Source organism: Variovorax sp. efr-133-TYG-130, from assembly GCF_030208835.1.
Taxonomy (GTDB): Bacteria; Pseudomonadota; Gammaproteobacteria; order Burkholderiales; family Burkholderiaceae_C; genus Variovorax.
Genome location: NZ_JARVTD010000011.1, coordinates 56,492 through 168,898, shown reverse-complemented (window position 1 = coordinate 168,898; position 112,407 = coordinate 56,492). Strand labels below are relative to the sequence as shown.

General features: G+C 67.5%; 105 protein-coding genes, 1 tRNA gene and 1 riboswitch (2 of these 107 only partly in view). Of the genes, 55 read left to right on the top strand and 51 right to left on the bottom strand.

Annotation, left to right across the window (positions count from 1 at the left end; all coding sequences use genetic code 11):
- Both QRN67_RS15260 and QRN67_RS15255 read left to right on the top strand, forming a co-directional pair.
- Nucleotides 1–483, top strand: partial view of a heavy metal translocating P-type ATPase gene (locus tag QRN67_RS15260; protein WP_285412438.1) — the 3' portion only. 1,845 nt of this gene lie to the left of the window's left edge; 483 of the gene's 2,328 nt are visible here — the last part of the coding sequence; the start codon falls outside the window, past its left edge; its stop codon occupies nt 481–483.
- A gap of 87 nt (nt 484–570) precedes the next feature.
- On the top strand, nt 571–1,824 hold the full coding sequence (locus QRN67_RS15255; protein WP_285412437.1) for a cation:proton antiporter: 1,254 nt from the start codon (nt 571–573) through the stop codon (nt 1,822–1,824).
- Nucleotides 1,825–1,827: 3 nt separating this feature from the next.
- Here the strand turns inward: QRN67_RS15255 and QRN67_RS15250 are convergent, their stop codons facing one another.
- Entirely contained in the window at nt 1,828–3,153 is a 1,326-nt protein-coding gene (locus tag QRN67_RS15250) for a heavy metal sensor histidine kinase (RefSeq protein ID WP_285412436.1), read from the bottom strand.
- Nucleotides 3,150–3,827 (bottom strand): heavy metal response regulator transcription factor, encoded by a 678-nt coding sequence (locus QRN67_RS15245; RefSeq protein WP_081266536.1) that lies wholly within the window; start codon nt 3,825–3,827, stop codon nt 3,150–3,152. The genes QRN67_RS15250 and QRN67_RS15245 overlap by 4 nt, the downstream gene beginning before the upstream one ends.
- A 159-nt stretch (nt 3,828–3,986) precedes the next feature.
- Here QRN67_RS15245 and czcI point away from each other — a divergent pair, with 159 nt between their 5' ends.
- The 6 genes from czcI (at nt 3,987) to QRN67_RS15215 (ending at nt 13,354) form a co-directional block, all read left to right on the top strand.
- Complete coding sequence (gene czcI, locus QRN67_RS15240; RefSeq protein WP_285412435.1) at nt 3,987–4,361, top strand: cation efflux protein, CzcI family; 375 nt, start codon at nt 3,987–3,989, stop codon at nt 4,359–4,361.
- A gap of 95 nt (nt 4,362–4,456) precedes the next feature.
- Nucleotides 4,457–5,821 carry a TolC family protein gene (locus tag QRN67_RS15235; protein ID WP_285412434.1) on the top strand — a complete coding sequence of 455 codons (1,365 nt, stop codon included), beginning with the start codon at nt 4,457–4,459 and terminating at the stop codon, nt 5,819–5,821.
- A gap of 18 nt (nt 5,822–5,839) precedes the next feature.
- Nucleotides 5,840–7,201: an efflux RND transporter periplasmic adaptor subunit gene (locus QRN67_RS15230; RefSeq protein ID WP_285412433.1), complete on the top strand. Its 1,362-nt coding sequence runs from the start codon at nt 5,840–5,842 to the stop codon at nt 7,199–7,201.
- A gap of 10 nt (nt 7,202–7,211) precedes the next feature.
- Entirely contained in the window at nt 7,212–10,427 is a 3,216-nt protein-coding gene (locus tag QRN67_RS15225) for a CusA/CzcA family heavy metal efflux RND transporter (RefSeq protein WP_285412432.1), read from the top strand.
- 234 nt (nt 10,428–10,661) lie between these two features.
- The gene (katG, locus tag QRN67_RS15220; protein ID WP_285412431.1) at nt 10,662–12,920 is read left to right on the top strand and encodes a catalase/peroxidase HPI; all 2,259 of its coding nucleotides are present in this window, start codon (nt 10,662–10,664) and stop codon (nt 12,918–12,920) included.
- 59 nt (nt 12,921–12,979) lie between these two features.
- Nucleotides 12,980–13,354, top strand: coding sequence for a hypothetical protein (locus QRN67_RS15215; protein ID WP_234382685.1), 375 nt, complete (start codon nt 12,980–12,982; stop codon nt 13,352–13,354).
- A gap of 29 nt (nt 13,355–13,383) precedes the next feature.
- Here the strand turns inward: QRN67_RS15215 and mog are convergent, their stop codons facing one another.
- Both mog and yjgA read right to left on the bottom strand, forming a co-directional pair.
- Complete coding sequence (mog, locus tag QRN67_RS15210) at nt 13,384–13,983, bottom strand: molybdopterin adenylyltransferase (RefSeq protein WP_285412430.1); 600 nt, start codon at nt 13,981–13,983, stop codon at nt 13,384–13,386.
- Nucleotides 13,980–14,636, bottom strand: coding sequence for a ribosome biogenesis factor YjgA (gene yjgA, locus QRN67_RS15205; protein ID WP_081266544.1), 657 nt, complete (start codon nt 14,634–14,636; stop codon nt 13,980–13,982). Before yjgA ends, mog begins: the two co-directional genes overlap by 4 nt.
- 105 nt (nt 14,637–14,741) lie before the next feature.
- Here yjgA and pmbA point away from each other — a divergent pair, with 105 nt between their 5' ends.
- Nucleotides 14,742–16,112 carry a metalloprotease PmbA gene (gene pmbA / locus QRN67_RS15200; RefSeq protein ID WP_285412429.1) on the top strand — a complete coding sequence of 457 codons (1,371 nt, stop codon included), beginning with the start codon at nt 14,742–14,744 and terminating at the stop codon, nt 16,110–16,112.
- A 9-nt stretch (nt 16,113–16,121) separates the two neighbouring features.
- Here pmbA and QRN67_RS15195 read toward each other — a convergent pair whose 3' ends face one another.
- The gene (locus QRN67_RS15195; RefSeq protein WP_285412428.1) at nt 16,122–17,057 is read right to left on the bottom strand and encodes a LysR family transcriptional regulator; all 936 of its coding nucleotides are present in this window, start codon (nt 17,055–17,057) and stop codon (nt 16,122–16,124) included.
- Nucleotides 17,058–17,158: 101 nt separating this feature from the next.
- Between QRN67_RS15195 and QRN67_RS15190 the strand changes: the two genes are divergently transcribed.
- The gene (locus tag QRN67_RS15190) at nt 17,159–17,917 is read left to right on the top strand and encodes a sulfite exporter TauE/SafE family protein (RefSeq protein ID WP_285412427.1); all 759 of its coding nucleotides are present in this window, start codon (nt 17,159–17,161) and stop codon (nt 17,915–17,917) included.
- 7 nt (nt 17,918–17,924) lie between these two features.
- On the opposite strand, the gene QRN67_RS15185 is transcribed toward QRN67_RS15190, so the two are convergent.
- From QRN67_RS15185 to QRN67_RS15160, 6 genes are all read right to left on the bottom strand, one after another.
- Nucleotides 17,925–18,401 carry an NUDIX domain-containing protein gene (locus QRN67_RS15185; protein ID WP_285412426.1) on the bottom strand — a complete coding sequence of 159 codons (477 nt, stop codon included), beginning with the start codon at nt 18,399–18,401 and terminating at the stop codon, nt 17,925–17,927.
- Complete coding sequence (locus QRN67_RS15180; protein ID WP_285412425.1) at nt 18,401–18,850, bottom strand: GatB/YqeY domain-containing protein; 450 nt, start codon at nt 18,848–18,850, stop codon at nt 18,401–18,403. Before QRN67_RS15180 ends, QRN67_RS15185 begins: the two co-directional genes overlap by 1 nt.
- A 109-nt stretch (nt 18,851–18,959) precedes the next feature.
- On the bottom strand, nt 18,960–19,172 hold the full coding sequence (gene rpsU, locus QRN67_RS15175) for a 30S ribosomal protein S21 (RefSeq protein ID WP_007833691.1): 213 nt from the start codon (nt 19,170–19,172) through the stop codon (nt 18,960–18,962).
- A gap of 222 nt (nt 19,173–19,394) precedes the next feature.
- On the bottom strand, nt 19,395–20,600 hold the full coding sequence (locus tag QRN67_RS15170; RefSeq protein WP_285412417.1) for a BaiN/RdsA family NAD(P)/FAD-dependent oxidoreductase: 1,206 nt from the start codon (nt 20,598–20,600) through the stop codon (nt 19,395–19,397).
- Between the two features lie 11 nt (nt 20,601–20,611).
- Complete coding sequence (locus QRN67_RS15165; RefSeq protein ID WP_285412416.1) at nt 20,612–21,403, bottom strand: YaeF family permuted papain-like enzyme; 792 nt, start codon at nt 21,401–21,403, stop codon at nt 20,612–20,614.
- A complete protein-coding gene (locus tag QRN67_RS15160; RefSeq protein ID WP_081266551.1) occupies nt 21,403–22,533 on the bottom strand; it encodes a sterol desaturase family protein in 1,131 nt (376 codons plus the stop codon). Before QRN67_RS15160 ends, QRN67_RS15165 begins: the two co-directional genes overlap by 1 nt.
- 146 nt (nt 22,534–22,679) lie before the next feature.
- Between QRN67_RS15160 and QRN67_RS15155 the strand changes: the two genes are divergently transcribed.
- Genes QRN67_RS15155 through QRN67_RS15140 form a run of 4 tightly spaced genes read left to right on the top strand, consistent with a single transcriptional unit; the run spans nt 22,680 to nt 25,780 of the window.
- Complete coding sequence (locus QRN67_RS15155) at nt 22,680–23,513, top strand: transporter substrate-binding domain-containing protein (RefSeq protein ID WP_285412415.1); 834 nt, start codon at nt 22,680–22,682, stop codon at nt 23,511–23,513.
- A gap of 10 nt (nt 23,514–23,523) precedes the next feature.
- Nucleotides 23,524–24,321, top strand: a complete 798-nt coding sequence (locus QRN67_RS15150) for an amino acid ABC transporter permease (protein ID WP_081266552.1) — start codon at nt 23,524–23,526, stop codon at nt 24,319–24,321.
- A 1-nt stretch (nt 24,322) separates the two neighbouring features.
- A complete protein-coding gene (locus QRN67_RS15145) occupies nt 24,323–25,093 on the top strand; it encodes an amino acid ABC transporter ATP-binding protein (RefSeq protein ID WP_081266553.1) in 771 nt (256 codons plus the stop codon).
- A 15-nt stretch (nt 25,094–25,108) separates the two neighbouring features.
- Entirely contained in the window at nt 25,109–25,780 is a 672-nt protein-coding gene (locus tag QRN67_RS15140; RefSeq protein WP_285412414.1) for an aspartate/glutamate racemase family protein, read from the top strand.
- On the opposite strand, the gene QRN67_RS15135 is transcribed toward QRN67_RS15140, so the two are convergent.
- The 13 genes from QRN67_RS15135 to QRN67_RS15075 form a co-directional block, all read right to left on the bottom strand.
- Nucleotides 25,777–26,667, bottom strand: a complete 891-nt coding sequence (locus QRN67_RS15135; RefSeq protein WP_081266554.1) for an ABC transporter permease — start codon at nt 26,665–26,667, stop codon at nt 25,777–25,779. The genes QRN67_RS15140 and QRN67_RS15135 overlap by 4 nt on opposite strands.
- Before the next feature lie 280 nt (nt 26,668–26,947).
- Nucleotides 26,948–27,865 carry an ABC transporter permease gene (locus QRN67_RS15130; protein WP_285412412.1) on the bottom strand — a complete coding sequence of 306 codons (918 nt, stop codon included), beginning with the start codon at nt 27,863–27,865 and terminating at the stop codon, nt 26,948–26,950.
- A 16-nt stretch (nt 27,866–27,881) separates the two neighbouring features.
- The gene (locus QRN67_RS15125; RefSeq protein WP_106935001.1) at nt 27,882–29,150 is read right to left on the bottom strand and encodes an ABC transporter substrate-binding protein; all 1,269 of its coding nucleotides are present in this window, start codon (nt 29,148–29,150) and stop codon (nt 27,882–27,884) included.
- 56 nt (nt 29,151–29,206) lie between these two features.
- Nucleotides 29,207–30,325, bottom strand: coding sequence for an ABC transporter ATP-binding protein (locus QRN67_RS15120; protein ID WP_285412410.1), 1,119 nt, complete (start codon nt 30,323–30,325; stop codon nt 29,207–29,209).
- Between the two features lie 97 nt (nt 30,326–30,422).
- Nucleotides 30,423–31,232 carry a uroporphyrinogen-III C-methyltransferase gene (gene cobA / locus QRN67_RS15115; RefSeq protein WP_285412409.1) on the bottom strand — a complete coding sequence of 270 codons (810 nt, stop codon included), beginning with the start codon at nt 31,230–31,232 and terminating at the stop codon, nt 30,423–30,425.
- Complete coding sequence (ybiB, locus tag QRN67_RS15110) at nt 31,229–32,134, bottom strand: DNA-binding protein YbiB (RefSeq protein WP_285412408.1); 906 nt, start codon at nt 32,132–32,134, stop codon at nt 31,229–31,231. The genes cobA and ybiB overlap by 4 nt, the downstream gene beginning before the upstream one ends.
- Nucleotides 32,135–32,202: 68 nt before the next feature.
- Nucleotides 32,203–35,001, bottom strand: coding sequence for a nitrate reductase (locus QRN67_RS15105; protein WP_285412407.1), 2,799 nt, complete (start codon nt 34,999–35,001; stop codon nt 32,203–32,205).
- Nucleotides 35,002–35,003: 2 nt separating this feature from the next.
- A complete protein-coding gene (gene nirD, locus QRN67_RS15100; RefSeq protein WP_285412406.1) occupies nt 35,004–35,402 on the bottom strand; it encodes a nitrite reductase small subunit NirD in 399 nt (132 codons plus the stop codon).
- Nucleotides 35,403–35,414: 12 nt separating this feature from the next.
- Complete coding sequence (gene nirB / locus QRN67_RS15095; protein WP_285412405.1) at nt 35,415–37,886, bottom strand: nitrite reductase large subunit NirB; 2,472 nt, start codon at nt 37,884–37,886, stop codon at nt 35,415–35,417.
- A 124-nt stretch (nt 37,887–38,010) separates the two neighbouring features.
- Complete coding sequence (locus QRN67_RS15090) at nt 38,011–38,820, bottom strand: ABC transporter ATP-binding protein (RefSeq protein WP_285412404.1); 810 nt, start codon at nt 38,818–38,820, stop codon at nt 38,011–38,013.
- A 55-nt stretch (nt 38,821–38,875) separates the two neighbouring features.
- A complete protein-coding gene (ntrB, locus tag QRN67_RS15085; protein ID WP_285412402.1) occupies nt 38,876–39,799 on the bottom strand; it encodes a nitrate ABC transporter permease in 924 nt (307 codons plus the stop codon).
- Between the two features lie 10 nt (nt 39,800–39,809).
- Nucleotides 39,810–41,054, bottom strand: a complete 1,245-nt coding sequence (locus QRN67_RS15080; protein WP_285412401.1) for a CmpA/NrtA family ABC transporter substrate-binding protein — start codon at nt 41,052–41,054, stop codon at nt 39,810–39,812.
- A 333-nt stretch (nt 41,055–41,387) separates the two neighbouring features.
- On the bottom strand, nt 41,388–42,641 hold the full coding sequence (locus QRN67_RS15075) for a nitrate regulatory protein (protein ID WP_285412400.1): 1,254 nt from the start codon (nt 42,639–42,641) through the stop codon (nt 41,388–41,390).
- Between the two features lie 127 nt (nt 42,642–42,768).
- Between QRN67_RS15075 and tsaD the strand changes: the two genes are divergently transcribed.
- A complete protein-coding gene (gene tsaD, locus QRN67_RS15070) occupies nt 42,769–43,830 on the top strand; it encodes a tRNA (adenosine(37)-N6)-threonylcarbamoyltransferase complex transferase subunit TsaD (RefSeq protein ID WP_285412399.1) in 1,062 nt (353 codons plus the stop codon).
- Here tsaD and QRN67_RS15065 read toward each other — a convergent pair.
- Nucleotides 43,766–44,527 carry an alpha/beta hydrolase-fold protein gene (locus tag QRN67_RS15065; RefSeq protein ID WP_081266569.1) on the bottom strand — a complete coding sequence of 254 codons (762 nt, stop codon included), beginning with the start codon at nt 44,525–44,527 and terminating at the stop codon, nt 43,766–43,768. The genes tsaD and QRN67_RS15065 overlap by 65 nt on opposite strands.
- Nucleotides 44,528–44,716: 189 nt before the next feature.
- Entirely contained in the window at nt 44,717–45,088 is a 372-nt protein-coding gene (locus QRN67_RS15060) for an Hsp20/alpha crystallin family protein (RefSeq protein ID WP_285412398.1), read from the bottom strand.
- A 125-nt stretch (nt 45,089–45,213) separates the two neighbouring features.
- Here QRN67_RS15060 and QRN67_RS15055 point away from each other — a divergent pair, with 125 nt between their 5' ends.
- From QRN67_RS15055 to QRN67_RS14935, 25 genes are all read left to right on the top strand, one after another.
- Entirely contained in the window at nt 45,214–46,494 is a 1,281-nt protein-coding gene (locus tag QRN67_RS15055) for a branched-chain amino acid ABC transporter substrate-binding protein (RefSeq protein WP_285412397.1), read from the top strand.
- A gap of 32 nt (nt 46,495–46,526) precedes the next feature.
- A complete protein-coding gene (locus QRN67_RS15050; protein ID WP_106934988.1) occupies nt 46,527–47,699 on the top strand; it encodes a pyridoxal phosphate-dependent aminotransferase in 1,173 nt (390 codons plus the stop codon).
- Nucleotides 47,700–47,859: 160 nt separating this feature from the next.
- A complete protein-coding gene (gene rpsO / locus QRN67_RS15045) occupies nt 47,860–48,126 on the top strand; it encodes a 30S ribosomal protein S15 (RefSeq protein WP_007837783.1) in 267 nt (88 codons plus the stop codon).
- A 205-nt stretch (nt 48,127–48,331) separates the two neighbouring features.
- Nucleotides 48,332–50,674, top strand: a complete 2,343-nt coding sequence (gene pnp / locus QRN67_RS15040; RefSeq protein WP_285412395.1) for a polyribonucleotide nucleotidyltransferase — start codon at nt 48,332–48,334, stop codon at nt 50,672–50,674.
- 89 nt (nt 50,675–50,763) lie between these two features.
- Entirely contained in the window at nt 50,764–51,762 is a 999-nt protein-coding gene (locus QRN67_RS15035; RefSeq protein WP_285412394.1) for an NAD(P)H-quinone oxidoreductase, read from the top strand.
- 13 nt (nt 51,763–51,775) lie between these two features.
- Nucleotides 51,776–52,540, top strand: coding sequence for a triose-phosphate isomerase (tpiA, locus tag QRN67_RS15030; protein ID WP_285412393.1), 765 nt, complete (start codon nt 51,776–51,778; stop codon nt 52,538–52,540).
- A 39-nt stretch (nt 52,541–52,579) separates the two neighbouring features.
- Nucleotides 52,580–52,990, top strand: coding sequence for a preprotein translocase subunit SecG (gene secG / locus QRN67_RS15025; protein ID WP_081266576.1), 411 nt, complete (start codon nt 52,580–52,582; stop codon nt 52,988–52,990).
- 119 nt (nt 52,991–53,109) lie between these two features.
- A tRNA-Leu gene (locus tag QRN67_RS15020) sits at nt 53,110–53,194 on the top strand.
- A gap of 67 nt (nt 53,195–53,261) precedes the next feature.
- The gene (locus tag QRN67_RS15015; RefSeq protein ID WP_012748607.1) at nt 53,262–53,621 is read left to right on the top strand and encodes an NADH-quinone oxidoreductase subunit A; all 360 of its coding nucleotides are present in this window, start codon (nt 53,262–53,264) and stop codon (nt 53,619–53,621) included.
- Between the two features lie 15 nt (nt 53,622–53,636).
- A complete protein-coding gene (locus QRN67_RS15010; RefSeq protein ID WP_007837763.1) occupies nt 53,637–54,116 on the top strand; it encodes a NuoB/complex I 20 kDa subunit family protein in 480 nt (159 codons plus the stop codon).
- Between the two features lie 13 nt (nt 54,117–54,129).
- Nucleotides 54,130–54,741 carry an NADH-quinone oxidoreductase subunit C gene (locus QRN67_RS15005; RefSeq protein WP_081266577.1) on the top strand — a complete coding sequence of 204 codons (612 nt, stop codon included), beginning with the start codon at nt 54,130–54,132 and terminating at the stop codon, nt 54,739–54,741.
- Nucleotides 54,742–54,746: 5 nt separating this feature from the next.
- Nucleotides 54,747–56,000, top strand: a complete 1,254-nt coding sequence (locus QRN67_RS15000; protein ID WP_106934984.1) for an NADH-quinone oxidoreductase subunit D — start codon at nt 54,747–54,749, stop codon at nt 55,998–56,000.
- A 10-nt stretch (nt 56,001–56,010) separates the two neighbouring features.
- The gene (locus tag QRN67_RS14995) at nt 56,011–56,565 is read left to right on the top strand and encodes an NADH-quinone oxidoreductase subunit NuoE family protein (protein ID WP_253819772.1); all 555 of its coding nucleotides are present in this window, start codon (nt 56,011–56,013) and stop codon (nt 56,563–56,565) included.
- Nucleotides 56,565–57,905 (top strand): NADH-quinone oxidoreductase subunit NuoF, encoded by a 1,341-nt coding sequence (gene nuoF / locus QRN67_RS14990; RefSeq protein ID WP_106934983.1) that lies wholly within the window; start codon nt 56,565–56,567, stop codon nt 57,903–57,905. The genes QRN67_RS14995 and nuoF overlap by 1 nt, the downstream gene beginning before the upstream one ends.
- Nucleotides 57,906–57,925: 20 nt before the next feature.
- On the top strand, nt 57,926–60,097 hold the full coding sequence (gene nuoG, locus QRN67_RS14985) for an NADH-quinone oxidoreductase subunit NuoG (RefSeq protein WP_106934982.1): 2,172 nt from the start codon (nt 57,926–57,928) through the stop codon (nt 60,095–60,097).
- The gene (gene nuoH, locus QRN67_RS14980) at nt 60,094–61,173 is read left to right on the top strand and encodes an NADH-quinone oxidoreductase subunit NuoH (protein ID WP_409195238.1); all 1,080 of its coding nucleotides are present in this window, start codon (nt 60,094–60,096) and stop codon (nt 61,171–61,173) included. Before nuoG ends, nuoH begins: the two co-directional genes overlap by 4 nt.
- Nucleotides 61,174–61,191: 18 nt before the next feature.
- Nucleotides 61,192–61,713 (top strand): NADH-quinone oxidoreductase subunit NuoI, encoded by a 522-nt coding sequence (gene nuoI / locus QRN67_RS14975; protein WP_042579825.1) that lies wholly within the window; start codon nt 61,192–61,194, stop codon nt 61,711–61,713.
- Between the two features lie 37 nt (nt 61,714–61,750).
- Nucleotides 61,751–62,407, top strand: a complete 657-nt coding sequence (locus QRN67_RS14970; protein WP_081266581.1) for an NADH-quinone oxidoreductase subunit J — start codon at nt 61,751–61,753, stop codon at nt 62,405–62,407.
- Nucleotides 62,404–62,712, top strand: a complete 309-nt coding sequence (gene nuoK / locus QRN67_RS14965) for an NADH-quinone oxidoreductase subunit NuoK (RefSeq protein ID WP_019653383.1) — start codon at nt 62,404–62,406, stop codon at nt 62,710–62,712. The genes QRN67_RS14970 and nuoK overlap by 4 nt, the downstream gene beginning before the upstream one ends.
- Before the next feature lie 7 nt (nt 62,713–62,719).
- Nucleotides 62,720–64,750: an NADH-quinone oxidoreductase subunit L gene (gene nuoL / locus QRN67_RS14960; RefSeq protein WP_106934981.1), complete on the top strand. Its 2,031-nt coding sequence runs from the start codon at nt 62,720–62,722 to the stop codon at nt 64,748–64,750.
- A gap of 25 nt (nt 64,751–64,775) precedes the next feature.
- Entirely contained in the window at nt 64,776–66,254 is a 1,479-nt protein-coding gene (locus tag QRN67_RS14955) for an NADH-quinone oxidoreductase subunit M (protein WP_081266583.1), read from the top strand.
- 24 nt (nt 66,255–66,278) lie between these two features.
- On the top strand, nt 66,279–67,766 hold the full coding sequence (nuoN, locus tag QRN67_RS14950) for an NADH-quinone oxidoreductase subunit NuoN (RefSeq protein WP_106934980.1): 1,488 nt from the start codon (nt 66,279–66,281) through the stop codon (nt 67,764–67,766).
- 15 nt (nt 67,767–67,781) lie between these two features.
- Nucleotides 67,782–68,087 carry a DUF2818 family protein gene (locus tag QRN67_RS14945; RefSeq protein ID WP_285412388.1) on the top strand — a complete coding sequence of 102 codons (306 nt, stop codon included), beginning with the start codon at nt 67,782–67,784 and terminating at the stop codon, nt 68,085–68,087.
- A gap of 7 nt (nt 68,088–68,094) precedes the next feature.
- On the top strand, nt 68,095–68,706 hold the full coding sequence (locus QRN67_RS14940) for an NUDIX domain-containing protein (protein ID WP_285412387.1): 612 nt from the start codon (nt 68,095–68,097) through the stop codon (nt 68,704–68,706).
- A 7-nt stretch (nt 68,707–68,713) separates the two neighbouring features.
- Nucleotides 68,714–69,166 carry a DUF1178 family protein gene (locus QRN67_RS14935; RefSeq protein WP_285412386.1) on the top strand — a complete coding sequence of 151 codons (453 nt, stop codon included), beginning with the start codon at nt 68,714–68,716 and terminating at the stop codon, nt 69,164–69,166.
- A 16-nt stretch (nt 69,167–69,182) separates the two neighbouring features.
- Here QRN67_RS14935 and QRN67_RS14930 read toward each other — a convergent pair whose 3' ends face one another.
- Nucleotides 69,183–70,967: an ABC transporter transmembrane domain-containing protein gene (locus tag QRN67_RS14930; RefSeq protein WP_285412385.1), complete on the bottom strand. Its 1,785-nt coding sequence runs from the start codon at nt 70,965–70,967 to the stop codon at nt 69,183–69,185.
- Nucleotides 70,968–71,043: 76 nt separating this feature from the next.
- Here QRN67_RS14930 and QRN67_RS14925 point away from each other — a divergent pair, with 76 nt between their 5' ends.
- From QRN67_RS14925 to QRN67_RS14910, 4 genes are read left to right on the top strand one after another with little or no spacing between them, the layout of a single operon-like run.
- A complete protein-coding gene (locus QRN67_RS14925) occupies nt 71,044–71,580 on the top strand; it encodes a MarR family winged helix-turn-helix transcriptional regulator (RefSeq protein WP_285412467.1) in 537 nt (178 codons plus the stop codon).
- Complete coding sequence (locus tag QRN67_RS14920; protein WP_081266590.1) at nt 71,573–73,045, top strand: efflux transporter outer membrane subunit; 1,473 nt, start codon at nt 71,573–71,575, stop codon at nt 73,043–73,045. Before QRN67_RS14925 ends, QRN67_RS14920 begins: the two co-directional genes overlap by 8 nt.
- A 38-nt stretch (nt 73,046–73,083) precedes the next feature.
- A complete protein-coding gene (locus QRN67_RS14915) occupies nt 73,084–74,400 on the top strand; it encodes an HlyD family secretion protein (RefSeq protein WP_285412384.1) in 1,317 nt (438 codons plus the stop codon).
- Nucleotides 74,401–74,450: 50 nt separating this feature from the next.
- The gene (locus QRN67_RS14910) at nt 74,451–76,013 is read left to right on the top strand and encodes a DHA2 family efflux MFS transporter permease subunit (RefSeq protein WP_081266592.1); all 1,563 of its coding nucleotides are present in this window, start codon (nt 74,451–74,453) and stop codon (nt 76,011–76,013) included.
- A gap of 52 nt (nt 76,014–76,065) precedes the next feature.
- Here QRN67_RS14910 and QRN67_RS14905 read toward each other — a convergent pair whose 3' ends face one another.
- Nucleotides 76,066–77,274, bottom strand: a complete 1,209-nt coding sequence (locus QRN67_RS14905; RefSeq protein ID WP_285412383.1) for an AGE family epimerase/isomerase — start codon at nt 77,272–77,274, stop codon at nt 76,066–76,068.
- 268 nt (nt 77,275–77,542) lie between these two features.
- On the opposite strand from QRN67_RS14905, the gene QRN67_RS14900 reads away from it, so the two are divergent.
- The 6 genes from QRN67_RS14900 to QRN67_RS14875 all read left to right on the top strand — a co-directional run bounded on the left by QRN67_RS14900 (nt 77,543) and on the right by QRN67_RS14875 (nt 83,708).
- Complete coding sequence (locus QRN67_RS14900; RefSeq protein WP_285412382.1) at nt 77,543–78,313, top strand: ABC transporter ATP-binding protein; 771 nt, start codon at nt 77,543–77,545, stop codon at nt 78,311–78,313.
- 1 nt (nt 78,314) lies between these two features.
- Nucleotides 78,315–79,022, top strand: a complete 708-nt coding sequence (locus QRN67_RS14895) for an ABC transporter ATP-binding protein (protein WP_285412381.1) — start codon at nt 78,315–78,317, stop codon at nt 79,020–79,022.
- A gap of 147 nt (nt 79,023–79,169) precedes the next feature.
- Nucleotides 79,170–80,369 carry an ABC transporter substrate-binding protein gene (locus QRN67_RS14890; RefSeq protein WP_285412380.1) on the top strand — a complete coding sequence of 400 codons (1,200 nt, stop codon included), beginning with the start codon at nt 79,170–79,172 and terminating at the stop codon, nt 80,367–80,369.
- Nucleotides 80,370–80,499: 130 nt separating this feature from the next.
- Entirely contained in the window at nt 80,500–81,693 is a 1,194-nt protein-coding gene (locus QRN67_RS14885) for an ABC transporter substrate-binding protein (protein WP_285412379.1), read from the top strand.
- A 136-nt stretch (nt 81,694–81,829) separates the two neighbouring features.
- Nucleotides 81,830–82,705, top strand: coding sequence for a branched-chain amino acid ABC transporter permease (locus tag QRN67_RS14880; protein WP_081266598.1), 876 nt, complete (start codon nt 81,830–81,832; stop codon nt 82,703–82,705).
- Nucleotides 82,706–82,715: 10 nt separating this feature from the next.
- Entirely contained in the window at nt 82,716–83,708 is a 993-nt protein-coding gene (locus tag QRN67_RS14875) for a branched-chain amino acid ABC transporter permease (RefSeq protein WP_172839792.1), read from the top strand.
- Nucleotides 83,709–83,777: 69 nt separating this feature from the next.
- Here QRN67_RS14875 and QRN67_RS14870 read toward each other — a convergent pair whose 3' ends face one another.
- From QRN67_RS14870 to QRN67_RS14855, 4 genes are all read right to left on the bottom strand, one after another.
- Complete coding sequence (locus tag QRN67_RS14870; RefSeq protein WP_285412378.1) at nt 83,778–84,233, bottom strand: YXWGXW repeat-containing protein; 456 nt, start codon at nt 84,231–84,233, stop codon at nt 83,778–83,780.
- Between the two features lie 91 nt (nt 84,234–84,324).
- Nucleotides 84,325–85,398: a lipocalin-like domain-containing protein gene (locus tag QRN67_RS14865; protein ID WP_285412377.1), complete on the bottom strand. Its 1,074-nt coding sequence runs from the start codon at nt 85,396–85,398 to the stop codon at nt 84,325–84,327.
- Entirely contained in the window at nt 85,398–85,619 is a 222-nt protein-coding gene (locus QRN67_RS14860) for a hypothetical protein (protein WP_285412376.1), read from the bottom strand. Before QRN67_RS14860 ends, QRN67_RS14865 begins: the two co-directional genes overlap by 1 nt.
- 68 nt (nt 85,620–85,687) lie before the next feature.
- Nucleotides 85,688–88,297 carry an FtsX-like permease family protein gene (locus tag QRN67_RS14855; RefSeq protein WP_285412375.1) on the bottom strand — a complete coding sequence of 870 codons (2,610 nt, stop codon included), beginning with the start codon at nt 88,295–88,297 and terminating at the stop codon, nt 85,688–85,690.
- Nucleotides 88,298–88,377: 80 nt separating this feature from the next.
- Between QRN67_RS14855 and QRN67_RS14850 the strand changes: the two genes are divergently transcribed.
- The gene (locus tag QRN67_RS14850; RefSeq protein WP_285412374.1) at nt 88,378–89,709 is read left to right on the top strand and encodes a serine hydrolase domain-containing protein; all 1,332 of its coding nucleotides are present in this window, start codon (nt 88,378–88,380) and stop codon (nt 89,707–89,709) included.
- Between the two features lie 130 nt (nt 89,710–89,839).
- Here the strand turns inward: QRN67_RS14850 and QRN67_RS14845 are convergent, their stop codons facing one another.
- Entirely contained in the window at nt 89,840–90,742 is a 903-nt protein-coding gene (locus QRN67_RS14845) for an ADP-ribosylglycohydrolase family protein (RefSeq protein WP_285412373.1), read from the bottom strand.
- Nucleotides 90,739–91,299 (bottom strand): riboflavin biosynthesis intermediates N-glycosidase, encoded by a 561-nt coding sequence (gene ybiA, locus QRN67_RS14840; RefSeq protein ID WP_285412372.1) that lies wholly within the window; start codon nt 91,297–91,299, stop codon nt 90,739–90,741. Before ybiA ends, QRN67_RS14845 begins: the two co-directional genes overlap by 4 nt.
- A 156-nt stretch (nt 91,300–91,455) precedes the next feature.
- On the opposite strand from ybiA, the gene QRN67_RS14835 reads away from it, so the two are divergent.
- Complete coding sequence (locus QRN67_RS14835) at nt 91,456–92,112, top strand: NUDIX hydrolase (protein ID WP_285412466.1); 657 nt, start codon at nt 91,456–91,458, stop codon at nt 92,110–92,112.
- Nucleotides 92,113–92,118: 6 nt separating this feature from the next.
- Here the strand turns inward: QRN67_RS14835 and QRN67_RS14830 are convergent, their stop codons facing one another.
- The 5 genes from QRN67_RS14830 to QRN67_RS14810 all read right to left on the bottom strand — a co-directional run bounded on the left by QRN67_RS14830 (nt 92,119) and on the right by QRN67_RS14810 (nt 96,828).
- Nucleotides 92,119–93,357 (bottom strand): RNA polymerase sigma factor, encoded by a 1,239-nt coding sequence (locus QRN67_RS14830; RefSeq protein WP_503010900.1) that lies wholly within the window; start codon nt 93,355–93,357, stop codon nt 92,119–92,121.
- Complete coding sequence (locus tag QRN67_RS14825) at nt 93,357–93,719, bottom strand: YciI family protein (RefSeq protein WP_285412370.1); 363 nt, start codon at nt 93,717–93,719, stop codon at nt 93,357–93,359. The genes QRN67_RS14830 and QRN67_RS14825 overlap by 1 nt, the downstream gene beginning before the upstream one ends.
- A 163-nt stretch (nt 93,720–93,882) precedes the next feature.
- A complete protein-coding gene (locus QRN67_RS14820) occupies nt 93,883–95,244 on the bottom strand; it encodes an NAD(P)H-dependent oxidoreductase (protein WP_285412369.1) in 1,362 nt (453 codons plus the stop codon).
- 4 nt (nt 95,245–95,248) lie between these two features.
- Complete coding sequence (locus QRN67_RS14815; RefSeq protein WP_081266610.1) at nt 95,249–96,124, bottom strand: phytanoyl-CoA dioxygenase family protein; 876 nt, start codon at nt 96,122–96,124, stop codon at nt 95,249–95,251.
- Nucleotides 96,121–96,828 carry a GntR family transcriptional regulator gene (locus tag QRN67_RS14810; RefSeq protein WP_285412368.1) on the bottom strand — a complete coding sequence of 236 codons (708 nt, stop codon included), beginning with the start codon at nt 96,826–96,828 and terminating at the stop codon, nt 96,121–96,123. Before QRN67_RS14810 ends, QRN67_RS14815 begins: the two co-directional genes overlap by 4 nt.
- A gap of 117 nt (nt 96,829–96,945) precedes the next feature.
- Between QRN67_RS14810 and QRN67_RS14805 the strand changes: the two genes are divergently transcribed.
- Nucleotides 96,946–97,911: a threo-3-hydroxy-L-aspartate ammonia-lyase gene (locus QRN67_RS14805; protein ID WP_285412366.1), complete on the top strand. Its 966-nt coding sequence runs from the start codon at nt 96,946–96,948 to the stop codon at nt 97,909–97,911.
- 3 nt (nt 97,912–97,914) lie between these two features.
- On the opposite strand, the gene QRN67_RS14800 is transcribed toward QRN67_RS14805, so the two are convergent.
- The 5 genes from QRN67_RS14800 to mutL form a co-directional block, all read right to left on the bottom strand.
- On the bottom strand, nt 97,915–99,216 hold the full coding sequence (locus tag QRN67_RS14800; protein ID WP_285412364.1) for a TIGR03118 family protein: 1,302 nt from the start codon (nt 99,214–99,216) through the stop codon (nt 97,915–97,917).
- A gap of 225 nt (nt 99,217–99,441) precedes the next feature.
- Entirely contained in the window at nt 99,442–100,092 is a 651-nt protein-coding gene (locus QRN67_RS14795) for an ABC transporter ATP-binding protein (protein WP_285412363.1), read from the bottom strand.
- Nucleotides 100,089–101,144: a tRNA (adenosine(37)-N6)-dimethylallyltransferase MiaA gene (miaA, locus tag QRN67_RS14790; RefSeq protein ID WP_285412361.1), complete on the bottom strand. Its 1,056-nt coding sequence runs from the start codon at nt 101,142–101,144 to the stop codon at nt 100,089–100,091. Before miaA ends, QRN67_RS14795 begins: the two co-directional genes overlap by 4 nt.
- Nucleotides 101,145–101,225: 81 nt before the next feature.
- On the bottom strand, nt 101,226–102,197 hold the full coding sequence (locus tag QRN67_RS14785) for an alpha/beta hydrolase (RefSeq protein WP_285412360.1): 972 nt from the start codon (nt 102,195–102,197) through the stop codon (nt 101,226–101,228).
- A gap of 192 nt (nt 102,198–102,389) precedes the next feature.
- Entirely contained in the window at nt 102,390–104,261 is a 1,872-nt protein-coding gene (gene mutL / locus QRN67_RS14780) for a DNA mismatch repair endonuclease MutL (protein WP_285412359.1), read from the bottom strand.
- A gap of 85 nt (nt 104,262–104,346) precedes the next feature.
- Here mutL and QRN67_RS14775 point away from each other — a divergent pair, with 85 nt between their 5' ends.
- Nucleotides 104,347–105,015 (top strand): DedA family protein, encoded by a 669-nt coding sequence (locus QRN67_RS14775; RefSeq protein WP_081266616.1) that lies wholly within the window; start codon nt 104,347–104,349, stop codon nt 105,013–105,015.
- An 81-nt stretch (nt 105,016–105,096) separates the two neighbouring features.
- On the opposite strand, the gene QRN67_RS14770 is transcribed toward QRN67_RS14775, so the two are convergent.
- The 3 genes from QRN67_RS14770 to tsaE all read right to left on the bottom strand — a co-directional run bounded on the left by QRN67_RS14770 (nt 105,097) and on the right by tsaE (nt 107,532).
- Nucleotides 105,097–105,384 (bottom strand): YMGG-like glycine zipper-containing protein, encoded by a 288-nt coding sequence (locus tag QRN67_RS14770; RefSeq protein WP_081266617.1) that lies wholly within the window; start codon nt 105,382–105,384, stop codon nt 105,097–105,099.
- A gap of 154 nt (nt 105,385–105,538) precedes the next feature.
- Nucleotides 105,539–107,029, bottom strand: a complete 1,491-nt coding sequence (locus QRN67_RS14765; protein WP_285412357.1) for an N-acetylmuramoyl-L-alanine amidase — start codon at nt 107,027–107,029, stop codon at nt 105,539–105,541.
- Complete coding sequence (gene tsaE / locus QRN67_RS14760) at nt 107,026–107,532, bottom strand: tRNA (adenosine(37)-N6)-threonylcarbamoyltransferase complex ATPase subunit type 1 TsaE (RefSeq protein WP_081266619.1); 507 nt, start codon at nt 107,530–107,532, stop codon at nt 107,026–107,028. Before tsaE ends, QRN67_RS14765 begins: the two co-directional genes overlap by 4 nt.
- Here tsaE and queG point away from each other — a divergent pair.
- Nucleotides 107,518–108,591, top strand: coding sequence for a tRNA epoxyqueuosine(34) reductase QueG (gene queG, locus QRN67_RS14755; RefSeq protein WP_285412356.1), 1,074 nt, complete (start codon nt 107,518–107,520; stop codon nt 108,589–108,591). The genes tsaE and queG overlap by 15 nt on opposite strands.
- Here queG and arsC read toward each other — a convergent pair.
- The 4 genes from arsC to QRN67_RS14735 all read right to left on the bottom strand — a co-directional run.
- The gene (gene arsC / locus QRN67_RS14750) at nt 108,588–108,977 is read right to left on the bottom strand and encodes an arsenate reductase (glutaredoxin) (RefSeq protein WP_285412355.1); all 390 of its coding nucleotides are present in this window, start codon (nt 108,975–108,977) and stop codon (nt 108,588–108,590) included. The two genes, queG and arsC, sit on opposite strands and share 4 nt — an antisense overlap.
- A gap of 27 nt (nt 108,978–109,004) precedes the next feature.
- A complete protein-coding gene (locus QRN67_RS14745; protein ID WP_285412352.1) occupies nt 109,005–109,691 on the bottom strand; it encodes a glutathione S-transferase family protein in 687 nt (228 codons plus the stop codon).
- Nucleotides 109,692–109,723: 32 nt separating this feature from the next.
- Nucleotides 109,724–110,236: a 6,7-dimethyl-8-ribityllumazine synthase gene (locus QRN67_RS14740; protein ID WP_081266623.1), complete on the bottom strand. Its 513-nt coding sequence runs from the start codon at nt 110,234–110,236 to the stop codon at nt 109,724–109,726.
- Between the two features lie 98 nt (nt 110,237–110,334).
- Nucleotides 110,335–110,506, bottom strand: a riboswitch (FMN riboswitch).
- 97 nt (nt 110,507–110,603) lie between these two features.
- Nucleotides 110,604–112,407 carry the 3' portion of a TonB-dependent siderophore receptor gene (locus tag QRN67_RS14735; protein WP_285412350.1) on the bottom strand. Its footprint extends 383 nt past the window's final position, so only the last 1,804 of its 2,187 coding nucleotides appear in the window; its start codon lies off the right edge, out of view; the stop codon is at nt 110,604–110,606.

Genomic DNA, 112,407 nt, shown 5'->3' with positions numbered 1-112,407 from the left:
GTGACGCCCGTGATGCTCACCGGCGACAACACCGCCACGGCAAAGACCATCGGCGCCCACGCCGGCATCGACGACGTGCGCGGCAACCTGCTGCCCGAGGAAAAGCTCGACGCCATCAAGGCCATGCAGCAGCGCTACGGCGCGGCCGCCATGACCGGCGACGGCATCAACGACGCACCCGCGCTGGCACAGGCCGACATCGGCTTCGCCATGGGCGGCGCGGGCACCGACACCGCCATGGAAGCGGCCGACGTGGTCATCATGAACGACGACCTGCGCCGCATTCCCGAGACCATCCGCCTGTCGCGCCGCGCGCATTCGGTGCTTTGGCAGAACATCACGTTGGCCCTGGGCATCAAAGCGGTGTTCTTCGTGCTCGCGGTGTTCGGCAGCGCAACGATGTGGATGGCGGTGTTCGCGGACATGGGGGCGAGCCTGCTGGTGGTGGCGAACGGGCTGCGCCTGATGCGCGTAGCCAAGTAAGGGCAGGGCGGAGGCCGGGTTGAGCCGGTCATCGGGGGGCACTAACATGGGCCGCAATTCCGTCGGCTTCCAAGTTATCGCTACGCCATGTCCGCAACTTCCCTGCTGCTGCAACTCATCGTCATCCTGACCACCGCGCGCGTCTGCGGCTGGGTTCTCCGGCACGTCGGGCAGCCCGGCGTGGTGGGCGAGATGGCCGCCGGCCTGATGCTGGGGCCGATCGTCTTCGGGGCGCTGTTTCCGTCGCTGCATGCGCAGCTGTTCTCCAGGGAGTCGCTGCAGGGACTGTCGTCGCTGTCGACCCTCGGGCTGGTGCTTTTCATGTTCGTGGTGGGGCTGGAGTTGCGGGCTTCCAAAAGCGTGCGCGAGCAGTTGCGTTCGGCGGGCTACGTGGGCGTGCTGAGCGTGGTCGTGCCGCTGGCGCTGGGCATCGCGATTTCGCCGGCCCTCTATCCCACGCTGGCGCCGGCGGGTGTCGGCTTCTGGCCGTTCGCGCTGTTCATGGCGGCGGCGCTGTCGATCACCGCATTCCCGGTGATGGCGCGCATCCTCAAGGACCGCGGCATGACGCGCACGCCCTTCGGCCAGCTGTCGCTCGGCGCCGCCGCCGTGGTCGACGTGTTCGCGTGGATCCTGCTGGCTTTCGTGGTGGCGATGGTGGGGGCGGGCGAGGGCTACCAGGGGCTGCTCAAGACCACGCTGGGCATGGCCGTGGTGCTGTGCGTGCTGTTCTTCGGACTCAAGCCGGCCTTCGCGTGGCTGCTGCGCACCAAGGCGCCCGAGGGCGAGCCCTCGACCACCGTGATGGCCTCGCTGATGCTCGGCCTGCTGGCCACGGCCCTAGCCACCGAGTGGCTGCACCTGCACGCGGTGTTCGGTGCTTTCCTCTTCGGCGACTGCCTGCCGCGCGACGACCGGCTGCTGAAGTCGCTGAGCGAGCGCATCGAGCCGATCTCCATCGTCGTGCTGATGCCGCTGTTCTTTGCGCTGGCCGGGCTCGGCACCACGTCCAACGCGTTCTCGGGTGCGGGCTTCGGCGCCATGATGCTGATCCTGGCCACGGCCGCCTTCGGCAAGATCGCCGGCGGCGCGGTCGGCGCCCGCATGGCGGGCTACGGCTGGCGTGAAAGCCTGGCCACCGGCTCGCTGATGAACGCGCGCGGGCTGATGGAACTCATCGTCATGAAGATCGGCCTGGACGCCGGCCTCATCGGCCCCGAGCTGTTCACCATGCTGCTGGTGATGGCGCTCGCGACCACCGCCATGACCGGGCCGCTGATCAACCTGTTCATCGGCCGCCGGGCGCCTGCCGTGGCCGATGCGGCGCACGCCAAGCCTTGAGGCTCATCGCTGCAGCGTGAACCCGATGCGCGTCTCGCCGCCCTGGCTGGCCGCGAACACCCGCCCGCCGTGCATGCGCGCGATGGCCTCGACGATCGACAGCCCCAGGCCGTGGTGCCGGGTCGAGCCGTCGCGCGCCTGGGCTGCGCGGTAGAAGCGCTCGAACAGGCGCGGCAGCGCGGCAGGGTCGATGGGCTCGCCGCGGTTGACCACCGCGATGGTGAATTCCTCGCTGTCCTGGGCTATCTCGATGCGGATGACCGAAGCCGGCGTGGCGAAGCGGATGGCGTTGCCCAGCAGGTTGAACAGCGCGCGCCGTATCAGCGCGGCATCCACGTCGGCCATGGCGTCGCCGGCCACCTCGGCGCGCAGGCCGGCTTCTTCCAGCATGGCGTCGTAGAAGTCGATCACGTCGGCTGCCTGCACGGCCAGGCTGGTCGACGCGCGCGTGCGCATCGGCGTGCCGCGCTCGGCCTGCGACAGGAACAGCATGTCGGTGACGATGCCCGAGAGCCTGCCGACCTCTTCGAGATTGGACGCGAGTACGGCCTGCAGCTCTTCGTTGCTGCGCTGGCGGGTCAGCGCGAGTTCGGTGGAGCCGATCAGGTTGGCCAGGGGCGTGCGCAGCTCGTGCGCCACGTCGGCGTTGAACGACTCCAGCTGCACGTAGGCGCGCTGCACACGCAGCAGCAGGGCGTTGAACTGGGTGATCCAGGGGCGCAGCTCCTCCGCGAAGTCCATGGCGTCGATCGGCCGGTTGGCCTTGTCCGGCGCCATCGCCGCGGTGCTCTCGGCCAGCCGCTTGAGCGGACGCAGCCCGCGCCGCACCAGCCACATGCCGGTGAACGAGACCAGCGCCGTGCCCAGCACCACCGCGCCCAGCAGCGTCCAGGCGAGGCGCCGCAGCAGCCGCGCTTCCTGCGCGGTGTTCACGCCGATCTGCACCGACAGCTGCGTGCTGGTGGCGCCCTGCGTCCATGGCACCTCGATGTCGCGCAGCATCCAGCGGCCTCCGACGGCGGGCGTCGACTGGAACAGCGTCTGGCCCGCGTGCGAGATCGACAGCGTCACGTCGTCCTGCATCGAGAAGAAGTCGTCGAGCTTGTGCCGCAGGAAGGGCAGGTCGCCGCCTTTCTCGGCCTCTTTGAGCAGGTGCTGCACCAGCACGGCCTTGTGGTCGAGTTCCTCTTCCTGCTTCTGCCCGAAGTTCCAGGCGGTGACGAGGTAGATGGCGAGGCAGATCACGCTGAGCCCGAACAGGGTCTGCGCGGCGATCCAGAGCGACAGCCGGCTCTGGATGGAGTGCGGCCGGCCTGGGGGCTGGCTCATGCCCAGGAGCGGTCTTCCAGCACGTAGCCCATGCCGCGCACCGTATGCAGCAGCTTCACGTCGAACGGGTCGTCGAGCTTGCTGCGCAGGCGGCGGATGGCCACTTCCACCACGTTGGTGTCGCTGTCGAAGTTCATGTCCCACACCTGCTCGGCGAGCGTGGTGCGCGACAGGATCTGGCCGCGCCGGCGCAGCAGCACCACCAGCAGCGTGAATTCCTTAGCCGTGAGGTCGAGCCGCGCGCGGTTGCGAAAGCACTTGCGGCTGACGAGGTCGAGCTCCAGGTCGGCCAGCCGCAGCGTTGTCGATTCCTGCGGCTTGCCCCGGCGCAGCAGTGCCTGAACCCGCGCCAGCAGCTCCGAAAACGAGAACGGCTTGACGAGATAGTCGTCCGCACCCTGCTGCAGGCCCTGCACGCGGTCTTCGACCTTGTCGCGCGCGGTGAGCACCAGCACGGGCACGTTGCGCGTGCGCCGTATGGCCTGCAGGACGGCGAAGCCGTCGATGCCGGGCAGCATCACATCGAGCAGAACCAGTGCGTAGTCACCCTCGGTGGCGAGGTATTTCCCCTCGATGCCGTCGCGGGCTATGTCGACCACGTATCCGTTCTCTTCGAGCCCCTTTTTCAGGTAATCGCCCAGTTTGGGCTCGTCTTCGATGACAAGAATGCGCATTTCCGAATGGTAACGAAGCACTTTCGCCGCCATGGTTACGTTTTGGTAATCCTATTGACGGACAAGCGCTCGACCTTGTGTCATACATTCCGCGGCGCCTGCAAGCCGCAAGGGCATTGCTGAAGCACTGCCACAGGCCCCCGATATACTTTTTGCTCCATGCGCCGCTGGTTCCTGATCCTCATGCTGTTCCTGCTTCCGTTCCAGCTCAGCTGGGCGGCGGCGTCAGCCTATTGCCAGCACGAGCGCGACATGCAGCCCCAGCACTGGGGCCACCACGAGCACGAAAGCCGCGGCACCGACCGCAGCCACAGCGGCGAGGGCGCGCAGAAGAATTCCAGCACCCAGCCCAATGCCGTCATCGGCGACTGCGCGGTCTGCCATTCGGGCTACGCGCAGCACGTCGAAGGCACGCCGGAGCCCGTGCCGTCCGCGCGGCGCATTGCACAGCCGCTGCGCGTCATGGCCGCCGAGCGCTTCGACTCGCACATCTCCGACGTTCCGGTCCGTCCCGACTGGTCTCTCGCCCTCTGATTCGGCGAGAGAACACACCCGACTTCTGATCCACACCATCAGCTGAGCTCTCGCCGAATTCGTCCGTCCGTTGTTTCGCAACCCAGGAGAATTCGATGCGCACGCTCTTCGTGCCGCTGGCCGCATTGGCCATGGCGGCGCCCCCGGCATATTCACAACAAGTCACGCCGTCCGTTCCGGCCTCGGCCGGTTCCTCTTCGGCTTCGCCGCAGGCGTCTTCGCGCGCGGCCACCAGGACACTGGAGCCCGCGGGCCCGCTGACCCTGCGCAGCGCGGTTGCCATGGCACTGCGCGCCAACCCCGGCCTTGCCGCCGCGTCGCGCGAGCAGGACGCCACCGAGGCCGCCATCGTGCAGGCCGGCGCCTGGCCCAACCCCACGCTGGACGCACAGCTGGAAGACCTGCGCCGCGACAACCGCACCACTACCTTGCAGCTGAGCCAGCCGATCGAGCTCGGCGGCAAGCGCTCTGCCCGCGTGACGGCCGCCGAGCGCGCGCGCGACCAGGCCGCGTCGGCACTGGCGGGGCGCCGCGCCGAGATCCGCGCCGCTACCGTCACCGCCTTCTTCGATGTGCTGACCGCGCAGGAGCGCCTGCGGCTCGCGCAGGATTCGGTGGGCCTCGCGCAGACCGCGACCCGCGCGACCACCAATCGCGTGGCCGCCGGCAAGGTGTCGCCGCTGGAAGAAACCCGGGCGCGCGTGGCCGAGGCCGGTATGCGCGTGGAGCTGCTGCAGGCCGAAGGCACGCTGCGCTCGGCCCGCCAGCAACTGGCCGCGCTGTGGGGCAACTCCGATCCGCGCTTCACGCAGGTGGAGGGCGCGGTCGACCAATTGCCCGCGATGGCGGCGTCGCAAGACATGGGCGTGCGCATTGCCGCGGCGCCCGTGGTGGTGCAGGCGCGGCTCGAGGTCGAGCGGCGCAAGGCACTGTCCGACCTGGAGCAGGCCAAGCGCATTCCCGACGTGACCGTGTCGCTCGGTGCCAAGCGCGTGCCGGCTTCCGACGGCGAGGCCGGCGGCAGCCGGCGCAACCAGGTGGTGGTGGGCCTGTCGGTGCCGCTGCCCATCTTCGACACCAACCGCGGCAACGTGGCTGAGGCCCTGAGCCGCGAGGAAAAGGCGCGCGACGACCTCGCTGCCGCCGAGCTGCAACTGGGCACCGAGGTGGCGCAAGCCACCGAACGGTTGCGCTCCGCGCGCGCCACCGCGCAGACGCTGCAGCACGACGCGCTGCCCGGTGCCGAGACGGCCTACAAGGCCGCGACCAAGGGCTTCGAGCTGGGCAAGTTCAGCTTCCTGGAGGCGCTGGATGCCCAACGCACGCTGTTCCAAGTGCGCGCGCAGTACCTGCTCGCGCTGGCCGATGCGCACCGTGCGGCCGGCGAACTCGACCGGCTGCTCGGCAACGAAGGCGACGACATCTCCCCCATGACACCCGCGGCGCCCGTGGCGCGCTGACAAGCAAGGCAACAGATCATGAACACAGAAAACCGCGGCTCGTTCAAAGAACGCGTCGGCAAGAAGCAGTGGATGGCCATCGTCGTCGTCCTCGCCGTGGGGCTCGGCGCCGGCGCGCTGATCCTTCGCTCCGCGCCCGCCAAGCCGGAGGCCGCAGGCCACTCGGAAGAGGCCGGCCACGGCGACGGCGAGCACCACGAAGAAGGCAAGGCTCACGGCAAGCAGGAAGCCAAGGAAGAGGGCAAAGACCACGACCACAGCCACGGTGAAGCCAAGGGCCACGCCGACACCGAGCACCACGAGGAAGGCAAGCAGGAGGCGAAAAAGGAGCCCGCCGGCCACGAGGAAGAGGAAGAAAAGATCGCCTTCACCGACGCGCAGATCAAGGCCGCCGACATGACCATCGAAAGCGCGGGCCCCGCGCGCATCAAGTCGTCGCTGCAACTGCCCGGCGAGATCAAGTTCAACGAAGACCGCACGGCCCACGTGGTGCCGCGCGTGGCGGGCGTGGTCGACAGCGTGTCGGCCAACCTGGGCCAGGAGGTCAAGCGCGGACAAGTGCTGGCCGTGATTTCGAGCCCGGCGCTGTCGGAGCAGCGCAGCGAGCTGCAGTCGGCGCAGCGCCGGCTCGCGCTGGCGCGCACCACCTACGAGCGCGAGAAGAAGCTCTGGGAGGAAAAGATCTCGCCCGAGCAGGACTACCTGCAGGCGCAGCAGCTGATGCAGGAGGCGCAGATCGCCGTGGCCAACGCCAACCAGAAGCTGCTGGCGCTGGGCGCCACGCCATCTTCGTCGGCGCTGGGCCGCTACGAGCTGCGCGCGCCCTTCGACGGCATGGTGGTCGAGAAGCACATCTCGCTCGGCGAATCGGTGGGGGAAGCGGTGAATGTGTTCACCATCTCCGACCTGTCGACGGTGTGGGCCGAGATCAGCGTAGCGGCCAACAACCTGAACCTGGTACGCATCGGCGAGCCGGTGAGCATCCGCTCCAGCGCCCTGGGCCAGACGGCCACGGGCAAGGTGTCTTACGTGGGTTCGCTCATCGGCGCGCAGACGCGCACCGCCACCGCGCGCGTCACGCTGACCAACCCGCAGCGCGTGTGGCGCCCGGGGCTGTTCGTGAATGTGGAGCTCGTGGCCTCCGAAGTGGATGCGCCCGTGACGGTTTCGGCCGAGGCGGTGCAGACCGTGGAAGACAAACCCACCGTGTTCCTGCGCGTGCTCGGCGGCTTCGTGCCGCAGCATGTGCAGACCGGGCGCAGCGACGGCCAGCGCATCGAGGTCACCAGCGGCCTCAAGCCCGGCGCGGCCTATGCCGCGAGCGGCAGCTTCGTCGTGAAGTCGCAGCAGGGCAAGAGCTCCGCCACGCACACCCACTGAGGAAGCCCGCATGTTCGAACGCATCATCCGCTTCTCCATCGAGCAGCGCTGGCTGATCCTGCTTGCCGTGCTGGGCATGGCGGCGCTGGGCATCTTCAGCTACCAGAAGCTGCCCATCGACGCGGTGCCAGACATCACCAACGTGCAGGTGCAGATCAACACCGCCGCGCCCGGCTACTCCCCGCTGGAGACCGAGCAGCGCGTGACCTACCCGATCGAGACCGTCATGGCCGGCCTGCCGGGGCTGCAGCAGACGCGCTCGCTGTCGCGCTACGGCCTTTCGCAGGTCACTGTGATCTTCAAGGACGGCACCGACATCTACTTCGCGCGGCAGCTCGTCAACGAGCGCATACAGTCGGCGCGCGAAAGCATGCCCAGCGGCATATCGCCGGTGATCGGGCCCATCTCGACCGGCCTGGGCGAAATCTATCTGTGGACCGTGGAAGCGGAAGAGGGCGCGAAAAAGGCAGACGGCAAGCCCTATTCGCCCACCGACCTGCGCGAGATACAGGACTGGATCATCAAGCCGCAGCTGCGCAACGTGGCGGGCGTGACCGAGATCAACTCCATCGGCGGCTATGCGAAGGAGTTCCAGATCTCGCCCGACCCGGCCAAGCTGCTGGCCCACGGCCTCACCATGACCGACATGGTCACCGCGCTGGAGCGCAACAACGCCAACGTGGGCGCGGGCTACATCGAGAAGCGCGGCGAGCAATACCTCATCCGCGCGCCGGGGCAGGTGAAGTCGGTGGAGGACATCGGCAACGTCATCCTGGGCAACGCCGGCGGCATTCCGCTGCGCGTGCAGGACGTGGCCGAGGTCGGCATCGGCAAGGAACTGCGCACCGGTGCCGCCACCGACAACGGCCGCGAAGTGGTGCTGGGCACGGTGTTCATGCTGATCGGCGAGAACAGCCGCACCGTGTCGCAGGCCGTCGACAGGAAGATGCAGGAGATCAACCGCACGCTGCCCGCCGGCGTGAAGGCGGTGACGGTGTACGACCGCACGGTGCTGGTCGACAAGGCCATCGCCACGGTGAAGAAGAACCTGTTCGAGGGCGCGGTGCTGGTCATCGCGATCCTGTTCCTGTTCCTGGGCAACATCCGCGCGGCGATCATCACCGCGCTGGTGATTCCGCTGTCGATGCTCTTCACCTTCACCGGCATGGTGAACCAGAAGGTCAGCGCCAACCTGATGAGCCTGGGCGCGCTGGACTTCGGCATCATCATCGACGGCGCGGTGGTGATCGTGGAGAACTGCGTGCGAAGGCTGGCCCATGCGCAGGCCCACAAGGGCCGGCCGCTGACGCGCGCCGAGCGCTTCCATGAAGTGTTCGCCGCCTCGCAGGAGGCGCGCAGGCCGCTGCTGTTCGGCCAGCTCATCATCATGATCGTGTACCTGCCGATCTTTGCGCTCACGGGCGTGGAGGGCAAGCTGTTCCACCCGATGGCCTTCACCGTGGTGATCGCGCTGCTGGGCGCGATGATCCTGTCGATCACCTTCATCCCCGCGGCCGTGGCGCTGTTCATCGGCAACAAGGTGAGCGAGAAGGAAAACCGCCTGATGGTGTGGGCCAAGCGCGGCTACGAGCCGCTGCTGGCGCGCGTCATGGCCGCCAAGCCGCTGGTGATTACCACCGCGGTGGTGGCGGTGGTGCTGTCGGGCCTGCTGGCCACGCGCCTGGGCACCGAGTTCGTGCCCAGCCTGAGCGAGGGCGACTTCGCCATCCAGGCGCTGCGTATTCCGGGCACCAGCCTCACGCAGTCGGTCGAGATGCAGAAGCAGCTCGAACGCACGCTGAAGGAGAAGTTTCCCGAGATCGAGCGCATCTTCGCGCGCACCGGCACGGCCGAGATTGCTTCGGATCCGATGCCGCCGAACATTTCCGACGGCTACATCATGCTCAAGCCCGAGAGCGAGTGGCCCACGCCACGCCGCTCGCGCGCCGAGCTGCTGGCGGCGGTGCAGGAAGAAGTCGAGAAGCTGCCGGGCAACAACTACGAGTTCTCGCAGCCGATCCAGCTGCGCTTCAACGAGTTGATCTCCGGCGTGCGCAGCGACGTGGCGGTGAAGATCTTCGGCGACGACATGGACGTGCTCGACAAGACCGCGGCCGAGGTGTCGCAGGCGCTGGGCAGGATCCCCGGCGCGGCCGAGGTGAAGGTCGAGCAGACCACCGGCCTGCCGATGCTTACGGTGAACATCGACCGCAACAAGACCGCGCGCTACGGCCTGAACGTGGGCGACGTGCAGGACGCGATCTCGGTCGCGGTGGGCGGGCGCGAGGCGGGCACGCTGTTCGACGGCGACCGCCGCTTCGACATCATCGTGCGCCTGCCCGAGAACCTGCGCACCGACCTCGAGGCCATCAAGCGCCTGCCCGTGGCGCTGCCCAAGGGGGCGGGCGCCGAGGGCGCGCGCACCAGCTTCATCCCGCTGGGCGAAGTGGCCACGCTCGACATTGCGCCGGGCCCCAACCAGGTGAGCCGCGAAGACGGCAAGCGCCGCATCGTGGTGAGCGCCAACGTGCGCGGCCGCGACCTGGGCTCCTTCGTGGCCGAGGCCGAAGAGGCCATGCGCAAGGTGAGCATTCCCTCCGGCTACTGGACCGTGTGGGGCGGCCAGTACGAGAACCTCGCGTCCGCCACGCAGCGGCTGCAGATCGTGGTGCCGGTGTCGCTGCTGCTGGTGTTCACGCTGCTGTTCGCGATGTTCGGCAACCTCAAGGACGGGCTGCTGGTGTTCACCGGCATTCCGTTCGCTCTCACGGGCGGCATCGTCGCGCTGTGGATGCGCGGCATACCGCTGTCGATCTCTGCGGCGGTGGGCTTCATTGCGCTGTCGGGCGTGGCGGTGCTCAACGGGCTGGTGATGATCTCCTTCATCCGCAACCTGCGCGAGGGTGGGCTGCCGCTGGACGCGGCCATTCGCGAAGGCGCGCTCACGCGGCTGCGGCCGGTGCTGATGACCGCGCTGGTCGCGTCGCTGGGCTTCGTGCCCATGGCCATCGCCACCGGCACGGGCGCCGAGGTGCAGCGGCCGCTGGCCACCGTGGTGATCGGCGGTATCCTTTCGTCGACCGCGCTGACGCTGCTGGTGCTTCCGCTGCTCTACCGCATCGCGCACAGGCGCGACGAAGACGAGGTGCGGCAGGAAGAAGACGCACGCGAGCAGAACCACGGCGCGCCGCTCGACCCTGTACCGGAAGGACCCCATGACACATGAGCATTCGCACGCCGCAGCGCCCTGCGTGATGCCACTCGGCTGCGGGGGCCGATCGATTGCGGCGGGACGGGCGATGGGGCTATAAAGCTCGCGTCCGAGCGCCGGAGACCCGCGGCGAATGACAAACACGGCCAGCTCGCGCTATCGCTGGAATTGAGTGCTTCTATTCGCCCCACGGCTGCTTCTGTCAGAGAATTTGCCCCATCCCCTCGCAGCAAAAAACCAGGAGTTCTCATGAGCAGTGACAAGACCGAAGCCAAGTGTCCCTTCAGCCAGGCAGCAGGTGCCGGCACCACCAACCGAGACTGGTGGCCCAGGCAGCTGCGTATCGATCTGCTTCACCAGCACTCGTCGAAATCCGATCCGATGGACAAGGACTTCGACTACGCCGCGGCGTTCAAGAGCCTCGATCTTGCAGCGGTGAAGAAAGACCTCGCCGCGCTGATGACCGACTCGCAGGACTGGTGGCCGGCGGACTTCGGCCACTACGGCCCGCTGTTCATTCGCATGGCATGGCACAGCGCGGGCACCTACCGCATCGGTGACGGACGCGGCGGCGCCGGTCGCGGCCAGCAGCGCTTCGCGCCGCTGAACAGCTGGCCCGACAACGTGAGCCTCGACAAGGCACGGCGCCTGCTCTGGCCGATCAAGCAGAAGTACGGCAACAAGATTTCATGGGCCGACCTGTTGATCCTCACGGGCAACGTCGCGCTGGAAACGATGGGCTTCAAGACCTTCGGCTTCGCGGGCGGCCGCGCCGATGTGTGGGAACCCGACCAGGACGTGTACTGGGGCCGCGAGACCACCTGGCTCGGCGGCGACATCCGCTATTCGCAAGGTTCGCCGGGCGTCGAGAAACCCGGCGCGGTGCTCGTGAAGGACGACGACAGCAAGGTGCCGCACACACGCGACCTCGAGAACCCGCTGGCCGCCGTGCAGATGGGCCTGATCTACGTGAACCCGGAAGGTCCGGACGGCAACCCCGACCCGCTCGCCGCGGCACGCGACATCCGCGACACCTTCGCGCGCATGGCCATGGACGACGAAGAAACCGTGGCGCTCATCGCCGGCGGCCACACCTTCGGCAAGACGCACGGCGCGGGTCCGGCAACCAACGTCGGCCATGAGCCCGAGGCAGCGGACATCGAGGCCCAGGGCCTGGGCTGGAAGAGCAGCTTCGGCACCGGCAAGGGCGGCGACACCATCACCAGCGGCCTGGAAGTCACCTGGACCACCACGCCCACGAAGTGGAGCAACAACTTCTTCGAGAACCTGTTCGGCTTCGAATGGGAACTCACCAAGAGCCCGGCGGGCGCGCACCAGTGGGTGGCCAAGGGCGGCGCCGGCGCGGGAACCATCCCGGACGCGCACGACCCGTCGAAGCGCCACGCGCCGACCATGCTCACCACCGACCTGTCGCTGCGCATCGACCCGGGGTACGAGAAGATCTCGCGCCGCTTCCTTGCGAACCCCGACCAGTTCGCCGATGCGTTCGCCCGCGCATGGTTCAAGCTCACGCACCGCGACATGGGCCCGCGCGCACGCTACCTCGGCCCTGAGGTACCGGCCGAAGAGCTGATCTGGCAAGACCCGATTCCCGCCGTCGACCACGCGCTGGTCGATGCGCAGGACGTTGAAGCGCTCGCGAAGAAGGTGCTGGCCTCGGGCCTCACGCCGGCGCAGCTCGTCTCGACGGCATGGGCGTCGGCGTCGACCTTCCGCGGCTCCGACAAGCGGGGCGGCGCGAACGGCGCGCGCATTCGCCTGGCGCCCCAGAAGGACTGGGCGGTGAACGAGCCGGCGCAGCTGGCCAAGGTGCTGCAGGTGCTCGAAGGCATCCGCGATGAGTTCAACGCAGCGCAGCAGGGCGGCAAGAAGATCTCGCTGGCCGACCTGATCGTGCTGGCCGGCGGCGCGGGCGTGGAGCAGGCCGCGCGCAATGCCGGACGCGAACTGAAGGTGCCGTTCTCGCCGGGCCGTACCGACGCGTCGCAGGAGCAGACCGACGTGCAGTCCTTCGAGCCGCTGGAGCCGGTGGCCGACGGTTTCCGCAACTACACGAAGGCGCGGTTCAGCGTGCCGGCGGAAGTGCTGCTCGTCGACCGGGCGCAATTGCTGACGCTGACCGCACCGGAGCTGACCGTGCTCATCGGCGGCCTGCGTGTGATCGGCGCCAACGTCGGCCAGAGCCAGGACGGCGTCTTCACCAGGAAGCCGGGCACGCTGACCAACGACTTCTTCGTCAACCTGCTCGACATGGGCACGGAGTGGAAGGCCGCTCCGGCCGGCAACGAGAAGTACGAAGGCCGTGACCGCAAGTCGGGCGAGCTGAAGTGGACCGGCACGCGCGCCGACCTGGTCTTCGGCTCGAATGCGCAGCTGCGTGCCATTGCCGAGATCTACGCGAGCTCGGACGCACAGGAGAAGTTCGTGAACGACTTCGTGGCCGCCTGGACGAAGGTGATGAACCTCGACAGGTTCGACCTGGCCTGAGCCTGAAAAGCCCCCGGCGCGTTGCGGCGGGGGCTGCCGATTCGCGGACAATCGGCTTGATGGTCAGCTACGACAAGTCTTCCGCACGCACCACTGCCACCGCCGAGCCGCGCGCTTCGCAGCGCCGCCGGGTCCATGGCGGCTCACCTTCACATCCGCCCATGGCGTTCGACGTCGGCCCCGTGGCCGAGCCCGCCGTGCCCAGTGCGAGGACCTGGCGCTCCACGGTGGTGGGCATGTCGCTCGGGCTGGGCATCGTGCTGGCGCTGTCCATGAAATGGCTCATGAGCTACCAGATCGACAGTGCCGAGGAGCGCCGTGTGCAGCAGAAGGCCGCGCGTGCCGCGGCCGCGCGCTGCCACGAGCAGGCATCGCACGCGGCGGTCAGTGCGTGCCTGAAGGACGTGGAGGCGAAGAGCCTTCCGCCGCAGTAGCGGCTGTAGCGGCCGTTGGTCGGCGCCGATCAGGCGCGTGTGCGGATGGCCGACTTCGGCCGGAAGGCCTTGCAGACCGAATCGTCGGTTTCCAGGTACGGCCCGCCGATCAGGTCGATGCAGTAGGGCACCGCCGCAAAGATGCCGGGCACCAGCTGCGCGCCGTTCGCGTCCTTCAGTCCCTCCAGCGTTTCCGCGATCGACTTGGGCTGGCCCGGCAGGTTGATGATCAGGCTCTTGTCGCGGATCACCGCCACCTGCCGCGACAGGATCGCGGTCGGCACGAAGCGCAGGCTGATCTGGCGCATCTGCTCGCCGAAGCCGGGCATTTCCTTGTGGGCGACGGCCAGCGTGGCCTCGGGCGTCACGTCGCGCAGGGCGGGGCCGGTGCCGCCGGTGGTCAGCACCAGCGAGCAGCCGGCATCGACCAGCTCGACCAGCGCAGCGCTGATGCGCGCGGCGTCGTCGGGAATAAGCCGGGGCTCGAATTCGATGGGGTTCTTCAGCGCCTTGCCCAGCCATTCCTTCAGCGCGGGCAGTCCCTTGTCTTCGTAGGCGCCGCTGGAGGCGCGGTCGCTGACCGAGACGACGCCGATGCGGACCAGCTCGAAGGCGGCTTCCGCGCTCATGCGTCCTCTTCCCGGTCTTGTTCCGCCGCGGCGGCTGCGTGGTCGTCGCCGCCGTGCACCGCCAGCTGTGCGCGCACCAGCTGGAAGATCTCGCGGTAGGCCTTGCCCTGGCGGGGCGCTTCACCGGCCGGGCCGGTCTTCATGTCCTTGCGGGCCTGGCGCACCAGGGCGCGCAGTTGCTGGGAGTCGGTGGCGGGGTGGGTTTCGATCCAGCCGCCGAGGGCGTCGTCGTCGGCAATCAGCCGGTCGCGCCAGCGCTCGGCCTCGTGCAGGGCGGCGGTTTCGGCGGCCGGCACGCTGGCCTGCTCCGACAGGGCCTGCCTGACGGCTTCCAGCACCTCGGGCTCGAGCTTGCGCATGAGCTTGCCGATGAACTGCATCTGGCGGCGCTTGCCCTCGAAATTGGTGATGCGCTTGGCTTCGGCGATGGCGTCGACCAGCTTTTCGTCGAGCGGGAGCGCGTCGAACAGGCCGGCGCGCAGCGTGAGCAGTTCGCCGCCCAGCTTCTGGAGTTCGTCGCTCTCGCGCTTGAGGTCGGTGCGGCTGGCGTCGTCGGTGCCCTTGAGCTCGCGCTTGAGCTCCAGGTCGAGCTCGCTGCCTTCGGCGACGAACTGGCCACGGACGAAATAGCCTTTTTTGGGTTTGCGGGACATGGGATGGATTCTGGGCCGCACCGCGAGGCGTTGCAACGCATGCAATGCGCGGTGGGAAGCAGGGGGTAAACGGGGATTGGGGGGCGCAAGTATCATAGCCACCACATGACGACATCCTCCTCGCGCGCCGATTCCGGCTTCGCCTACAGCCGTTCCTTCTTCGAAAACCTGGTCGACTCGGCCTTGGCGCACGCCAAGAAGCTCGGGGCGACCGATGCCGGCGCCGAGGCGTCCGAGGGCTGCGGCCTGAGCGTCTCCGTGCGCAAGGGCGAGCTTGAGAACGTCGAGCGCAACCGCGACAAGTCGCTGGGCATCACGGTCTACGTGGGCCACCGCCGCGGCAACGCCAGCACCTCCGATTTCTCCGAAGCCGCCATCGAGCAGACCGTCCAGGCGGCCTACGACATCGCCCGCTTCACCGCCGAAGACCCGGTGAGCGGCCTGCCCGACGAGGATGACATCGCCAAGAAACACCCCGAGCTCGACCTGTTCCATCCCTGGGACGTGACGAGCGAGCAGGCCGCCAGGCTGGCGCTGGAATGCGAAGCGGCCGCCCTGTCGACCGACAAGCGCATCACCAACAGCGAAGGCGCGGGCGTCTCGGCCCAGCAGAGCCACTTCTTCAGTGCCCACACGCACGGCTTCCGCGGCGGCTACGCCAGCTCGCGGCACTCGATTTCGGTGGCGCCCATCGCCGGCAAGGGCGACGACATGCAGCGCGACGCCTGGTACAGCTCCATGCGCTCCGCCGACGAACTGGCCAGCCCGCAGGCCGTGGGCCGCTACGCCGCCGAACGGGCGCTGAGCCGCCTGAAGTCGCGCAAGATCAAGACCACCGAATGCCCGGTGCTGTTCGAGTCGCCGCTGGCCGTGGGCCTGCTGGGCGGGCTGGTGCAGGCCGTGAGCGGCGGGGCGCTGTACCGCAAGAGCAGCTTCCTGCTCGATTCGCTGGGCAAGCCCGTGCTGCCCAAGCACATCGACGTGGCCGAAGACCCGCACATGATGCGTGGCAAGGGCAGCTCGCCCTTCGACGACGAAGGCGTGACCACACGGGCGCGCAAGGTGGTCGATGCCGGCCGCCTCGAGGGCTACTTTCTCTCGACCTATTCGGCCCGCAAGCTGGGCATGAAGACCACCGGCAACGCCGGCGGCTCGCACAACCTGACGCTGAGTTCGCGCCTGACCAAGCACACCGACGACCTCGACGCCATGCTCGCCAAGCTGGGCACCGGCCTGTTCGTGATCGAGCTGATGGGCCAAGGCGTGAACTACGTGACCGGCGACTACTCGCGCGGCGCCAGCGGCTTCTGGGTCGAGAAGGGCAAGATCGCCTTCCCGGTGCAGGAGATCACCATCGCCGGCAACCTGAAAGACATGCTCATGGGGATCGAGGCCATCGGTGCCGATGCCTACACTTTCGGCGCCAAGACGACCGGATCGGTGCTGGTGAACCGCATGAAGGTGGCCGGCGCCTGAGGCCCCGGGTCAACCGGGTCGGGCTTCTTCCGCGGCCCGACGCGGCCTGGCTGGTTCTTCCACCGGCGCGATCAGGTGCTCGAGCATGCGCCTGGCATTGAGCGGCAGCTCTTCCGACGAGCGCACGCAGGCCATCAGCGTGCGCTCGGCCCATTTGTCCGCAAGCGAGGCGCGCGCGATCTTCATCGAGCGGGCACAGCGCTCGGCGGCCGTCTGCGGCACGATGCCCACGCCGATGCCGTACTCGACCATGCGGCACACCGCCTCGAAGTTGCGCACGCGAACCCGGTAGGCGAGGTGCTTGCCGAGCGCGCGCACATGCTGGGTGATCAGCTGCTGCAGCGCACTGTCGGCGGGCAGGCCCACGAATTCGTTGCCGACCACCTCGGCCAGCTTCAGCCGCCGGCGCCCGGCCAGCGCGTGGCCGCGCGGCATGACGAGCACGAGGTCGTCGCGGCGGAAGGTGTGGCATTCGAGGCCTTCGCTGTCGATGGCGTCCGAGACGATGCCGATGTCGCACAGGCCGGCGCGCAGCGCTTCCACCGTGTCGGGGCTGGCGCGTTCTTCCAGGTCGACCGAGATGCGCGGATGCTGCGCGAGAAAGCGGCTCAGCACTTCGGGCAGGTGCTCGGTCAGCGCCGAAGTGCCGCACATGAAGCGCACGTGGCCTTTGAGGCCCTGGCCGTATTCGCCGAGTTCGCCGCGCAGCCGCTCCATCTGCTGCAGCACGACGCGCGCATGGTGCAGCAGCGTGCGGCCCGCCTCCGTGGCGCGCACGCCCTGTGCATGGCGCGTGAGCAGCGGGGTGCCCAGCGCGTCTTCCATGCCGCGCACCCGCTGGCTGGCGGAGGCCAGTGTCATGTGCGAGCGGACGGCGCCGCCGGTGAGGCTGCCGGCCTCGACCACGTTGAGGAACAGCCGCAGGTCGGTGAGATCGAATCGCATGATCCGCCGGAGTGTGCACCAGGAGCCTCAGGCCCAGCCTGAGGCCGGCTGCGCGAATGCCGCATTTCCGGGCGCGGGCTTCCCCGGCAGACTCGGCCGCCATGACGATGCCGACGAACGACGCCATGAGCTTCTGGGCCGCCGCCGCGGCGGTGTACCTGCTGGCCGGGGTGATCAAGGGCGTGGTCGGCCTCGGTCTGCCGACGGTGTCGATGGGGCTGCTGGCGCTGTGGATGTCGCCCGTGCAGGCGGCGGCGCTGCTGATCGTGCCGTCGCTCGTCACCAACATCTGGCAGACCGGGCCGCGCGAGACCTTCATGCCCGTGCTGAGGCGCATCGGCGGCATGCAAGTGGGCGTGGTGGTCGGCACCTTGGGCGGGGCGTTTTGGCTGGGCGTGCCGGCGGGGGCCTGGGCTTCGTTCGCGCTCGGGGTGGCGCTGGTGGTCTACGCGGTCTGGGGGCTGACCGGGCGGCAATTGCACGTGAGCGACGCGCGGGCGCGCTGGCTGGGGCCGCTTGTGGGCATCGTCACGGGGCTGGTGACGGCGGTGACCGGGGTGTTCGCGGTGCCGGCGGTGCCGTACCTGCAGGCGCTGGGGTTCCAGCGCGATTCGCTGATCCAGGCGATGGGGATCTCGTTCACCACCTCGACGGTGGTGCTGGCCGTCGGGCTGATCGGAAACGGGGGCTATCCGGTGTCGGCGCTGGGCGGCTCGTTCGCGATGCTGGTGCCGGCCATCGGCGGCATGGTGCTGGGGACCTGGCTGCGGCGGCGGCTGCCGGTGGCCGTGTTCAAGCGCTGCTTCCTGATCGGGCTGGCGCTGCTCGGGCTCTACATGGCCGCGCGCGCCGGCCTGTGAGCCGGTGTCAGGCTGCGAGCAGCAGGGCGGCGCGGACGCGCTCGATGGTCTGGCGGTAGGGCAGGGCGAAGTCGTCGAGGGCGTCGCCGGCTTCGAGCCAGCTGAACAGGAAGACCAGGCCTTCCTCTTCGGGGCTGCCCGTTGCCGTGTGCGTGAAGCTCTCGGGCAGCGGGCTTTCGGCACGCATCAGGAACAGGTGCCACAGCTGCGGGTGGCGATGGGTGTTGCCTTCGACGCCGGCCTCGCATTCGCGGTCCAGCGTGCCCAGCGACTGCAGAGGGCCGCGGTGGTCGATGCCCGATTCCTCGAGCAGTTCGCGGCGCACCGCCACCTCGGGCGCTTCACCGGGCTCGATGGTGCCCTTGGGGAGCTGCATGTTGCCATCCTCGGGATGGCGGAACACCAGCAGCCGGCCCCGTGCGTCGACCAGGCAGGCGCAGGCCTTGGGAATGGCGACGGAGCGGCTGCCGGCGTTCATCGGCATCAGGCGCCCGCCAGAGCGGCCTTGACCGCTGCGCTGACCTGGCCCATGTCGGCCTTGCCGGCGAGGCGGGTCTTGACCACGCCCATCACCTTGCCCATGTCGCCGGGGCCGCTGGCGCCCAGCTCGGCCACGATGGCCTTCACCGCGGCCACCGTTTCATCGGCGCTCATGCGCTGGGGCAGGTAGACCTCCAGCACCTTGATCTCGGCGGCTTCCTTGTCGGCGAGGTCGGCGCGGCCGCCGGTGGTGAAGGCGGCGATCGAGTCCTTGCGCTGCTTGACCATCTTGTCGACGATGGCGACGACCATGGCGTCGTCGAGCTCCACGCGCTCGTCGACTTCCTTCTGCTTCATGGCGGCCAGCAGCAGGCGGATGGTGGCCAGGCGCTCGGAGTCCTTGGCGCGCATCGCCGTCTTCATGTCTTCGGTGATCTGTTCTTTGAGTGTCATTCGGCAACCTTTCGGAAAAAACAAAAGCCGCGGCAGGTTTCCCTGGCGCGGCTGAGGCAACTGGGCGGCGGTGCTGACTTTCGTCTGGAGCCGGCCGCCCGGGCGTTGCTTAGTACAGCTTCTTGGGCAGCTGCATGCTGCGCACGCGCTTGTAGTGGCGCTTGACCGCGGCGGCCTTCTTGCGCTTGCGCTCGGCGGTCGGCTTTTCGTAGAACTCGCGGGCACGCAGGTCGGTCAGCAGGCCGAGCTTTTCGATGGTGCGCTTGAAACGGCGCAGTGCGACGTCGAAGGGCTCGTTTTCTTTAACGCGGATGGTGGTCATTGATGAATCGTTGAAATGAATTTGGCCTGGAGAGATCGAGGCCCCAAGCCGGGGTTCCTCAACTGAAAACTGTTTGCGGCCGTTGAGGGGAGGCCAGAGTTAGCCCGCGATTATAGCACTCCCCCAGGCTGCGCGCACTTCGTGTCGCTTCGCCTTCCCCCTCGCCGGGGGCGGCACCGGTGGCCCGGCGAAGCCGGTTCCACGGTGCCCTGGCGAAGAGGGTCAGAGGGCTGTCGCACATGCATGTGCGCTTGCCCACGCCCATTGGAAGTTGTATCCACCGAGCCAGCCTGTGACATCGACCACTTCGCCGATGAAAAACAGCCCGGGCTGCTTCGATTCCATGGTCTGGGACGACAGGTCGCGGGTGTCGACGCCGCCGGCCGTCACCTCGGCTTTTTTGTAACCTTCGGTGCCGCTGGGGGTGATCTGCCATCGGGCGATGCGCTCCGACAGCGCGGCCAGCGCCTTGTCGGCGGCCTCGTTCACGGGGCGCTGCAGCGCCGGGTCCTGGCCGACCCAGGCGTCGGCCAGGCGCGAAGGCACCAGGGCGGCCAGTTCGTTGGCGATGCGCTTTTTCGAGCGCAGCTTGGCTTCGCCCAGCGCCTGGGCCACGTCCACGCCGGGGGCGAAATCCAGCGTCAGCGGGGCGCCGGGCTTCCAGTAGCTTGAGATCTGCAGCACCGCCGGGCCAGAAAGCCCGCGGTGCGTGAACAGCAGGTCTTCGAGGAAGGCCATTTTTTCCTTCTTGGCCCCTGTTTCGATGCGCACCGGCAGCGCCAGCCCGGCCAGCCCCGCATAGGGTTCCCAGGCTTCGCCGCCGAAGGTCAGCGGCACCAGCGCCGGCCGCGGCGTGACCACGCGCAGGCCGAACTGCTCGGCGATGCGGTAGCCGAAATCGGTGGCGCCGATCTGCGGGATCGACAGGCCGCCGGTGGCAACCACGATCTTCGGTGTCTCGATGGGGCCCCGGCTGCTCTCGATTCGATAGCTCCCTGAGCCCGTCAAAGCGATGTTCCCGATCCTGCACGGCTGCCACCGTTCGACGCCACCCGCCGCGCATTCGGCCAGCAGCATGTCGACGATCTGCTGCGAGGAACCGTCGCAGAACAACTGCCCCTTGTGCTTCTCGTGGAAGGCGATGCCGTGCTTCTGCACCAGGTCGATGAACTGCTGCGGCGCGTAGCGCGACAGCGCAGAGCGGCAGAAGTTCGGGTTGTCGCCGATGAAATGGCGTTGCGGCGCCCGCACGTCGAGGTCGCGATTGGTGAAGTTGGCGCGCCCGCCGCCCGAGATGCGGATCTTCTCGCCCACCTTCTCGCTGTGGTCCACCACCAGCACCTTGATCCCGCGCTGGCCCGCCACGCCGGCGCAGAACAGCCCGGCAGCGCCGGCACCGATCACGACGACGTCGAACCGGTGGGACACGTCCGCCGCGCTCAAGGGCCATCCGCCGCGAGCAGCGGCGGCGGGTTGTATTTCAGGTGGCCCACGTAGCGCAGCGGCTGCGTGGCGGCGATCGAGGGCACGTCGCCTTCGCGCATGTGCAGCAGGTCGGCCGGGCTCACCCAGCGCGGGTCGGCGCGGGTGATCGGCAGGCCGGCCTGCCTGTAGGCCTCCAGCACGAACTGCGAGCAGAAGAACTGGTCGTTGCGGCTCGCGCCCAGCTGCACCATCGCCATGCCGCTCATGCAGTAGCTGCTGACGGCCTCGGGCATCAGCGGCAGTTCGCACAGGCGGCGGTTGAGCACGAAGGGCGCGTTCAAAAGCACGCCCACGGTGTTGTAGCGCGTGCCGACCTGCGACATCGCCCACTCGCGCAGGCGTGCGGCGCCGGCTGCATCGACGCCCGGCACACGAAAGGCCACGACCATCTGTTCCTCGTCCACCACTTCGGCCAGCGGCCGTGCGCGCACGCCGGTGCCCACGGCTTCGGCGATCTGGCCGTCGCCGAGGTACAGCACCGCGTGGCTCACCGGCGAGAAGGTGCCCAGCCGGATGCCGAAGGAGTTGACCGTGGCGATGGAGGTCAGCAGGATGTCGCCCGCCTCCAGCGCATCGGCCGCGATGAGCTCGCCGCCATTGCCCGGCGCGATGACCGAGCTTTGCACGCGCAGGCGCAGCCCGGCGTCCTTGGAGGGCAGGTCGAGGCGGGTGGCGCATGCCGTCAGCATGAGCAGTGCGGCGCTCGCGGCCGCCAGGGCCGCGCGGGTCTTGAAGGCAGCGCGCATCAGCCCTTCCAGACGAACGGGAACTTCAACTGCTTGAAGAAGCCGTTGGGCACGTAGTCGCCCAGCACGCCGTATTTCTCGGGCCAGAGCTTGGTGCTCTTCACGGCCGTGCCGAAGATGTAGTCGAGGAAGGCGTAGTGCGCCGCATAGTTCTTGTCGAGCGCCTCGATGTCCTGGCTGTGGTGCCAGTGGTGGAAGTTGGGCGTCACGATCAAATAGCGCAGCGGGCCGAGCCGCACGCTCACGTTGCAGTGGTTGAACACCGCCTGGAAGCCGACCACCACGATGTAGGCGTCGATCACTTCCTTGCTGAAGCCCAGCACGTAGATGGGCGCCAGCACCAGTGTGCGGGTGATCAGCAGCTCCAGGATGTGCTGGCGCGAGCCGGCCATCCAGTCCATGCTCTTCACGCTGTGGTGCACCGCGTGCAGGCGCCACAGCACGGGCACCTCGTGGTAGGCGCGATGCGTCCAGTACTGCACCAGGTCGGCCACCAGGATGATCAGCAGCAGCCCGGCCCAGAACGGCAGGTTGCCGACCCAGCCGCGGATGCCGTCGTTGGCGGCCCAGCCGAAGAGCTTGTGCACCAGCAGGTTGGTGGCCAGCAGCACGAAGCCCACGATCATGTGGTTCACCACGAAGTGATGGAAGTCGGTCTGCCACTCCTCGCGGAACACGGGCTGGTCCTTGCGCAGCGCGAACAGCTTCTCGATGAAGATGAAGATCAGCGACGAGCCCAGCAGGTCGAGGATGAACCAGTCGAGCCCGATGTACGGCGTGTGGTCCGCGAAGTCGTGCACCGGCACCTTGTGCCCGCCCAGCAGCGCCGACGCAACCACCAGCAGGAACGCCGCCGACGACAGCCAGCGCGAGCGGTTGAAGATGATGTTCACCAGCGACAGCCCGCCCGAGATGACCAGCGCCGTCAGCAGGATGATGCGCATCACGTCGACGTTGTAGCTCTTGCGCAGCTCCGGCGTGGTGAGGTACTGCGGAAAGTGGAACGCGAGCACGCCGAGGAAGCACAGGATGGCCAGGCTCAGGGCGATCGTGCCCGTGACCAGCCCCTGGCCGCGGCGCAGTTCGCCATGGTTGTTGGTGAATTCGTTGAGTTTGTCGATGTCGAGCATGGGACCCCCTCAGGGTTGCGTTGTGCTTGTTGTGCGGCGGATTTTAGGTCGCGCGGTGTTTTTCGACGAGGCGGCTCGAGCGCAACTAAACCTTGGAACCAATCGCTTACCTTTGTATATTGGCAAGCCAATTGCTTGGAGTGCTCGTGACCATCAAACAGAAATTCATTCGGGCCCTCGTGGCTGCCGTTGCCGCCTGCACCATCGGGCCGGCTTTTTCCCAGGACCAGGAAAGCTCGCTCGCGCGGGTGCAGCGCACCCATGTGCTGCGCGTGGGAGCCATCGCCGGCGCCATTCCGTACTTCGCCAAGGACCCCGGCACCGGCAAATGGGAGGGCTTCGGCCCCGACTTCGGCGAGAGCCTGGCCAAGAGCCTGGGCGCCAAGGTCGAGTACGTCGAAACCACCTGGGGCAACGCGGTGCTCGACCTGCAGTCCAACAAGATCGACGCCATGTTCGGCCTGGCCCCGTCGCCGCAGCGCGCGGCCATGGTCAACTTTGCCGACACGCTGTTCGAGAACACCTACACGGTGGTCTGCAAGAAGGGCGTGCCGCAGAAGAGCTGGGAACAGCTGAACACGCCGGAGACCAAGATCGTGGTGGACATCGGCTCCAGCCATGACCAGCTGGCCCAGCGCGTGCTGCCCAAGGCCGACGTCACCCGCCTGGAAAATTCCGGCGCCGCCACCATGTCGCTGCAGGCCGGCCGCGCCGATTGCCAGGTGCTCGTGATCCTGCTGGCCGAGCCGCTGCTGGCCAAGCGCCCGGGCCTGGGCACGATGTACATCCCTCAGCCGGTTTACACCGCGCCCGTGAGCATCGGCCTGCGCAAGGACTCCGACCCCGGCCTGCAGAAGGCGGTGAACGCCTGGCTGGCGCAGGAGCGCAGCAAGGGCGCGGTGCGCAGCGTCATCCTGAAGAACATGGAAAAGCTCGCGGGCGTGCCGGCCAGCGCCTTCCCGCCTGAAATCAAGTTCTGAAGGGGTCGCCATGGACCTCGAGGATCCGACGAGCGAGCCCAGGGGCCGCTCCCGGCTCGGCACGGCCGTGCTGCTCGCCTGTGTGCTGGTGGGCGTCTGGGCCGCCGTGCGCCATTTCTCCGGCGGTGCGTCCGGCACGGCCTACGACTGGGACTTCAGCGTGCTCTGGAGCTACCGGCGGCTGCTGCTCATCGGCCTGGCCTACACGCTGGTGTTCACGGTCGTTTGCGTGGTGCTGGGACTCCTGATCGGCCTGGTCACCGGGCTGGGGCGGTTGTCGCGCAACCCGTGGGTGTCGGCGCCGATCCGCGCCTACATCGAGGTGTTCCGCTGCACGCCGGTGCTGGTGCAGCTGGTGTGGTTCTACTACGCGCTGCCGGTGCTCACCGGGCTGGAGATCTCGGCGGTGGCGGCCGCCACGCTGTGTCTGTCGCTCTACGGCGGTGCGTTCTATTCCGAGATCGTGCGCGGCGGCATCATTTCCATCGACAGCGGGCAGGTCGAGGCGGCGCGCGCGCTCGGCATGACGCGCATGCAGCTCATGCGCCGCGTCGTGCTGCCGCAGGCGTTCAAGCGCATGGTGCCGCCGCTCATGAGCCAGTCGATCATGCAGCTGAAGAACACTTCGCTGCTCTCGGTGCTGGCCGTGCCCGACCTGCTCTACCAGGGCCAGGTGATCGCGCACGAAACCTACCGGCCGCTGGAGCTCTACACCTTCATCGCGGTCGCCTACTTCGCGGTGCTTCTGCCCGTCACCATCTGGGCCAAGCGCATGGAATTCGGCGCCGGCGCCAAGGAAGAAACCTGAGATGCCCGCACCCCTGATAGAGATCAGCCAGCTCAAGAAAGCCTTCGGGCAGAACGTGGTCCTGAAGGACATTTCGCTGCAGGTGGAGCGCGGCCAGGTGGTCGCCATCATCGGACCCTCGGGCTCGGGCAAGTCGACGCTGCTGCGCTGCATCAACCTGCTGTCGGTGCCCAACGCCGGGCGCATCACGGTGGGCGAGCAGAGCATCGAGTTCAACGGCGTGCACACCACGCTGCCCAACGAGCGCGCGCTGGCGCGCTTCCGGGCGTCGACGGGCATGGTGTTCCAGCATTTCAACCTCTTCCCTCACATGACGGTGCTGCGCAACGTGATGGAAGGGCCGGTGACGGTGCTGAAGACGCCCAAGCCGCAGGCCGAGGCCGAGGCGCGCGCGCTGCTCGCCAAGGTGGGCCTGCTGGACCGCGCCGACTACTTTCCCGACAAGCTCTCCGGCGGCCAGAAGCAGCGCGTGGCCATTGCGCGTGCGCTGGCCATGAAGCCTGCCGTCATGCTGTTCGACGAAGCCACCTCCGCGCTGGACCCTGAACTCGTCGGCGAGGTGCTCGGCGTCATCAAGGGCCTGGCCAGGGAAGGCATGACCATGATCCTGGTGACGCACGAGATCGGTTTCGCGCGCGAGGTGGCCGACCAGGTGATCTTCATGCGCGACGGCGTGGTCGCGGAGAGCGGACCGCCGCAGGTGGTGATCGACAACCCGAGGCAGGCGGCGACGCAGGCTTTCCTGGGCCGCTTCAAGGGTGCGGCGGCGTAGCGCAGAGGGCGTGCTGTGACAAGCGACGCCGTGCCGTTCCTCGGCGTGCTGATGCTCGACACGCGCTTCCCGCGGCCGCCGGGCGACGTGGGCAATCCGGCGACTTTCGAGCGGCACGGCATTGCGGTGCGCCGGCTCGTGATCGAGGGTGCTTCGCCCGAGCGCATCGTGAAGGAGGCCGACCGCTCGCTGCTGCAGCCCTTCGTCGACGGCGCGTTGCGGCTGGCCGGGGAGGGCGCGGCCATGCTCACCACCAGCTGCGGCTTTCTGGCGGCGTACCAGCAGGTGCTGGCCGGCGCGGTGCGGGTTCCCGTCGTCACGTCGAGCCTGCTGCAATGCCGCGAGTTCGCGCGCCCCGGCATCCTGACCTTCGATGCGGATTCGATGAGCCGGGCCATCCTGGACGCGGCCGGTGTGCCGCGGGGCACGCCGGTGCAGGGCGTGCAGCCGGGCTGCGAGTTCCACCGGCGCATCCTGAACAACGAGGCGCATCTCGATCTGGCGGAAGCCGAGCGCAACGTGGTCGATGCCGCGCGCCGGCTGGTGACGCTTCATCCGGAGGTGGAAGACATCGTGATGGAGTGCACCAACATGCCGCCTTACAGAGAGGCCGTTGGCCGTGCCACGGGCCGGCGTGTGCACGACATCGAGACGCTGCTGGCTGCCCGGTGGGCAGCCCTCGGCTAGCGTTTGCGGGTGGAGCGCCGGCGCAGCATGGCGGCCGAGCCCAGCGCCACGGCCATGACCAGCAGCGACACGACGGTGGTCACCGTGCCAAGTGCGTAGATCGACGGCGTGGTGACGGTCGAGGTCAGGCCTTGCAGTTCGAGCGGCAGGGTGTTGACGTCGCCGATGGCCTGCGAGGTGCGGGCGATTTCGTCCCACGAGAGCGTGAAGCCGAACATGCCGATGCCCACGATCGAGGGGCCGATCAGCGGGAGCACCACGAAGCGGAAGCTCTGCCACGGGGTGGCGCCGAGGTCGCGTGCGGCTTCTTCGTAGGCGGGGTTGAAGCGGTTGAACACGGCGAACATGATGAGCAGGCCGAACGGCAGCGTCCATGTCAGGTGCGCGCCCAGGGCTGAGCTGAACAGGCCGAGCGCGGTTCCGTAGCCTTCGAGCAGGGTGGTGGCGTCCATGGCTGTCAGCAGGCTCTTGATGCCGGTGTCGAGGAGCCGGAACTGCAGGCCGATGCCGAGCGAGATGATGATCGACGGCATGATGAGGCTGGCGACGGTGACGAAGAAGAGGGCGTTGCTGCCCGCGAGCTTCTTGCGGAATGCCAGGCCGGCCAGTACCGACAGCACGACGGTGAAGGCCATGACCACGGCGCCCAGCGCGAGCGAGCGCCTGAAGGCCGCGCCGATGTCCACCGTGCCCAGCCCTTCGGCCAGTTTGTAGAACCAGTGCAGCGAGACGCCGCGCAATGGAAAGGTCAGGCCGCCCTCGGGGCCCTGGAAGCTGAGCACGAAGATCGTGATCATCGGGCCGTAGAGGAAGAGGACGAAAAGTCCGAATACGGTTGCCAGCGGCCAGAAGCCCGGGGAGCGTTGTTCGCCTATGCGTTGGCTCATTTGTGTTTTTCCTTCAGGGCGAGTGCCGAGAGCATCGGGTACTCCCCTCCGCGAATGTCCCCCGCCTTCGGCTCCTCCTTTATTTCGCTGCGGGGAGCACCCGATGCCCTGTGCACAACAAGCGCGGTCGTTGTTCCGGCCGATCAACAAGTGCTCTGAACGATCACGTCGGCGGGGTGCCTTGCGCAGCGAAATAAAGGGGGAGGCCGCAGGCCGGGGGACATTCGCGGAGCAAGGTACCCCGTCGGCGTGAGCGAGCCCTGAAGAACAAAAGCCCACGCTACAGCTCCTTTCGGATGTCGACCAGCCGGGTGAGCCCCCAGATGATCATCAGCACCACCGCCAGCAGGATCATCGCGTTGGCAGCCGCCAGCGGAAACTGCAGGTACGAGGTCTGCACCTGGATGATCTTGCCGATGGACGCGATCTGCTGGCCGCCCATCACGCCGATGGTGACGAAGTCGCCCATGACGATGGTGATGACGAAGATCGAGCCGATCAGGATGCCGGTGCGCGACAGCGGCACCACCACGTTCCACAGCGTCTGCCAGCCCGAGGCGCCCGCGTCGCTTGCTGCTTCGAGCAGCGAGCGGTCGATGCGCATCATGCTGTTGAAGATCGGCACGATCATGAACATCGTGTACAGGTGCACGAAGGCCAGCACCACCGAGAAATCGGAGAACAGCAACCACTCGAGCGGCTGGTTCACCAGGCCCAGGCCCATGAGCGCCTGGTTGACCAGCCCGTTGCGCCCCAGCAGCGGCACCCAGGAGATCATGCGGATCACGTTCGATGTCCAGAACGGCACCGTGCACAGCACGAACAGCACCGTCTGCATGGTCGACGAGCGCACATGGAACGCCAGGAAGTACGCCACCGAAAAGCCGATCAGCAGCGTGATGCCCCATACCAGCACGCAGAACTTGAACGTGCTCAGGTAGGTGTTGAGCGTGACGCACAGGTCGCCGTTGTCGGTGAGGCGCGAGCAGCCCTCGAACAGGCTCAGGTAGTTGCGCAGCGTGACCGCGGGGATCAGCTCGTATTCATTGAAGTTCCACAGGCTGACCATCGCGACCAGCGCCAGCGGAATCAGGAAGAACAGCAGGAACACCAGCGCGAACGGCGCCGCCTGCCACCACGCCTTGACGGCGTGGATGGGCGCGGTGGCGGCGGACGCGCTGGTCGAGGGAGCGCTCACAGGCTCAGGCCGGAGGTCAGGCCGCGACGAACTCGTTCCACTTGCGGACCATGTACTCGTTCTCGTCCATCACCGCGTTCCAGCAGGCGATGCCGCCCATGCGCTGCTCGTAGCTGCCGCCGTCGCGCACCGAGCCGGCCTTGGCGATCACGTCGCCCTGCGGGCTCTTGATGTCCTGCGCGGCGGGCTTGCCTTCCATCCAGTAGGCCCATTCGTAGGCTTCCATCTTGGTCTTGGCGGTGTCGAGCACGGCGCTGTAGTAGCCCTGGCGGTTGAGGTACGCGCCGGCCCAGCCGTCGAGGAACCAGTTGATGAATTCGTACGCGCCGTCGAGCTTCTTGCCTGAGAGCGTGGCGGGCAGGCCGAAGCCCGAGGCCCAGGCGCGATAGCCTTCCTTGAGCGGCTGGAAGGTGCAGTCGATGCCCTTGCTGCGCACGGCCGTCACGGCAGGCGACCACATCGACTGGATCACCACCTCGCCCGAGGCCATGAGGTTCACCGACTCGTTGAAGTCCTTCCACAGCGCGCGGAACTGGCCGGCCTTCTTGGCCTCGATCAGGGTCTTGATCGTCAGGTCGATCTCGGCCTTGGTCATGTTGCCCTTGTCGGCGTATTTGTGGATGCCCTTGGCTTCCACCACCATCGCCGCGTCCATGATGCCGATCGACGGGATGTTCAGGATCGCGGTCTTGCCTTTGAACTCGGGGTTCAGCAGCTCGGCCCACGAACCGATGGGACGCTTGATCAGGTCGGGGCGGATGCCGAGCGTGTCGGCGTTGTAGGTGGTGGGAATCAGCGACATGTACTGCGTGGCCGACTTGGCGAAGGCTTTGCTCTTCTCGCCTTCCAGGTAGATCACCTTCACGGGGGCCGTGCCCTGGTCGCCGACCTTCTTGCCGGCGACTTCGCCCTTGGTGAACAGCGAGGTGATCTTGTCGGCGTTCTTGACGCGCTTGGTGTCGATGCCCTTGAGGTTGCCGGTCGGCACGATCTTCTTGAGCGAGAAGAACTCGGTGTCGATCAGGTCGAAGCTGTTGGGCGCGGTGACGGCGCGCTTGGTGACGTCGTCGGTAGTCACGGCCACGTACTGGATCTCGATGCCCGTGTCGGCCTTGAATTTCTCGGCAATGGCCTTGTCCTGGTTCACCGCCGTGCCGAGGTAGCGCAGCACGACCTTTTCCTGCGCATGCACGAAGGGCGCGATGCCCGTGGCCAGGATGCCGGCCGTGCCCTGCAGCAGGGTGCGACGCTTGAAGCCGGCGGACGAGTCGATGGGGTCGGTCATGGTGAAGTCTCCGTGGAAGAAACAGTGGAAAGGAAAGGGAAGAAAAAAAGGTGGGCTCAGAGGGTCATGGCAAGCGCGGCCGTGTCGTCGCGCGATGCACTGCCGGCGGGCGCCGATGCCCGCTCGCCCGGCGGCTTGGCGCCGGGGCCGAGCACGCGCGCGTCGGCCGCGGCCCATGACAGGTGCACAGCCTCGCCCTGCGCGTAGGGCCGGGCGAGGAAAGCGGCTTCGCCCAGCAGCACCGAAACGTTCTGGCGACCCGGCGCGGCGCTGCCGAGCGACAGGCCGAGCAGCACGTAGGTGCCCTGGTATTCCACGTCGGTGACGGTGGCCCGCAGTGCATCGGGTGCCGCGCTCGCTTCGTCGGAAACCGCGGCGATCCGCATGCGGTCGTTGCGCACCGCGATCGGGCCGGCCGGCGTGTCGAACACGTTGTGGCCGCCCATGAAGCGCGCCACGAATTCGCTCGCCGGGTGGTTGTAGACCGCGTGCGGCGAGCCGACCTGTTCGATCACCCCGTGGTTCATGACCACCATGGTGTCGGCCAGCGCCATCGCTTCTTCCTGCGAGTGCGTCACGTGCACGAAGGTCAGGCCCAGTTCCTTCTGCCAGCGCCGCAGCTCGGCGCGCATCTGTATGCGCAGGAAGGGGTCGAGCGCCGACAGCGGCTCGTCGAGCAGCAGCACGCGCGGCTCGGTGATGAGCGCGCGCGCCAGCGCCACGCGCTGCTGCTGGCCGCCGGAAAGCTCGCCGGGCTTGCGGTCGGCCAGGTGGCCCATCGCGACGCGTTCGAGCAGGTCGTTGGCGCGCTTGTGGCGCTCGGCCTTGCCGACGCCTTTCATCTTGAGGCTGAAGGCCACGTTGTCGGTGGCCGAGAGGTGCGGGAAGAGGGCGAAGCTCTGGAACATCATCGCCGTGCCGCGCGCCGCGGCGGGCAGGTCGGTGATGTTGCGGTTGTCCAGCAGGATGTCGCCGCTGGTGACCGACTCGTGGCCCGCGATCATGCGCAGCGTGGTGCTCTTGCCGCAGCCCGACGGGCCGAGCAGGCAGCAGTAGCTGCCGCTGGCGATGCGCAGGTCGATCTGGTCTACGGCGGCCGGCGTGCCGGGGGCGTAGCGCTTGGTGAGCGCGACGATTTCGACGGCGGCGGGTTCGGGCGTGACGGCTGCATTCATTGCCGGTGGCACAGCACGATCCATGCCACGTTGTGGTGCGCGGCGCCCGCGCCGCGCGAACCGTCCTCGCCCCGGTCAGGTGCCGATCAGGCGCCGATCAGGTACCGAACTTGTCCGCGCGCACCGGCAAGGCGGCTGCGGCGAGCCCGCGCAGCACGTCGCCCACCACGATCACCGCCGGGCTGGCGAGCCCCGCTTCGGCGATGCCGCGCTGCAGCTTGTCCAGCGTGGTCGCGATGTGCCGCTGGTGCGGCAGGCTCGCATGCTGGATGACGGCCGCCGGCGTGTCGCCCGGCAGGCCCTGCAGCAGTTCGCGCTCGATGTGGCCCGCACCCGCCACGCCCATGTAGATGACGAGCGTGAGCCGCGCGTTGTACGCCGTCGCGGCCAGCGCGCGCCAGTCGGTCGGGTCTTCGGCCGCGCCCGCGCCGGTCTTGGCATGGCCGGTGACGAACACCACGCCCTGTGCATGGTCGCGGTGCGTGAGCGGCACGCCCAGCGCGGTCACGGCCGCGAGGCCGGCGGTGATGCCGTTGACCACGGCGCATTCGATGCCGGCTTCGCGCAGGTGCTCCACCTCTTCGCCGCCGCGTCCGAAGATGAACGGGTCGCCGCCCTTCAGGCGCACCACCGTCTCGCCTTCGCGCACGGCGGTGATCATCAGCCGCTCGATGAAGGCCTGCGGCGTGCTCTTGCAGCCGCCGCGCTTGCCCACGTGCACGATGCGCGCGTCGGGCCGGGCGTAGGCCTGCACGATCTCGTCGTTCACCAGGTCGTCGACCAGCAGCACCGTCGCGGCCTGGATCGCCTTCACGGCCTTGACGGTCAGCAGCTCGGGGTCGCCCGGGCCGGCGCCCACCAGCGTGCAGCGGCCGGCGATGAGGGAGGTGGGGTTGTCGTTGTTCATGCGTGGGATGCCAGTTGCGTGATGTGCCTGACCTGCGCCGCGATGGCTTCGGGCACGGGAAGCTCGCCGGCCAGCACGCGGCGCGTGTAGTCGGCGGTGGTGGCGACGTCGATTTCCTTCGGCAGGCCCGGCACGTCGGCGGCGGTGCCCGCCTGCTGCGCCTGCAGTTCGGTGCGCACGCCGCGCACGAAGCCGTCGATCTGCGCCGTGCGGCGCGGGTCGGAGACCACTTCGCCTTCGAGGCCGCGTGAGAGCAGGGCGGTCATGCCCGTGAGCTCGAAGGTCTCGCCCATGGTGCGGGCGTATTCGGGATGCGTGTAGCTGGCCACCACCACGCAGGCGCCGGCGGCGGGCTGCATCAGCTTGACCACGCTGTGGCCCGGGTTGCGCAGGCCGACCACGCGGCGCACGTCGAGCAGGCGCTTGAGCGCGGGGTTCAGCAGTTCGGTGGGGGCAAAGGCCGCTTCGCCGTTGGCGATGGGGCGGACGGCTTCCAGTGGAGCGACGCCAAGCGCCGAGAGCACGTTGGACGCCAGCACGCGCGAGCTCTCGCTGGCGCTGCCGTGCACCAGCACCGGCAGGCCTTCGCGCGCCAGCAGCAGCGCCAGCAGCGGCGTGAGCACCGGCAGCTTGCGCGCGCCGTTGTAGCTGGGCAGCACGACCAGCGCCCGGTCGCCGGCCGGAATGCGGTTCAGCCGCGCATGGGTGGCATCGAGAAAACCAGCCATCTCCTCGGGCGTTTCGCCCTTGATGCGCATGGCCAGGCAGAAGCCGCCGATTTCCAGGTCGGTGACGGTGCCGTCCAGCACCTGGCCGAACAGGTCGGTGGCCTGTTCGCGCGTGAGCGGCTTGGCGCCTCGCGCGCCGCGGCCGATTTCCTTGATGTATTGGCTGATTCCCATGGGTAGGCGGATTGTCCTGCAATGCTTATGCCGGAATGTCATTCGGCTTATGCCAGCGAGACACGGGGTCATGGCGCAACCGCCTCCGCCTCGGCCGGCGTGGCCCGCACCATGCGCTTGAGCTCCGGAATGCACGAGCCGCAGTTGGTGCCGCACTTCAGCGCGCCCTGCAGCTTCGCCAGCCGCTCGTCGGCGGTGCCGGTGCAGCGGCCCAGTTCGGTCTGTATGGCCATGTCCGCCACGTTGAAGCAGGTGCACACCGTCTTGCCGCGCGATTGCACCGCCACCGGCGCTTTCGAGCCCGGCGACAGCAGCAGGCGGCCGTAGCTCTGGGCCGGCAGTTCCTCGCGCAGCAGCGTGGCAATCCAGGCTTCGGCGCTGGTGTCGCCGCCCAGCAGGAAGGCTTCGAGCCCGGCGCCGCCATCGGCGCGGCGCACCAGCCGGGCCGAGCGGCGCTGGCCGCGGCGGCGGTCGGCGTAGCGCAGGGTGTCGGCGGTTTGCAGTCCGAGCAGGGCCTCGATCTTCTCGACCAGCGCGTCGTCGGGCGCGTCATGCGCGGCGGCGCGAAAGAGCAGGCCGCTGCGTTCGGCGCCCTGCGTGTTGCCGGCAAACGGCACGCAGGTCGCAAAAGGAAACAGCGCCATCATCGGCTGCAGCGCGCGGTGCGCGGCAAGCGCTTCGCCATCGGGCAGCCAGGCCATGGCCAGCAGCGACCACGGAAGCTCAGCCTTGAGGATCTTCACCGGCGTGTGCTTCAGCTCGGGCTGCTTCGAGGTCGGGCAATAGGCCGGCGTGGTGAGCGCGTTGATGCCCGCCAGCCGCGTGCCGTTCGAGGAGCAGCCGCTCAGGTATTCCTCGCCCCAATGCATGGCGACGAAGACCTGGCTCAGCCCCACCTCGGCGCTGGCGCGCGCGGGCAGCATGATCGAGCCGCGTTTGGAGGTCAGGTGCACCAGGTCGCCTTCGCGGATCTGGCGGCGCGCCATGTCCTGCGCGTTCATCTGCACCACCGGCTCCGACACATGGCCGAACAAGCGCCCGACGGTGCCGGTGCGGCTCATGCCGTGCCACTGGTCGCGCAGCCGGCCGGTGTTCAGCGAGAAGGGGTAGCGGGCCTCGCGGGCCTCGGCCACCGGCTTGTAGACCGTGTCGACGAAGCGGGCGCGGCCGTCCGGCGTGGGGAACACACCGTCTTCGTAGAGGCGCGCGCGGCCGGTGCTTTCGCCTTCCTTCAGCGGCCATTGCTGCGGGCCGGCCGTGTCCAGCATCGCGTAGCTCAGGCCGGTGATGTCGAGATCGCGCCCGCGCGTGGATTCGCGATGCTCGTTCCAGACGGATTCGGCCGTCTCGTACGGGAACAGCGTGAAGGTGCGGCCCAGCTGCCTTTCGAGCCGGTGCGCGAAGGCCACGGCAATCGACCAGTCGTTGCGCGCCTCGCCGGGCGCCGGCACGGCCGGGCGCACGCGCGAGATGCGGCGCTCGCTGTTGGTCACGGTGCCTTCCTTCTCGCCCCAGGTGGTGGCGGGCAGCAGCAGGTCGGCGAAGGCGCAGGTGGCGGTGGTGGCAAAGGCTTCCTGCACCACGACGAACTCGGCGCGTTCCAGCGCGCGGCGCACCGTGGCCTGGTCGGGCATCGACTGCGCCGGATTGGTGCAGGCGATCCACAGCGCGCGGATCTCGCCGTCGGCCGCGGCCTGGAACATCTCGACCGCTGTCTTGCCCGGCTTCCCGGGCACCGAGGGCACGCCCCACAGCGCGGCCACTTCGGCGCGGTGATCCGGGTTCGCCAGGTCGCGGTGCGCGCTCAGCAGGTTGGCGAGGCCGCCGACTTCGCGCCCGCCCATCGCGTTGGGCTGGCCGGTCAGCGAGAACGGGCCCGCGCCGGCGCGGCCGATCTGCGCGGTGGCCAGGTGCAGGTTGATGAGCGCGGCGTTCTTCGCCGTGCCGCTCGACGACTGGTTCAGGCCCTGGCAGTACAGGCTCAGCGTGGCAGGCGAGGTGGCGAAGAGCCGCGCCGCTTCGAGCAGGTCTTCCTTCGGGATGCCGCACACCTGTGCCACCTTGTCCGGCGTGCACTCGCGCACCGTCGCCTTCAAAGCGTCGAAGCCGCTGGTGTGGGCCGCGATGTACTTCGCGTCGATCCAGCCCTCCCACAGCATCAGGTGCAGCATGCCGTTGAACAGCATCACGTCGGTGCCGGGCTGGATGGGCAGGAACAGGTCGGCGATCTCGACCGTGTCGGTGCGGCGGGGGTCGGCCACCACGATCTTCAGCGCCGGGTTCGCGGCCTTCGCGTCCTCGATGCGGCGGAAAAGAATGGGGTGCGCCCACGCCGTGTTGCTGCCCACGATGAACAGGCAGGCTGCGTGCTTCAGGTCGTCGTAGCAGGCCGGCGGCGCGTCGGCACCCAGCGTCTGCTTGTAGCCGGCCACGGCGCTGCTCATGCACAGGCGGGAGTTGGTGTCGATGTTGTTGGTGCCGACCAGGCCCTTGGCCAGCTTGTTGAAGACGTAGTAGTCCTCGGTGAGCAACTGGCCCGACACATAGAAGCCGACCGAGTCCGGGCCATGGTCGCTGATCACCTGCGCGAACTTGCCGGCGGCGTTGGCGAGCGCGGTGTCCCAGGTCACAGCGGTGGGCGCCTCGGCGCGCACAAGGCGCTGCATGGGCTGCAGCAGCCGCGTCTGCCGCGTGACCGCGGCGCTGGCCGTGAGGTGCAGCGTCGAGCCCTTCGTGCACAGCCGGCCGAAGTTCGCCGGGTGCTCGGGGTCGCCGCGCACGCCGGTGATCTCGCTGCCTTGCGATTCGATGATGACGCCGCAACCGACGCCGCAATAGGGGCAGGTGGAGCGGGTCTCCAGCGTCATGGCTATTCCAGCGGAAGGACCGACAGCACCGCGAACGGCTTCGGCCCGGCGACCGGGCGTTCCAGGTCGATGGCGTGCGTCGCCAGTTCGCCCGCGTCCAGGTGCACCACCCCGTCTTCCACCTTCACGGCGAACTTCGGCGTGCAGCCCTCGTCGGGCGACTTGGCGCAGCCGTCGTCCAGCCCGATGGCCCAGTTGTGCAGCGGGCAGGCCACGCTGGTGCCGAACACGATGCCCTGGCTCAGCGGCCCGCCCTTGTGCGGGCAGCGGTCGAGCAGCGCGAAAACCTCGTTCTCGGCATTGCGGAACACGGCAACATCCACGCCGGCGGGCCGCGTCACGCGGCGCGCGCCGAGCACGGGGATGTCGTCGATGCGGCAGATGGCTTTCCAATCGTTCATGGGGTCCTTCCTTCAGACTGTCTGGCGGGTGTCGCTCGACGCCGTCAGCGGCGTGAACTGCCGCACGTCGACCGACGCCTGTGCCGATTCGAACCACGGATCGGGTTCGCCGTCGAGCGCGAACTGCAGGCGTTCCCACAGCGCCTTGCGGCCCTCGGCGTCTTCGAGGATCTTCTTCTTCACGTAGTCCAGCCCCACGCGGCCGATGTAGTGCACCGTGCGCTCCAGGTACCAGCCTTCTTCGCGGTAGAGCTGCAGGAAGGCGCCCGAGTACTCCATCACTTCCTCGGCCGTCTTCACCTTCACGAGGAACTGCGCCACCTCGGTCTTGATGCCGCCGTTGCCGCCCACGTAGAGTTCCCAGCCCGAGTCGACGCCGATCACGCCCACGTCCTTGATGCCGGCCTCCGCGCAGTTGCGCGGGCAGCCCGACACCGCCAGCTTGACCTTGTGCGGCGAATACATGGCCCACAGCGCGCGTTCCAGGTCCTTGCCCATCTGCGTGGAGTCTTGCGTGCCGAAGCGGCACCACTCGCTGCCCACGCAGGTCTTCACCGTGCGCAGCGACTTGGCATAGGCAAAGCCGCTGGGCATGCCGATGTCCTTCCACACGCCTTCCAGGTCTTCCTTCTTCACGCCCAGCAGGTCGATGCGCTGGCCGCCCGTGACCTTGACGGTCGGGATCTTGTACTTGTCGGCCGCGTCGGCGATGCGGCGCAACTCGTCGGGCGTGGTGTGGCCGCCCCACATGCGCGGAATGACGGAATAGGTGCCGTCCTTCTGGATGTTGGCGTGGCTGCGCTCGTTGATGAAGCGGCTCTGCGGATCGTCCTTCGCCTCTTTCGGCCAGGTGCTGATCAGGTAGTAGTTGACGGCCGGTCGGCAGGTGGCGCAGCCGTTGGGCGTGCGCCAGCCGAGGTTGCGGTACACCTCGTCGTGCGTCAGGTAGTGCTCCTTGCGGATCGCGTCGCGCACGTCCTGGTGGCTCGCGTCGGTGCAGCCGCACACGGCCTTCTTCTTGGGCGTGGCGGAGTAGTCGCCGCCCGCGGTGAACATCAGGATCTGCTCCACCAGCCCGGTGCACGAGCCGCAGCTGGCGCTGGCCTTGGTGTGCTTCTTCACCTCGTCGAGCGTGAACAGGCCCTTTTCCTTGATGGCCTTGCAGATGGTGCCCTTGTTCACGCCGTTGCAGCCGCAGACCTCGGCGTCGTCGGGCATGCTCGCGGCCTTGTTGTGGCCTTCGTGGCCGGTGTCGCCGATGTTCGATTCGCCGAACATCAGCTTGTCGCGGATGTCGTGCACGCTGCGGCCGTCGCGCAGCAGCTTGAAGTACCAGCTGCCGTCCACCGTGTCGCCGTAGAGGCAGGCGCCCACGAGCTTGTCGTCCTTGATCACCAGCTTCTTGTAGACGCCGCCGAAGGGGTCGCTCATGACGATTTCCTCGGTGCCTTCGCCGCCCATGAACTCGCCGGCCGAGAACAGGTCGATGCCCGTCACCTTCAGCTTGGTGGAGGTGAGCGACCCCAGGTAGCGGCCGATGCCGAACTGCGCCAGGTGGTTGGCCGCCACCTTGGCCTGCTCGAACAGCGGCGCGACCAGGCCATAGGCAATGCCGCGGTGCGCGGCGCACTCGCCCACCGAGTAGATGCGCGCGTCGGTCACGGTCTGCATGGTGTCGGTGACGACAATGCCCCGGTTGCAGTGCAGGCGCATCTTCTCGGCCAGCTCCACGTTCGGGCGGATGCCCACGGCCATCACCACCAGGTCGGCCGCCGCCTCGGTGCCGTCCTTGAAGCGGATGGCCTTCACGCGGCCGTCCTCACCGCCCACCAGGTCCTGCGTCTGCGCGCCCATCAGGAACTTCAGGCCGCGGTCTTCCAGCGACTTCTGCAGCAGCTTGCCGGCCACGTCGTCGAGCTGGCGCTCCATCAGCCAGGGCATCACGTGCACCACTGTCACGTTCATGCCGCGCAGCATCAGGCCGTTGGCCGCCTCCAGGCCCAGCAGGCCGCCGCCGATGACCACCGCGTTCTTGTGCGTGCGCGCGGTCTCGATCATGTAGTCGGTGTCGGCGATGTCGCGGTAGGCGATCACGCCCTTCAGGTCCTTGCCGGGCACAGGCAGCATGAAGGGGTTGGAGCCGGTGCACATCAGCAGGCGGTCGTAGGCGGCCTCGGTGACACCGCCTTGCGAATCCACCGCGCGCACGATGCGCTTGACGCGGTCGACCTCCACCACCTTCTTGCCGGCGTGCAGCGTGATGTGGTTGTCCGTGTACCACTCCCAGCTGTTGAGCACGATCTCGTCGACCGTCTGCTCGCCCGCGAGCACCGGCGACAGCAGGATGCGGTTGTAGTTGGGATGCGGCTCCGCGCCGAAGACGGTGATGTCGTACAGCTCGGGCGCGATCTTCAGCAGCTCTTCGAGCGTGCGCACGCCGGCCATGCCGTTGCCGACCATCACGAGTTTCATTTTCTTGTCCATGGGAGCCGTCCTTTCCTGGAATCGGGCGTGGGGAGGCGCGCGGCGCACCAGGACCGCGCCACGGGCTTGTCGAACAACGAAACAACCGGCCGCCTGCGCGCTTCGCAGCGCGGCCGCCAAAAAATCAGGCCGCGGCCTTCTCCACGTGCGCCTGGCGCGTGTAGAGGAAGTCGATCACCGCCTTGCGGGCGTGCACATAGGCCGGGTCTTCCGCCAGCTCGACCCGGTTGCGCGGGCGCGGAATGCCCACCGAAAGCACGTCGCCGATGGTGGCGGCCGGGCCGTTGGTCAGCATCACGATGCGGTCGCTCAGCAGCACGGCCTCGTCCACGTCGTGCGTCACCATGACGACGGTGCTGTGCGTCTTCTGCACGATGGCGAGCAGTTCGTCCTGCAGCTTGGCGCGGGTGAGGGCGTCGAGCGCGCCGAAAGGCTCGTCCATCAGCAGCACCTTGGGCTCCATCGACAGCGCGCGCGCAATGCCCACGCGCTGCTTCATGCCGCCGGAGATCTCGCCGGGCCGCTTCTGCGCGGCGGGCGTGAGGCCGACCAGCGCCAGCGCGGCGTCGGTGCGCGCACGCAGCTGCGCCTTGTTCTCGGTGCCCGCGAACACCCGCTCGACCGCCAGGTACACGTTCTCGAAGCAGGTGAGCCAGGGCAGCAGCGAGTGGTTCTGGAACACCACCGCGCGCTCGGGGCCGGGCCCCTTGATTTCCTTGTTGGCGCACAGCAGCGCACCCTGAGTGGGCGTGGTGAGCCCGGCGATCAGGTTCAGCAGCGTCGACTTGCCGCAGCCCGAGTGCCCGATGAGCGTGATGAACTCGCCCTTGGCCACGTTCAGGTTCACGTCGCGCAGCGCGACGAAGCGGCCCTTGGGCGTCTTGAACGCCTGCTCGACGCCGTGGATCGCGATGTACTTGCTGTCGTCGATCATTGGAAACCTCCGCGCAGCAGCGCTGCGGTATTCGCCTTCGGAGCGGCCGTGCGGCTCATGACTTCACCTCTTCGAACGTGAATGCCGTTGCGAGCTTGATGAGCGCGAACTCCAGCACCAGGCCTACGATGCCGATCACGAAGATCGCGATGATGATGTTGGCGACGTTGAGGTTGTTCCACTCGTCCCACACCCAGAAGCCGATGCCGACGCCGCCCGTGAGCATCTCGGCGGCCACGATCACCAGCCACGCGATGCCCACGGCCAGCCGCACGCCGGTCAGCATGTAGGGCAGCACGGCGGGGAACAGGATCTTGGTGAGGATCTTCCACTCGCTGAGGTTCAGCACCTTGGCCACGTTCATGTAGTCGCTGGGCACGCGCTGCACGCCCACGGCGGTGTTGATGACCATCGGCCAGATCGAGCAGATGAAGATGGTCCAGATCGCGGCCGGGTTGGCGCCCTTGAACACCAGCAGGCCGATGGGCAGCCAGGCCAGCGGCGACACGGGGCGCAGCAGGCTGATCAGCGGGTTGAACATGCGCGAGAGGAACTCGAAGCGCCCGATGGCAAAGCCCGCCGGAATGCCGACCAGCGCCGCCAGCCCGAAGCCCAGCGCCACGCGCTGCAGCGACGAAAGCACGTTCCAGCCCACGCCCTGGTCGTTCGGCCCCTTGCTGTAGAACGGATCGCTGAACACCGTCACGGCCTGCTGCCAGGTGGCCGCGGGCGTGGGAAAGCCGGTGGTGCTTTTCATGGCCACCACTTCCCAGATCAGCAGCAGCAGGCCGAAGCCCGCCAGCGGCGGCAGCACGCGCATCCAGAATGCGCGCAGGTCGATGGGCGCGCGCACCCGGGGCTCGGGCGCCGGGGCGGGTGTCGGCTTTGGCGCTGCCGGCCTGGCCGCGACGGAAGGGGCCACCTGCGTCACCTGTGCGGTGGTCGCTTCGAGCGGCGAGTGAAAGACTGCGCTGACCATGGTGTTCTCCTCAGGCATGAAGCTTGAACGACTCGGCGTACTTTTTCGGGTCCTTGCCGTCCCAGACAGAGCCGTCGAACAGCTTGCTGGTGCGCATCAGGTCCTTGGGCACCGGCGTCTGCGTGGCGGCGGCGGCCTGCTTGTAGATGTCGATGCGGTTGATCTCGGTGGCCACCTTCAGGTAGTCGGGGTGTTCCTTCAGCAGGCCCCAGCGCTTGTGCTGCGTGAGGAACCACATGCCGTCCGACAGGTACGGGAAGTTCACGGCGCCGGCGTTGTAGAACTTCATGTGGTTGGGGTCGTCCCAGCTCTTGCCCAGGCCGTTGGTGTAGCGGCCCAGGATGCGCTGGTTGATGGCGTCCACGCTGGTGTTGACGTAGCTCTTGTCGGCGATGGTCTCGGCCATCTTGTTCTTGTTCTGCAGGCCGGCGTCGATCCACTTGCTGGCTTCGAGGATGGCGGCCGTCACGGCGCGCGCGGTGTTGGGGTACTTCTTCGTGAACTCGGCGGTGCAGCCGAGCACCTTCTCGGGGTGGTCCTTCCAGATGTCCTGCGTGGTGATGGCCGTGATGCCGATGCCGTCCATGATGGCGCGCTGGCCCCAGGGCTCGCCCACGCAGTAGCCGTCCATGTTGCCCACGCGCATGTTGGCCACCATCTGCGGCGGCGGCACGGTGATGTTCTTCACGTCCTTGAACGGATCGATGCCGGCCGATGCGAGCCAGTAGTAGAGCCACATGGCGTGCGTGCCGGTGGGGAAGGTCTGCGCGAAGGTGTATTCACGCTTCTCGCTGGCGATGAGCTTGGCCAGCGAGGCGGCGTCGACCGCGCCCTTGTCGGAGAGCTTCTTCGACAGCGTGATGGCCTGGCCGTTGTTGTTGAGGGTCATGAGCACGGCCATGTCCTTCCTCGGGCCGCTCAGGCCCAGGTGCATGCCGTAGACCAGGCCGTAGAGCACGTGCGCCATGTCGATGTCGCCGTTGGAGAGCTTGTCGCGCACGCCGGCCCAGCTGGCTTCCTTGCTGGGCACGATCTTCACGCCGTACTTCTTGTCGATGCCCAGCACCGAGGCCATGACCACGCTGGCGCAGTCGGTCAGCGGTATGAAGCCGATCTTGACTTCTTCCTTCTCGGGCTTGTCGGAGCCCTGGGCCCAGACGGCCGCGCGCAGGGCGGGGTCGATGCCCACGGCGCCGATGGCGGCGGCTTGCAGGACGCGGCGTCGGCTGAGACGGGTTTTGAGCAGGTCGGTCATGTGGCGGGGCTCCGGTTGAAGGCAAACAAAAACAGCAAAGACAAAAACGAAAAGGCGTCCGCACCGCGCAGGGGCTGCTCGAAAACGAGCCCTTGCGGGATGGGGACGCCTTTGTCCGGTCGGTGGGTGGCACCCGCCGTTGGGTGCCGCCTGCCTGAAGACCCCTGGAGGTCTATGCGCTGGTTGCTTGCAAGCGGTGTGCCAGCCCTGCCGGGCGGTCTGCTGCTATCGGAAAAGTAGCTGGAACGTCTTGCGCTGCAAGGGCGAAGCGCCATCCGGACGGTGCACGGGCGACAGGCACGGTTGTTGTGCGGCGCACCAAATTGAACGCTTTCAGCGGGGAGGCGGGGGCAAGTAGTCGGCCATCGCGAGCACCGACTCGGCCACTTCGACGAGCCGGCGGCCCTGGTTCATGGCGGTCTCGCGCAGCATCTTGTGCGCTTCCTGCTCGCTCATGCGCCGGTGCGCCATCAGCAGGCCCTTGGCGCGCTCCACGAGCTTGCGTTCATTGAGCGAGGCGCGCACGGTCTGCAGTTCGTCGCTCATGGCCTGCAGCCGCTGCGACTGCTCCTGCACCATGTCGAGCACCGAGCGCTCGAGGTGGCGGCCGAGTTGCGCGGGCGTGGCGGCCTGTGCGTCGGCGTCGTCGAAGAACAGCGCGGCGTCGGTCTCCGGCGCCAGCGTGTCGAGCACCTGCCGGTAGGCCTGGAGTTCGCTGCGGGCCCGGGCTGTCTTGTGGCTGCAGAGCGCGCGCAGGTCGGCCTCGAGCCGGTCTTCGACGGTGCGCATGGCGTCGATGCGGCGCGTGCAGCAGTCGAACCAGGCCTGGCCGAGTGCGGAGTCGGCGGGCGCGGAGGTGGCGCCCCTGCGGCGCATGCGCTCCAGCTCGGCCAGGGTGGCGTCGGACTGGCTCTCGCGCCAGAGGGCGAGCACCGCATCGCCGGAAAAGTCGACGAACACCTGGAAGCATCGTTCCTGCGATTCGATCAGGTGCTGCCATTGCAGGCGCCGGGTTTCGTCGCTGCGGCCCTGGGCCAGCGCGGCGGCGCCGAATGCGCGTTCCTGGCCGGCAAACTCCTTGCCCTGCATGAAGTTGAACATCGCCACCAGGAGGCGCGATATCTCGGGGTCGGTGGCGCCGTCGGCCGCCTCGAACACGACCGACAGCAGACCGGCGATGAGCTTGACGAAGGCGGCGGTCGACTGCGACGGCTTGAGTTCGAGCGCATCGATGCGCCGGCGCAGGGCGGGCAGGGCGTCCAGCCCCGGCAGCACCCAGGCGATGCGGCTGAACAGCCGTGCGCCGTTGCCGGAGCCGACGCCGCGGTGATGCTCGGACTCGAGCTGGTCGAACCCGGCGCGCACTTCCTGCTCGAGCGCCAGGCATTCCGCGATCTGCGGGGCTCGCTGCTCGGCCAGGCGCACGCCGTGCGATGCAAGGAACACGTTCGACATGCCGCGCTCGCGCTGCAGCGCGTGCACCAGCCGACCGATCACGCCGACCAGTTCGCTGGTGCGCGCGAGCTGGTCCAGCTCGTCGATTTCGCAGCGGCGGGCGGCGATCAGAAAACTCAGTCCGGACTTCATGGTGGGTGCGTTCGCCTGCGGGGCCTTGGGGGAGCACTGCAACATCCGTGCCTCTCGGGGGCCTCCGGCGCGCCTGCGCTTGCCCCTTCGCGGGCGACCGCGGCAGGCGCCACCTACACTCGGCGGCATGCTCTTGTTGGGAATCGAATCATCCTGCGATGAAACCGGCGTGGCGCTGGTGGAGTCGCACGGCAACGCGCTGCCGGTGTTGCGCTCGCATGCGCTGCACAGCCAGATCGCCATGCACCAGGCCTACGGGGGCGTGGTGCCCGAACTGGCCAGCCGCGACCACATCCGCCGCGTGCTGCCGCTGACCGAGTCGGTCATGGCCGAGGCCGGCCGCTCGCTCGGTGAAATCGACGTGGTGGCCTACACGCGCGGACCGGGCCTGGCGGGTGCGCTGCTCGTGGGCGCCGGCGTGGCCTGCGCGCTGGGCGTGGCGCTGGGCAAGCCGGTGCTGGGCGTGCATCACCTTGAAGGACACCTGCTGTCGCCGTTCCTGAGCGCCGATCCGCCGGAGTTTCCGTTCGTGGCGCTGCTGGTGTCCGGCGGCCATACGCAACTGATGCGGGTGGACGGCGTGGGCCGCTACGAGCTGCTGGGCGAGACCATCGACGACGCGGCCGGCGAGGCCTTCGACAAGAGCGCCAAGCTCATGGGCCTGCCTTACCCGGGCGGGCCGTGGCTCGCGAAGCTGGCCGAAGGCGGCAACCCGGCGGCGTTCAAGCTGCCGCGCCCGCTGCTGCACAGCGGCGATCTCGACTTTTCGTTCGCCGGCCTGAAGACGGCGGTGCTCACCCAGGCCAAGAAGCTCGGCGACCAGCTCGAGGCCGGCAAGGCCGACCTCGCGGCGTCCACGCAGGCGGCCATCGTCGAGGTGCTGCTGAAGAAGTCGCTCGCCGCGCTCGACCAGACCGGCCTGAAGCGGCTGGTGGTGGCGGGCGGCGTGGGGGCGAACAGGAACCTGCGCGAGCAACTCGATGCCGCATGCGCAAGGCGCAAGGTCCGGGTGCACTACCCCGAGCTGCACCTGTGCACCGACAACGGCGCCATGATCGCCATGGCCGCCGCGATGCGCCTGCAGTCGGGCCTGTCGCAGGCGACCGAGCGCTATGCCTTCGACGTCAGACCGCGATGGCCATTGGCATCGCTGACGACCGAGGCGTCGATGCCGCAGGCTGCTGCATAGCAGGCTGCGGCTGGCGCGAGCGGCCGATGGCCGGCAGCGGCAGCACGTCCAGCACGTTGCGCCAGAGCTGGCGCCATTGCGGCCAGTCGTGGCCGCCTTCGGTGGTGAACACGCGGCCCGGCGGCAGTGCGTCGGCCAGCAGCTTGTGGTTGCTAGCAAAGCGGTCCTCGAGGCCGAACCCCAAGTACAGCGGCGGCAGGTTCTTCGAAGGCTGCGCCGAGAGGTATTGCTGGAAGAAGGGCCAGAGCTTGCGGTCGGGCTCTTCGTCGGGCTGCGGCCCGGTAGGTGCCTGCCATGCGCGCAGGCCGCCGGCCTTCTTGATCTCCGCGCCCAGCACCCGGCGCCCGAGGTAGGGCGCCAGCGCCACGATGCCGTCCACCGAGCCGGGCTTGGCCAGTTCGTGGATCAGCGCGCCGAAGCCGCCGATGGAAATGCCCACCAGCCAGATCGCCTTGTAGCCCTTGGCGCGCTGCGGCTCGATGACGTCCGCATGCAGGCGTTCGCTGAGCGTCTGGTCGTAGTAGTAGGAGACGTCGGCGTCCACCAGCAGCGCATCGGCTGCGAGGTGGCGCTCCCTGACGGCGCTGATGAATCCTTCGCGCTCGAACTCGTCGGGCTTGAGGTAGGCGCCTGGCAGGAACACCAGGAGCGTGTCGGATTGTTCGGTGGGGTTTGCAGGTTGAAGGTGAGTTTTCATGGTGCCAGGAGGGGCACCCGATCCGCACCGTCATGATTTTCGATGCGTTTACAAGACGCCCACGAAGAAGAAAGTACTAAGAAAACGTCACATGATGTGACGTTATGCACGCCTATTGTGAATAGGGAGCATGTTCAAAGTCAAAAGCAACCCTTGGCTGACACTTTCTTCTTGTGGGCATCGCCCTTACTAGTTGATTTGCAAACTCGTCGCCTGGCTCACCGGCACCAGTTTTCCGAGCTTCAGCGTGAGCACGCCGTTCTCGAGCTTGGCTTCGCTGGTGGCCGCGTCGATGTCCTGCGGCAGCTCGTAGGCGGCCTTGAACTGGCGCTTGGCTTCGGCCTTGCTGTCGATGCGCAGCACGGCGCCTTCGATGCTGATGGCGAGGTCTTCACGCGAGAAGCCGGGCACGTCGAGCGAGAGGGTCCAGCTCTTGTCGTCCTGTTCCACGAGCGGCGAACGGCGGGCACCCGCGAAGGCCTCGCTGGCGAAGCGTTCGAAGGCGCGGTCATAGCCGCGCGGAGCGAAACGGGCGGTGCGGAGGGTAGGTGCGAAAAACATGTGAAGAACTCCTGAATGAACACAATGGGGACAAGGAATGTGTGTCCCTTACACTGCGCGGCCGTTCCATCGTGTGAGTGCCGCTTGACACCTCATCTAGGCGCAGTGGCAAGCGTTTCAAGACAATGAATCCCCCCTTTAATTTGCGTCGCGAGACCTTGAAATTCGCGGCGCTGGCGCTATGCGCGAGGCCCTTCGCGGCGCTCGCCCAGGCTTCGCCCGCACCCATCCGCCTCGCGCTGATCGAGAGCATGAGCGGCCCTTTCGCCAACACCGGCGAGGCCGTTTTCCGCAACCTGCTGTGGGCCGTGGAGCGCGTGAACGCGCGCGGCGGCATCAGGCTGCCTGGCGGCGCGCGCATGCTGCAGCTCGACCGCTACGACAGCAAGGGGCAGAACGAAGAAGCGCTCTCCGCGTTGCGCGCAGCAATGGACGACGGCGCGCGCATCGTGCTGCAGGGCAACTCGTCGGCCACGGCCGCGGCGCTGGTCGATGCCATCGACAAGAACAACGAACGCGACCCGTCGCGGCGCTTGATCTTCCTGAACTACGCGGCTGTCGATCCGGTGCTCACCAACGAGCGCTGCAGCTTCTGGCACTTCCGCTTCGACGCCCATGCCGACATGCGCGTGGCGGCTCTGATGGACGTGGTGAAGGACGACGCCGCGCTCAAGCGCGTCTACCTCATCGGGCAGGACTACAGCTTCGGCCAGTCGGTGCTGCGCGAAGCGCGCCGGCAGCTCGGCGCGCAGCGGCCCGACGTGGAGATCGTCGGCGACGAACTGCACCCGATGGGCAAGGTGAAAGACTTCGCGCCGTACGCGACGAAGATCATTGCGAGCGGCGCGCAGGCCGTGGTCACGGGCAACTGGGGCAACGACCTCACGCTGCTGGTGAAGGCGGCGCGCGAGGCCGGGTTCAACGGCACCTTCTATACCTTCTACGGCAATGCGCTGGGTGCACCCGCTGCCATCGGCGACGCGGGCATCGGCCGCGTGGTCGCGGTGGCCGACTGGCTGCCCAACGTGCAGACGGCGCAGTCCGCGGAGTTCTATCGTGCCTTCCGCGCGCGCTTTCCGAAACCGGCCGAAGACTATGTGCACATGCGCCTGGCGCTGATGATCGAAGCGCTTGTGCAGGCCATCGAACGCGCGGGCAGCGTGGACGCGGTGCCGGTCGCACGCGCGCTGGAGCAGGCCGACGTGAGCCTCCATGGCCAGCGCGGGCGCATGCGTGCCGCGGACCACCAGTTCCAGCAGCAGCTGGTGGTCGGCGTGATGGACCGGCAGGGCAGGCCGGGCGTGCAGTTCGACGTCGAGGGTTCGGGCTACGGCTTCCGCGTGGTCAAGACCATTCCTGCCGAACGCGCGGAGCTGCCGACCTCGTGCAAGATGAAGAGATCTTGATCGATTGATGACAGAGAACAGGACCCGAAGACATGCGTGAAGCCATCCACAACCTCGAAGCGTCGAAGATCCGCGAAGTCGCCAATGCCGGCATGGGGCGCGACGACGTGCTGGCCTTCTGGTTCGGCGAGAGCGACGAAGTCACGCCCGAGGTGATCCGCCAGTCGGCCATCGAGTCGCTGCAGCGCGGCGAAACCTTCTATGCCCACAACCTCGGCCTGCCCGAGCTGCGCGAGGCCATCGCGCGCTATACCAGCGGGCTGCATCCGGCGGTCGATGCCTCGCGCATCGCAGTCACGTCGGGCGGGGTGAGCGCGCTGATGCTCGCGGTGCAGGCGCTGGTGGATGCGGGCGACGAGGTGGTCGCCGTGACGCCCGTTTGGCCCAACCTGACGGCGCAGCCCGCGATCATGGGCGCGAACGTGCGCACGCTGCCGCTGGTGCCGGTGGACGGGCAATGGACGCTCGACCTGCCCGCGCTGCGCGCCGCGGTCACTGCCAGGACGAAGCTGCTGATCGTCAACGCACCCAACAACCCCACGGGCTGGACCATGACGCGCGACGAGCAGCAGGCCGTGCTGGACCATTGCCGCCAGACCGGCACCTGGATCCTGGCCGACGAGGTGTACGAGCGGCTGTACTACGAGCCGACGCCCAACGGCTGCGCGCCCAGCTTCCTCGACATCTCCGAGCCCGACGACCGCCTGGTCGTGACGCACAGCTTCTCGAAGAGCTTCCTGATGACGGGCTGGCGCCTCGGCTGGCTGGTGCTGCCGCCGTCGATGGTGGAGGGCATCGGCAAGCTGATCGAGTTCAACACCTCGTGCGCCAGCGTGTTCACGCAGCGCGCGGCCATCACCGCCATCGAGCACACGGGCGAGATCACGCCGCGCGTGGTGGCCCACCTGAAGTCGTGCCGAGACACGCTGGTGCCGCTGCTGGCGGCGGTGCCGGGGGTCCAGGTGGCGCCGGCCAAGGGTGGCATGTACGCCTTCTTCCGGCTCGAAGGCTTCGGCGATTCGCTCGAAGTGGCCAAGCGGCTGGTGTCCGAGGCGGGCCTGGGGCTCGCGCCGGGCAACGCTTTCGCGCCGGAAGCCCAGGGCTGGCTGCGCTGGTGCTTTGCCTCCAAGGACCCGCAGCGGCTGGTGAAGGGCGTGGAGCGCCTGCGCGACTGGCTGGCGCAGCAGCGGCCCGGCAAGGGCTGAACCCGGGCTGGCTTGCCTCGATGGAGGGTTTCCAGGGAGCATGAAAGCCCGGTGAAAGTCGCCGGGCTATAATCCCGAGGCTTTGCATGCCGCAAGGCGCACGGTGGGTGCAGTTCCAGCGCACACCGCAAGTCAAACATCCCGGAACAAGGAAATCAACATGATCGCAGCCTCCATCAAGGCCGAAGTCGTCAAGGACAACGCCCGCGCCGCCAACGACACTGGCAGCCCCGAAGTGCAAGTCGCACTGCTGACCGCCCGCATCAACGAGCTCACCCCCCACTTCAAGACGCACGCCAAGGACCACCACGGTCGCCGCGGCCTGCTGCGCATGGTGAGCCGCCGCCGCAAGCTCCTGGACTACCTCAAGTCCAAGGATGCCGACCGTTACACCGCGCTGATCGCCAAGCTGGGTCTGCGCAAGTAAACCAAATCGCATGAAAAAACGCCTGGGTTAGTCCGCTAGCTCAGGCGTTTTTTACTTCGCGATCCACTTTCGGAGTGCCCAAACAGAGCGAAGCTGTGTCATTCCAATGAAGTTCGCCCCGAGCTTCGCTGGAATGGCATCGTGTTCTGAGAAGCCTCCGCCCCTTGCGGATCCTGTGTGATCCGCTACTAAAACAGGAGCAAACATGAGCCTCTTCAACAAAGTCACCAAGTCGTTCCAATGGGGCGACAAGACCGTCGTCATGGAAACGGGTGAAATCGCCCGCCAGGCCAGCGGCGCCGTGCTCGTCGACATCGACGGCACTGTCATCCTCGCGACCGTGGTCGCCTCCAAGTCGGCCAAGCCCGGCCAGGACTTCTTCCCGCTGACCGTCGACTACATCGAGAAGACCTACGCCGCCGGCAAGATCCCCGGCAGCTTCTTCAAGCGCGAAGCCAAGCCCAGCGAACACGAAACGCTGACCAGCCGCCTGATCGACCGCCCGATCCGTCCGCTGTTCCCCGAAGGCTTCCTGAACGAAGTGCATGTGGTCATCCACACGATCTCGCTCAACCCCGAAGTCGATGCCGACATCGCCGCCATGATCGGCGTGAGCGCCGCGCTGTCGATCTCCGGCGTGCCGTTCAACGGCCCGATCGGTGCGGCCCGCGTTGGCTACATCAACGGCCAGTACGTGCTGAATCCGGGCCAGACCGCCCGCAAGGATTCGCAGATGGACCTCGTCGTCGCCGGCACGCAAGCCGCCGTGCTGATGGTCGAGTCCGAAGCCCTGCAACTCAGCGAAGAAATCATGCTGGGCGGCGTGGTGTTCGGCCACGAGCAGGCCAACGTCGCGATCAACGCGATCCATGAACTCGTGCGCGACGCCGGCAAGCCGGTGTGGGACTGGAAGGCGCCCGCCGAAGACGAAGCCTTCGTCGCCAAGGTCAAGGGCCTGGCCGAAGAAAAGCTGCGCGCCGTCTACCAGATCCGCAGCAAGCAGGCGCGTACGCAAGCCCTGCGCGAAGCCAACGCCAGCGTGCTCGAGGCACTGAAGGCCGAAGGCACCGAATTCGACTCCGGCAAGGTCAGCGACCTGCTGTTCGCCATCGAGTCGAAGATCGTGCGCAGCCAGATCCTGTCGGGCGAGCCCCGCATCGACGGCCGCGACACGCGCACCGTGCGCCCCATCGAGATCCGCAACTCGGTGCTGCCCCGCACCCACGGTTCGGCCCTGTTCACGCGCGGCGAAACCCAGGCGCTGGTCATCACCACGCTCGGCACCGAACGCGACGCACAGCGCATCGACGCGCTGGCCGGCGAATACGAAGACCGCTTCCTGTTCCACTACAACATGCCTCCCTTCGCCACCGGTGAAGTGGGCCGCATGGGCTCGACCAAGCGCCGCGAAATCGGCCACGGCCGCCTGGCCAAGCGCGCGCTCGTCGCCGTGTTGCCGAACAAGGAAGAGTTCCCCTACACGGTGCGTGTGGTGTCGGAAATCACCGAGTCGAACGGCTCGTCGTCGATGGCGTCGGTGTGCGGCGGCTGCCTCTCGATGATGGACGCCGGCGTGCCCATGAAGGCGCACGTGGCCGGCATCGCCATGGGCCTGATCAAGGAAGACAACCGCTTCGCGGTGCTGACCGACATCCTGGGCGACGAAGATCACCTGGGCGACATGGACTTCAAGGTTGCGGGTACCACCAACGGCATCACCGCGCTGCAGATGGACATCAAGATCCAGGGCATCACCAAGGAAATCATGCAGGTCGCACTGGCGCAGGCCAAGGAAGCGCGCATGCACATCCTGGGCAAGATGCAGGAAGCCATGGGCGAGGCCAAGGCCGAAGTCTCCAGCTTCGCACCGCGCCTGACCACGCTGAAGATCAACCCCGAGAAGATCCGCGACGTGATCGGCAAGGGCGGCTCGGTCATCCGTGGCCTGCAGGAAGAAACCGGCACGACGATCAACATCGACGAAGACGGCACCATCACCATCGCCTCGACCGATCCGGAAAAGGCAGAACTGGCCAAGAAGCGCATCGAGCAGATCACGGCGGAAGTCGAAATCGGCAAGGTCTACGAAGGCCCGGTCACCAAGATCCTGGACTTCGGCGCGCTCATCAACCTGCTGCCCGGCAAGGACGGCCTGCTGCATATCAGCCAGATCGCGCACGAACGCGTCGAGAAGGTGACCGACTACCTGAGCGAAGGCCAGATCGTGAAGGTCAAGGTGCTCGAGACCGACGAAAAGGGCCGCGTCAAGCTGTCCATGAAGGCCCTGACCGAGCGTCCGGCCGGCATGGAATTCAGCGAGCGCCCGCCGCGTGAAGACCGTGGCGATCGCGGTGACCGTGGTGACCGTGGTGGTGAGCGCCGCGAGCGTTCGGACCGTGGTGATCGCGGCGACCGTGGCGACCGCGGTGGTGATCGTGGCGAGCGCGCACCGCGCTTCAACGACCAGCAGCAGCAACCGCGCAACGAGCAGCCGCAGGCTCCGGCCGGCGAGCAGCAACAGCAAGCCCCGCGCGAGCCTCAGGAGTAAGAAGGGCGCAACGGCGGTCCAGTGCCGCCGTTGCCATCTTTTGAACAGCAAGCTTCGCCCCATCTGCGGGCGCAGGAGGCCGAAAGACCATGAAAGCCATTGAAATCACTTCGTTCGGTGCCCCCGAGGTGCTGCGCGTGGCGGAGCGCCCCGATCCGGTAGCCGGCGCTGGCGAACTGCTGATCCGCGTTGCGGCGAGTGGTGTCAATCGCCCCGACGTGCTGCAGCGGATGGGCAACTATCCGGTGCCGCCGGGCGCATCCGACCTGCCGGGCCTCGAAGTGGCCGGCGAGATCGTGTCGGGCGACGCCGCGGCGGTGGCTGAAGCCGGCTTCAAGGTCGGCGACCGTGTCTGCGCGCTGATTGCGGGCGGCGGTTACGCGCAGCTGTGCGTGGCCCCTGTCGCGCAATGCCTGCCGGTGCCCAAGGGCTGGAGCGATGTCGAGGCGGCTTCGCTGCCGGAGACCTTCTTCACCGTCTGGAGCAACGTGTTCGAGCGTGGCCGCCTGCAGAAGGGCGAGACGCTGCTGATCCAGGGCGGCTCGAGCGGCATCGGCGTGACGGCGATCCAGATCGCCAAGGCCCTCGGTGCGACCGTGATCGTCACGGCCGGCAGCGACGACAAGTGCGAAGCCTGCAGGAAGCTGGGCGCGGACCATGCCATCAACTACCGCACGAGCGATTTCGTCGAAGAGGCGAAGAAGCTCACGGGCGGGAAGGGCGTGGACGTGGTGCTCGACATGGTCGCCGGCGACTACGTGGCGCGCGAGATCGAGTGCCTGGCCGAAGACGGCCGGCTCGTGATCATCGCGGTGCAGGGCGGCGTGAAGAGCCAGATCAACGCGGGCCTCGTGCTGCGCAGGCGCCTCACGATCACCGGCTCGACCCTGCGTCCGCGGCCGGTGGCATTCAAGGGTGCCATTGCCAAGGCGCTGCGCGAAAAGGTCTGGCCGCTGCTCGAGAGCGGCGCGATCAAGCCCGTGATCCACAGCACTTTTGCGGCAGCGGGTGAACCGAGCGGCGCCGCCCAGGCTCACACGCTGATGGAATCGAACCAGCACATCGGCAAGATCGTGCTGACATGGTGACGAGAAGAACGCGATGACGACCAAGAAGAAACTGATCGCCGGCAACTGGAAGATGAATGGCAGCCTGGCTGCCAACGAGGTGCTGGTGAAGGCGCTGCAGCAAGGCCTGGCTGCGAGCCCGGCCGCGTGCGACGTGGCGCTGTGCGCGCCCGCGCCGTACTTCGCGCAGCTGCAGTCGCTGCTGGCGGGCTCGCCCGCTCTGGCGCTGGGCGCGCAGGACATCTCGGCGCATCCCCAAGGTGCATTCACGGGCGAGCAATCGGCGGCGATGCTGAAGGATTTCGGCGTGCGCTACGCAATCGTCGGCCACTCGGAGCGTCGCCAGTATCACGGCGAGACCGACGAGGCCGTGGCTGCGAAAACCGCCGCCGCACTGGCCAACGGCATCACGCCGATCGTCTGTGTCGGTGAGACGCTGGCCCAGCGCGAAGCAGGGCAGACCGAGGAAGTCGTCAAGCGTCAGCTGGCGGCGGTCATTCATGTGAACGGCCATTGCATCAGCGAGATCGTGGTGGCCTATGAACCCGTCTGGGCCATCGGCACGGGCAAGACGGCCACGCCTGAACAGGCGCAGGCGGTGCATGCCGTGCTGCGCGCGCAGCTGCATCACGCGGCGAGCGAGCACGCTGCGGCCATCAAGATCCTCTACGGCGGCAGCATGAACGCGGCGAATGCCGCCGAGCTGCTGGCGCAGGCCGACATCGACGGCGGCCTCATCGGCGGCGCGTCGCTGAAGGCGCCCGACTTTTTGCAGATCATCTCTGCCGCTGCTCGCTGAACGCGGTCAACGGCGGCAATCAATTAGGAGTAAGAACGAATGAATGTGGTCCTCAACCTTCTGGTCGGCGTGCAGATGCTGGCAGCCCTCGTCATGATCGGCCTGATCCTGATCCAGCACGGCAAGGGCGCCGACATGGGTGCCGCTTTCGGCAGCGGCAGCGCGGGCAGCCTGTTCGGTGCCAGCGGCAGTGCGAACTTCCTGTCTCGCACCACGGCGGTGCTTGCTGCCGTGTTCTTCGCATGCACGCTGCTGCTGGCCTATTTCAGCCATTCGCGTCCTGCCGGCGGTGGCAGCCTGCTCGAGCGCGCCGCTGTCGGAGCGCCTGCCGCACCCGCTGCGCCTGCTGCTCCCGCGGCCGGCGAAATCCCTGGTGCAACGGCTCCTGCAGCCCCTGCGTCGGCTCCTGCCGCGCCCGCTCCGGCGCCGGGCCAGATTCCCAGCAAGTAATCAACTCGTTTTCATGAGCTGTCAGTGAAAAACGGCTCGTTTTCAGGGTAAACTCTAAATCTGTTCGGAAAGCCAACTACCTGTTTCAGGTACCTCATGCCATCCGAACAGTAAAAACCGCGGTCGTGGTGAAATTGGTAGACACGCTATCTTGAGGGGGTAGTGGCGAAAGCTGTGCGAGTTCGAGTCTCGCCGACCGCACCAAATCTCATCGGCAGAAAGCCTCATCCAGAGGCTCTTCTTGTCGGTGGCAAGCGGTGAAAAACTCTCGATGAATCTCGACTCCTACCTCCCCGTCCTTTTGTTCATTCTGGTCGGAGTCGGCGTAGGCGTCGCCCCTCAGGTCATCGGATACATTCTCGGCCCCAATCGGCCCGACGCCGCAAAGAACGCTCCCTACGAGTGTGGCTTTGAAGCCTTCGAGGATGCGCGCATGAAGTTCGACGTGCGCTATTACCTCGTCGCGATTCTCTTCATCCTGTTCGATCTCGAAATTGCCTTTCTCTTTCCGTGGGCCATTGCGCTCAAGGAGATCGGTGCTGTCGGCTTCTGGGCCATGATGATCTTTCTCGCCATCCTCGTCGTGGGCTTCGCCTACGAGTGGAAAAAAGGCGCGCTCGACTGGGAATGACAAGGAAGCTACACAATGGCCATTGAAGGCGTTCTCAAAGAAGGTTTCGTCACCACGACCTATGACTCGGTCGTGAACTGGGCGAAGACCGGATCTCTCTGGCCGATGACGTTCGGCCTCGCATGCTGTGCCGTGGAAATGATGCACGCGGGTGCCGCCCGCTACGACATCGACCGTTTCGGCATGCTGTTCCGTCCCAGCCCGCGCCAGTCCGACCTGATGATCGTGGCCGGCACGCTGTGCAACAAGATGGCTCCGGCATTGCGCAAGGTCTATGACCAGATGCCCGAGCCGCGCTGGGTGTTGTCGATGGGCTCGTGCGCCAATGGCGGCGGCTACTACCACTACAGCTATTCCGTGGTGCGTGGCTGCGATCGCATCGTGCCGGTCGACGTCTACGTGCCGGGTTGCCCGCCCACCGCCGAAGCGCTGCTCTACGGCGTGATCCAGCTGCAGCAGAAGATTCGCCGCACCAACACCATTGCCCGCGCCTGAGAGATTGCCGACGATGACTGACTTTGCAATTTCGCCGGAGGTGCTGCGCGCCACCATCGCCGAGACGCTCGGCGACAAGGCCAAGGCCGTGACGATCGCACTCGGCGAAGTGACCGTCGTGGTCGACTCCACCGACTACATCGATGCCGCGCTGCTGCTGCGCGACGCGCCCGGCTGCCGCTTCGAGCAGCTGATCGACCTCTGCGGCATGGACTATTCCGACTACCGCGAAGGCGAGTGGCAGGGCGAACGCTATGGCGTCGTCACGCACCTGCTTTCCGTGAGCCTCAACCAGCGCGTGCGCCTCAAGGTGTTCGCGCCTAACGAAGACCTGCCCGTGGTCGATTCGCTGCAGCCCGTCTGGAATGCCGCGACCTGGTTCGAGCGCGAGGCGTTCGACCTCTACGGCATCGTGTTCGAAGGGCACGACGACCTGCGCCGCATCCTGACCGACTACGGCTTCATCGGCCACCCGTTCCGCAAGGACTTCCCGGTGTCGGGTCACGTCGAAATGCGTTACGACGAAGAACAGAAGCGCGTCGTCTACCAGCCGGTATCGATCGAGCCGCGAGAAATCACCCCGCGCGTGATCCGCGAAGACAACTACGGCGGCGGTTTGCACTGACTGATATGGCCGAAATCAAGAACTACACACTCAACTTCGGTCCCCAGCATCCGGCGGCACACGGCGTGCTGCGCCTGGTGCTCGAGCTGGACGGCGAAGTCATCCAGCGCGCCGACCCCCACATCGGCCTGCTGCATCGCGCGACCGAAAAGCTCGCCGAATCGCGCACCTTCATCCAGTCGCTGCCGTACATGGACCGTCTCGACTACGTGTCGATGATGAGCAACGAGCACGCCTACTGCCTGGCCATCGAGCGGATGATGGGCCTCGAGGTGCCGGAGCGCGCGCAGTACATCCGCGTGATGTTCGCCGAGATCACCCGCCTGCTGAACCACCTGCTGTGGCTCGGCGCGCACGGCCTGGACTGCGGTGCGATGAACATGCTCATCTACTGCTTCCGCGAGCGTGAAGACCTGTTCGACATGTACGAAGCCGTGTCCGGCGCGCGCATGCACGCGGCGTACTTCCGTCCGGGCGGCGTCTATCGCGACCTGCCGGATGCGATGCCGCAGTACAAGGTCAGCAAGATCAAGAACGCGAAGGCCATCGAGAAGCTCAACGAGAACCGCCAGGGCTCGCTGCTCGACTTCGTGGACGACTTCTGCAAGCGCTTCCCGAAGATGGTCGACGAGTACGAGACGCTGCTCACCGACAACCGCATCTGGAAGCAGCGCACTGTGGGCATCGGCGTCGTCACGCCGGAGCGCGCGCTGAACCTGGGCTTCACCGGCCCCATGCTGCGCGGCTCGGGCATCGAGTGGGACCTGCGCAAGAAGCAGCCCTACGACGTCTACGACCGCATGCAGTTCGACGTGCCCGTCGGCAAGACCGGCGACTGCTACGACCGCTACCTGGTTCGCGTGGAAGAAATGCGCCAGGCCAACCGGATCATCCAGCAGTGCTCGGCCTGGCTGCGCGCCAACCCCGGTCCTGTCATCACCGACAACCACAAGGTCGCCGCGCCCGCGCGCGAATCGATGAAGGCGAACATGGAGGAGCTGATCCACCATTTCAAGCTCTTCACCGAAGGCTTCCACGTGCCCGAAGGCGAGGCGTATGCCGCCGTCGAGCACCCGAAGGGCGAGTTCGGCATCTATCTCGTGAGCGACGGCGCCAACAAGCCGTACCGCCTGAAGATCCGCGCCCCTGGTTTCCCGCACCTCGCCGCCCTCGACGAAATGTCGCGCGGTCACATGATCGCCGACGCTGTCGCGGTGATCGGCACGATGGACATCGTGTTCGGCGAGATCGACAGGTGAGAAAGAGCGAATGACTTCCTCGACCCACCATGACACGGCGCCTCTGGCGCCTTCTTCCCCTCTGCGGCCGGCGATTCTCGAGCGCTTTGCGCGCGAGGTGGCCAAGTACCCCGAAGCAGGCAAGCAATCCGCGGTGATGGCCTGCCTGGCCATCGTCCAGCAGGACGAGGGCTTCGTCAGCCTGCAGCGCGAGCGCGAGATTGCCGAGTACCTCGGCATGGCGCCCATCGCCGTGCACGAAGTGACGACCTTCTACAACATGTACAACCAGCACCCGGTTGGCAAGTTCAAGCTCAACGTGTGCACCAACCTGCCTTGCCAGCTGCGTGACGGCGTCACCGCCCTCGTGCACCTCGAGAAGAAGCTCGGCATCAAGATGGGCGAGACCACGGCCGACGGCCTGTTCACGCTGCAGCAGAGCGAATGCCTCGGCGCGTGCGCCGACTCGCCCGTGATGCTGGTCAACGACCGCACCATGTGCAGCTTCATGAGCAACGAAAAGCTCGACCAGCTCATCGACGGCCTGCGCAATGCCGCACCGGCCGCCAAAGGGGAGGCTTCGTGATGTCGCCCGAACAAGTTCTACAGCAGTTCCAGGCAACGGGCGTCCAGACCTGTTTCCATGACCGCCACATCGAGCCGCAGATCTATGCGGGCCTCGACGGCACCAACTGGCGCCTGGCCGACTACGAGGCGCGCGGCGGCTACCAGGCCCTGCGCAAGATCCTCACCGAGGGCCTCACGCCCGACCAGGTGATCGCCGAAGTCAAGGCGTCGGGCCTGCGCGGCCGCGGCGGCGCGGGTTTCCCGACCGGCCTGAAGTGGAGCTTCATGCCCCGCCAGTTCCCGGGCCAGAAGTACCTCGTCTGCAATTCCGACGAAGGCGAGCCGGGCACGTGCAAGGACCGCGACATCCTGCAGTTCAACCCGCACATCGTGATCGAAGGCATGGCCATCGCCGCGTATGCGATGGGCATCAGCGTGGGCTACAACTACATCCACGGCGAGATCTTCCAGACCTACGACCGCTTCGAGGAAGCCCTCGAGGAAGCGCGCGCCGCCGGCTACCTCGGCGACAAGATCATGGGCAGCACGTACAACTTCCAGTTGCACGCCGCCCACGGCTTCGGCGCCTACATCTGCGGCGAAGAAACCGCGCTGCTCGAATCGCTCGAAGGCAAGAAGGGCCAGCCGCGCTTCAAGCCGCCGTTCCCGGCCAGCTTCGGCCTGTACGGCAAGCCGACCACCATCAACAACACCGAGACCTTCGCGGCGGTGCCCTGGATCATCCGCAACGGCGGTCCGGCCTACCTCGAGTGCGGCAAGCCGAACAACGGCGGCACCAAGATCTACTCGGTGAGCGGCGACGTCGAGTTGCCCGGCAACTACGAAGTGCCCATGGGCACGCCGTTCTCCAAGCTGCTCGAACTGGCCGGCGGCGTGCGCAAGGGCCGCACGCTGAAGGCCGTCATCCCCGGCGGATCGTCGGCGCCGGTGCTGCCGGCCGACATCATGATGGCCTGCACCATGGACTACGACTCCATCGCCAAGGCCGGCTCCATGCTGGGTTCGGGCGCGGTGATCGTCATGGACGACAGCCGCTCGATGGTCGAGTCGCTCAAGCGCCTCTCGTACTTCTACATGCACGAGTCCTGCGGCCAGTGCACGCCGTGCCGTGAAGGCACGGGCTGGCTCTACCGCGTGGTGGACCGCATCCACAACGGCCAGGGCAAGCCCAGCGACATGCAACTGCTGGACTCCGTCGCCGGCGACATCATGGGCCGCACCATCTGCGCGCTCGGCGATGCCGCGGCCATGCCTGTGCGCGCAATGATCAAGCATTTCCGTCACGAGTTCGAAGCCCTGATCCCGGGCCACGTTCCGACGGCGCCCGTCAAGGCCTGAGCGCGAGAAGAAACATACTCATGATCGAAATCGAACTCGACGGCAAGAAGGTCGAAGTGACCGAAGGCAGCATGGTGATGCATGCGGCCGACAAGGCGGGCACGTACATCCCGCACTTCTGCTATCACAAGAAACTCAGCATCGCGGCCAATTGCCGCATGTGCCTCGTCGACGTGGAAAAAGCGCCCAAGCCGATGCCGGCCTGCGCCACGCCCGTCACGCAAGGCATGATCGTTCGCACCAAGAGCGAGAAGGCCATCAAGGCGCAGCAGTCGGTCATGGAGTTCCTCCTGATCAACCACCCGCTGGATTGCCCCATCTGCGACCAGGGCGGCGAATGCCAGCTGCAGGACCTGGCCGTGGGCTACGGCGGTTCTTCCTCGCGCTACGAGGAAGAAAAGCGCGTCGTGTTCCACAAGGACGTCGGCCCGCTGATCAGCATGGAAGAAATGAGCCGCTGCATCCATTGCACGCGCTGCGTCCGCTTCGGCCAGGAAGTGGCCGGCGTGATGGAGCTCGGCATGTCGCACCGCGGCGAGCACTCCGAAATCGAGACCTTCGTCGGCGACTCGGTCGACTCCGAGCTGTCGGGCAACATGATCGACATCTGCCCGGTCGGCGCGCTCACGAGCAAGCCGTTCCGCTACAGCGCCCGCACCTGGGAACTGTCGCGCCGCAAGTCGGTGAGTCCGCACGATTCCACCGGCGCCAACCTGATCGTCCAGGTCAAGAACAACCGCGTGATGCGCGTGGTGCCGCTCGAGAACGAAGACGTCAACGAATGCTGGATCGCCGACCGCGACCGTTTCTCGTACGAAGCGCTCAACGGCACCGAGCGCCTGACGCAGCCCATGCTGAAGCAGGGCGGCCAATGGCAGCAGGTCGACTGGCAGACGGCGCTCGAGTACGTCGCCAACGGCCTCAAGCAGATCAAGGCCGACCACGGTGCGCAGAGCATCGGCACGCTGGTCAGCCCGCACAGCACGCTCGAAGAGCTGCAGCTCGCCACCATGCTCACGCGTGAGCTCGGCAGCGACAACATCGACTACCGCCTGCGCAACGCCGAATTCACGGCGTTCGAAGGCGTGCGCTGGCTCGGCACCTCGATCGCCTCGCTCACGCAAGTGCAGCGCGCGCTGGTCGTCGGCTCGAACCTGCGCAAGGAACATCCGCTGTTCGCACAGCGCATCCGCCAGGCCGTGCGCAAGGGCGCCGCGCTGTCGGTGATCACCTCGGCCAGCCTCATGGCCGACCGCAACGCCTGGGCCATCGACGTGGCGCAGTCGAGCATCGTCGAAGCCGACCAGTGGGTCGAGGCGCTGGCCGCTGTGGCCGCCGCCATCGGCGAGACCAATGGCGCAGCCGCGCCGCTGGCCCCGAAGAACGCACCGGACGACGCCGCCAAGGCCATCGCGGCCTCGCTGCTCAGCGGTGAACGCAAGGCCGTGCTGCTCGGCAACGCCGCCGCCCACCACGCCCAGGCCAGCAGCCTGCTGGCGCTGGCGAACTGGATCGGCGCGCAAACCGGCGCCACCGTCGGCTACCTGACCGAAGCCGCCAACACCGTGGGCGCGCAGCTCGTCGGCGCGTTCCCGAAGAACGGCGGCCTCGATGCCGGCCGCATGCTCGCCGCCGGCTCCGGCCTGAAGGCCGTGCTGCTGCTGAACACCGAGCCGGTGTTCGACTCGGCTGCAGGCAAGGCCGCGGCCGATGTCATCGGCAATGCGCAGATGGTCGTCACGCTGAGCCCCTTCAAGGCCAACCTCGAGTTCAGCGACGTGCTGCTCCCGATCGCTCCGTTCACCGAAACCCCTGGCACCTTCGTCAATGCCGAAGGCCGCATGCAAGGTTTCCATGCCGTCGTGAAGCCGCAAGGCGAAACGCGCCCGGCGTGGAAGGTGCTGCGCGTGCTGGCCAACCTGCTGGGCCTGCAGGGCTTCGCGTTCGAATCGACCGCCGAAGTGCTGGCCACGGTGGGTGACAAGGGCGCCGTTCCCGCGAACGCACTGAGCAACGCGACCTCCGCCAATGCAGTCGCTTCCAGCGGCGTGGTTGCCGCGCCCGTGGTGGCGAGCATCTACCAGCTCGACTCGATCGTGCGCCGCGCGCCGTCGCTGCAACTGACCGCCGACGCACGCAACGCATCTGCTGGTTCGAACGTGGCCGCTCGTGCCGAGGAGGCACTGGCATGATCGTCGACACCATTCACGGCTTCGGCCAGGGGCTGGTTGCCGCAGGCTGGTGGACCGGCGTGGTCTGGCCCGTGGTCTGGACGCTGATCAAGATCATCGTGGTCGTGATCCCGCTGATGCTGGCCGTGGCGTACCTCACGCTGTGGGAACGCAAGGCCATCGGCTTCACGCAGATCCGTATCGGCCCGAACCGCATCGGACCGCTGGGCTTGCTCCAGCCGATCGCCGACGCGCTCAAGCTGATGACCAAGGAAATCATTCTTCCGACGGTCGCCAACAAGGGCCTGTTCCTGCTGGGCCCGATCATGACCATCATGCCGGCGCTCGCCGCATGGGCCGTGATTCCCTTCGGCCCCGACGTGGCGCTGGCCAACATCAATGCCGGCCTGCTGTTCGTGATGGCCATCACCTCGCTCGAGGTGTACGGCGTGATCATCGCCGGCTGGGCCTCGAACTCGAAGTACGCCTTCCTGGGCGCGCTGCGCGCCTCGGCACAGATGGTGAGCTACGAAATCGCGATGGGCTTCTGCTTCGTCGTGGTGCTGATGGTCACCGGCAGCCTGAACATGAGCGAGATCGTGAACGTCCAGGGCAAGGGCATGTTCGCCAACATGGGCGTCGGCTTCCTGTCGTGGAACTGGCTGCCGCTGCTGCCGATCTTCGTCGTGTACTTCATCTCGGGCCTGGCCGAAACCAACCGCCACCCGTTCGACGTGGTGGAAGGCGAGTCGGAAATCGTTGCCGGCCACATGATCGAGTACTCGGGCATGAGCTTCGCGATGTTCTTCCTAGCCGAGTACGCCAACATGTGGCTCGTCTCGATCCTGACCGTGGTGCTGTTCCTCGGCGGATGGCTGCCCCCGTTCGAGTTCCTGAGCTTCATTCCGGGCTGGATCTGGCTGGGCGCGAAGACTTTCTGCGTCGTCACCATGTTCCTGTGGGTCCGCTCGACGTTCCCGCGCTTCCGCTATGACCAGATCATGCGTCTGGGCTGGAAGATCTTCATTCCCGTCACCCTCGTGTGGCTGGTCGTGGTCGGTGGCTGGATGCAGACGCCGTTCAACATCTGGAAATAACAGGAAGCGCCAACAATCATGTCTGCTGCGCACACCGCAACACCGTCCGCGCCGTTCTCGCTCAAGGACTTCCTGGGCAGCTTCATGCTGTTCGAGCTGTTCAAGGGCCTGGCCATCACCGGCAAGTACGCCTTCGCCCGCAAGATCACCGTGCAGTTCCCCGAAGAGAAGACGCCGCTGTCGCCGCGCTTCCGCGGCCTGCACGCACTGCGCCGCTACGAAAACGGCGAAGAGCGCTGCATTGCCTGCAAGCTCTGCGAAGCCGTCTGCCCGGCGCTGGCCATCACCATCGAATCCGATGTGCGCGACGACGGCTCGCGCCGCACCACGCGCTACGACATCGACCTGACCAAGTGCATCTTCTGCGGCTTCTGCGAAGAAAGCTGCCCGGTCGACTCGATCGTCGAGACGCACATCTTCGAATACCACGGTGAAAAGCGCGGCGACCTGTACTTCACCAAGGACATGCTGCTGGCCGTTGGCGATCGCTACGAAAAAGAAATTGCAGCGAACAAGGCGGCCGACGCCAAGTACCGCTGATCCGACCAGCCCGAACCCCGTACCAATTCGAATTCCAATGGACGTCAAGACCGGTCTGTTCTATCTGTTTGCCGCGGTGCTGCTGTTCGCAGCGTTCCGCGTCATCACTTCCCGCAACCCCGTGTACGCCGCGTTGTACCTGGTGCTGGCTTTCTTCCAGGCATCGGCCATCTGGCTGCTGCTGCGCGCCGAGTTCCTCGCGATCTCGCTGGTGCTGGTGTATGTCGGCGCCGTGATGGTGCTGTTCCTGTTCGTCGTGATGATGCTGGACATCAACGTCGACAGCCTGCGAGAGGGCTTCTGGAAGCACTTTCCGCTGGCGGCGGGCGTAGGCGCGCTCATCGCGCTCGAAATGGCCGCCGTGCTGATGGGCGGCTTCCGCCTCGGCGAGGCGCGCGTCACCAGCGGTGCCATGGCCCCCGACAGTTCGAACACGCTCGAACTCGGCAAGCTGCTGTATTCGCAATACCTGTATCCGCTCGAAATTGCCGCTGTCATCCTGCTCGTGGCCATCGTGGCCGCCATTGCCCTGACGTTGCGCACTCGCAAGGACAGCAAGTACACCAACCCGGCCGACCAGGTTCGCGTGAAGGCGCGTGACCGCGTGCGCATCGTGCAGATGCCCGCGACGCGCGCCGCCGAACCGGTGGCTGAAGCAGCAACTGCGGACGCGGCAAAGGAAAACAAGGCATGACGCTCACGCTCGGACACTTTCTTTCGCTCGGCGCGATGCTCTTCGCGCTCTCCGTGATCGGCATCTTCCTGAACCGCAAGAACCTGATCGTTCTGCTGATGGCCATCGAGCTGATGCTGCTGGCGGTCAACATGAACTTCGTGGCGTTCTCCCACTTCCTGGGCGACATGCACGGACAGATCTTCGTGTTCTTCATCCTGACGGTGGCCGCGGCCGAGTCGGCCATCGGGCTGGCTCTGCTGGTTCTGCTGTTCCGCAACAAGTCGAACATCAACGTGGACGAACTCAACTCGCTCAAGGGTTGACAGCAACATGAGCGCAACCCTTTCCGCATCCACCTTGCTGGCCGTGCCCCTGGCACCCCTGGTCGGCGCAGCCATCGCCGGCCTGTTCGGCACCAAGTTCGGCGGCAATCACATCGGCCGCAAGGTCACGCATTCGCTGACCATCCTGGGCGTGCTGGTCGCCTTCATCATCTCGGCCATGACGCTCAAGAGCGTGATCGTCGACGGTGCCCGCTTCAACGCCACCCTCTACGAGTGGATGGTCGTTGGCGGCCTGAAGATGGAAGTCGGCTTCATGGTCGACGGCCTCACCGCCATGATGATGTGCGTCGTGACCTTCGTGTCGCTGATGGTCCACATCTACACCATCGGCTACATGGAAGAAGACGACGGCTACAACCGCTTCTTCGCGTACATCTCGCTGTTCACCTTCTCGATGCTGATGCTCGTCATGAGCAACAACATGCTCCAGCTGTTCTTCGGCTGGGAGGCAGTGGGCCTGGTGTCGTACCTGCTGATCGGTTTCTGGTTCAACAAGCCGACCGCGATCTTCGCGAACATGAAGGCGTTCCTGGTCAACCGCGTGGGCGACTTCGGCTTCATCCTGGGCATCGGCCTGATCGCCGCCTACGCCGGCACGCTGAACTACACCGAAGCCTTCGCCAAGGCAGGCACGCTGGCCGGCATCACGTTCCCGGGCACCGAGTGGATGCTCATCACCGTGATCTGCATCTGCCTGTTCATCGGCGCGATGGGCAAGAGCGCGCAGTTCCCGCTGCACGTGTGGCTGCCCGACTCGATGGAAGGCCCGACCCCCATCTCGGCGCTGATCCACGCGGCAACCATGGTGACCGCCGGCATCTTCATGGTGGCGCGCATGTCGCCGCTGTTCGAGCTGAGCGACACGGCACTGAGCTTCATCCTCGTGATCGGCGCCATCACCGCACTGTTCATGGGCTTCCTGGGCATCATCCAGAACGACATCAAGCGCGTGGTCGCGTACTCGACGCTGTCGCAGCTCGGCTACATGACGGTGGCGCTGGGTGCCTCGGCCTACTCGGTCGCGGTGTTCCACCTGATGACGCACGCGTTCTTCAAGGCGCTGCTGTTCCTGGGTGCCGGCTCGGTGATCATCGGCATGCACCACAACCAGGACATCCGCTGGATGGGCGGCGTGCGCAAGTACATGCCCATCACCTGGATCACCTCGCTGCTGGGTTCGCTCGCGCTGATCGGCACGCCGTTCTTCGCCGGTTTCTACTCCAAGGACAGCATCATCGAAGCGGTGCACGAAAGCCACCTGTGGGGCGCGAACTTCGCGTACTACGCGGTGCTGGCCGGCGTGTTCATCACGGCGTTCTATTCGTTCCGCATGTACTTCCTGGTCTTCCACGGCAAGGAACGCTACGACCAGAACCCCGACGCGCACCATGACGACCATGCGCACGACGACCACGGCCATGGCCACCACGACCACAAGCCGCACGAGTCGCCCTGGGTCGTCTGGCTGCCGCTGGTGCTGCTGGCCATCCCGTCGGTGGTGATCGGCTTCATGACGATCGAGCCGATGCTGTTCGGCGAGTTCTTCAAGAACGCGATCTTCGTGGACGGTGCCAAGCACCACGCCATGAAGGAGCTGGAAGAGGGCTTCCACGGCCCGGTGGCCATGGCCATCCACGGCCTGACGACGGCGCCGTTCTGGCTGGCGCTGGCCGGCGTGGTCCTGTCCTGGTACATGTACATGATCAACCCGGCGCTGCCGGCCGCCATCAAGCGTGCCTTCGGCCCGATCTACCGCCTGCTCGAGAACAAGTACTACATGGACTGGTTCAACGAGAACGTCATCGCCCGCGCCACCCGTGCCCTCGGCACCGGCCTGTGGAAGGGCGGCGACCAGGCCCTGATCGACGGCGCCGTCGTGAACGGTTCGTGGAAAGTGATCGGCCGGATTTCGGGTGTGGTGCGCTGGATGCAGTCGGGCTACATCTATCACTACGCCTTCGCGATGCTGCTCGGCATCTTCGTCCTGATGACGTACTTCGTCTGGTTCAAACGCTGAGCCTAAGCGCTGGAGAAAAAGAAAAATGGGTTTGTTGAGCCTTGCCATCTGGGTGCCGATCGCATTCGGCGCCGTGCTGCTGGCGTTTGGCCGTGACGAGCACGCCAGGGGCGTCCGTTGGGTCGCGCTCGTCGGTGCCATCGTGAGCTTCCTGGTCACGGTGCCGCTGTTCACGCGCTTCCAGAACGGAACCGCCGCCATGCAGTTCGTCGAGAAGACGAGCTGGATCTCGCGCTTCAACGTCAACTACCACCTCGGGGTCGACGGCTTGTCGCTCTGGCTGGTGCTGCTGACGTCGTTCATCACGGTCATCGTCGTCATTTCCGCCTGGGAAGTGATCACCGAACGCGTGAACCAGTACATGGGCGCGTTCCTGATCCTGTCGGGCTTCATGATCGGCGTGTTCGCCGCGCTCGACGGCGTGCTGTTCTACGTGTTCTTCGAAGCCACGCTGATCCCGATGTACCTGATCATCGGTATCTGGGGCGGCCCGAACAAGATCTACGCGGCGTTCAAGTTCTTCCTGTACACCTTGCTCGGCTCGCTGCTGATGCTGGTGGCGCTGATCTTCCTGTACAACAAGTCGGGCGGCAGCTTCGACATCCTGGCCTGGCACAAGCTGCCGCTGGGTTCGACCGCGCAGACCTTCCTGTTCTTTGCCTTCTTCGCGGCCTTCGCCGTGAAGGTGCCGATGTGGCCGGTGCACACCTGGCTGCCCGACGTGCACGTCGAGGCGCCCACCGGCGGCTCCGCCGTGCTGGCCGCGATCATGCTGAAGCTGGGTGCCTACGGTTTCCTGCGCTTCTCGATGCCGATCGCTCCCGACGCCTCGCACGAATGGGCCTGGCTCATGATCGCGCTGTCGCTGATCGCGGTGATCTACGTGGGCCTGGTCGCGCTGGTGCAGCAGGACATGAAGAAGCTGGTGGCTTACTCGTCTGTCGCCCACATGGGCTTCGTGACGCTCGGCTTCTTCATCTTCAACGAGCTGGGCGTGTCCGGCGGCATCGTGCAGATGATTGCGCACGGCTTCGTGTCGGGCGCCATGTTCCTGGGCATCGGCGTGCTGTATGACCGCGTGCACTCGCGCCAGATCGCCGACTACGGCGGCGTGGTCAACACCATGCCCAAGTTCGCCGCGTTCGCGCTGCTGTTCGCCATGGCCAATTGCGGCCTGCCGGGCACCGCCGGTTTCGTGGGCGAGTGGATGGTGATCCTGGGTGCCGTCAAGGCCAACTTCTGGATCGGCCTTGGCGCCGCCACCGCACTGATCTTCGGCGCGGCCTACACCCTGTGGATGTACAAGCGCGTGTACCTCGGCCCGGTCGGCAACGACCACGTCAAGGAACTCAAGGACATCAATGCCCGCGAATTCCTGATGCTGGCCCTGCTGGCAATTGCCGTGCTGTGGATGGGCCTGTATCCGAAGCCCTTCACTGATGCAATGGATGCCTCGGTGACCGAGCTCCTGCGCCACGTGGCAGTTTCGAAGCTGCCCTCCTGATGCCACGCTGAAGAAGAGAACGAGATGATTGACAAAATCAGCTGGGTCACGATCTACCCTGAAATCGTGTTGCTGGTCATGACCTGCATCATTGCACTGGTCGACCTGTCGGACACGAGCCCGCGCCGTACCCGCACCTATGTGCTGACGCTGCTCACGCTGGCCGTGGTCGCCGTGCTGTCGGGCCTCCAGGCCCACGACGGCAAGACCGCCTACGGTTTCGGCGGCATGGTCGTCAGCGACCCGATGGGCAACTGGCTCAAGTGCTTCGCCACCGTTGCCTTGATGGTCACGCTGGTCTACGGCCGTCCCTATGCGGGCGACCGCGAGATGCTGCGCGGCGGCGAGCTCTTCACCATCAGCATGTTCGCGCTGCTGGGCATGTTCGTGATGATCTCGGGCAGCAACTTCCTGCTGATCTACCTGGGCCTCGAACTGCTCACGCTGTCGAGCTATGCGCTGGTGGCGCTGCGCCGCGACAACGCGGTGGCCAGCGAAGCCGCCATGAAGTACTTCGTGCTCGGCGCGATGGCCAGCGGTTTCCTGCTGTATGGCCTGTCGATGATGTACGGCGCGACCGGCTCGCTCGACGTCAACGAAGTCTTCAAGACCATCGCGAGCGGCAAGGTGAACCACCAGGTGCTGGTGTTCGGCCTGGTGTTCATCGTGGCCGGCCTGGCATTCAAGGTGGGCGCTGCGCCGTTCCACATGTGGGTGCCCGACGTCTACCAGGGCGCACCGACCGCGATCACGCTGCTGATCGGCGCCGCGCCTGAACTGGCCGCCTTCGCCATCATCATCCGCCTGCTGGTCGACGCGCTGCAGCCGCTGGCCATCGACTGGCAGCAGATGCTGGCCGTGCTCGCCATCGCTTCGCTGCTGGTCGGCAACCTGGCCGCCATCGCGCAGAGCAACCTGAAGCGCATGCTGGCGTATTCGACCATCTCGCAGATGGGCTTCATGCTCCTCGGCCTTGTCGCCGGCTCGGACCAGCAGGGCACGTACAACGCCCAGTACGCCTACAGCGCTTCGATGTTCTACATCGTGACCTACGTGCTGACCACGCTGGCCAGCTTCGGCATCATCCTGCTGCTGGCACGCGAGGGCTTCGAGAGCGAAGAGATCACCGATCTCGCCGGCCTCAACCAGCGCAGCCCGCTGTACGCAGGCGTGATGGCCATCGCGATGTTCTCGCTGGCAGGCCTGCCGCCGCTGGTCGGGTTCTACGCCAAGCTGGCGGTGCTGCAGGCGCTGATCGCCTCGGGCCACGCCATCTACATCGGCCTGGCGGTGTTCGCGGTGATGATGTCGCTGATCGGCGCGTTCTACTACCTGCGCGTGGTCAAGGTCATGTACTTCGACGCACCGGTCACGGCCACCACCGTGTCGGCACCGCGCGACGTGCGCACCGTGCTCACCATCAACGGCGCGCTGATCCTGATCCTGGGCATCGTGCCCGGCGGACTGATGACGCTCTGCTACGACGCGATCGTGGCCACGCTGGCCCACTGACGCGGCCGACCTCGGGTGTCGCAAACCGCGTCTGTCTGGGTCGTGTTGCTGGTGGCCCTCGTGGCCGCCAACCTGCCGTTCTTCAACGACCGCCTGTTCGGCGTCGTGCCGCTGTCGACGAATGCCAAGTCGCTCGCGGTGCGGCTCGCCGAGCTGGTGGTCTTGTACTTTCTGGCTGGTGGCATCGGGCTGCTGTTCGAGCGCAGGGCAGGGCAGATCGCGGCGCAGGGCTGGGAGTTCTATGCGGTGACGGGCTCGCTGTTCATCGTGCTCGCCTTTCCGGGGTTCACCTGGCGCTACCTGATGAAACACAGGCATTGAGGACGACATGACGACTGCATCTTCCACTTCCGATTCGCACCTGAGGGAAGAGCTCACGAAGAGCGAAGACCTCTTCAAGGGCAATTTCCTCAAGGCCAAGCGCGACACCATCCGCCTGCCCGACGGCAATACCGCCACGCGCGAATACGTGGTGCACCCCGGCGCGGTGGTGGTGATTCCGATGCTGGACGACGGCCGGGTGGTGCTCGAGCGCCAGTTCCGCTACCCCGTCGGCCACGTGATGGTCGAGTTCCCGGCCGGCAAGCTCGACGCGGGCGAAGACCCCTTCGTCTGCGGCAAGCGCGAACTGCTCGAGGAAACCGGCTACACCGCGCGCGAATGGGCGCATGCGGGTGCCATGCACCTGGCGGTGGCGTACTCGACGGAAATCATCCACATCTATTTCGCGCGCGGCCTTTCGCTCGGCGAACGCCAGCTCGACCACGGCGAGTTCCTCGACGTGTTCACGGCCACGCCCGAAGAGCTGGCCGGCTGGTGCCGCGACGGCACCGTCACCGATGCCAAGACGCTGACCTGCACCCTTTGGCTGCAGAACGTCATTTCGGGCGCATGGGCACTGGACTGGACGGCCCTGGGCTCCCAAGGCGGCGCGGGATAATCCGCGCATGAAGGTTCTCGATCTCCGCTGCGCACACGGCCATGGCTTCGAAGGCTGGTTCGCGTCCAACGAAGCCTTCGACAGCCAACTGGCGAGCGGGCTGGTCGAATGCCCGGTCTGCGGCGACACCGCCATCGTCAAGCTGCTGAGCGCGCCGCGCCTGAACCTGGGCAATGCCAAGGCGCCGGAAGCCGTGGCGCCCGCGGCTGTCGCCCCGAACGCCCCCGCCGACCTCTCGCCCGAAGCCCGCTGGATGCGCGCCGTGCGCGAGGTGCTGGCCAAGACCGAAGACGTCGGCGAGCGCTTTGCCGACGAGGCCCGCAAGATGCACTACGGCGAAGCCCGCGAGCGCGGCATCCGCGGGCAGGCAACGCCCGAGCAGACCGAAGCGCTGCTCGACGAGGGCATCCCGGTGATGGCGCTGCCGATTCCCGCCGCGCTGAAGGAAACGCTGCAGTAGCAGCCAAACGGCCTGCTCAGGCCGTGAACTGCAGCGCCGCGAGGCGTGCATACACGCCGCCTTGTGCCACCAGGGTCGCATGCGTTCCCTGTTCGACGATGCCGCCGTGGTCCAGCACGATGATGCGGTCGGCCTTCTGCACCGTTGCCAGCCTGTGCGCGATCACCAGCGTCGTGCGGCCTTCCATGGCCGACTCGAGCGCGGCTTGCACCATGCGCTCGCTCTCCGCGTCGAGCGCGCTCGTGGCTTCGTCGAGCAGCAGCAGCGGCGGATTCATGAGCATGGCCCGCGCGATCGCGATGCGCTGACGCTGCCCGCCCGACAGGCGCACGCCGCGCTCGCCGAGGAAAGTGTCGTAGCCCTCGGGCAGGGCCTGCAGGAAGTCGTGGGCGAAGGCGGCGCGGGCGGCCGCGTGCACTTCTTCGGCGGTGGCCTCGGGGCGGCCATAGCGGATATTCTCGAAAGCGCTGGCCGAGAAGATCACCGCATCCTGCGGAACCAGGCCGATGCGGGTGCGCAGGTCGGGCAGGGCGAGCGAAGTCAGCGGCGCGCCGTCGAGCACCAGCCGGCCGGATTGCGGGTCGTAATAGCGCAGCAGCAGCTGGAACACCGTGCTCTTGCCGGCGCCGCTCGAGCCGACCAGCGCCACTGTTTCGCCCGGCGCGATGTCGAGGCTGAAGTCGCGCAGCGCCGGCGTGCCCGGCCGCGAGGGGTAATGGAAGGTCACCGCGTCGAAGCGGATGGCGCTGCCGGCGGCAGGCACCGGCGTGACCGCCGGGTTGGCCGGGGAGACGATGGCGGCGGGCGCGTGCAGCAGCTCCATCAGGCGCTCGGTGGCGCCGGCTGCGCGCAGCAGGTCGCCGTAGACCTCGCCGAGCACCGCGGTGGCGCTGGCAAGAATGGCGACGTACACGACCGTCTGGCCCAGGTGGCCGGCCGTGATGTCGCCGCGCAGCACCGCCTGCGTGCCCTGGTACAGGCCCCAGAGCAGCGCTGCCGAGGTGGCGATGATGATGAACGCCACCAGCACGGAGCGCGCCTTGGTGCGGCGCACCGCGGTGCGGAAGGCGTTTTCGGTCGAGCCGTTGAAGCGCGAGGCTTCGCGGTCCTCGGCCGTGTAGCTCTGCACCACCGGAATCGCGTTCAGCACCTCGGCGGCGATGGCGCTCGAATCGGCCACGCGGTCCTGGCTGGCGCGCGACAGCTTGCGCACGCGGCGGCCGAACCACATGCTCGGCAGCACCACCAGCACCAGGATGCCCAGCACCTGCACCATCACATAAGGATTGGTCCAGACCAGCACGGCCAGCGCGCCCACGCCCATGACCGCGTTGCGCAAGCCCATGCTGAGCGAGGAGCCGACGACCGTCTGGACCAGCGTGGTGTCCGCCGTGAGGCGCGACAGCACCTCTCCGGTCTGCGTGGTCTCGAAGAACGCCGGGCTCTGCTTCAGCACGTGCCCGTAGACCGCGTTGCGGATGTCCGCCGTGACGCGCTCGCCCAGCCAGCTCACCGTGTAGAAGCGCGCGGCGGAGAAAAGACCCAGCGCCACGGCCACGGCGAAGAGGGCGCCGAAGTGGTCGCGCAGCGCCATCGTCTGCGCGCCCTTGTCGGGGTTGACGAAGCCTCCGTCAATCAGGCTGCGCAAGGCGATAGGGAAAGCCAGCGTAGTGACAGCCGCCATCACCAGAAACACCCCCGCCAGGACGATCTGGACCCGGTAGGGGCGAAGAAAAGGGCTCAGGCCCGACAGCGACCGGGGCGAGCCCTTGGCCATGGAAGACGGAGGGGTAGAAGCCATGGAGCGATTCTACCGAACCCTTGCCCCTACAAAGGCGGCCTTGACAATAATTGCCTCGGCAGCTAATATTTTGGGCATGAGCGATGCAAACACCCCAGAAGCCGCGCCGGCCTCCGCCGACGCAGAGCGTCGCCCGCCTGTTTTCTACCGAGCGGAGACGTACTTGACCGAAGACAGCATCGGCTATCTGATGCGCCGCATCGTGACGGCAGTAGGGCAGGCAGTGGAAACCCGCATGTGCGAGCCCGGCGGGCCGACCTATCCGCAATGGGTGCCGCTGTACAAATTGCACGTCGGCGCCGCCACCACCGTGGCCGAACTGGCCCGCGCCTGCGAGCTCGACACCGGCGCCATGACGCGCCTGCTCGACCGCCTCGAAGCCAAGGGCCTCTGCCGCCGCGTGAGGTCGCTGGAAGACCGCCGCGTCGTCAACATCGAACTCACCGACGAAGGCCGTGCCGCCGCCAAGGAAGTGCCGTACGTGCTCAGCCGCGTGCAGAACGAACATCTCGCAGGTTTCACAACCGAGGAATGGGAGCAGCTCAAGGGTTACCTGCGCCGCATCCTCGACAACGCACAGGCTCTCGCAGCCCGTGGAGATAAAAATGACTGATTCCCTCGCCGTGCGCGCGCTGCGTCGCACTCCCGTCGTGGCTGCCGCACTGCTGGTGGTCGCATTGGCAGGCTGCGCCGACATGGCCGGCATCGGCTCGCAGGCCAAGCTGCGCGACGCGTCGTCGCTGGGCATCGCCCCCGACAGCGCCGCGGTGCCGGTTTCCCGCCTCGACAGCCAGTGGTGGCTCGCCTTCGGCGATCCGCAGCTCAACACGCTCATCGACCAGGCCGTGGCCGGCAACCCCAACCTGCAGGTCGCGCAAGCCCGCCTCGCACGTGCGCAGGCTTCCGCCGACATCGCTGGCGCCGCCCTCAAGCCCAAGGTCAACGGCGAGCTCGACCTGAACCGCCAGAAGTTCAACAGCAACTACATCTACCCGGCACCGCTGGGCGGCTCGATCCAGAACATCGGCCTGCTGCAGCTCGGCGCGAGCTGGGAGCTCGACTTCTTCGGCAAGAACCGCAGCGCGCTCGACACCGCCATCGGCGCTGCCAACGCCGCCGCTGCCGATGCCGACGCGGCCCGCGTGCTGCTCGCGAGCAACGTGGCGCGCAGCTACTTCCAGTGGGCCCGACTGAACGACCAGCTCACCGTGGCCAGGCGCACCCTGGCGCAACGCGACGAAACGCTCCGGCTCGTGCGCGACCGCGTCTCCGCCGGCCTCGACACCAGCCTCGAACTGCGCCAGAGCGAAGGCGGCCTGCCCGAAGCCCGCCAGCAGATCGAATCGCTCAACGAGCAGATCGCGCTTCAGCAGCATGCGCTCGACGCGCTCGTGGCCCAGCCCAACGTGTCGCAGTCGCTCAAGCCGCCGCTGCTGGGCGAGGTCAAGCCCATTGCGCTGCAGGCGAACATTCCGGCCGACCTGCTGGGCCGCCGCGCCGACATCGCCGCCGCTCGGTGGCGCGTGGAGGCCGCCACCAGCGACGTGGCCAATGCCAAGACGCTGTTCTATCCCAACGTCAACCTCACGGCCTTCGCCGGCTTCCAGGCGCTGGGCTTCGGCAAGCTGTTGAAGTCGGGCAGCGAGCAGTGGGGCGTGGGCCCCGCCATCAGCCTGCCGATCTTCGAAGGCGGCAAGCTGCGCGCCAACCTGCGCGGCAAGTCGGCCGACCTCGATGTGGCCATCGAAAGCTACAACGCCACCGTGATCGACGCGGTGCGCGACGCCGCCGACCAGGTGACGAGCGCGCAGTCGATCGCACGCCAGCAGGCCGAGCAGCGCGCCGCACAGACCGCGGCCGAAGGCGCCTACGACATCGCCGTGCAGCGCTACCGCGCGGGCCTCGGCAACTACCTCAACGTGCTGACTGCGGAAACCTCCGTGCTGCAGCAACGCCGCCTGGCGGTCGACCTCGCCGCGCGCGCGCTCGACACGCAGGTGGCGCTGGCCCGCGCGCTGGGTGGCGGCTGGCAGCCGCCCTCCACAACCACGGCTGCAGCCCCGGCCGCGCAGAACTGAACAGACCTGATTCATTCGTCTTCGGAAAGAACTTCATCATGAGCGATAACAACACTCCGACGCCCGCTGCAGCCGCAGCTCCCGCCGCTGCGGAGGCGCCCGCCAGCAACGGCAAGCGCCGCCGCGCACTCACCGCGCTTGCCGCGGTGGTCATCGTCGCCGGCGGCGGCTGGGGCCTCTACGAATGGCTGGTCGCCAGCCACTACGAGGACACCGACAACGCCTACGTGTCGGGCAACGTGATCCAGATCACCCCGCAGATCGGCGGCACCGTCATGGCCATCAACGCCGACGACACCGACTTCGTGAAGGCCGGCCAGCCGCTGGTGCAGCTCGACCCGGCCGACGCCAAGGTGGCGCTCGAGCAGGCCGAGGCCGCGCTCGCGCAGGCCGTGCGCCAGGTGCGCACGCTGTACGCCAACAACGGCTCGCTGGCCGCGCAGGTCACGCTGCGCCAGTCCGACATCGTGAAGGCGCAGAGCGACGTCGCCAAGGCGCAGGACGACCTGCAGCGCCGCCGCGCGCTGTCGGGCAACGGCGCCGTGTCGAAGGAAGAACTCAACCACGCCGAGACGCAGCTCGACACCGCCAGAAGCCAGCTCGCGGCGGCGCAGGCCGGCGTGGTCGCCGCCAAGGAAGCGCTGGTCAGCAACCAGTCGCTGACCGAAGGCACCAGCGTGGCCCAGCACCCCAGCGTGCTGGCCGCCGCCGCCAAGGTGCGCGAGGCCTACCTCGCCACGCAGCGCGTGGCCATGCCCGCGCCGGTCGATGGCTACGTCGCCAAGCGCACCGTGCAGCTCGGCCAGCGCGTGGCCGCCGGCACGCCGATGATGTCGATCGTGCCGCTCAACCAGCTGTGGGTCGACGCCAACTTCAAGGAAGTGCAGCTGCGCAACATCCGCATCGACCAGCCCGTGAAGCTCACCGCCGACGTCTACGGCAAGAAGGTCGAGTACACCGGCAAGGTGGCCGGCCTGGGCGTGGGCACCGGCAGCGCCTTTGCGCTGCTGCCCGCGCAGAACGCCACCGGCAACTGGATCAAGGTGGTGCAGCGCGTGCCCGTTCGCATCGCGCTCGACCCGGAACAGCTGAAGGTCAACCCGCTGCGCATCGGCCTGTCGATGGACGCCGAGATCGACATCTCGTCCAAGAGCGGCAAGATGCTGGCCGACGCGCCGCGCCCTGCCGCGCTGGTGCAGACGCAGGTCTACAGCCAGCTCGACCGCGGCGCCGACGCCGAAGTGGACCGCATCGTCGCGGCCAACCTCGGCCGCGGCGCGCCCGCCACGGCCGCGTCACCGGCCAAGGCAGCGCCCGCCGGTGCATCGGTGGCCGTGCAAGGCCAGCCGGGCTGATCGCCCGCGCGGTCTTCTTCAGGTAATCAGCTCAGTTCGCGCGACCCGCAATGGCCACCGCTGCTCCTGCTTACATTGCGCATCCGCCGCTCGAGGGCGCAGCCCGCGTCTGGGGCACGGTCGCGCTGTCTGCGGCAACTTTCATGAACGTGCTCGATTCGTCGATCGCGAACGTGTCGTTGCCTGCCATCTCGGGCGACCTGGGCGTGAGCACCACGCAAGGCACCTGGGTCATCACCAGCTTCGCGGTGGCCAACGCCATCGCGGTGCCGCTCACCGGCTTCATGACGCAGCGCTTCGGACAGGTGCGCCTGTTCATGGCGAGCGTGATCCTGTTCATGGTCGCCTCGCTGCTGTGCGGCCTGGCGCCCAACATGACGACGCTGATCGCGTTTCGCGCGCTGCAGGGCTTCGTCGCGGGGCCGATGATCCCGCTGTCGCAGACGCTGCTGCTGTCGAGCTACCCGCGCGCCAAGGCGGGCCTGGCGATGGCCATGTGGTCGATGACCACGCTGGTCGCGCCGGTGATGGGGCCGCTGCTGGGCGGCTGGATCACCGACAACATCTCGTGGCCGTGGATCTTCTACATCAACATTCCCGTGGGCATCGTCGCGGCGGCCATCACCTGGGCGCTGTACCGCAAGCGCGAGAGCAGCACGCACAGGGTGCCGATCGACGCCATCGGCCTCGCGCTGCTGGTGCTGTGGGTGGGCTCGCTGCAGCTGATGCTCGACAAGGGCAAGGAGCTCGACTGGTTCCACTCGGCGCAGATCGTGACGCTGGCGGTGGTGGCCGTGGTCGGTTTCGCGTTCTTCCTGGTCTGGGAGCTGACCGACAAGCACCCGGTGGTCGACCTGTCGCTGTTCAAGCGCCGCAACTTCTGGTCTGGCGCGGTGGCAACGGCCGTGGCCTACGGCCTGTTCTTCGGCAACGTGGTGCTGCTGCCGCTGTGGCTGCAGCAGTGGATGGGCTACACCGCCACGCAGGCGGGGATGATCATGGCGCCCGTGGGGCTGCTGGCGATCTTCTTCTCGCCGGTGGTGGGCCTCACGGTGGCCAAGATCGACCCTCGGCGGTACGCGACCTTCTCGTTCCTGGTGTTCGCGCTGGTGCTGTGGATGCGGTCGAACTTCAACACGCAGGCCGACTTCGTCACCATCATCATCCCGACGGTGATCCAGGGCATCGCGATGGCCTTCTTCTTCATCCCGCTGGTGACCATCACGCTGTCGGGCCTCACGCCGGACCGCATCCCGGCCGCGTCGGGGTTGTCCAACTTCCTGCGGATCACGGCGGGCGCGATGGGCACGTCGATCACCACCACGCTGTGGGAAAACCGCGCGGCGCTGCATCACTCGCAGCTGTCCGAGGCGGTTAACCAGGGCAACAACGCGGCGACCAATGCGATGTCGGGCCTGGCGAGCAGCGGCTTCAGCACCGAGCAGGTGCTGGGCCAGCTGAACCGCATCGTCGACCAGCAGTCGTTCATGCTGGCCACGAACGACATCTTCTATGCGTCGGCGATCCTGTTCCTGCTGCTGATCCCGCTGGTGTGGCTTGCAAGGCCGCAGAAGGGCGGCGCGGGCGGCGACGCCGCAGCCGGCGCGCACTGACACGCATGCAACCCACCAACCCCCAGGCTTCGCCAAGAAGACCTGGGGGTTTTTACTTGGCGGAGGTCTTCAGTGCGCGCAGCACGTCGTAGCAGGCGCCCATGGTGTGATAGTCGGTCTTGCCGGCCGGGCTTTTCTCGTCGTTGATCTTCTTGTTGCGCGGCGAGAGGATGCGATACCAGGCGCCGTGGCGGTGGTCGACGAAGTGCTCCCAACTGTACGCCCAGATGCTGTCGTACCAGTCCCAGTAGCCCGATTCGCCGGTGCGCACCGCCAGCAGCGCGGCTGCCGCGAAGCTTTCTGCCTGCACCCAGAAATACTTGTCGCCATCGCACACGGTGCCGTCGGGCGCGAAGCCGTAGACCAGCCCGCCGTTGTCCGCGTCCCAGCCGCGGAACATGGCGGTGTCGAAGAAGTGCTGCGCGCGCGGCAGTATCCAGTCGGCCTTGCGGCCGGCAGCGGCAAGGTGGCGCTCCAGCTGCAGCAGCAGCTTGGCCCATTCCGTCAGGTGGCCGGTCTGGAAGCCCCAAGGCCTGAAGATGTTGGTCTTGTCGTCGCGGTTGTAGTCCCAGTCGATCGACCAGTCCTCGCGGTAGTGCTCCCACACCAGCCCGTCCGCCAGCGCGGCCTGCCGCCCGGTGATGGATTCCGCCAGCACCAGCGCGCGGTCGAGGTAGCGGGTGTCGTGCGTGGCCTCGTAGGCGGCCAGCATCGCCTCGCAGGCATGCATGTTGGCGTTCTGCCCGCGGTAGGCGCCCACGCGCCAGTCGGCCGTGGCCTCGTCAGCGTAGAGCTGGTGGCGCGGCTCCCAGAAGTGCCGTTCCATCAGGTCCCAGGTGTGGACGATCCCGGCATGGGCCTCTTCGATGCCGGCCATCAGCGCATGGGAATGCGCCAGCAGCACGAAGGCCAGGCCGTAGCAATGGCAGGTGCTGTCCTGCACCGTGGCGCGCTGCTGGTGCCAGTCGATCTGCCACGCATAGCCGCCGCCGGGTTGCGCGTGGCCGCTCTGCAGGAAGGCCAGGCCGTGCCGCGCCGCCGCCAGGTGCGCCGGGTTGCCGAAGTGCCGGTAGGCCATCGCATTGTTGAAGACGAAGCGCGTGCTGCTCACCAAGTGCCGCGTGCGCATGTCGTACACCGTGCCGTCGTCCTTGTAGAAATGGAAGAAGCCGCCCGAGGCGTCGATGCAGCGCGGCTCGTAGAACGACAGCGTGTGCAGCACGTGATCGGTCAGGAAGTCGGGAGAGCGGAAATTCAGCATGTTCGCCTCAGTCTACGCAGCGCCCCGCGAACCCCGCTCGGGGTTTCCCGCAGAGGTCTTAGTGTTGCCAGGATGCGCTTTGTCGCTGCAACGACAGTCGCTGATCGGGCCGTTGCGCCGCCCTGCGCAGGTTGCACTGCAGCATAGGCATTTGCCCCAGTATCCAAGCGCAGGGCGCCCACCAACAATCAGGCCGCGCTCGATGGTGGCGCATTGAGATGGACCGCATGACCCACTTTATCTTTACGCACCTGGGCGACACCGCGAGATGAGCGACGTCATCCTCGAAACACGCCAGCTCACCAAGGAGTTCAAAGGGTTCACCGCGGTCAGCAAGGTCAACCTTTCGGTGGTGCGCGGCTCGATCCATGCGCTCATCGGCCCCAACGGCGCCGGCAAGACGACCTGCTTCAACCTGCTCACGAAGTTCCTCGAGCCGACCACCGGCACGATCCTCTTCAATGGACAGGACATCACGCGCGAGCGACCGGCGCAGATCGCGCGGCGCGGCATCATCCGCTCGTTCCAGATCTCGGCCGTGTTCCCGCATCTCACGCTGCTGGAGAACGTGCTGCTCGGCCTGCAGCGCCGGCTCGGCACCTCGTACCACTTCTGGAAGAGCGAGAAGTCGCTCAAGCCATTGGATGCCAGGGCCCGCGAACTGCTGGCTGAAGTCGGCCTGGAAGAACTGGCTGACGAGCAGACCGTGAACCTGCCCTACGGCCGCAAGCGCGCGCTCGAGATCGCGACCACGCTGGCCATGGAACCCGAACTCATGCTGCTCGACGAGCCCACGCAGGGCATGGGGCATGAAGACGTGCACCGCGTGGCCGAGCTCATCAAGCGCGTGTCGGCAGGGCGCACCATCCTGATGGTGGAGCACAACATGAGCGTGGTCTCGACCATCGCCGACACCATCACCGTGCTGCAGCGCGGCGCGGTGCTGGCCGAAGGGCCGTACGCGGAAGTCTCGAAGAACCCGCAGGTGATGGAAGCCTACATGGGCACCACCGACGGCGAAATGCAAGGTGCCCACTGACATGACCGCCGCACTCGAAATCAAGGGCCTGCAAGCCTGGTACGGCGAATCGCACGTGCTGCACGGCGTCGACATGGTCGTGCAGCCGGGCGAAGTCGTCACGCTGCTGGGCCGCAACGGCGCGGGCCGCACCACCACGCTGCGCGCCATCATGGGCCTGACCGGCGCGCGCAAGGGCAGCATCGAGGTCAACGGCAAAGAGACCATCGGCATGCCGACGCACCGCATCGCGCACCTGGGCATCGGCTACTGCCCGGAAGAGCGCGGCATCTTCGCCAGCCTTTCGTGCGAGGAAAACCTGATGCTGCCGCCCGAGCTGAAGGGTGCGGGGCAGGGCATGTCGGTCGACGAGATCTACACCATGTTCCCCAACCTGGCCGAGCGCCGCCACAGCCAGGGCACGCGCCTGTCGGGCGGCGAGCAGCAGATGCTGGCCGTGGCGCGCATCCTGCGCACCGGCGCCAAGCTGCTGCTGCTCGACGAGATTTCAGAAGGCCTGGCGCCGGTCATCGTGCAGGCGCTGGCCCGCATGATCACCACGCTGCGCGCCAAGGGCTACACCATCGTCATGGTGGAGCAGAACTTCCGCTTTGCCGCGCCGCTGGCCGACCGCTTCTACGTGATGGAGCACGGCCGCATCGCGCTGACTTTCGGCTCGGCGGAGCTGGAAGCCAGGATGCCGGTGCTCACCGAGTTGCTCGGCGTCTAGCATGAAGCCCACCCCCAGTCTTCGCGCACTTCGTGTCGCTTCGCCAACCCCCTTGCAGGGGGCGACACCGGTGGCCCGGCAAAGCCGGTTCCACGGTGTCCCCGGACAAACACCAGGCAATCACCCGTCCTTCAAGGAGACAACAGCATGAACAAAAAGAAACTCGGCCTCATCGCAACCGCAGTCGGCATCGTCGCAATGAGCGCGGGCGCCGTTCAGGCGCAGGAAAAAGTGAAGATCGGCTTCGTTACCGACCTGTCGAGCCTGTATGCCGACCTCGAAGGCAAGGGCGGTGCCACCGCCATCCAGATGGCCATCGACGACTTCGGCGGCAAGGTGCTGGGCCAGCCCATCGAGCTGCTGACGGCCGACCACCAGAACAAGGCCGACATCGCCGCCTCCAAGGCGCGCGAGTGGATCGACACTGCAGGTGTGACGATGGTCTTCGGCGGCACCAACTCGGGCGTGGCGCTGGCCACCGCCAAGGTGGCGGAGGAAAAGAAGCGCGTGTACTTCAACAACGGCGCCGGCAGCTCGGTGCTCACCAACGAGCAGTGCAGCCCGTACACCATCCACTACGCCTACGACACCGTGGCGCTGGCCAAGGGCACGGGCGCGGCGGTGGTCGATCGCGGCGGCAAGAGCTGGTTCTTCCTGACGGCGGACTACGCCTTCGGCCATGCGCTCGAAGCCGACACCACCAAGGTCGTGAAGGAGAAGGGCGGCACCGTGGTGGGCGCCGTGCGCCATCCGCTGAACGCGTCGGACTTCTCGTCCTTCCTGCTGCAGGCGCAGAACTCCAAGGCGCAGATCCTGGGCCTGGCCAACGCCGGTGGCGACACCATCAACTCGATCAAGGCGGCCAAGGAATTCGGCATCAACAAGACCATGAAGACCGCCGGCCTGCTGGTCTTCCTGAGCGACATCCACAGCCTGGGCCTGAAGAACACCGAAGGCCTGCTGCACACCACCAGCTGGTACTGGGACCTGAACGACGAGTCGCGCAAGTTCGCCAACCGCTTCTTCGAGAAGACCAAGCGCATGCCCACCGATGTGCAGGCCGCCGACTACTCGGCCACCATGACCTACCTGAAGGCCGTGGCCGCCGCCAAGACCACCGACTCCGACAAGGTGATGGCGCAGCTCAAGAGCATGAAGATCGACGACTTTTACGGCAAGGGCCAGATCCGCGCCGACGGCAGCTTCATCCACGACATGTACCTGGTCGAGGTGAAGTCGCCCGCCGAGTCCAAGAAGCCGTGGGACTACCTCAAGGTGCTCAAGACGCTGCCGGGCGACCAGGTCTTCACGACCAAGGCCGAGACCAAGTGCGCCCTCTGGAAGTAATGCTCGCCCCCAGGCTGCGCGCACTTCGTGTCGCTTCGCCTACCCCCTGCCGGGGGCGGGCCGGCCGCTTCGGGCGGCCGTGCGCGGCGGCCCCCACGACTTTCCGTTTCCTCACTGGAGTCTGATGATCATGAAAAAGACAGCTGTGTTCTCGGCCGTTTCGCTTGCCATCGCGTTGGCCGCCGGCGCCGTGCAGGCGCAGGAGAAGGTCAAGATCGGTTTCATCACCGACATGTCGAGCCTCTACGCCGACGTGGAGGGCAAGAACGGTGCTCTCGCGATCCAGATGGCCATCGACGACTTCGGCGGCAAGGTCAACGGCATGCCCATCGAGCTGCTGCAGGCCGACCACCAGAACAAGGCCGACATCGCCGCCTCCAAGGCGCGCGAGTGGATCGACACGCAGGGCCTGACGATGCTGTTCGGCGGCACCAGCTCGGGCACCGGCCTGGCCATGGCCAAGGTGGCGCAGGAGAAGAAGCGCGTGTTCGTGGTGAATGGCGCGGGCAGCTCGGCGCTCACCAACGAGCAGTGCAGCCCGTACACCGTGCACTACGCCTACGACACCGTGGCGCTGGCCAAGGGCACCGGCAGCGCCGTGATTGCGCGCGGCGACAAGAGCTGGTTCTTCCTGACGGCCGACTACGCTTTCGGACAGGCGCTGGAAGCCGATGCCTCCAAGGTCGTGAAAGAGAAGGGCGGCACCGTGGTGGGCAGCGTGAAGCATCCGCTGAACACGTCGGACTTCTCTTCGTTCCTGCTGCAGGCGCAGAACTCCAAGGCCCAGGTGCTGGCGCTCGCGAACGCGGGCGGCGACACCCAGAACGCAATCAAGGCGGCCAGGGAGTTCGGCATCACCAAGACCATGAAGATGGTCGGCCTTCTGGTGTTCGTGACCGACGTGCACAGCCTGGGCCTGAAGAACACCGAAGGCCTGCTGCTGACGACCAGCTGGGACTGGAACCTCGACGACAAGACGCGCGCCTTCGGCAAGCGCTTCTTCGAGAAGACCAAGCGCATGCCCACCGACATCCAGGCCGCCGACTACTCGGCCACCATGACCTACCTGAAGGCCGTGCAGGCCGCCAAGACCGTCGATGCCGACGCGGTGATGGCGCAGATCAAGAAGACGCCCATCGACGACTTCTACGCCAAGGGCTACGTGCGCGAGGACGGCCGCTTCGTGCACGACATGTACCTGGTGCAGGTGAAGTCGCCGGCCGAATCCAAGCAGCCGTGGGACTACTACAAGGTGGTCCAGAAGCTGAAGGGTGAAGAGGTCTTCACCACCAAGGCCGAAAGCAAGTGCGCGTTGTGGAAGTAACCCCCCGGGCTGCGCGCACTGCGTGTCGCTTCGCCACCCCCCCCCTTGCGGGGAGGGCGGGCCGGCCGCTTCGGGCGGCCGTGCGCGGCGGCCCCCGCGAGAAAGAAAAAACGGCCAGAGGCTTGCTGATACGTCTATGAATATTTCCCTACCCGGCCTGTTGAGCCAGCTCCTCCTGGGGCTGGTCAACGGCTCGTTCTATGCCATCCTGAGCCTCGGGCTGGCGGTGATCTTCGGCCTGCTCAACGTCATCAACTTCGCGCACGGCGCGCTGTTCATGCTCGGCGCCGTCCTGACGTGGATGGCGATGGAGTATCTCGGCATCAACTACTGGGTGATGCTGATCGCGGCCCCCATCGTCATCGGCATCTTCGGCGTGCTGATCGAGCGGCTGCTGCTGCGCTGGATCTACAAGCTCGACCATCTCTACGGCCTGCTGCTCACGCTCGGCCTCACGCTGCTGATCGAAGGCGTGTTCCGCTCGGTCTACGGCGTGTCGGGCCTGCCCTATGACGCGCCCGATGCGCTCTCCAGCGCCACCGACCTCGGCTTCATGGTGCTGCCCAACTACCGCGCGTGGGTGGTGGTGGCGTCGCTCGTGGTGTGCTTCGCCACCTGGTATGTGATCGAGAAGACCCGCCTCGGCGCCTACCTGCGCGCCGGCACTGAAAACCCTCGCCTGGTGGAGGCCTTCGGCGTCAACGTGCCGCTGATGATCACGCTGACCTACGCCTTCGGCTGCGCGCTCGCCGCCTTCGCCGGCGTGCTGGCCGCGCCGGTCATCCAGGTGTCGCCGCTGATGGGGCAGAACCTCATCATCGTGGTGTTCGCGGTGGTCGTGATCGGCGGCATGGGCTCGATCATGGGCGCCATCCTCACCGGGCTGGGCCTTGGCGTGATCGAGGGGTTCACCAAGGTCTTCTATCCGGAAGCTTCTTCCACGGTCGTGTTCGTGATCATGGTCATCGTGCTGCTGATTCGCCCCGCCGGCCTGTTCGGCAAAGAAAAATAAGGCGGACGGCATGAACATGAAAAAGATATCCACCGTCGTCTACGCGCTGCTGGTGCTCGCACTGGTGCTGGCGCCGTTCTTCGGCGCCTACCCGGTGTTCGTGATGAAGCTCATGTGCTTCGCGCTGTTCGCCGCGGCCTTCAACCTGCTGCTGGGGTTCACGGGGCTGCTGTCCTTCGGGCACGCGGCGTTCCTCGGCGGCTCCGCGTACGTCGCGGGCCATGCGATGAAGGTCTGGGGCCTCACGCCCGAGCTGGGCCTGGTCGCGGGCACGCTCACCGGTGCGTTCCTGGGCTGGATCTTCGGCGTGCTGGCCATCCGCCGGCAGGGCATCTACTTCGCGATGATCACGCTGGCGCTCGCGCAGATGATGTTCTTCGTCGCGCTGCAGGCCAAGTTCACCGGCGGCGAAGACGGCCTGCAGGGCGTGCCGCGCGGCAAGCTCTTCGGCCTGATCGACCTGTCGAGCGACCTCACCATGTACTACGTGGCGCTGGTGATCGTGGTGGCCGCGTTCCTGCTGATCGTGCGCACCATCCACTCGCCGTTCGGCCAGGTGCTCAAGGGCATCAAGGAGAACGAACCGCGCGCGCTCTCGCTGGGCTACGACGTGAGCCGCTTCAAGCTGCTGGCCTTCGTGATCTCGGCCGCGCTGTCGGGCCTGGCGGGTTCGCTCAAGACGCTGGTGCTGGGTTTCGCCACGCTGTCGGACGTGCACTGGACCGCCTCGGGCCAGGTCATCCTGATGACGCTGGTGGGTGGCCTGGGCACGCTGTCGGGCCCGCTGGTGGGCTCGGCCGTGGTGGTGCTGCTGGAAAACAAGATCGGCGAACTCGGCAACTTCCTCGCGCGCATCACCACCATCGACTGGTTCAACACGCTGGGCGAATCGGTGACCATGGTCACCGGCCTGATCTTCGTGATCTGCGTGCTGGCGTTCCGCAAGGGGATCATGGGGGAGATCATTGCGTTCATCGAGCGGCGCAAGGGGCGGGTGAAGTAGCCGCAGGCAAAGAAAAAAGGGAGCCTCGGCTCCCTTTCTTCATGGCGGCCACAGGCCCGGGCTTGCGGATCAGCAGTTGCCCTTCTTCGCCTGGCCGGGCGGGCAGAAGTCGCGTTCGCGCTCATGCCAATGGTCGCGGTCGTGGCGGCGGCCGTGATCCTCGTTCCACTCGCGCTCCCGGCGTGCTTCCCGGTAGGCCTCGCGCCGGCGCCAGTCGCCTTCGGCCCAGCGCCAGCCGCCACGGTCCTCGATCCAGCGTCCCGGAGCGTAGGCATAGCCCGCGCGCTCGGGCTGCCAGCCGCCCGGGCGCCATGCGTAGGCACGCCCGTCCCAGGCCCAGCGGCCCGGCACCCAGACGAAACCGCCGCGCGGCGGTGGCAGCGGCTCGTAGCGCGGCGGCGGCGGGGGCGCCATCACCAGACCGGGCACATTGATGTTGACCGAGACCTGCGCATTGGCCGCCAGCGGGCTCGCGAGGATGCAAAGGGCGCCGGCCATGGCCAGTGCTGCGAATCGGATCTTCATGGTGGGGTCCTTTGTTTTGGATGGTTGTCGATATTTTCCCAACGCGGGCGGGAATGGTTCGGTTGTCGGTGTCTGCTCGGGGCTACAACAGTTACAGCTTCAGCGGCGCCGCGTAGCCCGTCATCTCGAGGTAGCCGCGCCCCACGCGCCGCCCCTGCGCATCGAGCAGGTCGCTCAGGCCTTCCCAATAGACGCCACCGGTCGAGCCGCGGCTGTCGAGCTCCTGGTCGTCGAGCAGCGCGCGCACCTCGAAACCGCCCGCTGGCGTCTGCACGCGCCACTGCGTAGGGTATTTGGCCTGCGTGCGCGGGCTTTCCCACGTCTTGAGGCTGTCGAAGCGCACTTCGTCGTTCTTGAAGATGCGCGGCACGCCGTCGCGCGGACGGAACGAGCCGCCGGACCACAGGGCGCTGCCGTCGGCGCGGCGCAGGTGGAAGGCGGTGAGGGCGCTGCCGTCGTCGAGGTTCATGCCGATCCAGTCCCAGCCGACGGCCTCGGGGTGCATCAGCGCTTCGCTCCATTCGTGGTCCAGCCACGCGGCGCCGTTCACTTCGAAGGCCTGGCCCTCGAGCGCCAGCTTGCCCTGCGCCTTGAGCTGCGGCTCGCTGTAGTAGTAGCTGGCTTGCGATTCTTCCGGCCCCTTGCGCGAAAGGCCGGCATTGCCTTGCAGCAGCACGGGCTGCGTCGGCGTGAAGCGCAGGTCGAGCGAAAACTCGCCGGCAGGAATGCGCGCGACATAGATGCCGCCTTCCCGCGCCAGCGACCAGTCTCGTATGCGCACGTCGGTGTCGGCCTCGCTGGCTTCTGCCACGCCGAAGCCCGCGCGCGCGATGCGCTGGTCGTGCAGCAGCACGCGGCCTTCGAGGTCGGTGACGGCCGCATGCGCGAACACGAGGTTCTTCGCGGCGAAGGCGGAGCGCATGCCCTGCGTGGCCTCGACGCGCGAACGGAAGAAGGTCACCTGGAAGCCGAACTCGCGTCCGGCCGCCGTCTTCGCATGACCGGTGATGTACCACCACTCGGTGTGCAGGTCGGGGTGGCTGCCGAAGTCGCGCGGGAACTGCAGCGTTGTCGGCGGCAGCGCCCATGCGGCGGGCGCGGCGCACAGGGCTGCCAGCAGCAGTGCGCGGCGTGACAGCAGGAAGGGCGGGGGAGCCATCGTCATCACGCTGCCGCTGGCGCCTCGACATGTCGCTGCGCCGGCGCCATGTCGCCGGATGCGCCGCGCACCCACGCCACCGGAGCGAGGCTAGGCACTTCGACCATGCGATCGGCCAGCGCGCGTATGAAGCCGGGCTCCGCGCGCGGACGGCCGATGCCCTCGCTGCGGCGGATGGCGCTCTCGAGCCATGCGTTGCACGACGAGGAAGAGGGTGTTTGCTGCATATCGGCCTCAGTCTACAAGTCGGGGCTGGCCTGCGGCGTAGGCGACGGGAGCAAGCCGGCCCCTCCGCCTACCAGTCTTCCTTCACCGCCAGCACCACGTCCCGCCCGGCCGCAGCCCGCCCCGCGAGCCACGCGGTGACGGTGCCCGCCACCACCACCGCGCCGCACAGCCCCAGCAGCCGCAGCCACGGCACCAGCAGATCCATGCTCCAGTGGAAGCTCTGCGGGTTCACCACCTTCACCAGCACCACCGACACCGCCAGTCCCAGGCCCAGCCCCGCGACGGCGCCGATGGCGGTCCACGCGGCGCCTTCGCCCGCCACCACCGCCAGCACCTGGCGCCGCGTGAAGCCCAGGTGCGCGAGCAGCCCGAATTCCTTGCGCCGCGCCAGCACCTGCGCGCTGAAGCTGGCGGCAATGCCGAAAAGGCCGATGGCGATGGCCACCGCCTGCAGCCAGTAGGTCACGGCGAAACTGCGGTCGAAGATGCGCAGCGAGGTCGTGCGGATCTGGCCTACCGACGCAATCTCCACCGAGTCGGCGGAGCCGCCGGCCTGGCGCGCCGCCAGCTCGCGCACCTGCGTCTGCACCGCGCCTTCCGCCGCGCCGGGCGCGAGCCACAGCGCCACGTCGCTCACGTTGCGCTCGCCGGTGATGCGCTCGAAGTCTCGCGCGTCCATCGTGATGGCGCCGAACTGGCGGGCATAGTCGCGCCACACGCCGGCCACGAAGAACGCTGGCGGTTGCCCTTGCGCAGTCGTGGCCGCGCCCATGGCGGCGGACAGCGGTGCGAACACCGTGCCCGGCTTCGCGCCGTACAGCTCGACCATCGGCTCGCTCACGTAGATGCCCACCTGCCCCTCGGGCACCGGCAGCGCGCTGCCAACCAGCGGCAGCGACTGGGTGGCGCCGCCTTCGAGGCTGCGCGCGATCAGCGTGACGGCGGGCCGCGTCGCGTCGAGCTGCAGCGTCTGCGTGCGCAGCGTGCCGGTGCGCGCCACGCCGGGCAGCTGTGCCACGGTTTGCACGAAGGCAGGCGGGAAGGTTGCGGTGTCGGTGCTGTTGCCGTTGCCCGCGTTGCCGCCGCGCCCGCCCGAGGTGGCGCGCACATACAGGTCGGCCGGCAGCACGACGTCGAGCCAGTGCGTGACCGAATCGCGGAAGCTCGCGACCATCACGGTCAGTGCGACCGCCAGGCTCAGGCTCGCGACCACGCCGCTCACCGCCACGGCCGCGGTGCCGCGCATGCGGCGTGCGCGCTCGATGGCCAGCATCGGCAGCAGGCGCTGCGCGAACACCGGCGCGATGCGGTCGTACAGCAGCGCGATGAGCCAGGGCAGGGCGGTGATGCCGCCCACCAGCAGGCAGGCCACCGACAGGTACGCCGCCACCGGAATGCCGCCGATGGCCGGCACGTTGGCCAGCACCGCACCCAGCCCGATCAGACCCAGCGCGAGCCAGTGGCTGTTGCCCCGCGCGGGCGCCGCGCCCAGCCCCTTGAGCGTCTGCGCCTCGGGCAGCGCCTGCGCCGCGCGCGCGGGCCACCAGCCACCGACCAGCGCTGCCAGCACGCCCAGCCCGCCATAGAGCGCCGCGGCGCCTGTACTCCAGTGCAGCTTGGGCGCGACACCTTCGAAATACCCGCCGCCCAGGTCGCCGCCGAGCACGCGCAGCGCGAAGGCCGCGAGCGCGGTGCCCAGCGCGAGCCCGGCAGCGCTGCCGATCAGGCCCAGCACCAGCGATTCGGCCAGCACCAGCCGCAGCCGTTCGCGCGGGGTGAGGCCCAGCACGCCGAGCAGCGCGAACTGCTGCGCGCGCTTGGCCACGCTGAGCGCCAGCACCGAGAACACGAGGAACGCGCCGGTGAACAGCGCGACCAGCGCCAGCACCGTGAGGTTCACGCGGTAGGCGCGCGAGAGGTTGCTCACGCGCTCCGCCGCGTCGCCCGGCTCCGCGAACTGCACCCCTGCCGGCCAGCCCGGCGATTGCCGCAGCGAGGCAATGAACGCGGCGCGGTCGGTGCCGGGCGCGAGCCGCAGGTCGATGCGGCTGAGCTGGCCCACCTGGCCGAACAGCTCCTGCGCGGCGGCGATGTCCATCACCGCGAGTGCCGTGCCGCCTGCGGCCACATGGCCGGCCACGTCGAGCCGTTGCCACGCGTCCCCGCTGCGCAGTTGCACCGTCTCGGCCGCGCCGCCGGCCGCTTGCGCCGGCAGGCCCAGCGCGGTGCGGGCCGCGTTGTTGAGGAACACATGGCCGGGCGCGAACAGCGCGAAGCGGTCGGCGCCGGCCGCGGCCTGCGGCATCAGCGCGGGCGCGATGGTCGGCAGCACCAGCGCATCGACGCCGATCACGCGCATCGGCACCTGTCGCTCGCCTGCGGCCAGCGCCAGGCCCTGGAACTCCAGCACCGGGCTGGCAAGCGTGACCTGCGGCTGCTGCGCGATGCGCGCGAACACGGCCTCGTCGAAGCCGCCCTGCACGGCGCGCACCTCGAGGTCGGGCTGGCCGTTGACCGAGCGCACTGCGCTGGAGAACTCGTCGAGCGCCGAAGCGTTGATCAGCTGCACCGAGAACGCCAGCGCCACGCCCAGCATCACCGCCAGCACGGCGGCCGCGTTGCGCCAGGGGTGGTGGCGGAGTTCCTGCCAGGAGAAGGTCGTGAGCAATGCGCGCATGCGCCGATTGTCGCGGCGCGCACGTTGTTACACAGGCGTGGCACGATGGCACCTCTTCGACGAAGCTGAGGAACCTCACGATGCGGCTGTTGCCCCGCGCCATGATCCGCGCCCCGACCCGCGCCAGTCCCTGCCGCTGGCTCGCGGCCGGGCTCCTCGCACCGCTGCTGGCCGGCACCGCCGCCGCGCAACCGCAGCCGCTGACGCTGGCCAGCGACCCGGCCTTCATCGCCAAGGCCGCGCTCGGCGCGGAGCGCGGCACGCTGGTGGTCGGCACGCTGCGCAACGGCAAGCCCGCCTACGGCGCGGCCTACAACCCCGAGCCGCCGTCGCCGCCGCGCTCCATCGAGCCCAACAGCGCGGAGCAGCCGATGTTCGAGATCGGCTCCGTCACCAAGGTCTTCACCGGCCTGCTGCTGGCGCAGGCGGTGGAGCGCGGCGACCTCAAGCTCGACGACACCGTGGGCAAGCTGCTCGCGGGCAAGGTGCAAGGGCTGTCGGCCGCGGTGGCCTCGGTCACGCTGCGCCAGTTGGTCACCCACACCGGCTGCATGCCCGTGATGGCCGACGGCGTGAGCGGCGGCGCCCCGCTGGCGGAGCAGTTCCGCAGCTTCGACAAGCCGATGTTCTGGGCCGCGCTCACGCGCATCAAGCTCACGGCCGCGGCGCCCCCCTGCGAGGGCGCGTACAGCAACTTCGGCATGGCGCTGCTCGGCCAGTTGCTGGCGGAGCACTACGGCACCTCGTGGGGCGAGCTGGTGCGCGCGCGCATCACCGAGCCGCTGGGCATGAACGACACCGTCATCACGCTGGGCGACAAGGCTTCGCGCATGGCCCCTGCCTTTGCCGGCGACCGCCGCCAGCCTCTGTTCGACATGCAGGCCTATGCGCCGGCCAGCGCGCTGCGCTCCACCGCCGCCGACATGATGACCTTCAGCCGCGCCATCATCGCGGGCGCCGGCGGCCCGCTGGGGCCTGCCGCCGCGCGCATGCTCACGCCGCTGGCGCACTACGAGGGCGCCGAGATCGGCTACGCGGTGATGGTGCGCGGCCCCGAGGGCGGCCGCCGCACCTACTGGCACGCCGGCCTCACCGAGGGCTACCGCACGCTCTGGCTGATCGCGCCCGACACCAACGAGGCGATCGTCGTGCTCGGCAGCAACGCGCGCGCGCCGCTGCAGCCGGTGATGCTGGCCATCGGCAAGAGCCGCTACCCGGTGCCGACGGCCGAGGTGCCGCTCGACCCGCAGCGGCTGGACGACTACAAGGGCGAGTTCCGCATCAGCAAGGCCAAGGCGCTGAGCTTCACCGTGCGCGGCGCGAAGCTGCTGGTGCGGGAGACGGGGCGCGGCTACAACGCGCTGACGCCCACGGGCGCCGATCGCTTTGCCGTGGTGGGCATCGGCGCGTAGTTCGTGTTCCGGCGCGACGCGGCCAATGCAGTGGTCGCCGTGTCGCTGACGCAGGGGGGCAGCCAGCTCGATGCGCGGCGCGAGGGCGCTGCGGCGGCGGTGCCGTTGCAGCAGTGACCGCGCGCGCCGCTCAGCCGGCCAGCGCCAGAAGCTGGTCTGCCATCTGCTCGATCTCTTCGCGCATCACCAGCGGGCGTAGCCAGTCAGCCGGCATGGCGCTGGCGCCGTAGAAGGCACCCGCCAGCTGGCCGCAGATTGCCGCGGTGGTGTCGGCGTCGTCGCCCAGGTTGGTGGCGGCGAGCACGGCTTCCTCGAACGATCGCGTGTGCGCGAAGCACCAGAGCGCCGCTTCGAGCGACTCGACACAGTAGCCCGATCCCTTGATGCGATCGATGGGCTTCGATGCGTAGTCGCCGCGCGCGAGCGCCATGACCTTGTCGCTCAAGGGCGTCAGCGGCTTTGTCGAAAGAATCGCTTCCTTGCTTTCACCGCGCAATGCCGAGCGCAACTGCAGCGCGAAGAGCTGCGAGCACTCGATGGCCTCCAGGGCGCCGTGCGTGGTGCGCGTGCTTTCTCCGGCCTGCTTCCAGGTGGCCTGCGCGCTGGCCGCGTAGAACATCGGCACCGGTGCGAGCCGCATCAAGGCGCCGTTGCCGGCCGTGCGCGGATCGGGGTCGCCCGCGAACGGATCGCCGGACGCGAGATAGCGGGTGAGGGCGCCCGACACCGTGAGGCCGATGTCGAAGCAGTTGCCGGTGCTGCTCATGTAGCCCACGCTGCGCCAGTTGCAGTAGCGGTTCATCTGGTCGACCGCGTCGAAGCCCTTGCAGTGGATCAGGCTCGCGGCCAGGCACAACGCCATCGAGGTGTCGTCGGTCCATTCGCCGGCAACAAGCCCGAACGGGCCGCCACCCTGCATGCCCGTCACGGGCGAGAAGCTGCCGCGCGCGCGGAACTCGACAGTGGTGCCCACGGCGTCGCCGCAGGCCAGGCCGAGCAGGCAGCCACGGTAGCGGTCGATGCCGTCGTTCATTGCGTGTGCCTCAAAGCATCGCGCGCGGCCATCAAGGCAAAGCCCAGCAGGTTCAGGCCCTTCCATTCGCGCGGGTCTTGCGCCGCGGGGTCGGTCGCGGCGCGTCCGATGCCCCAGATGGGATCGACCGGGCTGGCTTCCACCAGCACCTGATGGCCCGTGCCCAGCAGGAAGGCACCGAGCGCCGGGTTCTGCGCGAACTTGGCGATGTTGCCGCGCGTCACGATGTCTAGGCGCGCGGCCACCCATGCGGCTTCGTCGAAGTTGCGGATCTCGCGGCCCAGCTTCTTGGCTTCGGCGGGCGTGCGCGCCGTGAGGATGCGTTCGCAGGTCTCGGTGTCGCCGAACAGGCGCGCCTTGCCCGCCATCATGAAATGCTCGGCGGTGCGATAGCGGATGCCGTCGACGGTGAATTCCGCCTCGAACCATTGGCTGAAGCAGCTCTTGTCGACGCCGCTCTTCGGTGCCTGGTGGCCCCAGAACAGCAGGTATTCGGGGCGATGGCCCTGTGCGAAGTACGCGGGCAGGTCTCGGGTGCTGCGGGGTGTCGTGGTCATTTTTCTATTCTTCTTTCATGAGTTGCTCTGTGCAACTAATTGAGGGTTGTATAGTACAACTAACAAACCCGGCGTCAAGCCTTTCCCGTGGACACACCCAAGCCGAACCTCCCGCCGCTGACTTTTCCCCGCCCGCTGGTCACGGTCGACGTGGTGATGTTCACCGTGCTCGACGACGCCCTGCAGGTCCTGCTGGTGAAGCGGCCAGCCGACAGCGACGAGCCTTTTCCCGGCAGGTGGGCGCTGCCGGGCGGCTTCGTGAACATCGACGAAGACGCCACGCTGCTCGGCTGCGCCCTGCGCAAGCTGCGCGAGAAGACCGGCGTGGTCACGCCCTACCTCGAGCAGCTCGGCAGCTGGGGCGGTGCGCAGCGCGACCCGCGCGGCTGGTCGGCCACGCACTGCTTCTATGCGCTGGTTCCTGCGCAGGCCATGCAATTGCGCAGCGGCGCCAACGCGGCGGATGTGACGTGGTTCGAGGTCGGTGCCGCTTCGCGCAAGCGGCTGGCCTTCGATCACGGCGAGCTGCTCGAGGCGGCCGTCGCCCGGCTGCGCGGCAAGGTCGAATACACCTCGCTGCCGGCCTTCCTGCTCGAAGAGCCTTTCACGCTGCCCGCGCTGCAGCGCGTCTATGAAGTGGTGCTGGGCCGCGACGTCGACAAGAGCGCTTTCCGCAAGCGCATGCTCGACGGCGGGTTCATGGAAGAGGCCGGCATGGTCACGGGCAGCCTGGGCCGGCCGGCCATGAGCTACCGGCTGCGCGATCGCTCGCAGGCGGCATTGTTTCCGCGCACCTTCAACAGCGCGAAGTAGGGCCGCTCAGAGCCGCTGCGACATCGCATTGAGATAGGCCCGCACTACCGCGCTGGTGCTCAGGCCGATGGCCCGGTCGTATGCCTGCCGCGCCGCCGCGCGTGCGCCGCCGGCAGCCAGCAGATGGGCACGCGCGGCCCAGAACGGCTGGTAGTTGGTGATGTCGGCCGCGGGAATCGCATCGAGCGCCTGCAAACCCGTCTCCGGTCCGCGCGCATTGGCGAGCGCGCAGGCAAGGCTGACCTGCGCGCCGATGCTGGGGCGCAAGGCCAGCAGGCCCTGGTACAGCGACACCAGGGTTTCGGGCGGCACGGGCGCGCCGGCGCGTCGTTCGCAATGCGCCGACTGGATGGCGGCCTCCAGCTGGTAGGCGCCGAGCGACTGCATCGACGAGGCCTGCCGCAGGTGGTGCTCGGCCTCGGCCAGCAACTCGTGGTTCCAGCGCGTGATGTCCTGCTGGTCGAGCGGCACGTACGCACCGGCATCGTTGCGGCGTGCGGCGGTGCGCGCCTCGCAGAACAGCATGAGCGCGAGCAGGCCCAGCGGCTCGGGTTCGCGCGGCATCAGCTTGCACAGGATGCGGGCCAGGTCGATGGCCTCGGCCGTGAGGTTGCGCGGAATGGCATCTGCGCCGTCCACGTCGTCCCAGCCTGTGCCGTAGGCGGCGTAGATGCCGTCGAGCACGTCCTGCAGCCGCTGCGGCAGTTCGCGCGCCTGCGGGTATTCGAAGGGAATGCCGGCGGCGCGAATGCGTGCCTTGGCGCGCACCAGGCGCTGGCCGAGCGTCGAAGGCGAGGTCAGGAAGGCGCCGGCCATGCGCGCCGCGTCGAGGCCGAGCACGGTCTGCAGCATCAGCGGCGCGCGCGCCGGCGCGTCGATGGCCGGGTGCGCGCAGACGAAGAGCAGGCGCAGCCGCTCGTCGGGCACGACCGCGCCGTCGTTGGCGCTGTCGATGTCGTCGACCTCGCCCGCCAGCAGCATCAGCGCCTGCGTGGCCTCGTCCTGCACGCGGGTGTGGCGCCAGGCGTCGAGCTTGCGGTGCCGCGCGACGCTCAGCAGCCAGGCGTCGGGCCGAGCCGGTATGCCGTCGGCCGGCCAACGCTCGAGCGCACGCGCGAAAGCGTCCGCCAGAGCGTCTTCCGACGCGGCGATGTCGTGCGTGCGGGCCGACAGGATGGCCAGCAGCCGCCCGTATGAATCGCGCGCCGCACGTTCGGCGGCCTGGTGAGCCACCGGGTCTTTCATCATGCGGCGACGGCGGTGGCCACGAACACGGGCCTCACTTCGACGCCGCCGCTGGTCGCGCAGGGCGCGCGCGCCGCCCATTCGAGCGCCGCGTCGAGGTCGGGCACGTCTATCACGAAGTAGCCGCCGAGTTGCTCCTTGGTGTCGGCGAAGGGGCCGTCCTGCACCTGGCGCCTGTCGCCGCGCACGCGCAGGGTGGTGCCGGTCATGGGCGGGAACAGGCCGTGGCCGCCGAGCGAGATGCCGGCCTGGCGCACCGCGTCGGCATAGGCGACCCAGCTGGCGCGGTAGGCCTGGGAGGAGGCGTCGTTGCGTTGTTCGAATTCGGCCGCGGGTTGGTAGAACATCAACATGTATTGCATGGTGTCTCTCCGTCATGGAAAAGCTGTGCAGAGCAGGATCGCTCACCACAATGACGGCCCGCGTGCGGCCATTTCGACACGCCGTGGCGCGCCGGGGCAAATATTTTTTCCGTTATGGCGCGCGGGTGCAATGCAGCATTTCGCATTCACCCGCGCTGGGCGCTCACGCCACCCGCGCTTTCACCGCCGGTGCGAACATGCCTTCCATTTCGCTGCGAAGCTTGTACGCGGCGGTCGAAGTGTCGATGGCCACGTCGGCCCAGCTCAGGCTCTGGCCCTTCTTCACCGGCCGCAGCAGGCGGATGCCGTGCGCCAGCCCGAGCGGCAGGCCGCCCAAGCGCAGCGAGCGGTCGGCCGGCAGCAGCTTGCCCCAGACCGTGTAGCCGCCTTCGCCGTCGAGCACCTCGCCCACCGCGAGATCGCGCTTGGCGGTGGCCACCACGTCGGCGTTCCAGCAGGTGGCGGCACCGGTAGGCTCGCCGCGCAGCGCCACGCTGGCCACCGACATGCCCACCTCCAGGCCGATCAGGTGCCAGCGCTTGTACAGCGTGAAGTAGCGCCCGCTCGGGTCGGTGTGGGCGTTGTACTCCTCGAAGCAGTTCTTGATGTACTCGGTCTCGGCCTCGACCGTGACCCACACGCCCATGCGGATGTCGTAGGGGATCTTGCGCCCGTCGGCCTCCAGCGATGAGACCACCTCCACCATGCCCTTGCGCTCGAGCACGCCGCCTTCGCTCCTGGGACGGGTGACGAAGGGAATGTCTTCCACGCTCGCGGGCGGGTACAGCAGGCCGTCCGACGGCACAGTGAGGCCGGTGGCGTTGGCCACCGCCGAGCTTTCTATTGATGGCTTGGAGCCGTCGAGAAAGCTGTTGAACATCTTCGGGTTGAGCCCGCCGCGCTTCGCCTGCTCGGGCGTGAGGCCGTAGTTGCCCCACACCGTCTCGGGCGTCGATTCGGTGAAGTGCGGCAGCCACTTGTGGCCGCGCCCGGCGGCCACCACCGGAAAGCCGCAGGTGCGGGCCCAGTCGACCAGGTCGCAGATCAGCGCCGGCTGGTCGCCGAAGGCCAGCGAATAGACCACGCCGGCCTGCTGCGCCCTGCGTGCGAGCAGCGGGCCGCAGAAGGCGTCGGCCTCCACGGTCACGTTCACCACGTGCTTGCCGTGCGCGAAGGCGTCCAGGCAGTGGTCGACTGCGGCGATGGGGTTGCCCGTGCACTCGACCACGATGTCGATGGACGGCTCGCGCGTCACGGCCTGCCAGTCGTCGGTGATCCAGGTGTTGCCGTGCTTCAGCGCTTCCTGCACGGATGAGGCCGCGGCACGTTCGCGCTGCCAGCCCACACGCTCCAGGTTGACGCGGGCCGCATCCGGCGAGAGGTCGGCAATCGCCACCAGTTGCACGCCGGGCGTGCGAGGAATCTGCGCGAGGTACATGGCGCCGAACTTGCCGGCCCCTATGAGGCCGATGCGCACGGGGCGGCCTTCGGCGGCGCGCTGCTGCAGGCGGTTGTGCAGGCTCATGGGGTCAGGCCTCCGCGGTGTCGAGCACGTCGAGCGAGGTGCGCAGCGCGCTCTCGGGCAGGCCGTTCTTCCATGGCACTTCCACCGGATAGGGCTTCAACAGGCAGTCGTCGGGCAGCATCTCGATGGGCGTGAAGTCGCGGTGCGCGATGTACTCGGGCCGCTTGTGGCGCCGGATGTGGTTGCTGACCGCGCACAGGCTCAGGTACACCGCCACGCGGTTGAAGGGCGACAGATTGCTGCCCGAGGCATGCACCAGGCAGCTGTGGAAAAGAATCATCGAGCCCGCCGGCCCCTTCGGCGAGACGATGCCGCCGCGCTTGCCGCCGGCACGGTCGACCAGCTGGCGGATCAGGTCGTTGTCGACCGTCCACAGCGGGTAGCTGGTGGTGGTCAGGTCATGCTTCGCATCGACCACGCCCTTGCGGTGGCTGCCCGGTATGAACATCAGCGGGCCGTTGTGCTCGTTCACGTCGTCCAGGAAGATCGCGACGTTCATCGCGCGCTCGGTGGGCATCAGGTCGTCGTTGAGCCAGGTGCCGTAGTCCTGGTGCCACTGCCACACGTCGCCTTCGAACGCCATCTTGCCGTTGATCTTGAACTGGTGCATGTAGACCTCTTCCTCGAAGAGGTCGGTCACCGGGCCCACCATGCGCGGGTGGCGCGCCAGCCGCGCGAAGGGCTCGCTGATGAGGTGCGCGGCAAAGTTCGTGCGAACCGCGTCGGAGCCTTTCTCGCGCACGTTGAAGGCCTCGCGCCTGCTGTAGAGGTCCGGCACCGCGTCGGTCAGCACCTTCGTCTCTTCGGCAGAGAAATGGCCGGGGAAGAACAGATAGCCGTCGCGCTCGAACTGCGCGCGTTGCTCCGGGGTCAGCTTCATGCCTTGTCTCCTTTTCTGGTCGGTGGGGTCATGGATGCGGCGCGCGCCTGTTGCTGCGCGAGCCGCTCGCTCAGTGCCTCGCTGGCCCGCGAGACATGTTCTTCGCTCAGGCGCGCGGCACGGTCGGCGTTGCCGGCGGCGATGGCCGCGGCAATCGCCTCGTGCTCGTCCCACAGCGATTCGCGCTGCGGCTCGGCCTGCAGCACCGCGCCCATTGCGCGGCGCAGGTGGCGCCAGTGCGGATCGGCGCTCTGGCCGATCAGCGGGTTGCCCGAGGCCTCGTAGATGGCCTGGTGGAAGGCCACGTCGGCATCGAGCATGGCTTCCACATTGCGCCCGCGCGCCGCGCGACGGCCGCGCTCGATGAGCCTGGGGTCGATGCGAAAGCGCTGCTGCGCCGCGAGCCGCGCGGCCAGCGCATCGAGCGCGCCGCGCACCTGGTAGACCTTGCGCATCGCCTCGGCCTCCAGCGGCGCGACCAGCACGCCGCGGCCCGGCGCGTCGAGCACGAAGCCGTCTTTCTTCAGCAGCCGCAGCGCCTGCAGCACCGGCTGGCGCGACACCGACAGGCGCTGCGCGATGTCTTCCTGCGTGATGCGCTCGCCCGGGGCGAGCGTGCCGCTGCTGATGGCGCCGAGCAGGGCGCGGTAGACCTGGTCGACGAGGTCGGGGGCGGCTTCGATGCTGACGAGCTGGGCTGGCATGGACGGGCTCCGGGTCTGAACTCTGTATACAGAGTACAAACTTCAGGGCGGCCGCGCATACCGGGTTTTTACCCATCGGGGCTGCAAAAGATGGCAAGCCGCCGCTAAGCTCGGCGCATGCAACTACCGACCTACGACGACGTCATTGCCGCTGCCCAGCGGCTCGAGGGCCATGCCCATCGCACGCCCGTGCTGCGCTCGACCACCGCCGACGAGCGCTGGGGCGCCAGCTTCTTCTTCAAGTGCGAGAACTTCCAGCGCATGGGCGCCTTAAAGTTCCGCGGCGCGTTCAATGCGCTTTCCAGGTTCGACGCGGCGCAGCGCAAGGGCGGCGTGATCGCCTTCTCGTCGGGCAACCATGCGCAGGCCATCGCGCTGTCGGCCCGCCTTCTGTCGATGCCCGCCGTGATCGTGATGCCCAAGGACGCGCCCGCCGCCAAGGTCGCGGCCACACAGGGCTACGGCGCCGAAGTGGTGATGTACGACCGCTTCACCGAAGACCGCGAGGCACTGACCAGACGGCTCGCGCAGGAGCGCGGCATGACGATGATTCCGCCCTACGACCACCCCGACGTGCTCGCCGGCCAGGGCACGGCGGTGAAGGAACTGATCGAGGAGGCCGGTCCGCTCGACCATCTGTTCGTGTGCCTCGGCGGCGGCGGGCTGCTGTCGGGCTCCGCGCTGTCGGCGCGCGCACTCGCGCCGAACTGCAAGGTCTACGGCGTCGAGCCCGAGGCAGGCAACGACGGCCAGCAGTCGTTCCGCGCGGGCAGGATCGTGCACATCGAAACGCCCAAGACCATCGCCGACGGCGCGCAGACGCAGCACCTGGGCGAATACACCTTCGGCATCATCCGCCGCGACGTGGACGACATCTTCACCGTGACCGACGCGCAGCTCGTCGACGCCATGCGCTTCTTCGCCGAGCGCATGAAGATGGTGGTGGAGCCGACCGGCTGCCTCGCCTTTGCGGGCGCCATTGCGGCGGGCAAGGCCATCGCCGGCCAGCGCGTGGGCATCGTGATCAGCGGCGGCAATGTCGACCTGTCGCGCTACGCGGCGCTGCTCGCGCCGCAGTCATAGGTTTCAGATGGCGCGCAGCGAGCCGAAGAGCCCTTCGGTTTCGCCCTGCGGGCCCGCAGCAAAGTACAGCGCGTTGCTGTCGCCCAGCGCCACGCCATTGCCGAACTGCAGGCCCCAGGGGCCGGCGATCGCGACTGGCTTGTCCTGTTCATCGCGCAGGTCGTCCACATACTGCCCGCTGCCCAGGTCGAACGCGCAGATGCGGCCCGCCCCGCCGAAATTGCCGACCAGCAGCCGGCCCGACAACGCACCGAAGTCGGCTGGCGCAATAGCCACGCCCCAGTGCGCGTTGAGCCGGCCGTCGTCGGCGTAGATGCGCAGCAGCCGGCCGTCCAGGTCGAACTCGGCCAGCTTGCCCCGCGCTGGCCGGTTGCCTGAAGCGGCTTCGGCTGCGGCATCCAGGGCGTCTTCCTCGCCGGCGTGGAAGGCATCGGCACGTGCCGGGTCGGGCTGGCTGAGGGCATACAGCACGAACACCCGGTCGCGGGCTCCGTCGCTCACCACCTGGATGTTGAACGGCACCGGATCGCCCGGACGCGCCGTGCCTGCCGGCCCGCTCGCAAAGGGATTGGCGAAGCCCTGCGTCGGCACCGGTTGCCACCGTGCATCGAGCGTGCGTATTTGCGGCTGCGCGCCGAAGTCGGCCAGCCACAGGCGATCCCATCGGCCGGTGTGGATGGCGGCGCCGAAGAAGGCCATGCCCTGATCCGCGCCGTTGAAGACCTCCACGGCCGGGCCGTCGACGCGCACGATGGCGCCGCTGTCTGCATCGCGCTCCGTCCAGGCGCTGACGCTGCCGCTGTCGGTGACGAAGACGAAGCGCGCCGAGCCGTCGAGCATGCGCGTGCCGGCCGGCTGGCCTTGCACCCGGAACAGGTCCGAAGCCAGGGCCGCGCCGTTGAACACGACGCCCGTGACTTTGCCGGCGCTGTCCTCGCCCGTGCCTGCATCGGCGCCCGGCACGGTCACCTCGCGCAGGCCGTCCTGTTGCAGCGTATGCAATGCCGGGTCGGTGGAGCGCGTCACGTCGCCCAGGTACTGCCAGGAGATGCCGCCGCCGCCGACCCAGAAATGGCCGCCGGCACCGGCCGGGCGAATGGCGATGCCCCAGCCATTGATGAATTCGGGTTCTGTGAAGCGGGCGCCATGGCGCGCGTGGCTGGCCAGCAGATTGGCTTGGCGGTAGCGGTTGGTGGCCGTGGCGGCGCCACTGCCAATGCTGCTGCCGCCGCCGCCGCCGCCGCCGCAGGCGACGAGCGTGGATGACGCGAGTGTGCCTAGAACGAAGTTTCTTCTGTCGAGCATCTGTGATCCCCCTGATTGCGTTGCAAAGCCGTTGTCGAGTTGGCTGGGCACGCGGGACCACCATGCCTTTGACGCAGATGAACTGCAGGCGTCGGTGTGTTCGCAGATGGCTTGGCTATGGGCCGCCGATGCTACGAGAAGCCGTGCTGTGGGCTCTGAAAGCCGGCGCTGTTTCTGCCAACTTTTGCCGCTCCCGGCAATGGCATCGAGCGCAGCCCGGAGATCTCAGGCAGCGATGCCGTCGGCGCGCAGATGCAGCAGGCGGTCCGCACGGGCCGCCGCGCTCTCGGAGTGCGTGACCAGCACCAGCGACGCACCATGCTCGCGCGTCTGGCCGATCAGCAGTTCCATCACCTTGGCGGCGGTGGCCGGATCGAGGTTGCCCGTGGGCTCGTCGGCCAGCAGCAGGGCGGGGCGGTGCACCAGCGCGCGGGCGATGGCCACGCGCTGCAGCTGGCCGCCCGACAGCGTCTGCGGCAGCCGCGCGCCCATGCCGGGCAGGCCGACTGCTTCAAGCATGTGCGCCACGCGGCCGTCGTCGCGCTGCTGGCCCAGCAGCATCAGCGGCAGCGACACGTTCTGCGCGACGTCCAAGTGCGGCAGCACATGGAAGGCCTGGAACACGAAACCTACGTGGCGGCGGCGCCAGAGCGCGCAGGCTTCGCCGTCGAGCGCGCCGATGTCGGTGCCGTCGTGTGTGACCGTGCCCTGGTCCCAGCTGTCGAGGCCGGCCATGCAGTTGAGCAAGGTCGACTTGCCGACGCCCGATTCGCCGACGATGGCGACGAATTCGCCGGGCTCGACGGCGAGCGTCACGTTCTCGAAGACGGGCGATTCACCGTAGTGCTTGCCGAGGTTGGAAATGCGCAGCGTCATCCGGGGCTCTTGGGGCTGTTAGGGCTCATGGCCTTTGCAATCAGTTGAACGGCGTTCTGCACCGCGTAGGGCGCGTCGCAGGCAATCACGGTGCGCTGAGGCATGCTGCGCAGCCAGGTGACCTGCCGCTTCGCGAGCTGGCGCGTGGCGGCGATGCCGCGTTCGCGCAGGTCGGCCATGGCCCGGGCGTCGGGTTGCGACGTGCCGCACGCGTCGAGCGTTTCCCACGCCTGGCGGTAGCCGACGCAGCGCATCGAGGGCAGGTCGGTCGAGAGGTCGCCGCGCGCGCGCAGCGCCTTGACCTCGTCGAGGAAGCCGGCCGCCAGCATCGCGTCGAAGCGCTCGGCGATGCGCTTGTGCAGCCACGCGCGGTCGGCGGGCTCGAGCGAGAACAGCACCCCGCCGTCGACGGGCCTGGCAGTCTTGTTGTCGCTCGCATGAAAGCTCGACAGCGGCTGCCCGCTGCTTTCCCACACCTCGAGCGCGCGCTGGATGCGTTGGCTGTCCTGCGGAGCGAGCCGCGCGGCCGTGACCGGGTCGACCTGCGCGAGCCGCGCGTGCATGGCGGGCCAGCCGAGCGTGGCCGCCTCGGCGTCGATGCGCGCGCGCACGGCGGCATCGGCTGCCGGCATGGCGTCGATGCCGTCGAACAGCGCCTTGAAATACAGCATGGTGCCGCCCACCAGCAGCGGCAGCGCGCCGCGCGCGCGGATCTCTCCGATGAGCCGCGTGGCGTCGGCCACGAAGGCGGCAGCGCTGTAGCTTTCATGCGGATCGAGGATGTCGATCAGGTGGTGCGGCACGGCGGCGCGCTCTTCGGCGGTGGGCTTGGCAGTGCCGATGTCCATGCCGCGGTAGACCAGCGCCGAATCGACGCTGACGATCTCCACCGGGCGGACCATCGCCATGGCCAGCGCCACCGCTGTCTTGCCGGATGCGGTGGGGCCGGCAAGTGCGACATAGCGCGGTGAATCGGGAAGGGTCGCGGCGCCCGGCGATGCCGGGGACGCAGCCGCGTTGGCCGCGGCGGCCGGGGGGAAGCTGGGAGACATGATGCGCCGAGGGTAGCAAATGGCGCGGGGGCGTCGGCGCCGCGGGGCTTGCCCGCGCACGCCTTTGCACGGAACTGTCGCTCAGATGGCCGCTGGAACCGGCGCAGGCGCGGCACCGCGCACGTCTTGCGCGGTGGGCGCATTGGCCGGCGGTGCGAGCCGGGGTGTCGGGCGGGCCGGGCCGCCATTGCTGGCGAGCGTGGCCTCCGGCTTCATGCGGAAGAGTTGCGCCAGCGCCGCGCGGTACTGCGACTCGCCGACCGAGTTGGTGTCGTGGTGCGAGCCGCCCTCGACCAGCACGAACAGCTTGGGCACCGTGGCCGCGTCATACAGCTTGCGGCCCAGCGTCGGGTTGATCAGGCTGTCGGCCGTGCCATGCACCACCAGCAGCGGCGCGGAGATGTTCTTGACCGTGTTGATCGCCTCGAAGCGCTGTGTGATGAAGGGGCCGAAGGGCAGCCAGCCCCACTTGAAGCCGCTCACCACGTCGGCGATCGAGGTGAAGGTGCTCTCCACGATCACGCCGCTCTCGTCGTTCACGTGGGCCGCCAGGTCGATGCCGATGGCGCCGCCGAGCGAATGGCCGAATATGTAACGGTGTTGCTTGGGATGGCGCGCGGCCAGCCAGGTCCAGGCGGCGCGGGCGTCTTCGCGGGCCGATTCCTCGGAGGGCAGGCCCTTGGAGCTCTTCCCGAAACCGCGGTAGTCGATGGCCAGCACCGAGAAACCCAGCTCGTGCATGCGCTGGATGCGCGGTGCCGAGCCGGCGACGTTGTAGCGGGCGCCGTGCAGGTACAGGAGCACGGGCGTGTCGGTCGTCTCGGGCTTGCCGCCCAGCCACAGGCCGTGCAGGCGCGCGGGCTCGCCGGTAAGGGAGGACTGGAAGTCGATCCACACGTCTTCCATGCCCCGGGCCATGGAAGCTGTATTGCCCCAGCTGCGGTCGCTGGGCTGGAAGATCCACTGGCGCTGCTGTTCGTCGAGCGTCGAGCAACCCGCCGCCAGCAGGGCGCAAAGCGAAAAGACTGACGCGAGGAGGGTCCAGCGTTTCATCATGAGGTTGAGGGACAGCGAAGTCGGCGGAAAAGTTCACCTGCGTTGGCCGCGGCGTGCCGACATCGCGCCGCGGTTAACTCCCTGAAACAACGCTCGCAGGCGCTTTGTGGAGCCTATGCAACGTGCGTGCCCGGAACGCGGATGACCGCCCGAACCCCTCGAAAACCCTCTGAAAGGCGCTTTCCGGGGCTATCGGCCGCGCATGAACAGCGAATCCAGCTCGCGGATGGATAGCTGCCGCCAGGTGGGGCGGCCGTGGTTGCACTGGTCGGAACGCTCGGTCGCTTCCATCTGGCGTAACAGTGCGTTCATTTCGTCGATGGTGAGCTTGCGGTTGGCCCGAACAGCGCCGTGGCAGGCCATGGTGGAGAGCAATTCGTTCTGGGCACGCTGCACAACGGTGCTTGCGTCGTGCTGGCCCAGCTCGGCCAGCACGCTGCGCGCCAGTTCCACCGGGTCGCCGTCGGCCAGCGTTCCGGGTACCGCGCGCACCGCAAGCGTGCGCGGCGAGAACGGCGTGATCTCCAGCCCCAGCGTCGGCAGCACCGACGCGCAGGCTTCGGCCGTGGCCACTTCCTGAGGCGTGGCTGCGAAGGTGGCGGGAATCAGCAGCGGCTGGCTGGTGATGGCCGCGCCGTCGAGCTGGGTCTTGAGCCGCTCGTAGACGATGCGCTCGTGCGCCGCGTGCATGTCGACCACCACCAGGCCCTGGCTGTTCTCGGCCAGGATGTAGATGCCCTGCAGCTGGGCCAGCGCGCGGCCCAGGGGCCAGGCCTCGTCGTTGGTCGCCGTCGGCGCCGGCGCTGCAGCGGGAGCGACCGCCGACAGGCCGAGTCCGGCCGGCGGACGAAAGGCTGTTTCAGTCCGTGGCTGGTCGTCGGAGCGATCGGCGCGCTGCTGGGGCCACAGCGCTTCGAAATCCCCGGCGCCGCGCTCCTGAGCTACGAAATTGATAGCAGGCTGGGCCCAGCTGGCGTTCGGTGGCAGCGGTGTCTGCCTGAAGAAGGGCTGCGGCGGGCCGGATGCGGCCACGGCGTCGCCGGCGCGCGGCGCCGCCAGCGCGTCCTCGATGGCATGGCGCACCGCCTGGTGGATCTCGCGCCCGTCGCGAAAGCGCACCTCGATCTTGGTGGGATGCACGTTCACGTCGACCCGCGACGGATCGATCTCGAGGTAGAGCGCGTAGATCGGCTGGCGGTGGCCGTGCAGCACGTCTTCGTATGCGCTGCGCACGGCATGCGACAGCACCTTGTCGCGCACGAAGCGGCCGTTGACGTAGAAGAACTGCTGGTCGCCGCGCGAGCGGGCCGCATCGGGAATGCCGGCACGGCCGACCACGCGCACCGGACCGCCGACGCGGTCGACCGCCACGCTCTGCGCCACGAACTCGTCGCTCAGCGCATCGGCCAGCCGCTGCTCGCGGACCTCGGCCGCGCGCCACTGCTCGACCAGCTTGCCGTCGTGCCAGATCGAGAAGCCCACCTCGGGCCGCGCCAGCGCATGGCGGCGCACCGCCTCGATGCAATGGGCGAGCTCCGTGGCGTCGGTCTTCAGGAACTTGCGGCGCGCGGGGGTCGCGAAGAACAGCTCGCGCACCTCGACCGTGGTGCCGGTGGAGCGGGCCACCGGCCGCAGTTCGCCGGTGCGGCCGTCCAGGGCGAAGGCCGTGTCGGCGCCGGCAAAGCGCGAAAGGATGCTGAGTTCGGCGATCGCGTTGATGGCCGCGAGCGCCTCGCCGCGAAAGCCCATCGTGCCGACCGTTTCCAGGTCGTTGAGGCTCGCGATCTTGCTGGTGGCATGGCGGCGCAGGGCCACGGTGAGTTCTTCGCGCGGAATGCCCATGCCGTCGTCCTCGACGGAGATCAGCCGCACGCCGCCCGCGGCCAGCCGCACCGTGATCTGGCGGGCGCCCGCATCGAGCGCGTTGTCCAGCAGTTCGCGCACCACCGAGGCGGGCCGCTCGACCACTTCTCCGGCGGCGATCTGGCTGATCAGCTCGTCGGGAAGTTCCCGGATGGGGCGGCGTTCGGTGGGAGGAGGAGAGATTGGGAGGGCACTCACCGGGCCATTTTAGGAGGCGTGCCGCGCTGCCCGATGTTGGGGTGATTCAGGGGGTGTTCGGGTTGAGCAAGGATAATCCGCGCCCATGGAAATCATCAGCTTTCTCGTCGACTTCATCCTGCATGTCGACAAGCACCTCGAGCAATTCGTCATCGCCTACGGTCCGTGGGTCTATGCGCTGCTCTTCCTGATCGTGTTCGTGGAGACCGGTGCGGTGGTGATGCCGTTCCTGCCCGGCGACTCGCTGCTGTTCATCGTCGGCGCGCTGTGCGGCGCGGGACTCATGAGCTATCCGCTGGCGTGCGGCATCCTGATTGCGGCGGCCATCCTGGGCGACCAGTGCAACTATTCGATCGGCCGCTACTTCGGACCGAAGGTGTTCCAGTGGGAGAGTTCGCGATTCTTCAATCGCAAGGCCTTCGACCAGGCCCATGGCTTCTACGAGCGCTACGGCGGCATCACCATCGTGCTCGCGCGCTTCATGCCCTTCATTCGCACCTTCGCGCCCTTCGTTGCCGGCGTGGCGGAAATGAACCGCGGCAAGTTCACGGCATACAACGTCGCCGGCGCGCTGATCTGGGTGCTGGGCATCGCGACCGCCGGCTACTTCTTCGGCAACCTGCCGTTCGTGCGGCAGCATCTCGACAAGATCATCTGGGCGTTGATCTTCATTCCGGGCCTGCTCGCCATCTTCGGCGCATGGCGCGCTTCAAAGGCCGAGAAGGCGCGCGCAGCGCAGTTGCCCGCGGCCTGATCCGCGATCGATTCACCCGAGCAGAAACAGAAAAGCGCGCCACGAGGGCGCGCTTTTTTTCATCCCTGGGCCTGAACCGGATCAGTAGTTCGGGCCGTTGCCGGGGTAGTAGCCGCTGCCGCTCGGGTAGCGCTGCTGGTTGTAGTAGTTGCGTTCGTCGGCATTGCGGCCCACCTGGTTGCCGATGATGCCGCCGATGGCTGCACCGCCGACGGTGGCTGCCGTGTTGCCGCCGATGGCATTGCCCACCAGCGCACCGCCTACCGCACCCACACCAGTTCCGAGGTTCTGGTTGGGGCCGCTTGCGCAACCCGCGATAGCCATGACGGAAGTGGCTGCAGCCGCTGCGATCCAGAGTCGTGTCTTCATGATGTGCACCTTTCAAGGAGTGATGGAGCCATCATGTCCAGGTTGCGCTTTGGCACGGTGTAGGAGTCTGCCGCGCCTCCCTGTGCGCTGTCACGGGCCGCCCCGCGTGGGACAGCAGGGCATGCTTTGGCTTTACAAAAGCCCCGCCGGCGGCTCAGAGCTGGCGGCTGCGCGCAAGCGGCGGGTTCTGTGCAAAGTAGCGCTGGATGCCGCGCATCAGAGCATCGGCTAGGCTTTCCTGATAGTCGACGCGGCGCAGGTTCGCTTCTTCTTCCGGGTTGCTGATGAAGGCGGTTTCGACCAGCACGCTGGGAATGTCGGGCGCCTTCAGCACCGCGAAGCCGGCCTGCTCGACCTGCCCCTTGTGCAGCCGCGCGCCGATGTTCTTGATCTCGCCGAGCATGGCGCCGCCGAGCTTGAGGCTGTCGTTGATCTGCGCGGTCGTGCTCATGTCGAGCAGGGCGCGCTGCACCTGCGCCTCATGGCCGCCCACGTTGACGCCGCCGACCTTGTCTGCTTCGTTTTCCTTGTTGGCCATCCAGCGCGCGGCGCTGCTCGAGGCGCCGCTCTGGCTGAGCGCGAACACGCTGGCACCGCGCGCGGCGGGCGTGGTGAAGGCGTCGGCATGGATGCTCACGAACAGGTCGGCCTGCACGCGCCGGGCCTTCTGCACACGCACGCCCAGCGGCACGAAGAAGTCGGCGTCGCGCGTGAGAAACGCGCGCATCGGGCTGCCGTTCACGCTGCCCGCGTTGATGCGTTCGCGCAGGCGGTGCGCAACCTGCAGCACGATGTCTTTTTCGCGCGTCCCGCTGGGGCCGATGGCGCCGGGGTCTTCGCCGCCGTGGCCGGGATCGAGCGCCACGATGATGATGCGGTCGGTGCGGCTCGCCGTGGCGGTGCCGCCGCGGGGCGCGGCCACCGGCGGTGGCGATGCGGGTGGCGCCAACGGCCTGACGGGCGCGGTGCCCACCACAGGTGGCGGCGGCGCGGAGATCACCGGTGCCTGCGGGCGATCGTTGCCCGCCACCACGGCTGGCGGCGGCGTCTGCGGGCCGGGGCGCATGGCCTGCTGCGCCATCAGGTCGCCGAGCGGGTCGCCCGCCGGCGCGGTGGGGTTCGAGGGCACGATGCCGGCCACGGGCGGGTTGCCGCCCTGCGGCGTGCGGGGCGCGTCGCGCAGGCGCTCCGCGATCAGCGCTTCCATCGGGTCGACGGCCTGCTCGGGGTACAGGTCGAGCACAAGCCGGTGCTTGTACGCGGCCACTGGCGCGAGCGAGAACACCTGCGGCACCACGGCCTGCTTCAGGTCGAACACGATGCGCACCACCTTCGGCGCGTTCTGCCCGACACGCAGGCCGTTGATGTACGGGTCGCCCGGCTTGATCTTGCCGACCAGCTCGCGCAGTTCGGGGTTGAGGTCGATGCCCTCGATGTCGACCGCGAGCCGCGGCGGGCTGCCCACCACGAGCTGTTGCGAATTGAGGCGCGCGTCGGACTCGATGGTCACGCGGGTGTAGTCGGCGGCGGGCCATACGCGCACCGCGAGGATGGTCGCGCCGCGCGCGATCTGGTGCACCCCGAGCATCAGCGCGATGCTGCCGCCCTGCAGAAGCACGCGCCGTTTCAGGCCGACCGCCTTCATGCGGCGATGCGCGCCAGCAGATCGCTGCCGCGAGGGGTGTTCGCGAGGAGGGTCACGCTGCGTGTGTCGTCAGTCATTGCTTCTATTTTAATAGCGAGGTCGGCAATTGGTGTGCGGCCCGCGGCGTTGTCGGGCCATTCGGCCAGCTTGAGGCCCGGCCCCGCGAAGATGTCGCGGAAGCCGGCGTCGTCCCATTCGCGCGGGTCGGCGAAGCGATAGAAGTCGAAATGGAAGATCTGCAGGCCGTCGGGCGCATCGTGCGGCTCGACCACCGCGTAGGTGGGGCTCTTGATGCGCCCCGCGATGCCGAGCGCGCGCAGCAGGTGCCGAACGAAAGTCGTCTTGCCGGCACCGAGGTCGCCATGCAGCGCGATGAAGGCGTCGCGCAACGCGGGCGATGCGGCGAGCGCCTGCGCGAAAGCGGCGGTGTCGTCTTCGCTGCGCCAGCGCAGGGTGCGGGTGCTCGTTTGCGTTTCTACAATCGGCAAGTGATCGTCAGCCATCCACTCGTTGTTCGTATTCAGGCTTTGGCCCGGGAACTCGGATTCTCCCAAATCGGAATCGCGGGCGTCGATTTATCGAGCGCCGAGGACGGTCTGATGCAGTGGCTGGCCCATGGGTTCCATGGCGAGATGCAATACATGGCAACACACGGCGCCCGCCGCGCCCGTCCGGCCGAACTGGTGCCGGGCACGGTGAGCGTGATCACCGCGCGCATGAACTACCTGCCGCGCGACACCGCCCCCGAGTGGCAGGCCGTCGAGTTCGACCGCCTCACGCGGCCCGGCGAAGCCATCGTGTCGGTCTATGCGCGGGGCAGGGACTATCACAAGGTGCTGCGCAACCGGCTCGCGAAGTTGGCGGAACGCATCGCCGAAGAGGTCGGGCCATTCGGCCACCGCGCCTTCACCGACTCGGCCCCGGTGCTCGAGGCGGAGCTGGCCTCGCGCAGCGGGCAGGGCTGGCGCGGCAAGCACACGCTGGTGCTCGACCGCGACGCGGGCTCGATGTTCTTCCTGGGCGAGATCTACGTCGACATGGCGCTGCCGCCTAGCGAGCCCGTGACCGCGCATTGCGGCAGTTGCAGCGCATGCATCGACGTGTGCCCGACGCAGGCCATCGTGGCGCCCCGGAGGCTCGACGCGCGGCGCTGCATTTCCTACCTCACCATCGAGCACGGCGGCGCCATTCCGCTGGAGCTGCGCCCGATGATGGGCAACCGCATCTACGGCTGCGACGACTGCCAGCTGATCTGCCCCTGGAACAAGTTCGCGAAGAAGAGCGAGCTGCCCGATTTCGACGCGCGCGAAGGGCTCACCGGGCGCTCGCTGGCGGAGCTTTTCGCATGGACCGAGGCCGACTTCCTGCGCCGCACCGAAGGCAGCCCGATCCGCCGCATCGGCCATGAGCGCTGGTTGCGCAACATTGCGGTGGCGCTGGGCAATGCGGTGCGCGCGGGCGAAGACGGCGCAAAGGAAGCGCTCGCCACGCGCGCGGAGCACCCCAGCGAGCTCGTGCGCGAGCACGTGGCGTGGGGCCTCGGGCAGGAAGTGCCCGCCTAGCCTTTCTTCGCGGGCAGGATCTCTTCCACGCGCTGCCATGGCCGGCACATCAACGTGCCGCGCGGCGACACCACGATGGGCCGCTGCAGCAGGATGGGGTGCGCCACGATGGCGTCGAATAGCTGGTCGTCGCTCAGTTTCTCGTCGGCCAATCCGAGCTCTTCGTAGGGCGCTTCCTTGGTACGCAGCAGGTCGCGCGCGCCCAGGCCCATGGCCTTGGCCAGCTCGCGCAGCTTCTTCTTGCCCGGCGGGGTTTCCAGGTAGAGAACGATCTCGGGCTCCACGCCGCTTTCGCGGATCAGCTGCAGCACGTTGCGCGACGTGCTGCAGTTGGGCTTGTGGTAGATCGTCATCGGATAGTCGGTGGTGGGGGTGCGAGCGGTCATGGCGTCGATTATGAAAAGAGCAGGGCGCTACGCTCCCGTGGTTTCCCAGCCGGGCGTGAACGGAAATCTCTCGGCCCAGAAACCGGCCAGGCGCGGATCGGCGTCCACGCGCTTCACCACCGGCGCCATGCGCGGCGCCTCGCGGTAGAAGCGCGCGCGCCGCGGCGTCCAGCGCGACATCACGGTCACGTACAGGTCGAGCATGCCGAGCCTGTCGCCGAGCAGGTAGGGCGCGGGCTCGTCGATCTGCGTGTCCATCAGGTGCCAGCAATGCGCGATGCGCTCGGCCGATCGATCGAGCATCGCGGGCTGGCCGGCGGGGTCGGGCACGAGCCGCGAGGGATCGTCGCGCACCCAGAACAGCGAATAGATGGCGGCCGGCAGGTAGACCATCCAGCGCAGGTAGCGCGCGCGCAGCGGGCTGTCGGGCGCGGGGCAGAGGCCGGCTTCCGGGTAGCGGTCGCCGAGCCAGATCAGGATGGCCGCGCTCTCGGTCATCACCTCGCCAGAAGGCAGCACCAGCGCGGGCACTTGGCGCATCGGGTTGACGCCCGAGACGCGTTCGCGCTCAGCTTCGCCCTCCCATGCGGCGATGTCGACGGTGTCGACCTGCGCGCCGATCAGCGTCAGCGCCGCATGGATCGGCGTGGCACCGGAGCCGGGCGCTCCGTAGAGTGTGTAGCGGTCGTTCGAGGCGGGTGATGAAGAGCTCATCCGCCCAGATTACTTCAGCCTCGCGGCCGTTGTCACGCGGCCAGCAGCGCATCCACCTGCTTGAGCGCTTCGAGCGTCCTGACGCAGGCCTCGGCCACTTCAGTCCCTTTGACGGCGAAGTGGCGATGGAAATACTTGCGGTGCTCCACGTGCTCATGGAAGTGGTGCGGCGTGAGCACGGCCGAGAAGATCGGCACGTCGGTCTCCAGCTGCAGCGACATCAGCGTGCTGACCACCGTGTTCGCGACGAACTCGTGGCGGTAGATGCCGCCGTCCACCACCAGCGCACAGCCGACGATGGCCGCGTACTTGCCCGAGTTGGCCAGCCGCTTGGCATGCAGCGGGATCTCGAAGGCGCCCGGCACGTCGAAGATGTCGATGAGCTCGCGCGCCACGCCGAGCCGCGCCATTTCTTCGAGGAAGGCGTCGCGCGCCTGGTGGACGATGTCGGAATGCCACTGCGCCTCGACGAATGCGATGCGCGTGCCGCGCGGCGAACCCGACGCGGTGATGGCGGAGAGGGGAAGGTCGTTGATCTGACTCATGGTGTGCCTCTTGAAAGCAGGTTTCCTGAATCAGGGCGCACGAAACCACGGGGCCACCCGCGCGCCTGCATGGCAGGGCACGCGGGTCGACCCGCATTTCGCGCTCTCTTTCATCCGGACTGTGACCGTCGGCTTCGGAATCGCACCGAAATCTGCTGACCCTGGAACCCGTTGAGGGCGCCAGGCGCTCGCGGGCTTGTGCGGCATCCCTTTCGAGAAAAAGCCGCCATTACCGCCGGTGGGGAATTGCACCCCGCCCTGAGAACGCTTGTCGTCCGGCTGGCCGGACGACGGCGCGATTCTAGGAGCGCGCCGCGGCCGGGCTTGTCACCCGCGCGCCAGACCTTCGGCTGCGCGGGGATTTTCGTCAGAAGCGGTACGTGGCCGATGCAGTCACTGTACGGCGCTGGCCGTAGAAGCAGTCGCCGCGCGCCAGGCACGTGGTGAGCTGCACCTTGTCGGTCAGGTTGGCCACGTTGAGCGACAGGCGCAGCGGGCCGTTGTCCCAGGCGAACATCGCGTCCAGCAGCGTGACCGCCGGCACCGGGTTGGCGTCCATGCCGTCCCACGACTTGCCGACGTAGCGCACGCCCCCGCCGGCCGAGAAGCCGGGCACGCCGCCGATGGAGAAGCGGTGCGTCACCCATGCCGAAGCCGCGTGCGTGGGCACGCCCGAAATGCGCTTGCCCAGGTCGGCGGCGTTGCTGCGCGAAACGCGCGCGTCGGTGTAGGCGTAGGTGGCGATCCAGTCCCAGTCGCGCGCGATGCTGCGCTTGTATTCGAGCTCCAGCCCCTTCACGTGCACTTCGCCGAGCTGCACGCTGTTGAGCGGGTTGGTCGGGTCGGTGGTCTTGCGGTTGGTGTCGCGCAGGTCGTACACCGCCGCCATGAACGAGCTGCGCTGGCCTTCGGGCTCCCACTTCACGCCGGCTTCCCATTGCTTGCCGCGCTGGGGCTTGAAGGGCGTGTTGTTGACGTCTGCGCCGGCCAGCGGAAAGAACGATTCGGCGTAGCTCAGGTAAGGCGCCCAGCCGCCGTCGGCCAGATACACGAGGCCGGCGCGCTTGGTTGTGGCCTTGGCGTCGATGCCCTCCGCAGGCCGGCCCTGGGTGTCGGTGGTGGCCTTGTCGTGGCGCAGCCCCAGCACGCCGATCCAGCGGCCGTACTTGACCTGGTCCTGCACGTAGATGCCGGCCTGCTTCTGCACCACCTCGGGCGAGCGCGTGTACCTGGTGGGCGGCGTGTAGTTGCCGTACACCGGCGCGTAGACATCGATGGCGCCGGCGCGCCCGCGGCCCGACAGCTTGGAGGTGGTGTTGCGCTGGAAGTCGGCGCCCAGCAGCACCGTGTGCTCGAAGCCGCCGGTCTTGAAGCGGGCCTCGGCCTGGTTGTCGATCAGCAGCATCTTGCCGCCGTTGATCTCGCTGCTCAGGTCGCGTTCCAGCGTGCGCTGGTCGGCGTTGAACACCGGCCGCGCCGGGCGGCCGGTGAGCCGGTTGGCGGTGAAGCTGGTGTACGAGGTGTTGTAGACCACCTTGCTCTCGGTCGAGCGCAGGTTCTGGCGGAATGTCCAGGTGTCGTTCAGGCGATGGCTGAACAGGTAGCCCAGCGACGTGGTGCGGGTGTCGTAGCGGTCGAAGCCCGGCTCGCCCAGGAAGGTCGAGGTGGGAATCTGCCCGTAGAGCGAGGGCAGCAGCGTGCCCTGCCAAGGGAAGAAGCCGATCAGCGAGCCGCTCTTGTCCTTCTGGTAGAGCGCCTGCAGGGTGAGCGAGGTGTCCGCGTTCGGGCGCCAGGTGAGCGAGGGCGCGACCAGGATGCGGTCGTCCGGCACATGGTCGACCTGCGTGCCGCTGTCGCGGTTCACCGCCACCAGCCGGTAGAGCCACTTGCCTTCGGGGTCGATCGGTCCGGTGAAGTCCGCCGCGACCTGCTTGCGGGCGTTGCTGCCCAGCTGCAATTGCACTTCGCGCTGGGTCTCGGCCTGCGGCCGCTTCGACACCATGTTCAACACGCCGCCGACGGCGCCTTGGCCGTAGAGCACCGACGACGGGCCCCGCAGCAGCTCCACGCGTTCCAGCATGTAGGGGTCGAGCTTGCTGGAGTTGTAGGTGCCATAGGTGCGCAGCAGCCCGTCGAGGTACTGCGTCGCGTCGCCGCCGCGCACCTTGAAC

Coding starts and splice junctions, on each gene's coding strand:
- QRN67_RS15255 (WP_285412437.1), top strand. CDS start 571: ATGTCCGCAACTTCCCTGCTGCTGCAACTCATCGTCATCCTGACCACC.
- QRN67_RS15250 (WP_285412436.1), bottom strand. CDS start 3,153: ATGAGCCAGCCCCCAGGCCGGCCGCACTCCATCCAGAGCCGGCTGTCG.
- QRN67_RS15245 (WP_081266536.1), bottom strand. CDS start 3,827: ATGCGCATTCTTGTCATCGAAGACGAGCCCAAACTGGGCGATTACCTG.
- czcI (WP_285412435.1), top strand. CDS start 3,987: ATGCGCCGCTGGTTCCTGATCCTCATGCTGTTCCTGCTTCCGTTCCAG.
- QRN67_RS15235 (WP_285412434.1), top strand. CDS start 4,457: ATGCGCACGCTCTTCGTGCCGCTGGCCGCATTGGCCATGGCGGCGCCC.
- QRN67_RS15230 (WP_285412433.1), top strand. CDS start 5,840: ATGAACACAGAAAACCGCGGCTCGTTCAAAGAACGCGTCGGCAAGAAG.
- QRN67_RS15225 (WP_285412432.1), top strand. CDS start 7,212: ATGTTCGAACGCATCATCCGCTTCTCCATCGAGCAGCGCTGGCTGATC.
- katG (WP_285412431.1), top strand. CDS start 10,662: ATGAGCAGTGACAAGACCGAAGCCAAGTGTCCCTTCAGCCAGGCAGCA.
- QRN67_RS15215 (WP_234382685.1), top strand. CDS start 12,980: ATGGTCAGCTACGACAAGTCTTCCGCACGCACCACTGCCACCGCCGAG.
- mog (WP_285412430.1), bottom strand. CDS start 13,983: ATGAGCGCGGAAGCCGCCTTCGAGCTGGTCCGCATCGGCGTCGTCTCG.
- yjgA (WP_081266544.1), bottom strand. CDS start 14,636: ATGTCCCGCAAACCCAAAAAAGGCTATTTCGTCCGTGGCCAGTTCGTC.
- pmbA (WP_285412429.1), top strand. CDS start 14,742: ATGACGACATCCTCCTCGCGCGCCGATTCCGGCTTCGCCTACAGCCGT.
- QRN67_RS15195 (WP_285412428.1), bottom strand. CDS start 17,057: ATGCGATTCGATCTCACCGACCTGCGGCTGTTCCTCAACGTGGTCGAG.
- QRN67_RS15190 (WP_285412427.1), top strand. CDS start 17,159: ATGACGATGCCGACGAACGACGCCATGAGCTTCTGGGCCGCCGCCGCG.
- QRN67_RS15185 (WP_285412426.1), bottom strand. CDS start 18,401: ATGCCGATGAACGCCGGCAGCCGCTCCGTCGCCATTCCCAAGGCCTGC.
- QRN67_RS15180 (WP_285412425.1), bottom strand. CDS start 18,850: ATGACACTCAAAGAACAGATCACCGAAGACATGAAGACGGCGATGCGC.
- rpsU (WP_007833691.1), bottom strand. CDS start 19,172: ATGACCACCATCCGCGTTAAAGAAAACGAGCCCTTCGACGTCGCACTG.
- QRN67_RS15165 (WP_285412416.1), bottom strand. CDS start 21,403: ATGCGCGCTGCCTTCAAGACCCGCGCGGCCCTGGCGGCCGCGAGCGCC.
- QRN67_RS15160 (WP_081266551.1), bottom strand. CDS start 22,533: ATGCTCGACATCGACAAACTCAACGAATTCACCAACAACCATGGCGAA.
- QRN67_RS15150 (WP_081266552.1), top strand. CDS start 23,524: ATGGACCTCGAGGATCCGACGAGCGAGCCCAGGGGCCGCTCCCGGCTC.
- QRN67_RS15145 (WP_081266553.1), top strand. CDS start 24,323: ATGCCCGCACCCCTGATAGAGATCAGCCAGCTCAAGAAAGCCTTCGGG.
- QRN67_RS15135 (WP_081266554.1), bottom strand. CDS start 26,667: ATGAGCCAACGCATAGGCGAACAACGCTCCCCGGGCTTCTGGCCGCTG.
- QRN67_RS15125 (WP_106935001.1), bottom strand. CDS start 29,150: ATGACCGACCCCATCGACTCGTCCGCCGGCTTCAAGCGTCGCACCCTG.
- QRN67_RS15120 (WP_285412410.1), bottom strand. CDS start 30,325: ATGAATGCAGCCGTCACGCCCGAACCCGCCGCCGTCGAAATCGTCGCG.
- cobA (WP_285412409.1), bottom strand. CDS start 31,232: ATGAACAACGACAACCCCACCTCCCTCATCGCCGGCCGCTGCACGCTG.
- ybiB (WP_285412408.1), bottom strand. CDS start 32,134: ATGGGAATCAGCCAATACATCAAGGAAATCGGCCGCGGCGCGCGAGGC.
- QRN67_RS15105 (WP_285412407.1), bottom strand. CDS start 35,001: ATGACGCTGGAGACCCGCTCCACCTGCCCCTATTGCGGCGTCGGTTGC.
- nirD (WP_285412406.1), bottom strand. CDS start 35,402: ATGAACGATTGGAAAGCCATCTGCCGCATCGACGACATCCCCGTGCTC.
- nirB (WP_285412405.1), bottom strand. CDS start 37,886: ATGGACAAGAAAATGAAACTCGTGATGGTCGGCAACGGCATGGCCGGC.
- QRN67_RS15090 (WP_285412404.1), bottom strand. CDS start 38,820: ATGATCGACGACAGCAAGTACATCGCGATCCACGGCGTCGAGCAGGCG.
- ntrB (WP_285412402.1), bottom strand. CDS start 39,799: ATGGTCAGCGCAGTCTTTCACTCGCCGCTCGAAGCGACCACCGCACAG.
- QRN67_RS15080 (WP_285412401.1), bottom strand. CDS start 41,054: ATGACCGACCTGCTCAAAACCCGTCTCAGCCGACGCCGCGTCCTGCAA.
- QRN67_RS15075 (WP_285412400.1), bottom strand. CDS start 42,641: ATGAAGTCCGGACTGAGTTTTCTGATCGCCGCCCGCCGCTGCGAAATC.
- tsaD (WP_285412399.1), top strand. CDS start 42,769: ATGCTCTTGTTGGGAATCGAATCATCCTGCGATGAAACCGGCGTGGCG.
- QRN67_RS15065 (WP_081266569.1), bottom strand. CDS start 44,527: ATGAAAACTCACCTTCAACCTGCAAACCCCACCGAACAATCCGACACG.
- QRN67_RS15060 (WP_285412398.1), bottom strand. CDS start 45,088: ATGTTTTTCGCACCTACCCTCCGCACCGCCCGTTTCGCTCCGCGCGGC.
- QRN67_RS15055 (WP_285412397.1), top strand. CDS start 45,214: ATGAATCCCCCCTTTAATTTGCGTCGCGAGACCTTGAAATTCGCGGCG.
- QRN67_RS15050 (WP_106934988.1), top strand. CDS start 46,527: ATGCGTGAAGCCATCCACAACCTCGAAGCGTCGAAGATCCGCGAAGTC.
- rpsO (WP_007837783.1), top strand. CDS start 47,860: ATGATCGCAGCCTCCATCAAGGCCGAAGTCGTCAAGGACAACGCCCGC.
- pnp (WP_285412395.1), top strand. CDS start 48,332: ATGAGCCTCTTCAACAAAGTCACCAAGTCGTTCCAATGGGGCGACAAG.
- QRN67_RS15035 (WP_285412394.1), top strand. CDS start 50,764: ATGAAAGCCATTGAAATCACTTCGTTCGGTGCCCCCGAGGTGCTGCGC.
- tpiA (WP_285412393.1), top strand. CDS start 51,776: ATGACGACCAAGAAGAAACTGATCGCCGGCAACTGGAAGATGAATGGC.
- secG (WP_081266576.1), top strand. CDS start 52,580: ATGAATGTGGTCCTCAACCTTCTGGTCGGCGTGCAGATGCTGGCAGCC.
- QRN67_RS15015 (WP_012748607.1), top strand. CDS start 53,262: ATGAATCTCGACTCCTACCTCCCCGTCCTTTTGTTCATTCTGGTCGGA.
- QRN67_RS15010 (WP_007837763.1), top strand. CDS start 53,637: ATGGCCATTGAAGGCGTTCTCAAAGAAGGTTTCGTCACCACGACCTAT.
- QRN67_RS15005 (WP_081266577.1), top strand. CDS start 54,130: ATGACTGACTTTGCAATTTCGCCGGAGGTGCTGCGCGCCACCATCGCC.
- QRN67_RS15000 (WP_106934984.1), top strand. CDS start 54,747: ATGGCCGAAATCAAGAACTACACACTCAACTTCGGTCCCCAGCATCCG.
- QRN67_RS14995 (WP_253819772.1), top strand. CDS start 56,011: ATGACTTCCTCGACCCACCATGACACGGCGCCTCTGGCGCCTTCTTCC.
- nuoF (WP_106934983.1), top strand. CDS start 56,565: ATGTCGCCCGAACAAGTTCTACAGCAGTTCCAGGCAACGGGCGTCCAG.
- nuoG (WP_106934982.1), top strand. CDS start 57,926: ATGATCGAAATCGAACTCGACGGCAAGAAGGTCGAAGTGACCGAAGGC.
- nuoH (WP_409195238.1), top strand. CDS start 60,094: ATGATCGTCGACACCATTCACGGCTTCGGCCAGGGGCTGGTTGCCGCA.
- nuoI (WP_042579825.1), top strand. CDS start 61,192: ATGTCTGCTGCGCACACCGCAACACCGTCCGCGCCGTTCTCGCTCAAG.
- QRN67_RS14970 (WP_081266581.1), top strand. CDS start 61,751: ATGGACGTCAAGACCGGTCTGTTCTATCTGTTTGCCGCGGTGCTGCTG.
- nuoK (WP_019653383.1), top strand. CDS start 62,404: ATGACGCTCACGCTCGGACACTTTCTTTCGCTCGGCGCGATGCTCTTC.
- nuoL (WP_106934981.1), top strand. CDS start 62,720: ATGAGCGCAACCCTTTCCGCATCCACCTTGCTGGCCGTGCCCCTGGCA.
- QRN67_RS14955 (WP_081266583.1), top strand. CDS start 64,776: ATGGGTTTGTTGAGCCTTGCCATCTGGGTGCCGATCGCATTCGGCGCC.
- nuoN (WP_106934980.1), top strand. CDS start 66,279: ATGATTGACAAAATCAGCTGGGTCACGATCTACCCTGAAATCGTGTTG.
- QRN67_RS14940 (WP_285412387.1), top strand. CDS start 68,095: ATGACGACTGCATCTTCCACTTCCGATTCGCACCTGAGGGAAGAGCTC.
- QRN67_RS14935 (WP_285412386.1), top strand. CDS start 68,714: ATGAAGGTTCTCGATCTCCGCTGCGCACACGGCCATGGCTTCGAAGGC.
- QRN67_RS14930 (WP_285412385.1), bottom strand. CDS start 70,967: ATGGCTTCTACCCCTCCGTCTTCCATGGCCAAGGGCTCGCCCCGGTCG.
- QRN67_RS14925 (WP_285412467.1), top strand. CDS start 71,044: ATGAGCGATGCAAACACCCCAGAAGCCGCGCCGGCCTCCGCCGACGCA.
- QRN67_RS14920 (WP_081266590.1), top strand. CDS start 71,573: ATGACTGATTCCCTCGCCGTGCGCGCGCTGCGTCGCACTCCCGTCGTG.
- QRN67_RS14915 (WP_285412384.1), top strand. CDS start 73,084: ATGAGCGATAACAACACTCCGACGCCCGCTGCAGCCGCAGCTCCCGCC.
- QRN67_RS14910 (WP_081266592.1), top strand. CDS start 74,451: ATGGCCACCGCTGCTCCTGCTTACATTGCGCATCCGCCGCTCGAGGGC.
- QRN67_RS14905 (WP_285412383.1), bottom strand. CDS start 77,274: ATGCTGAATTTCCGCTCTCCCGACTTCCTGACCGATCACGTGCTGCAC.
- QRN67_RS14900 (WP_285412382.1), top strand. CDS start 77,543: ATGAGCGACGTCATCCTCGAAACACGCCAGCTCACCAAGGAGTTCAAA.
- QRN67_RS14895 (WP_285412381.1), top strand. CDS start 78,315: ATGACCGCCGCACTCGAAATCAAGGGCCTGCAAGCCTGGTACGGCGAA.
- QRN67_RS14890 (WP_285412380.1), top strand. CDS start 79,170: ATGAACAAAAAGAAACTCGGCCTCATCGCAACCGCAGTCGGCATCGTC.
- QRN67_RS14885 (WP_285412379.1), top strand. CDS start 80,500: ATGAAAAAGACAGCTGTGTTCTCGGCCGTTTCGCTTGCCATCGCGTTG.
- QRN67_RS14880 (WP_081266598.1), top strand. CDS start 81,830: ATGAATATTTCCCTACCCGGCCTGTTGAGCCAGCTCCTCCTGGGGCTG.
- QRN67_RS14875 (WP_172839792.1), top strand. CDS start 82,716: ATGAACATGAAAAAGATATCCACCGTCGTCTACGCGCTGCTGGTGCTC.
- QRN67_RS14870 (WP_285412378.1), bottom strand. CDS start 84,233: ATGAAGATCCGATTCGCAGCACTGGCCATGGCCGGCGCCCTTTGCATC.
- QRN67_RS14865 (WP_285412377.1), bottom strand. CDS start 85,398: ATGACGATGGCTCCCCCGCCCTTCCTGCTGTCACGCCGCGCACTGCTG.
- QRN67_RS14860 (WP_285412376.1), bottom strand. CDS start 85,619: ATGCAGCAAACACCCTCTTCCTCGTCGTGCAACGCATGGCTCGAGAGC.
- QRN67_RS14855 (WP_285412375.1), bottom strand. CDS start 88,297: ATGCGCGCATTGCTCACGACCTTCTCCTGGCAGGAACTCCGCCACCAC.
- QRN67_RS14850 (WP_285412374.1), top strand. CDS start 88,378: ATGCGGCTGTTGCCCCGCGCCATGATCCGCGCCCCGACCCGCGCCAGT.
- QRN67_RS14845 (WP_285412373.1), bottom strand. CDS start 90,742: ATGAACGACGGCATCGACCGCTACCGTGGCTGCCTGCTCGGCCTGGCC.
- ybiA (WP_285412372.1), bottom strand. CDS start 91,299: ATGACCACGACACCCCGCAGCACCCGAGACCTGCCCGCGTACTTCGCA.
- QRN67_RS14835 (WP_285412466.1), top strand. CDS start 91,456: ATGTTCACCGTGCTCGACGACGCCCTGCAGGTCCTGCTGGTGAAGCGG.
- QRN67_RS14830 (WP_503010900.1), bottom strand. CDS start 93,357: ATGAAAGACCCGGTGGCTCACCAGGCCGCCGAACGTGCGGCGCGCGAT.
- QRN67_RS14825 (WP_285412370.1), bottom strand. CDS start 93,719: ATGCAATACATGTTGATGTTCTACCAACCCGCGGCCGAATTCGAACAA.
- QRN67_RS14820 (WP_285412369.1), bottom strand. CDS start 95,244: ATGAGCCTGCACAACCGCCTGCAGCAGCGCGCCGCCGAAGGCCGCCCC.
- QRN67_RS14815 (WP_081266610.1), bottom strand. CDS start 96,124: ATGAAGCTGACCCCGGAGCAACGCGCGCAGTTCGAGCGCGACGGCTAT.
- QRN67_RS14810 (WP_285412368.1), bottom strand. CDS start 96,828: ATGCCAGCCCAGCTCGTCAGCATCGAAGCCGCCCCCGACCTCGTCGAC.
- QRN67_RS14805 (WP_285412366.1), top strand. CDS start 96,946: ATGCAACTACCGACCTACGACGACGTCATTGCCGCTGCCCAGCGGCTC.
- QRN67_RS14800 (WP_285412364.1), bottom strand. CDS start 99,216: ATGCTCGACAGAAGAAACTTCGTTCTAGGCACACTCGCGTCATCCACG.
- QRN67_RS14795 (WP_285412363.1), bottom strand. CDS start 100,092: ATGACGCTGCGCATTTCCAACCTCGGCAAGCACTACGGTGAATCGCCC.
- miaA (WP_285412361.1), bottom strand. CDS start 101,144: ATGTCTCCCAGCTTCCCCCCGGCCGCCGCGGCCAACGCGGCTGCGTCC.
- QRN67_RS14785 (WP_285412360.1), bottom strand. CDS start 102,197: ATGAAACGCTGGACCCTCCTCGCGTCAGTCTTTTCGCTTTGCGCCCTG.
- QRN67_RS14775 (WP_081266616.1), top strand. CDS start 104,347: ATGGAAATCATCAGCTTTCTCGTCGACTTCATCCTGCATGTCGACAAG.
- QRN67_RS14770 (WP_081266617.1), bottom strand. CDS start 105,384: ATGAAGACACGACTCTGGATCGCAGCGGCTGCAGCCACTTCCGTCATG.
- QRN67_RS14765 (WP_285412357.1), bottom strand. CDS start 107,029: ATGAAGGCGGTCGGCCTGAAACGGCGCGTGCTTCTGCAGGGCGGCAGC.
- tsaE (WP_081266619.1), bottom strand. CDS start 107,532: ATGGCTGACGATCACTTGCCGATTGTAGAAACGCAAACGAGCACCCGC.
- arsC (WP_285412355.1), bottom strand. CDS start 108,977: ATGACCGCTCGCACCCCCACCACCGACTATCCGATGACGATCTACCAC.
- QRN67_RS14745 (WP_285412352.1), bottom strand. CDS start 109,691: ATGAGCTCTTCATCACCCGCCTCGAACGACCGCTACACACTCTACGGA.
- QRN67_RS14740 (WP_081266623.1), bottom strand. CDS start 110,236: ATGAGTCAGATCAACGACCTTCCCCTCTCCGCCATCACCGCGTCGGGT.